Origin of the sequence: Rhizobium sullae (genome assembly GCF_025200715.1) — a bacterium.
Lineage (GTDB): Bacteria > Pseudomonadota > Alphaproteobacteria > Rhizobiales > Rhizobiaceae > Rhizobium > Rhizobium sullae.
This window is the reverse complement of the sequence record NZ_CP104143.1, coordinates 3,172,501-3,285,342: the sequence shown is the minus strand read 5'-3', so window position 1 is coordinate 3,285,342 and position 112,842 is coordinate 3,172,501. Positions and strand designations below refer to the sequence as shown.

Below are 112,842 nucleotides of genomic sequence, written 5' to 3'. Positions count from 1 at the left end.
GGGGTCATGATGCCGGGTGAGCGCGTCGTGCCGGAGGAAGTACCGGTTGCCTTTTCCTATGGCGGCACATCGCATGCCGTAATGATGGCGACGCCGGGCGATCTGGAAGACTTTGCGGTTGGCTTCAGCCTGACGGAAGGCATAATCCAGGACGCGAGCCAGATCTCCGCAATCGAAATCATTGATGAGGAGCGGGGTATCGATGTCCAGGTAACGTTGATAGACGATGTCGCGGACGCCTTGCGCGCGCGCCGGCGCAGCATGGCCGGACCGGTCGGTTGCGGACTTTGCGGCATCGAATCTATCGAACAGGCTGTCCGTCAGATACCCGATGTTTCCTCTGCGGATCTCAAGCTGACGCATGGCGATATCGTCCGCGCCGTCTCGCTTCTCAATGACGCCCAGCCGCTTCACCGGGAAACACGGGCGGTACATGGAGCGGGCTTCTACGTTCGTGGAAAAGACCTGCTCGCCGCTCGCGAGGATGTTGGCAGGCACAATGCGCTCGATAAGCTCTGCGGTGCCATCATTCGCATCGGAACGAGCGGCTCAAGCGGGGCTGTAGTTGTCACAAGCCGGCTGTCCGTCGAGATGGTACAGAAGGCTGCGATCCTCGGAAGCCCCGTTCTCATCGCGATTTCCGCGCCGACGGCTCTTGCCATCCGAACCGCCGAGCAAGCGGGCATGACGCTCGTTGCGCTTGTGCGCGGCGATGACTTCGAAATTTTCACCCACCCGCACCGTATATTGCCTGAAAGCATTGCCGATGTCGCATGATCCGCATTCCAAGCTCGTCTACATGGCCAACCAAATAGCGACCTTTTTCAAGAGTCAGCCGGAAAGCGAGGCGGCTCAAGGTGTTGCGACGCATATCAACAAATTCTGGGAGCCGCGCATGCGGCGGCAATTGTTTGAAGTACTAGAAAAAGACAGCAACAGCCTGAACGCGCTTGTCGTTGAGGCCGCATCTCTGATCCACCGGCCCGAGCCGGCGGAGCCAATCCAGAAATAAACATCGATTTCACGCGAGAGGGGAAACAGGCATTTCGCCTGCTTAAGCATGAATTATTGCAAGCAAAGTCATTAATCTGGAGGAATTATTCATGACTGCAGCGGAAACAAGTACCACAGGTGATATAGCGGGTCTCGGCCTGCTTGATCGAGACAGGATCATTGCTAAGCCGGGCTTCAATCGCTGGCTCGTGCCACCGGCAGCGCTCGCCATCCATCTCTGCATCGGCATGGCTTACGGCTTCAGCGTCTTCTGGCTGCCGCTTTCAAAATCACTTGGTATCACGGCATCGACTGCGTGCCCCGAACTGACGCTCGCGTCTGCATTGTTCACGACGACCTGCGACTGGCGCGTCGCCGATCTCGGCTGGATTTATACGCTCTTCTTCGTTCTGCTCGGCTGCTCAGCGGCTATTTGGGGCGGCTGGCTGGAGCGTTCCGGACCGCGTAAAGCCGGCTTCGTGTCCGCCTGCTGCTGGTGCGGCGGTATTCTCGTCGCTGCCGTCGGCGTGATGACGCATCAGCTATGGCTGATGTGGCTTGGTGCCGGTGTGATCGGCGGCATTGGTCTCGGTCTCGGCTATATTTCGCCGGTGTCGACGCTCATCAAGTGGTTTCCAGACCGCCGTGGTATGGCGACAGGCATGGCTATCATGGGCTTCGGCGGCGGGGCGATGATCGGCGCACCGCTTGCCAACATGCTGATGAACTATTTCAAGACCGATACCTCGGTTGGCGTCTGGCAGACCTTCATCGCCATGGCGATCCTCTATTTCGGCTTCATGTTGGGCGGTGCGTTCGGCTATCGCATCCCGCCCGCCGGCTGGCGTCCGGAAGGCTGGACGGCGCCTGCCACCAAAAGCACGATGATCACGACAAAGCATGTCCACTTGCGCGATGCGCACAAGACTACGCAGTTCTGGCTAATCTGGGCCGTGCTTTGCCTCAACGTGTCGGCCGGTATCGGTGTTATCGGTATGGCCTCGCCGATGCTGCAGGAAATCTTCGCCGGCTCGCTGATCGGTCTGCCTGACGTCGGCTTTGCGCAGCTTGATGCGGCCCAGAGAGCATCCATTGCCACGATCGCTGCCGGGTTCGCCGGGCTTCTGTCGCTCTTCAACATCGGTGGTCGCTTCTTTTGGGCCTCGCTCTCCGACAGGATTGGCCGCAAGAATACCTATTATTGCTTCTTTATCCTCGGTATCGCGCTTTACGCGTTCGCCCCGACCTTTGCGGGCATCGGGAACAAGGCGCTCTTCGTCGTCGCCTTCGCCATCATCCTCTCGATGTATGGCGGCGGCTTCTCGACAATTCCGGCTTATCTTGCCGATATCTTCGGCACGCAATTCGTCGGCGCGATCCATGGCCGACTTCTGACAGCATGGGCAACAGCCGGCATCGTGGGTCCTGTGGTGGTCAACTATATCCGCGAAGCGCAGATTGCAGCCGGTGTTGCCCCCGGACCGGCGCTCTACACAGGAACCATGTATATCCTGGCCGGCATGCTGGCGCTCGGCCTGATTGCCAATGCCCTGGTTCGGCCACTTGCCGGCAAGTGGTTCATGTCCGATGAGGAAGTCGCCACACTTCAGGCGAAATCTGCCGCTGCGAGTATCGGCCCATCCGGCTCGTTCGGCATCGGCAAAGGTGGTTTCGACGCGAGGGCTCTGCTTGCCTGGGCTGTTGTTGGCATCCCGCTGCTTTGGGGTGTATGGGTCACGCTGAAGGCGACTCTTGCTCTGTTCGGCTGATTTTGCCCATTATCGAAAATCAAGGCACGCGCTTCGGCGCGTGCCTTTACGTCGGCACATAGGCCACGGCTATCTCGCATGAAAGCAGACATTAAAAAAGCCGCCGTGCAGCGGCTTTCTTCGGAACGTTATGCTTCGGTGGCTTAAGCTGCCAGCTCGTCGGTTTCGTTTTCTTTGAACATCTTGGCAAGGTTCAGGAAGCAGATCATGCCGTTTTCCGATGCGATGACGCCTTCGCAATAGGCGCGATCGAACGACGCCGTCACTTCCGGTACGGGCTGAACCTGGCTGGAGGCAATCGTCAGAATGTCAGAGACGCGGTCGACAAGCATGCCGATAACCATGCTGTGCACCTCTGCGACAACAATGGCGCTGCGTTCATTGGCGACGGTGCTCTTCATGCCGAGCTTGTAGGCGAGATCGATGATCGGGATAACGGAACCGCGAAGGTTCATGACGCCGATGACGTCAGCCGGCGCATGCGGGATCGGCGTCGATGGTGCCCAGCCGCGGATTTCGCGGATGGTTGTCGTCTTCACACAGAACTCCTGATCGTGGAGACGGAATGCGATGATCTCGAGAGTATCGCCGCTGAAGTTATTTGAGTTGATCGTGGTCATTAGAAAGTCTTCCCAAGCCCGGCAGAAGCGGCTGCGCCACCATTGGCGCGAACACCCCTGCCTTCACACCACGCGACGTCCTCGCAATGATTTTCGAGGCCTCGTTACGATTATCCGGGACATTACCGGAAGAGTGTTGCGCAAATCTAAATTGCCATAGCAGACCGCAAGGTTTCTGGATTCCCTTGCAGTTTTGACCAACAATGGAAGCCAGAAGGCCCTTGCCTATGCGATCGTCTTCTCGATCTCAGAGACAGCCCATTCCACCTGTTCTTTGGTAATGACGAGCGGCGGCGCCAAGCGGATCGTATTCTCATGCGTATCCTTTGCCAGGAGGCCCCGCTCCTTGAGGCTGTAGCAATATTGCCGCGCGCCGCCTGCTTCCGGCTCCAGCTCGATCGCCATCATCAGGCCGCGGCCGCGCACGTCTTTGACGATATTGGAACGGATCGATCTCAGGCCGTCGATGAAGTATGCGCCCATTTTCTCGGCATTTTCGATCATGCCTTCCTCGGTGAGCGCTTTCAGCGCCGCGCGGGCGACGGCGCACGCAAGCGGGTTGCCGCCGAACGTCGAGCCGTGCTGGCCGGGTTTCAGGACGCCGAGAACTTCCGAGTTGGAGAGGACGGCCGATACCGGATAGAAACCACCGGAAAGCGCCTTGCCGATCAGCGTCACGTCGGCTTCGATGCCTTCATGCTCCTCCGCCAGAAGCTTGCCCGTCCGGCCGAGCCCTGTCTGGATCTCGTCGAGGATTAGCGTGACGTTATGGGCCGTGCACAACTCGCGGATACGCTTGAAATAGCCCGTAGGCGGAATGACGACACCAGCTTCGCCCTGGATCGGCTCGATGAGGGCGGCAACGGTATTCTCGTTGATCGCGCCTGCAAAGGCCTCCGCATCGCCGAAGGGAACCGTGCGAAAGCCCGGTGTATAGGGACCGAACCCGGCACGTGCGTCGGGATCAGTGGAGAAGCTGATGATAGTGAGCGTCCGGCCGTGGAAGTTATCGGCACAGACGATGATCTCCGCCTTGCCTTCCGGAACGCCCTTCACCTCATAGCCCCACTTGCGAACCGCCTTGATGGCCGTCTCGACGGCTTCGGCGCCGGAGTTCATCGGCAGGATCTTGTGAGAGCCGGTGAGCGCTGCCAGCTCCTCATAGAGATGAGCGAGCTGGTCGTTGCGGAATGCGCGCGAGGTGAGCGTGAGCTTTCCGGCCTGTTCGATCATCGCAGCCAGGATCTTCGGATGGCAGTGCCCCTGATTGACCGCTGAATAGGCGGAAAGGCAATCGAGATACCGCTTGCCGTCCGTATCCCAAACGTACACGCCTTCGCCGCGGGTCAGAACGACATCGAGCGGCTTGTAGTTGTGCGCACCAAGCAGCTGTTCGGTGGCGATCAGATTTGCAGATCCTGTCATTGCCGTTTCCCCCTATGCGGCACGTGTCGGACGATCGAAGATGCGGCGGCCGAAAAGGCTTGCCGTCAGCTCCACGAGAACGCGAGCGCTCTTGCCACGATCATCCAGAAATGGATTGAGCTCGACGAGATCAAGCGACGAAACGAGCCCGCTGTCGGAAAGCATTTCCATGACGAGGTGCGCCTCGCGGAATGTCGCGCCGCCGGGAACGGTGGTGCCGACGCCGGGTGCGATATCCGGATCGAGGAAATCGACATCAAGGCTTACATGCAGGAGGCCGTTCGCCTTTTCAATCGTGCTGACGATATGGCGCATGGTGGCTGCGATGCCCTGCTCATCGATGGAGCGCATGTCGAAGACATTGATGCCGTGTTTTTGGATTTCCACGCGCTCGGACGGATCGACGGAGCGAATGCCGACCTGAAACACATTGCGCGGATCAACGAGGGGTCGGTCCCTGGGCAGGATCTCCGCGACCTCGGCCTGGCCGCAGAAGAAGGCGACGGGCATGCCGTGCATGTTGCCGGAAGGCGACGTCGCCGGCGAATTGAAGTCGGAATGGGCGTCGAGCCAGAGCACGAAGAGCGGGCGGCCCTTTTCAGCCGCGTAGCGCGCCATGCCGGAGACGCTGCCCATCGACAGGCTGTGATCGCCTCCAAGAATCAGCGGAAAACGGCCGGCCGCGGCGGCGTCGTAGGTGCTTGCTTCGAGCGCACGCGTATAGGCGCCGATGAGACGCAGATTGTGCGCCTTCGGATGGTTTGGAAGGTCGCGCGCAGGAACGACGAGGATGTCGCCTTCATCGCGCACATCATGGCCGAGGTCGATCAGCGTCTGGTCCACACCGGCAATGCGCAGCGCTGCCGGCCCCATCGCCGCCCCGCGCCGACCAGAGCCTTCCTCTACCGGAACACCAATGAGTGTGACTGATCGAGATTGAACTTCCATTCTGGGCGCTCCGGTTCGAAATTGGATTGACGCATAATCGGATATCGACGTGACGGCAAAAAGATGGAAAAGTGTCAGAAATGAAATCCGATTATACACTTTGCTAAGTGTGTTTCGCCAAAGTGATCGCCATGGACGACCTTGACCAAGAACTTCTCAGTGCGCTTCGCCATAATGCGAGAACGCCGGTATCCTCTCTTGCCGCGATGACCGGCGCGTCGCGTGCGACCGTTGCCGCCCGCATCGACCGGCTGGTCGCAAGCGGCACCATTGCCGCTTTCACCATCCGTACCGGCCATGAGACACGCGCCGCCGGCGTTCGCGCCATCGTCATGATCGAGGTTCTCGGCAAACTCGCAGACCGGGTGGCCGATCAGTTGCGCGGTCTTCCGCAGGTGCGCGCGTTGCACAGCACCAACGGCAAATGGGATTTCGTCGCAGAGCTTGAGGATCGCGATCTCGTCTCCTTCGATGAGACGCTGCGCCGTATCCGGCTCATCAATGGCATCAATTCGACCGAAACCAGTATCCTGCTGAAAACCAGGAAGACCGGATTCTAGTATTCATGCTCGTAGACGATGCCGGCTTCGCCAGCACCGTTTCCGCCTGCAGCACCGCGCAATTTCACGCCACGCCCGATATCGAGATTGATGATCGCCTTGGCGCCTGCCTCGCCGCCCTGCTGTAATTCGAAATAGGTGCGCTCATTCAGATAGCGGCCGACGCTGACGCTCGTCTGCCCCTTCTCGTCTGTGCTGATATTGAGGTCGTCGACACCAAGCTGGTTGCGGAGTCCCTCGAAAAGCGAGGTTGAGCGTCCGCCCGCTAGCTGGCTCACCGCATCGGCGAGCTGCGCGATCTGGACCGGCGAGAGCTTCGACATGGATTGGCCGAAGATCAGCTGCGCCAGCACCTCGTCCTGCGGCAGGGTCGGCGAGGACGAAAAGGTGATCGAGGGATCCGTAGCAAGTCCCGTGACGTCGACGGTGAGCGTCGTCGTTCCCGATGTGGAGCTTGCTTCCATATCGAGCGTCGGCGTCAAATCGCCAGCAAAGGTAATACGGCTCCTGTCGGTAAAGTTCAGGCGCCGACTAAGGATGGTCAAGCGTCCGCGACGCATGGTGAAGCCGCCGGAAACGACGGGCGTTGCAGCCGTTCCTCTGATCGTAACACTGCCACCGAGTTCCGAATCGATGCCGCGGCCGCGGACGAAGATTTGCGAGGGCGCGTCAATCTGCAGATCGAGCGCGAGTATCGTGGATTTCTCGCCGGGCTTCTGCGCGTTTTCGTCGCGCAGTTGGGCACGCACCGCCGATGGTGCATGGAGGTGTTTGATGTTGATTTCCCGCAGTGAAGTCGGCAGTTTGTCCGGCACGGTGATCGACGCTTTTTCGACGTTCAACCTGCCGCTCAGCGTTGGGTTGGTGAGCAGCGGACCCCGGAGGCCGAGATTGCCGTCGACCGTCGCGACGACAAGCGTTCCGTCAACATAGACTGCCCTGTCGAGCCTAACCTCGATGTTTACCGGATAGCCGCTGCCCGGTCGGATCCCGATCGTTCCACTTGCCGTAACGCTGCCGCCGCTCACGAAATTGCCGCTCAGGCGGGAGATGGTGGCCTGTTCGCCATTCATGGTGATCTTGGCGGTGACATTGTTGAGCGCAAGGTTTCTGCGGACATCGACCAGCTTGGCGCCGCTCGTCGTAATGGTCCCATTGACGATAGGCCCGGCAGCCGTGCCGGTGACACGGAGGTCTATGTCGGCGGTGCCTTCCGCGACGAAGCCCTGCTGCGCCAGCTGTGCGCCCAATATGGCAAAGGGGAGGTTGCCGCGGAATTGCAGATTGAGGGCCCGGTTGCCCGTGATCGCAACGGTGCCGCCGCCTTTCATGGAAAGGCCGCTCTCGCCTATAAGGTTGGTATCAATCGTAAGGTTGTTGTTGGCGAGTTTGCCGCTTGCCGCGATTTCGAACGGCGAGAGGCCCGCGCCTTTGGTCTGGCCCGTTGCCGCATCCTTCCAGTCAAGCTTGAAATCGACGGTCGGTGCGGAAAGGGAGCCGGAAACCGATACCGTTCCAGAGATCGTTCCCGACGCGGCGAGACCGGGCACGAAGCCGTTTGCCACGCTCGCCGGAAGATTGGAGATATTGGCGTCCACCTTGAGGTTCTTGACGGCCGTCCCCTCTATCATGACATTGCCTCCGGCCTTCAGCGCCACGTTGCCGGCGCCGTTCAGATCGGCATTGAAGTCGAGCCTGTTATTCGCAAGCTTGCCAGTCGCGTTCAGTGCGAGCTGGGACAGTCCTGCCTTCTTGGTGTGGCTGGTTGCCGCATTCTTCCAGTCGAGTTTGAAATCGGCTGCGGGGGAGGCGAGGTTTCCCGAGGCCGTAACCGTCCCTGAAATAATGCCTTCTGCTGCAAGACCTGGCACGAAATTGTTGGCTATGCCTGCCGGAAGATTGGCAATGTTGGCGTCAACGCTCAGGCTCTCCACTGTCCTGCCGGCAAGCGCGGCATTGCCGGTCGCTCTCAGCGAGGCGCCATCGGCGCCACGCGCATTTGCATCGAAATCGAGCCTATTGGCGGCAAATTTGCCGCTCGCGCTGAGATCCAAGGAGGACAGCCTTGCACCCTTGGTTTGGCTTGTGGCTAGGTCCTTCCAATCGAGCTTGAAATCAACGGCAGGTGAAGTGGGTGTACCGGAAGCGGTCACGGTTCCCGAGACAGTGCCGGAGGCAGCTAGGCCTGGTACGAAGCCGTTTGCGATGCTTGCGGGAATGTTGGCGACGTTGGCGTCGATCTGCAAACTCTGAACAGTCTCCCCGGCAACAACAATGTTACCCGCCGCTTTCGCAGCCACGTTTCCCGCGGCATTCGCATTTGCATCGAAGTCGAGCCTGTTATCTGCAAATTTGCCGGTTGCGCTCAGCCCGAGCGCTTTCAATCCGGAAACTTTGGTATGGCTTGTGGCTGCGTCCTTCCAGTCGAGATCGAAATCGACTGCTGGCGCAACAGGCGTTCCCAATGCTTTGGCAGTTCCTGAGATCGTGCCCTCCGCAGCAAGTCCGGGCACGAAGCTGTTTGCAATGCTTGCCGGGACATTGTTGAGATTGGCATTCACGTCGAGGTTTTGGACCGTCGTTCCCGCGATAACGATATTCCCGTCCGCGCTCAGTCCCATGTTGGCTGCACCGGTCAGGTCCGCATCGAAGTCGAGTTTGTTGTCGGCGAATTTACCCGTCGCGCTTAAGCCAAGCGGAGCGAGACCTGCCTGTTTTGTATGGCTAGTGGCTGCGTCCTTCCAGTCGAGATCGAAATCGACGGCCGGCGCAACAGGCGTTCCCAATGCTTTGGCAGTTCCTGAGATCGTGCCCTCCGCAGCAAGTCCGGGCACGAAGCTGTTTGCAATGCTTGCCGGGACATTGTTGAGATTGGCATTCACGTCGAGGTTTTGGACCGTCGTTCCCGCGATAACGATATTCCCGTCCGCGCTCAGTCCCATGTTGGCTGCACCGGTCAGGTCCGCATCGAAGTCGAGTTTGTTGTCGGCGAATTTACCCGTCGCGCTTAAGCCAAGCGGAGCGAGACCTGCCTGTTTCGTATGGCTAGTGGCTGCGTCCTTCCAGTCGAGATCGAAATCGACGGCCGGCGCAACAGGCGTTCCCGATGCTTTGGCAGTTCCTGAGATCGTGCCCTGCGCAGCAAGTCCGGGCACGAAGCTGTTTGCAATGCTTGCCGGGACATTGTTGAGATTGGCATTCACATCGAGGTTTTGGACCGTCGTTCCCGCGACAACGATATTCCCGTCCGCGCTCAGTCCCATGTTGGCTGCACCGGTCAGGTCCGCATCGAAGTCGAGTTTGTTGTCGGCGAATTTACCCGTCGCACTTAAGCCAAGCGGAGCGAGACCTGCCTGTTTCGTATGGCTAGTGGCTGCGTCCTTCCAGTCGAGATCGAAATCGACGGCCGGCGCAACAGGCGTTCCCGATGCTTTGGCAGTTCCTGAGATCGTGCCCTGCGCAGCAAGTCCGGGCACGAAGCTGTTTGCAATGCTTGCCGGGACATTGTTGAGATTGGCATTCACATCGAGGTTTTGGACCGTCGTTCCCGCGACAACGATATTCCCGTCCGCGCTCAGTCCCATGTTGGCTGCACCGGTCAGGTCCGCATCGAAGTCGAGTTTGTTGTCGGCGAATTTACCCGTCGCGCTTAAGCCAAGCGGAGCGAGACCTGCCTGTTTCGTATGGCTAGTGGCTGCGTCCTTCCAGTCGAGATCGAAATCGACGGCCGGCGCAACAGGCGTTCCCGATGCCTTGGCAGTTCCTGAGATCGTGCCCTGCGCAGCAAGTCCGGGCACGAAGCTGTTTGCAATGCTTGCCGGGACATTGTTGAGATTGGCATTCACATCGAGGTTTTGGACCGTCGTTCCCGCGATAACGATATTCCCGTCCGCGCTCAGTCCCATGTTGGCTGCACCGGTCAGGTCCGCATCGAAGTCGAGTTTGTTGTCTGCTAATTTACCCGTCGCACTTAAGCCAAGCAGAGCGAGACCTGCCTGTTTCGTATGGCTAGTGGCTGCGTCCTTCCAGTCGAGATCGAAATCGACTGCCGGCGCAACAGGCGTTCCCGATGCCTTGGCAGTTCCTGAGATCGTGCCCTGCGCAGCAAGTCCGGGCACGAAGCTGTTTGCAATGCTTGCCGGGACATTGTTGAGATTGGCATTCACGTCGAGGTTTTGGACCGCCGTTCCCGCGACAACGACGTTTCCGCTGGATTTCAAGGACAATCCGTCGGCGCCATCGACGGTTGCGTCGAAGTCGAGCTTGTTATCGGCGAATCTTCCGGTCGTGGCGACGCCGAGCGGCGCGAGATGCGCACCTTTCGTGTGGCTGGTTGCAGCATTCTTCCAGTCGAGTTTGAAATCCGCAATCGGCGCCGCCCGCGTACCCTTGACCGTCACCGTGCCTGAGATGGCACCTTCGGCGTTCAGCTTCGGCACGAAGCCGTTGGCAAGGCTTGCGGGCAGGTCGCTGATGACGGCATTGATGTCGAGCGTCTCACCCGCCGAGCCGGTGACTGCCACGGAACCGCTGGCGGTTTTGACCGTGAGGCCTCTCAGCGCCGCCTGGCCGTCCGCAATCGCGATTTCGGCGGGTTGAGAAAGCTCAACCGGAATGTCGCGCGGCTTGCCCGAAAATCGGACGAGCCGGATCGTCATGCCGCCGGCATTCGCTTCGAGATCGCCTTCAGCAAGCAGCGGATTATCATCGTAGACAGCGTTAAGATCGAAGTTCGTACGGTTCTGTTGCAGTACGAAATTCAGCGCCGGTCCTGCAAGCTTGTTGGCCCCGGAAGAGATCTCGCCGGCCTTGATGATGCCATTGACGGCGAGGGCTTTGAGATCGGTGACGGTGACAGCAATATCAGGTCTCACGATCGAAAGCGTGTCGCGCTGCAGGCCATTTCCTGCGGCCGTCACCTTGAGCGCGATCTTGCCTTTGTCGTTGGCGATGTCGAGCATACCCTTGAGATCGCCTTGGGCTTTCTGTCCGCCAAGTGCTGCCAGCGGGCTGATATCCGGAAAATCGAAAGCGAGCAGGCCAGTCGGCTCGAAGCGTGAGGACAGCTGGAGATTGCCTTCCAGCCGGTTCCTGCCGACATATGCACGGAGAGACGGAATGCTGATGATGCCGTCTTTGGACTGAGCATCGGCATTGACGGTGATCGGCTGGCCATCGATCGTGCCTTTGGCATCGACGGTGCCCTGTGGTGCGGCTGGATCAACCGTGCCGGAGATGTTGACGTCCAGATCGCCAAGCGTGCGGCCGGCGGTGCGAAGGGTTGCGGCCTTCAGGTTTGCCTTTATCGCCAGTGCCGTCAGCGGGCCGCTGGCATTGACCGTATAGCTCGCCTCGCCTTCAGCGGTTTCCAGCAGCTTGCTTATATCGGGTACGCGCCCGGAAAGGTTGGCGGTGAGGGTTTCGTCATCAAGCGTCACCGTGCCGGCGGTTTCGATCGTACCCGATTTGATGACGATATCCGAGAGATTGATCTTGGACGGAATGGTCCCGGCGACCTGCGTATCGATCGAGATCGGCGTAGCGAAGCGCGGCGCAATCGCGGGCGGCAGCGCGGCCGGTTGAACGGTAAGCTTCGCATTCCCCGTCAGCGTGTTGTCGGTAAGCTTGTAGGTGCCGTTGACGGTGCCGCTAGCATTGGCGCTTTCGAACGTCGTCCCGTTGAAACCTACGCTGTCGGCGGCGATCTGAAGCGGCGCGGCAAGAGTCACGGGGCCTTGCACCGCCCGATTGATATCCGGATTCTGAAACATCGTATCGCCGGCAACCATCCGCAATTGAATGGCGCCCGAGCGCTTGGCGAGGTTGAAGGAATCGCTCTTTGCGGTCAGCTTTACGTTGCCGATCGTCGCCTGCGGCAATGTTGCCGCATCGAGGGAGGCGCTGGCGTTCAATCGTGCTGACTGCGCATCGCCGGTGAGAGCGAGGTTCAGGCCCGTGACCATGAAACGCGCTTCGCCATCGGCAAGCGGCCAACGAAAATCGACCGGGCCTGACGTACCGAGCACGTTGGCGTTCAGGCTGTTGTTGCCCGCTCGGTCCAGAGTGCCGGATGCCGCAATGACGACGCTGCCGGTCGCTATGTTGCCGGTCTGGATGTCAAGTTTGCCCTTATTGTCGAAGGTGGCGGAGACATCGATGTTCGTCTGGCCGGAAAACAGTGGCCGGAAGGCTGGAGGCAGAAGTGTGCTCAGATCGCCGCCGCCCTTGAGATCCAGGTGGTGCAGACCATCCTGCGTGAGGGCGTGATGTCCCTTGATCGAAGCGCGCTCCTGGCCGTCCAGGGCGGCTTGAAGCCTGCCGTTCCAATCCGAAATCGGCCCTTCGCCGTCGACGACGATATCGACTGCAGGGTCGCCCGGCAGCGATAGGAAAGTCGCAAGTAGTCCACCCTTCGGTTCAGAAAGCTGCGCCTTCAGCCGCAGCTGGTTCTGATCGGGCATGAAAGCCAAATCGGCTGAGAGTCTAGCGTCCGGCACGTCGTGGCGGCTGAGATTGATTGCAGCGATCCCGCCGTTCTGGTCGGCCCGCAGATTGCCGCCGGCCGTTAAAGTAAACGCACGCCCAGTGAACTGTTCGCTGAGGCTGACCTCCGGGACGACGATCTTGTCGACATCGATTTTGATCGGCAGGATGAAACCCTCATCCTCACCGCTTGCCGGCGGCGACGGGATAGTGCGTACAGGCTTCCGAATAAGGTTGACCGAGCTGATGGAGATCTCGTTTGCGTGGAACGTGCCGCGGAGCAGCGCAAGCGGATTCCAGTCTATCGAGAGACCTGTTACCTGCGCGAATACGCCCCGCGTATCCGAGACCGTTATCTCCGCTGCGCGCAATCCGCCAGTCAACAGGCTGCTTGGTTCACGGACAGCGATCTTCATGTCGCGGTTCGAAAGGATTTCGGCGACCTCTTCCGTGATGATGCGGGAGCCGAACGAGGTAAAGCCGACGATTGCGATCCCTATGGAGGCGAGGATCAGCATAATGCCGGTCGTGACGCCGAGCACCCGGATGGTCCAATTCACGAATTTCGTCAGCGTCTGCATGGAGGAGGAACTACCCCGTTCTCGTCATCATTCGCGGGTTTGAAATCCGCGAATATCGCATTCTAGAAAGACTGGCCGATCCCGGCATAGATGCCGTAACTCGTGCCATTCTCGTACTTGTTCAACGGTACGGCAAAATCAAGCCGCAGAGGACCAAAAGGCGTGGCATAGCGAATTCCGATGCCGGCACCGGCGCGGATATCGGAAAAATCGGGAAATTCCTCGCTCCCAACCGTTCCGACGTCGATGAAGGGGACGACGCCGATGGTTTCGGTGATCCGGACGCGCGCTTCCAGCGAGGCCGTGACATAGGATTTGCCGCCTGTCGCTTCGTCCTCCGCGTTGTACGGCGAAATCTCCTGGAAGCCATACCCCCGCACAGACCCGCCACCGCCGGCAAAAAAACGTCTTGTTGCGGCAATCTCGTGCAATTCTCCGCCGACCAACAGGCCGGCGGCAACCTTGCCTGCAAAAACAACATTGTCGTCCGCGCCGATTGACTGATAGCCGGATATCGAACCCTCGAAGGACGAATAGATGACGCCGTTGAATGCCTCGTAGCTCGGTGTTGCTGCGAGCGTTGCCCGGTATCCTTCTGTGGGATTGAGTTTGTTGTCGCGCGCATCGCGCTCGTAAGTGAGCGGCAGGGCGAAAGTCAGATACTCATTGTCGCCGAACGCGTCATCGTCCTTTTCATAGCTGATTTCAGCGCTCGCCGAGACGATATCCTGATCGGTCAGTTCATGAGACAGGCCGAGCGACGCTGTGATCAGCGAGGCGTTGTAGGCATCTGGATTTTCGGTCTTTGCGAGAATGCCGGCCTTCAGCGTTGCCGCAGGAAAAAAGGCACCCGGCTTGGTGAAGAGAATGCCTGTAGAATAGTCAAGATTTGTGATGTCGTTTTCGCCAAGGCGGCCAACGGCTCCCTCGATCCGAAGGGATTCCGCTTCGCCGAAAAGGTTGCGGTGTCCCCAATAGCCTTGGACCCCGATGCCGTCGATCGTCGAGTAATTGGCGCCGAAACCGAAATAGCGTTGCTTGCCTTCCGAGACCTCGATGGTCATCGGCAAGGTGCCGTCGGCAGCAAGGGTATCGGCTTCGTGAATGGTGACGCTCGAAAAAACGCCAAGCGCGCGTAACCGCTCGCCCGCCTTCTTGAGCGCTTCGGGAGAATAGGCTTCGCCTTTTTCGAGGCGCGAATAACGCTGGATGAAAGCAGGTTTAACAGCTTTCTGCCCAGTGACGCCGACGTTGCCGATCGGGGCCACCGGACCGCCTTCCGTCGCGATGACGATATCCACGGTACTGGTGCTGTGATCGGCCACCACTTGCCGCGTGGTCAGCTTCGCAAGTGGTCTTCCTTCGCTCTTCAACTGTTCGACGATCTTGTCACCGGCCTTGATGATTGTCAGCGACCCGGCTTCTTCGCCAGGCGCCAAATCGTAATCGGCAGGATTGCGGCTTGCAGCATCGCCGCCGAACTGCACTTCCTTGACGCGGAAGACGGGTCCCGGCTCGACTGCAACATGAACAGGGATTGGCTTCGACCGATCGAAAGTCGGATTGGGAGGCAGGTCATCGATATTCTTTCCGTCGATCGTGATTGTCACGACGCCACCGTAACGCGCCTTCTCATAGAGCGTCGCGATCAAGCGGTCGCGGTCGTCGCGCGCCTTGACGACAATTCCGAGATCGCCGGACACCGGGCGATCTTCGTCGCCGATCAGACGGGAACTGTTCTCCAACGCTTCTTTGAGATCGGGATCGGCGGTATCGGTTGTGAGATCGGCGTCGTAGCGCACAGGATCGGGTACCTGCTCGCTCTCACTGTCGTCTTCGCCAAAAATCGTGATGCCGAAAAGCTTGAATGCATAGGCCTCGCCAGTCAGAACCGGTGAAAACGCAGCCGTTGCCGCGATCACCATCATGGTGCCTGCCCGCCGATACGCAAAACCCGATTTCGGTGTCTTCCCTCTGATATGCATCCGCCGCTTTTGATTACATGCGTTGCCCAGCCATTAACAGCTTAGCGGCAAAAATGCACGACGTGTATCGATTTAAGTTATTTTCGAGCTAATTTAGCACGAAAAAATGAAAAATCCCGGTTTGAAGCCGGGATTTTCGGACCTTGCATAGCTACATCTCGGCGTTACGGGCAATCGTCGATATAGCGGCGGCCATAACGATCGCGATAGTAGCATTGTCCAGGCTGTTCTGAGACGCGGCCAATGACGGCACCTGTGACGCCGCCGATTGCAGCGCCGACTGCCGCTCCGCGAACATTGCCTGTGGCGACGCCGCCGATCACCGCGCCGGATGCCGCACCGATCCCGGCACCCTGTTCCGTCGGCGTGCAACTCGCAATCGAGAGGCCGATCAGAGCGAATGCGATTACTTTCTTCATTTCTTTTCTCCAAGGTTGGCCGTCCTAGGCAGCCGCTGTCCCTTCCACCGTGTCTTTTTGATAGTTAAAACTATGTCGCGACAAGATGGCGTCTACCTTGTGCTTGAAATTTTTGTGATCACGGTTCTTTTCAGCGCGATTCAGATGTCGTGCGGAATCTTGCGTTTATCCGTGAAGCAAATTTCATAGAGCGCCCTAAAGTAGCGGTTGATCACGAAGCGAAAAAGTCAAATGATGCTCCTGTGCCTGGAGGGCACGAGGAGGAAATTATGGCGAAGGTGAAACTGACGGTGAACGGCCGGGCGGTGAGCGGCGATTGTGAAGAGCGCATGCTTCTCGTCCATTTCATTCGCGAAAAACTTGGCCTAACGGGAACGCATGTCGGCTGCGACACCACACAGTGCGGCACCTGCGTCGTCGATATGGACGGCAAGTCGGTCAAGAGCTGCACGATCCTCGCCGTTCAGGCATCAGGCTCGTCTGTCACGACGATCGAAGGCTTGGCCGCCAATGGTGAACTTCATCCGGTTCAGGCCGCCTTCAAGGAACATCATGGGCTCCAGTGCGGATTCTGCACGCCTGGCATGGTGATGACCGCGGTCGACATGATCACCCGTCACGGCGGACAGCTAGATGAACAGACGGTTCGCCGGGAGCTCGAAGGCAATATCTGTCGCTGCACTGGTTACCACAACATCGTCAAGGCCGTGCTTTCCGCCAACGCGGAGATGCATGGTGGCGCCAAGCAGGCTGCCGAGTAAGATTTCTCCAGAATTGCCTGGCTGACTGCCGAACACAATCGCTTTTGGCGGAATGCCTGGCCCGAAACCCCATTGGGAGGACATCATGGGTGTCGAAGGAGTTGGTGCACGCGTCGCACGCAAGGAAGACAGGCGGTTTCTGACCGGCAAGGGCCGCTATACGGACGATATGGTCGTGCCTGGCATGAAATACGGCTATTTTGTTCGCAGTCCGCATGCGCATGCCAAGATCAAGAGCATCGATAACTCGACTGCAAAAACCATGCCCGGCGTCATCGACGTGCTGGACGGCAAGCAATTGCTCGCCGATGGCATCGGCAACCTCATCTGCGGCTGGATGATCCATTCGAAGGACGGGTCTCCGATGAAAATGGGCGCGTGGCGCCCGTTGGCGGTAGAGACGGTGCGCTATGTCGGCGATGCCGTTGCGATCGTCGTGGCGGATTCGCTCGGCGAAGCGCGCGACGCGGCAGAAGCGGTCGTTGTCGATTATGAGGAACTGCCGACCGTGATCGAGGCGGTTGATGCGCTGAAACCCGGCGCGCCGCAAATCCATCCGGAAGCGGCCAACAATCTGATTTTCGACTGGGAGATCGGCGATGCTGCCGCTGCCGACCAGGCGATTGCGGAAGCAGCGCATGTGACTGAGGTCGATATCGTCAATAACCGTCTCTCCCCCAATGCGATGGAGCCGCGCGCGACGCTCGGCATCTACGATGCGGGCGAGGACCATTTTACTTGCTACACCACCAGCCAGAATCCGCATCTGGCGCGGCTGGTCATGAGCGCTTTCTACAACGTGGCGCCGGAAAACAAGCTGCGGGTTATCGCGCCGGATGTCGGTGGCGGCTTCGGTTCCAAAATCTACATCTATCCGGAGGAGGTCATCTGTCTCTGGGCATCCAAGAAAACCGGCGTGCCAGTGAAATGGACTGCAGACCGCACGGAGGCCTTCCTTACGGATGCCCATGGCCGCGACCATGTCTCAAAGGTAAAGATGGCGTTCGACAAAGACCACCGTATCATTGGATTGAAGGTCGACACGATTGCCAATCTCGGCGCCTACATGTCGCTATTTTCGTCCTGCGTGCCGACTTATCTCTACGCCACGTTGCTTTCCGGCCAATATGACATCCCGGCAATCCACGCCAATGTGCGTACGGTCTATACCAACACCGCACCTGTCGACGCCTATCGTGGTGCGGGACGCCCGGAGGCAACCTATCTCCTCGAGCGGACCATGGAAACGGCGGCGCGCGAGCTTGGCGTTTCGCCGGCGGAACTCAGGCGGAAGAATTTCATCCGCGTGTTCCCGCATCAGACGCCGGTTATCTTGAACTACGACGCGGGCGATTATGAAGCCTCGCTTGACGCGGCGATGCAGGCGGCGGATTGGAACGGTTTTGCCGCGCGCAAGGCCGAGGCCGAGCGCCGCGGCATGAAACGCGGCATCGGCATGAGCTGTTACATCGAGGCATGCGGGCTTGCTCCGTCGCAGGCTGTTGGTTCCCTCGGAGCTGGTGTCGGCCTTTGGGAATCCGCCGAGGTGCGGGTCAATGCCGTCGGGACCGTGGAGGTCCTGACCGGATCGCACAGCCACGGGCAAGGACATGAAACGACGTTCGCACAACTCGTTGCGGGCCGGCTCGGCGTGCCGATCGACAGCATATCCATTGTTCACGGCGATACCGACAAGGTGCAGATGGGCATGGGTACCTACGGCTCGCGCTCTGGTGCCGTCGGCATGTCAGCCGTCGCCAAGGCGCTCGACAAAGTCGAGGCCAAGGCAAAGAAGATCGCCGCCCACCTCATGGAGGCGGATGAGAGCGATATCGTGATCGAAAACGGCGAGTTGAAGGTGGCGGGCACGGACAAGACGCTGCCCTGGTTCCAGGTGGCGCTGGCTGCCTACACCGCCCACAATTTGCCGGCGGGCATGGAGCCGGGATTGAAGGAGACGGCGTTTTACGATCCGTCGAACTTCACGTTTCCGGCAGGCTGCTACATCTGCGAGGTCGAAGTCGATCCTGAAACGGGCACGACAGAAATTATCCAGTTCGTCGCGGCCGACGACTTCGGCAATATCATCAACCCGATGATCGTCGAAGGCCAGGTTCACGGCGGCATTGCGCAGGGTATCGGTCAGGCGCTGCTTGAAGGCGTGCACTACGATGAAAATGGCCAGCTCCTGACGGCGAGCTACATGGACTATGCCATGCCCCGCGCCGCCGACCTGCCGTCATTCAAGATATCCCACCAAAACACGCCATGCCCAAGCAATCCGCTCGGCATCAAGGGCTGCGGTGAGGCGGGTGCGATCGGTTCGCCGCCGGCACTGATGAACGCGATCACGGATGCGATCGGCAACAACATGCTGACGATGCCTGCCACGCCGCAGAAGGTGTGGATGGCAGCGCAAGCAACCCATTGAGGAGGAACGGCCATGTATCAGACGAACTATCACCGCGCCTCGACAGTCGATGAGGCCGTCAGCATGATCGCGGGTGCAACGGAGGGCAAATATGTCGCCGGCGGCATGACGTTGATCGCAACGATGAAGCAGCGGCTTGCCGCACCGAGCGATCTCGTTGACCTGCGCCATGTAGAGGCGATGAAAGGGATCAGCGTCGAAGGCCGCAGGGTGCGGATCGGCGCGGCAGTAACGCACGCGGAAGTGGCTACTTCTACAGCTATTGGCGCGATCTGCCCCGCTTTGTGCGAACTCGCCGGAGGGATCGGCGATCCGCATGTGCGGCATATGGGAACCATCGGCGGTTCGATCGCCAATAACGATCCCGCTGCCGACTATCCGGCCGCGATGCTGGCGCTGAATGCCCGCATCATTACGAATAAGCGCGAGATCGCAGCCGACGATTTCTTCACCGGCCTTTTCGAAACGGCGCTTGAAGACGGCGAACTGATCACCGCAATCACCTTCGAGGCACCGGAGAAGGCCGGTTACCTGAAGTTTCCGAATCCGGCGTCCCGTTATGCCATGACCGGCGTCTTCGTCGCGAGAGGACTGGGCGGCGTGCGTGTCGCCGTTACAGGAGCTGGTTCCAACGGTGTCTTCCGCCAACCCGCCATGGAGCAGGCGTTGAGTGCCAACTGGTCATCGGGCGCGATAGCGGGCGTCAATGTCGATCCGGCAGGATTGATGTCGGACCTGCATGCCAGCGCGGAGTATCGCGCCAATCTGGTGAAGGTGATGGCGAAGCGCGCCGTTGCTGCGGCTGGTTAGCATGCCAAAAAGGGAGCCGGCTTCGGGCTCCCTCAATCATACGAGAATGCGCTCCGGACGAGCGTCGCGGACGTGTGGTCGCGTACTTTTTATCTGGAATCATTCAAAAATATGGGCCATTTGCCGCAGTTGATGTTAAAGCGTGATGTAAGGGTTGACGCGCGATCGTCCGCTCAGCAAAACCGTCGCGCGATACTGGAGCACATGCATGGATTTCGAAGGGTTTTTTAGGAGCGAGCTGGACGGGCTTCACGCCGAAGGCCGCTACCGCGTTTTTGCCGATCTCGAGCGTCACCGCGGCCACTTTCCGCGCGCCACGCGCCATACGGCGGACGGTGCGAAGGACGTCGCCGTCTGGTGCTCCAACGACTATCTCGGCATGGGCCAGAACCCGAAGGTGATCGAGGCGATGAAGAACGCCATCGACCACTGTGGCGCGGGTGCGGGAGGCACCCGGAATATCTCTGGCACCACCCACTACCACGTCCTGCTCGAGCGCGAGCTGGCCGACCTGCACGGCAAGGAAGCGGCACTGATCTTCACCTCCGGCTACGTCTCCAACTGGGCAAGCCTCGGCACGCTCGGCGCCAAAATCCCCGGGCTGATCATCTTCTCCGACGCGCTGAACCATGCCTCGATGATCGAGGGCATCCGCCATGCGAAGTGCGGCAAGGTGATCTGGAAGCACAACGACGTGGCCGATCTCGAAGCCAAGCTGGCGGCCGCCGATCCGAAGGCGCCGAAGCTGATCGCGTTTGAATCCGTCTATTCGATGGATGGCGATATCGCGCCGATCAAGGAGATCTGTGATCTCGCCGACAAGTATGGCGCCATGACCTATCTCGACGAAGTCCATGCCGTCGGCATGTACGGCCCGCGCGGCGGCGGCATTGCCGAGCGCGAAGGGCTGATGGACCGGCTGACGGTGATCGAAGGCACGCTCGGCAAGGCCTTCGGCGTCATGGGTGGCTATATCGCCGCCTCGGCGGCACTGTGCGACTTCATCCGCTCGTTTGCCTCCGGCTTCATCTTCACGACGGCGCTGCCGCCGGCGCTGGCGGCCGGTGCGGTGGCCTCGATCCAGCACCTGAAGGTCAGCCAGATCGAGCGCGCCCGCCATCAGGACCGGGTGCGCAAGCTGCGAACGCTGCTCGATCAGCGCGGCATTCCGCATATGCCGAACCCGAGCCATATCGTGCCGGTGGTGGTCGGCGATGCGGCGAAGTGCAAATGGATCTCCGATATCCTGCTCGACAATTTCGGCGTCTATGTCCAGCCGATCAACTATCCGACGGTGCCAAAGAAGACCGAGCGGCTGCGCATCACCCCGACGCCGCTGCATTCCGATGCCGACATCGAACAACTGGTCGCGGCACTCCATTCGCTCTGGTCGCGCTGCGCGCTGGCAAGGCAAGTCGCGTAAAGTCGATCAGCTTTTCCGTTGAATCAGGGCCGCCGTTAGGCGGCCTTATCGTTGAGCGCAACCAGTTTCGCTGCGAGCCTGCGGGCCTCGGCGTCGGCCGCAAAGACGTCATCCATCGTGTGTGCGCCGTCCGTGGCAGTCATCCTGTCCATGACTGCTTCGGCAATATCGGCCATCTGCAGGAAGCCGATCCGTTCTTCGACGAAGGCATGAAAGGCCACTTCCTCAGCGGCGTTCATAATGGCCCCTTGCAGGCCGCCTCGCTCCAATGCCGTGCGCGCAAGCCTGAGAGCGGGGAAACGCTTTTCGTCCGGCGCTTCGAAGTCCAGACGAGAGAGTTTTGCAAAATCCAGGCGCTCGACATTCAGCTTCGGCCGACGCGGATACTCCAACGCATAGCCGATCGCCGTCCGCATATCCGGGCTGCCGAGCTGGGCAATGATGGACCCATCCGTATAACCGACCATGGAATGGACGACGGATTGCGGATGCACCACCACCTCGATCTGGTCCGGGCGGACACTGAAGAGGTGCTTAGCCTCGATCATTTCGAGTGCCTTGTTGAACATCGAGGCGCTGCCGATTGAAATTTTCAAGCCCATCGACCAATTCGGGTGGGCGCGTGCAGTCGCCGCAGTCACATTTGCCATCTCGGCACGCGACCATGTGCGGAAAGGGCCGCCCGATGCCGTCAGGATAATCCGTTCGACGGCGTGCCGCTGATTTTCGTCAAGTGACTGGAAGATGGCGCTGTGTTCGCTATCGACCGGGACCAGCCGCCCGCCGCCGTTCTGCACTGCCTTGACGAAGAGATCGCCCGCCGAAACAAGGCATTCCTTGTTGGCGAGGGCGATCGTTGCACCCTTGCGTGCTGCCGCCAGTGTCGGCACCAGCCCCGCCGTGCCGACGATGGCGGCCATGACCCAGTCCGCTTCGATGTCGGCGGCCTCCGCCAGTCCCGCAGTGCCCGCCGCAACTGCGATGCCGCTGCCGGAGAGCTCGGCTTTCAGCGATTTGTATTTGCCGTCGTTCGCAGTAACCGCGAGCCGGGCGCCGGTCGCTTTTGCCTGCTGTGCAAGCAGCTCAACGTTTTCATTGCCGGTCACTACGGAAATTTCGTAGTTCTCCCGGCCGCCGAGCTGCTGGATGACATCGAGCGTATTTTGTCCGATCGAGCCCGTCGAACCAAAGATGCTGAGGCGCCGCGGCGCATTTCTGCCGGTCGTCATGCCGATTTTTGCCGAAAATTTCCCATTAGCCTCTGGCTCTACAAGGCTTTGAAATGGGCGGCAAGTGTGCAGTGCAGCACTTTTCTACCGTTGAGTGGTTTACAGAACGAGCCTCGGATGTGATCCTGATAACAATTCCTGCAGGATTTCCACAGGATGCCGCAGTTGTTCAGCAGTCGCTGCGACTGCTGCCGCGCTGCATGGCAACGGCACCTTATGCTGGGCCAGTTCATAAAAACGGGAGGAGTGAGAGGACGCGCGAAAGCGTGCATCGCGCGGGTTTTTGCGTATTGCGCGCTTGGCGCGATTGGATTTTGATGACTATGTTGAAGAGAACATTATTATTGTCAGGCCTGTGCCTTTTGGGGGCTCTTCCGGCCAAGGCGGACAATCTTCTGATCTGGACTCCAGTGCGGGTTTCCGAGCAGTCTTACAAGACAACGATGGGCTTTCGTCTTCCATCCGAATGGGAAACGAGTGCCGGCGCCGACCTGGCGCTCGCATCGACCGATGGCGAGGCCATCCAGCCCGGCTCCGAACAGGCGACGCTTTGGGGGAAGATCACCAAGGCCCGCGTCACACCGACAGGAAAGGCGCAGCAGGATGCAAGCCTCCGGATCGATACGCTGCGCGGCAGCGGGTCGCTGATGCTCAGCCGCTCGCGCAGCTTCATCCTATCGGACTCGCTCGACCTGCAGACAAGCCGGTTTGTCAACGTCGATTACGATGCTGTCGAAACACGTCAGACGTCGGTGACGGCAACTCAGGCTCTGAAACTGATCTATCCGGGGACTGGAACGTCGATTTCTGCAGGAAGCAGCGTGACGGATTTCGGCAGGGATTTTTCGAGTTCAGTCGGTGTCAGCCAGACTATTCTTCCGAACCTCAATCTCAATGCGGCGGTCACCAATCCGCTTTCATCCGGCAGCTCGGCCAGCGTCAACGTCAATTACCGGGTAAGCTGGTAGGTGCCTTTCGGCGGCTGAAACCAAGCTGGCTGTTTTCGCGTTTCTCCGCAATCCAACAGGAGGAACGACCATGATCTTCAAGGAGGCTACATTCCACGGGAAGCAGCCTGGAATAGCGGCGGAATCGGTCGATCATGCATCGCTTGAAAGGGCCGTGGCCGGCGCGCTTGCGACGGCTGGCGGCATCGACGCTTCGGACGTCGAAGTGACGGCCGAAGGCGACGACATCGTGCTCACCGGCACGGTTGGCACCGTCGATGAAATCGAACGCGCAACGGCTGTCGCACGAGGCGTTCCGGGCGTGCATGCTGTTCGAAACCGGATCTTGCTTGGCTGAATACGCCACGAAGTGCCGTCAGCCATAACAGACTACTGGAAAGTAGGGGCTCCTTTGCAACAGCAGTTTGCGCCCAGCCGAATCAGCCGGCAAAGCGCTCGGCAAGGAATACCGAGCCGGTGCCGGCCCCGCTGGCGCGGTCGGTCTTTTCGGTGGTGATCGGGCCGGACGACTGATGAGCGATTGCGAGCAACAGGCCGCTGATCGCGATATAGGCAATTGCTAGGATGGTCATCTTTGTACGCATGACGAAACACTCCCATTTCGCTCCCAACGCCGGCCATGTTTCAAAGTTCCGCAACGACGTCGTGAGCGTGATGGCCGATGTTGCTTTTCCGTCACTTGCCGGGGGAAATGGATATCGGGTCAGGCCGATTTAGGCTGTGCCCTCGAAATGCCCGTTTGCAATGTGAGCAGTGTGGCTGCCCGCGCTTGCAACCAGGCACGGCGTTACGATGTGCAGATAAGTGAAGACAGTTTGGATCATTCTTCGATGAGACACGTTATGTGTTTCAGAGTTTGTTCTTCGCCGGCTGAGCCCAATGCTATTCCCAGCCATGATTTTAGAAGGAGACCATGATGAAAAAGACCATTGCGATGATAGTTGCTGCGGCATCGCTGGCCCAAGCATGCGTGACGGCTGCAACTGCCGCCGACGTGATCCGGACCTACCAAGAGCCGGACGTGCGCGGCGGGGTCAAGATTGGCTTCCTGACATGCGATATCGGCGGCGGCTTCGGCTATGTACTCGGTTCAGCGAAGGAGGCAGATTGCGTCTTCACATCGAGTGCTGGTCAGGAGATTTCTGACCACTATACAGGCGACATCAGAAAACTTGGCATAGATCTCGGGTTTACGACCCGCAGCCGTCTTGCCTGGGCTGTCTTCGCGCCGACTGCCGGCTATCATCGCGGCTCGCTCGGTGGCCTTTATGTCGGCGCCGCGGCGGAAGCGACGCTTGGCGCAGGCGTCGGTGCGAATGTCCTGGTCGGTGGTACTGCTGGATCGATTCATCTCCAGCCTCTCAGCGTAACAGGCCAACTTGGTCTCAACATTGCAGCGGCCAGCGCGTCGATGACGCTCACGCCCGCCTGACAAGTTCCGTTCTGCCCCTTCCGTCACAACGGAGGGGGCTAGGCTAACCCAGATGAGGAGTTTGATGTTTTTAGTCGGCAAATGTAGCAAAAGCGACCGCTGGACCATGCACGGCTTGCGGTCCGGGCTGTTCATGTCGGCTTGTGGTGAAGTCAAAATCGTAAGCGCAACTGACCACACGTGGTATCTTTCGACGTGCGGGAATCAACAGAAGCGGCATTAGAAGCTCTTTGCGGCCTCATGTCACGTCCTGAAATGTGCTGATATCGCACTGGCGCCTTACGAATTAGGATATACTATAGTTAGTTTGATTGGAGCCAAACGACCGGTGGATGCACATTTTTGTGCATTGCCATAGACGGCCGACGGGTGTCCAATCAATCCACGAAACATATTGATTCTCAACGAAATGTCGTTGCCATTGCAGTGGTTCGGCTATTTCGGGAGCCTGTGGCATAAACCTTGAATGGAGGGCCCATGCTGAATGAATCCGTGTTCGATGCGTTTACGCGTAACTATGAAACGCGGCGCGAAACAGAGATGTCCATCGCAGAATACTTGTCGCTCTGCAAACAGGAGCCGCTTGCCTATGCCAATGCGACGGAGCGTCTGCTTGCGGCGATAGGCGAACCGGAGGTATTGGACACCGCCAAGGATCTGCGCCTCGGCCGGGTCTTCATGAACAGGACAATCCGGACCTACCCAGCCTTCGTCGGCTTTTACGGCATGGAGGAGACGATCGAGCGTATCGTTTCCTTCTTCACGCATGCCGCGCAAGGGCTCGAGGAGCGTAAGCAGATCCTTTATCTGCTCGGTCCGGTCGGCGGCGGCAAGTCTTCGCTCGCCGAGCGGTTGAAGCAGTTGATGGAGGTTCATCCAATCTATGTGCTGAAGGCAGGCGACGACGTCAGCCCTGTTTTTGAAAGTCCGCTCAGCCTCTTTGATCCAGCCACGATGGGCTCCCTTCTCTTTGAAGAATTCGGCATCCCAATGCGGCGGCTGACCGGACTTATGAGCCCATGGTGCCTAAAGCGGCTTGACGAGTTCGGTGGCGATATTTCCCGTTTCCGCGTCGTCAGAATGCAGCCTTCACGGTTGCGCCAGATCGCGATCGCCAAAACCGAGCCCGGCGACGAGAACAACCAGGATATTTCTTCGCTGGCCGGCAAGGTCGATATCCGCAAGCTTGAAACTTATTCGCAGAACGATCCGGATGCCTACAGCTATTCCGGTGCACTCAACCGTGCCAACCAGGGCCTGCTCGAATTCGTCGAGATGTTCAAGGCGCCGATCAAGATGCTGCATCCCCTGCTGACAGCGACGCAGGAAGGAAATTACATCGGTACCGAAAATATCGGCGCCATTCCCTTTTCGGGCATTGTTCTAGCGCACTCTAACGAGGCCGAATGGCAGACCTTCAAAGCAAATAAGAACAATGAGGCCTTCATCGACCGTATCTGCGTCATCAAGGTGCCCTATTGCCTCCGCGTGACCGAGGAGAAGAAGATCTACGAGAAACTGATCGAAGGATCGGAACTCGCGGAGGCTCCCTGTGCGCCGGGGACGCTCGAGATGCTGGCGCGCTTTTCGGTGCTTTCGCGCTTGCGCAAGCATGAGAACTCGACATATTTTTCCAAGATGCGGTCCTATGACGGCGAAAGCCTGAAGGAAACCGACCCGCGCGCACGCAGCGTCCAGGAATATCGGGATGCGGCCGGCGTTGACGAGGGAATGGACGGAATATCGACACGTTTCGCCTTCAAAGTGCTCGCTTCGACCTTTAATCATCACACGAGCGAGGTGGGGGCCGATCCGGTTCATCTGATGTACGTTCTGGAACAGGCGATCCGCCGCGAGCAGTTTCCCGACGAAGCCGAGAAACGCTACATGGAGTTCATCAAAGCCGAACTTGCGCCGCGCTATGCGGAGTTCATCGGCAACGAGATTCAGAAAGCCTATCTGGAATCCTATGCGGATTACGGACAGAATCTCTTCGATCGCTACGTGGACTACGCCGATGCTTGGATCGAGGATGTAGACTTCAAGGATCCGGATACCGGCCAGCTCCTCGACCGGGAGCTGCTTAACCAGGAACTAACGAAGATCGAAAAGCCGGCGGGTATCGCCAACCCGAAGGATTTCCGTAACGAAATCGTCAAGTTCTGCTTGCGGTCGCGGGCGAACAACGGCGGGAAAAACCCGTCCTGGACGAGCTATGAAAAGATCAGGGAAGTGATCGAGAAACGCATGTTCTCTCAGGTCGAGGATCTGCTTCCGGTCATCTCCTTCGGCACGAAGAAGGACGGCGAAGCCGAGAAGAAACACAGTGAATTCGTTTCGCGCATGACCACGCGCGGCTACACCGAAAGACAGGTTCGGCGCCTCGTGGATTGGTACATGCGCGTGAAGCAGGCAAGTTAACGCTCACGCGGGAGCCATCATGCACATTGTCGACCGCCGGCTTAATCCGCGCGGTAAAAGCTTAGAAAATCGTCAACGGTTTCTTCGGCGCGCGAAAAGCGCCGTGCAGCAGGCGGTGAAACGTTCTCTGCAAAGCCGTAATATTCGGGATGTGCTCGACGGTGGCGAAATTACCTTGCCGATTGACGGTCTGACAGAGCCGGGTTTCCGTCGGGGTGAGGGCGGCATCAGCGATCAAATTTTGCCGGGAAACAGAGCTTTTGTTGAAGGGGATATCATTCCCCGGCCGCCGGGCAGAAGCGGCGGGAGACCGAAAGAGGCAGGCGAAGGCGATGGCGAGGATGGTTTCCGTTTCGTGCTGACGCGTGAAGAATTCCTCGACGTCTTTCTCGACGATCTGGAACTGCCTGATCTTGCCAAGCGGCGGTTGACCGAAACCGAAGAGGAAAGTCCCGTGCGGGCCGGCTATTCGGTGTCCGGTTCGCCGTCCAACCTCGCCGTCGGCCGCACGACGCGGATGGCGATGATGCGGCGGATCGCGCTTCGCCGCCCGCGCATCCAGGAGATCGAGGCGCTTCGGCGCGAGATCGAGGAATGCGAAGACGACGAGAAACGCGGAGCTCTTGAGGCTAAGCTCAAAGCGTTGACGGAAAAAAGCCGCCGCATTCCCTATATCGATCCGCTCGATGTGCGCTATCGCCGCTTCGAAACCGAACCGAAGCCCGTGGCGAAAGCCGTTATGTTCTGCCTGATGGACGTCTCCGGTTCGATGTCGGAGCATATGAAGGATCTTGCGAAGCGGTTCTATCTGCTGCTCTACCTTTTCCTGTCGCAGCGCTACAAGAAGGTCGAGATCGTCTTCATCCGCCATACGGACAAGGCCGAGGAGGTGGATGAGGAAACCTTCTTCTATGGTCCGGCGACGGGTGGTACGCTGGTATCAAGCGCGCTTGCGGCGATGCGCGCGATCGTTGCGGCGCGTTTCGACCCAGCCGAGTGGAACATCTATGCCGCCCAGGCTTCCGATGGTGACAACTCCTATTCGGACGGTACCATGACGGGGCAACTCCTGCGGCACGAGATTCTGCCGCTGTGCCAGTATTTCGCCTATATCGAGGTCGGCGAGGAAGATAGTGACTCCTCTGTCTCCCGCTCGCCGCTCTGGACGCTTTACGAAGGTATCCGTTCTGAACAGGTACCCCTTTCCATGCGCAAGGTGTGCCAACGAAATGAAATATTCCCGGTCTTCCACGAGCTTTTCCAGAAGCGTGATGCACAGTCGAAGGTGGCACCATGACGACTACGGCGATGTCAAAGGAGCGACTGCTGTTTAACGGTTCCGACTGGGATTTTCCAACGCTGCAGGGCATTCATGATGCCTGCGAGGAGATAGCGCTCGGCGAACTCGGCCTGGATGTCTACCCAAACCAGATCGAGGTCATCACATCGGAACAGATGCTGGATGCCTACTCATCGACCGGCATGCCGCTCTTTTATCGTCATTGGTCATTCGGCAAGCATTTCGCTCATCACGAGGCTTTCTACCGCCGTGGCATGCGCGACCTTGCCTATGAAATCGTCATCAATAGTTCGCCCTGCATCTCCTACCTCATGGAGGAAAATTCGGCGACGATGCAGACATTGGTCATCGCGCACGCCGCTTTCGGGCACAACCATTTCTTCAAGAACAATTATCTTTTCCAACTCTGGACGGATGCTGATGGCATTCTCGATTACCTCAATTTCGCCAAGGCTTACATCGCCCGCTGCGAGGAGCGCTACGGCGAAGTTGAGGTCGAGCGTACGCTCGATGCCGCGCACGCGCTGATGTCGCATGGGGTGCACCGGCACGCCGGCAAAACGAAGGTCGACCTTCGTGACGAGGAACGGCGGGAACAGGAGCGCCGTGTCCATGAGGAGCAGGTATTCAACGATCTTTGGCGCACTGTTCCCACCGGCAAGAAGCGCACGGCAGCCGATGTCGGCTTGGAGAAGAGACGCCTCGCCCTTGGCCTTCCTCAGGATAACATCCTCTACTTCCTCGAAAAATCAGCGCCGAGACTGCAGCCGTGGCAGCGTGAGATTCTGCGCATCGTCCGCCATGTCGCGCAGTATTTTCACCCGCAACGCCAGACCAAGGTGATGAACGAGGGAACAGCCACCTACGTCCACTATCGGATCATGAACAGGCTTCACGAGCGCGGGCAGATCAGTGATGGAAACTTCCTCGAATTCCTGAAGTCGCATGCCAATGTCGTGTTCCAGCCCAACTACGACGATCGCCGTTTCTCGGGCTTCAATCCCTATGCGCTGGGTTTTGCAATGATGCAGGACATCGAGCGGATCGTGACTGCGCCGACAGAGGAGGACAGGGCGTGGTTCCCTGACATTGCCGGACGCGGCGATGCAATGTCCGTATTGCGTGACATCTGGGCCGATTATCGGGACGAGAGTTTCATCAATCAGTTCCTGAGCCCCAACCTGATCCGGCAATGGCGTCTCTTCCATCTTTACGATGATCCGGAGCAGGAAGAAGGAATCCTGGTTTCAGCGATCCATGACGAACGCGGCTATCGGCGCATCCGCCGTCAGCTTTCCCGCGAATACGACATCGGCTGGATCGACCCCGGAATAGACATCGTCGATGTCGACCTTGCCGGTGACCGCCGCCTTCTCTTGCGCCACAATGTCACGAACGATTGGTTTCTTCAGGAAGCCGATACGAAGCTCGTCCTGCAGCATCTCGCCAACCTTTGGGGCTATGATGTTTTGCTTCAGGAAATCGATAGTTCAAATGAAGTGGTGAAGGAACACACGGCGAGCCCCCGCAAGCCCATTCAGTGATAAACCATTCTCATTGAGGGTTCTCTCTGGACGAAAGTGTTTTGGTGATCCCGGCGCGATTCGAACGCGCGACCCCCAGATTAGGAATCTGGTGCTCTATCCTGCTGAGCTACGGGACCACTCCGTGTCATGCATACAAAAGGCTTGACGCGAAGCCAAGCCTTTTTGAAGTTCTTATCGAGTATAGATTTCACGCGCCCAAACGCTGTTCGGCAAGGCGGACCCAGTAGGAGATGCCGTGGCCTATGATTTCGTCGTTGAAATCATAGGCCGGGTTGTGAAGGCCCGCGCTGTCGCCGTTGCCGATGAAGATGAAAGCGCCGGGACGGGCGTTCAGCATGTAAGAGAAATCCTCGCCTCCCATCATTGGATCGATTTCAGAATTGACGTTCGCCGCGCCCGCTATGTCGGTCGCGATGGCGATCGCATGGGTGGTCTCCGTGTCGTGATTGACGGTGACGGGATAGTTGCGGTGGAAGCCGATATCGGCCTCTGCGCCATGGGCGGCGGCGAGACCGTTTATAATCTGCTTGAGGCGGGTTTCCGCCAGATCGCGGACTTCGGCGTCGAGCGTGCGGACCGTGCCGGCGATCTGTGCGTCGTTCGGAATGACGTTGTGGGCAAAACCCGCGTTGAACTTGGTGACGGAGACGACAACCGAACGCAGGGGATCGGCGCTCCGCGAGGCGATCATCTGCAGGTTGGTGACGATCTGCGCGCCGATCGCGATCGGGTCGATCGTCCGGTGCGGCTGGGCCGCATGGCCGCCACGGCCCTTGATGGTCACCGTGAATTCGTCCGTCGCCGCCATGATCGGGCCTTTGCGGATGGCGAACTGACCGACGGAAAGGCCGGGCAGATTATGCATCCCATAGACCTCCTCGATATTAAAGCGCTCCATCATGCCGTCCTGGACCATCAGGTTACCGCCGCCGCCGCCCTCTTCGGCCGGTTGGAAAATCACCGCGACGTTGCCGTTGAAGTTGCGCGTTTCTGCAAGATATTTGGCGGCTCCGAGTAGCATCGCCGTGTGCCCATCATGCCCACAGGCGTGCATCTTGCCCGGCGTCGTCGAGGCCCACGGCTTGCCGGTGATCTCCGTCAGCGGCAGGGCGTCCATGTCGGCGCGCAGGCCGATTGCACGACGGCCTTTTCCCTTGCCCTTGATCAGGCCGACGACGCCGGTGCGGCCGATGCCGGTCACAATTTCGTCAACGCCGAATTCCTTGAGCTTGCCGGCAACGAAAGCCGCCGTGTTTTCGACCGCGAAAAGAAGCTCCGGCCGTGCATGGATGTGGCGGCGCCATTCGGTCGCTTCGGCTTGCAATTCAGCGGCTCTGTTCAAAATCGGCATACATAACTTCCTGTACGAAATTGGATTGTCCGGCGGCTTGCGGGATGTTGCGCCGCGAAAATAACTTATTCAATGACCTTTGCCATGTCATGGCCATATAAGCTAAATAGGTGAAGCTTTCGAGATTTCCGGACATCTTAGGGACGAACCGTGTCAACGCGCCAGAATCGTTTGATTTCATTCGCAGCCTCCGCAGCCGCCGCTTTTCTTCTCCTTTCGGTCCCGCTGGCGCAGGCCAATCCGCAAATCCTCGTCGATGTTCAGAGCGGCCGGGTGCTGGAGCATGAAGAAGCATTCCGCAAATGGTATCCGGCGTCGCTGACAAAGCTGATGACGGTCTATACAGTTTTCGACGCAATCCGTGCCGGCGAGATCAGCCTCGATACGCCGATCGTCATCAGCAAGCAGGCGGCAGCGCAGCCAGCCGCGAAAATGTACTACAAGCCGGGGCAGAAGCTGACGCTAGACAGCGCGCTGAAGATCCTGATGATCAAGTCGGCGAATGACGTCGCGGTTGCCGTGGCAGAGGCCGTCGCCGGTACCCAGGATGCCTTTGTCCTACGCATGAATTCCGAAGCAGCAAAGCTCGGCATGTCGGATTCGCATTTCGTCAATCCGAACGGCCTGCCGGGTAAAGGCCAATACACCACGGCGCGCGATCTCGCAGTCCTGACCGTCGCGCTACGACGCGATTTCCCGCAATATGCGGGTTATTTCGCGCTTGAAGGCTTCTCCAATGGCAAGACGAACACGCCGAACATCAACCTGCTGATCGGCCGTTTTGCCGGTGCGGATGGCATGAAGACCGGCTTTATCTGTGCCTCGGGATTCAATCAGATCGGCTCGGCGACCCGTAACGGCCGCACCCTGATTTCCGTCGTTCTCGGTACAGACAGTCTTGCAGCTCGCGCGGACGCGACGGCGAACCTGTTGCAGAAGGGCTTTGTGACGCAGTTTCCGGCAACCGATACCTTGGGTTCGTTGAAGCCATATGGGCCGGGGCAGGATCAGGTCACCGACATAAGCGCCGATATCTGCAGCGCAAAAGGTGCCAAGGTGCGCAGCGAAACGCGCGACGAGGTCGGCCGCATGAAAGTGCAGTCGCCCTATATCCTGGAAATGGACCATGAGCCACGCTACGTCTTCGCCGGCCTCGTCCCCGGCCAGGACGTTCAGCCGGACAAGATGGCGAAGGCCGACGCAATCGGCGACCTTGCTAATGTGCCGGTGCCGCTGCCGCGTCCGACCTCCTTCTAAGGTAAAGCCAGATGAGGATTCATGACAAAATCCCGGTCACTATCCTGACCGGCTTTCTTGGCGCCGGTAAGTCGACCCTCTTGAACCGGGTCCTGAAGGATCCGGCGATGAAGGATGCCGCCGTGATCATCAACGAATTCGGCGATGTCGGCATCGACCATCTGCTCGTCGAAAGCTCGGGCGATGCGATCATCGAGCTTTCGGACGGCTGCCTTTGCTGCACGGTGCGCGGTGAACTCGTCGATACGCTGGCAAATCTAATGGATGCGGTGCAGACTGGCCGGGTCAAGCCCGTGAAGCGTGTCGTGATCGAAACTACCGGCCTCGCTGATCCGGCGCCGGTGATGCAGGCGATCATGGGCAACCCGGTCATCGCCACCAATTTCGAACTCGACGGTGTCGTGACAGTCATCGATGCGGTCAATGGGCTGCAGACGCTCGACAATCACGAGGAGGCACGCAAGCAAGCCGCAGTCGCTGATCGTTTGATCGTATCGAAAAGGTCGATGGCGATCGCTGAGCTGTTGTCCGCGCTGAAAACGCGGCTGCGCCAGCTTAATCCACGGGCGGCGCTCTTGGATGCAGATAGCGCGCAAGCCGGCAGCGTGGAGATTCTCGTAAACGGCCTGTACGATCCGGCGGCGAAGATTGCCGATGTCAGCCGATGGCTTCGCGATGAGGATGAGCATGACGCGCCTCACCATCATGACCACCACCAACACGCCCACCATGATCATGACCACCATGATCATGACCACCAGGATCCGCATGATGTGAACCGTCACGACACCTCGATCCAATCGTTCTCGATCGTCGAAGACAAACCGATCGAGCCGATGGCGCTGGAAATGTTCATCGACCTGTTGCGCTCCGCGCATGGCGAAAAGCTGTTGCGCATGAAGGCGATCATTGCGGTCTCAGACCGGCCGGAGAGACCCTTGGTCCTGCATGGCGTGCAGAATATCTTTCACCCGCCGATGCGTCTTCCGGCCTGGCCGGATCCGGCCGACCGGCGCACACGCATGGTGCTGATTACCAAGGATCTGCCGGAGGATTTCGTGAAGACTCTCTTCGATGCTTTCCTCGGAAAACCGCGCATCGACACCCCGGATCGCACAGCACTCAACGATAATCCGCTCGCCATTCCCGGCATGAAGATTTGAGATTATCCCTTGCGGATCAGGAAACGGTGGCCGGTTTCGGTCTTCACCGTTTCCAGCAGTTCGTGGCCTTCTTCCTTACAGAAATGGGGAATGTCGATTCCCGCCAACGGGTCGGTCGTTTCGACACGGATCAGCGCGCCGCTTGCCATGGAGGAAAGCTTACGGCGGGTTTTCAGCACGGGCAGGGGGCATTTCAGGCCGCGCAGGTCATAGGAAACGGCGTCCAAGCCGCTCAGTTCCTGGCCCAGAATTTCCAGAACGGCTTCTTGGCGGCTTCGGCCGTTTCCTGCGGAGGAGGTTCCGGTGCGAAGGCCAGAGGATTCTGCGTGGGAACGGGAACATTGGCGGGCACGGCCGCTGCAACTGCCGTCGCGTTGTTCTCAGCGGGTGCAGCTGTCGGTGCCGGCGTTGCGGAGGCGGTAGCCGTGGCATTTGCCACGGGCGCAGCCGGCTTCGACATCATTTCTTCGAGTTCGGCCACCTTGACCATGCGTCCCGCTTCCAGCGAGGTGCCGGTCGGGGCATAAGCGAGTTCGCGGCCCTTGCGCTGCTTGGCGACGACGGCCTTCCGCTCGGCTTCGGTCGGGTCGTACCAAGCCATACCCTCGAACTTCTTTTCAGCCCTGGCGAAGTCGCCCGCGTATATCTTGTTATAGGAGGCAAGGGCCGACGCCAGTGCCGGAGGCGTGGACATCGCGGGGCACTGGCCCGCCGGATTGAAAGCGCCGCTGCCGTCAGCTAGCTGCTGGTTGAAGACATATTTCTTCTCGCAGACATTCACGTCCGGCGGACGCTTGGTGATCTCGAAATTGTCGTAGCCGACCTTCAGCATCTTCCAGAAGTCATAGTTCTGGTTCAGGCGATGCTTGAACATATTTTCTGCCGTCATGCGGAAGGGAAAAGCCTGCAACTGAACCGTTGTCTGGCCGCCCTTGAAGGCATCGCGCGCGAAAGCATAGATCTCCAGAACCTGCTCGTCGGTCATCGAATAGCAGCCGGAAGACGAGCATGCGCCGTGGATCATCAGGTCGGAGCCTGTTCGGCCGTTGACGGCGTCGTAGCGGTTCGGAAAGCCGGTGTTGATCGCCAGATAATATTTGGAGTTCGGGTTCAGGTTGGCCCGTGTCAGGTTGTAGAAACCTTCAGGCGCCTGCCGGTCGCCAGTCTTGACCTTCGGGCCGAGCCGGCCGGACCACGCGCAGATCTTGTAATCCGCGATCTTGTCGAAGCGGTTGTCCGTCTTTGCCTTCCAAACTTCGAGAGCACCCTCTTCCTTGAAGATACGGATCATGATCGGGGAATTGCGGTCCATGCCTTTCGCCCTCATATCCGCGAGGATGCGCGCCGGCAAAGGCTGCTCGACCTTGTTCTTGACCCTCGACAGATCAGTATGGGTGACGTCCAAAGCGTCGTTGCAGCCGGCAAGAGCCAGCGCCATCAGCGAAACATAGGCAAAATGACGAATGCGCATTCCCAACAAGCCCATTAAATCGATATGACCCGATCCGCGTCCATGGAGTTCGGGTGTTCCCAGAATCATAGGCGGCTTATACTTCACAATTCCTTACCAGCCTATGACTTGCCCAAGGATATCCCGCAAGCGCGACTGTTACAGATAACATTATTGTGGCCAAGGTTTGGCCGCAATCCGGTCACGTATGTTGTGGGAGTTATGCGAGGTTCCGGCCCATGGCGAGGAATTTCTGCCTGCGATCCCTGCGCAATTGCTCGCCGGAACGCGGCGAAAGTTCGGCAAGGGCGCTGGCGATGACATCGCCGGTGGCGGCGATGACGCTATCCGGATCGCGATGAGCGCCACCAAGCGGTTCGGGAATGATGCCGTCGATGATGCCAAGCGACTTCAGGTCTTCAGCCGTGATCTTCATGTTGGTTGCTGCTTCCCTGGCGCGGGTGGAATCGCGCCAGAGAATAGACGCTGCACCTTCCGGCGAAATCACGCTGTAGATCGAATGCTCGAGCATATAGACCTTGTTGCCGGTGGCGATCGCGATTGCTCCGCCGGAGCCGCCTTCGCCAATGATGACGGAGATAATCGGCACTTTCACGCCAAGGCACATTTCAGTTGAGCGGGCGATTGCTTCCGCCTGGCCGCGCTCTTCGGCGCCCACGCCCGGATAGGCGCCTGCGGTATCGACAAGCGTGATCACGGGAAGGCTGAAACGATCTGCCATTTCGAGAATGCGGATCGCCTTGCGGTAACCTTCCGGGCGGGCACTGCCGAAATTGTGCTTCAGGCGGCTCTTGGTGTCGCTGCCTTTCTCCTGGCCGATGACGGCAATCGGCTGGCCGCGAAAGCGTGCAAGGCCTGCCTGGATCGCTGCGTCCTCGGAGAACTTGCGGTCGCCGGCGAGCGGCGTGAATTCCTGGAAGAGCGTCTTTGCATAATCGACGAAGTGCGGGCGCTGCGGATGGCGCGCAACCTGCGTTTTCTGCCAGGCATTGAGCTTGGAATAGATATCGACCATCGCTTCGCGCACGCGAATTTCCAGCCTGCCGACCTCATCGGACGTATCGATGCTCTCGTCTTCGGAAGCGAGCTTCTTCAGTTCGATGATCTTGCCTTCGAGGTCGGAGATCGGCTTTTCGAAGTCGAGATAGTTGTGCATGAGGTGCGTTTCCGTTCCTTGTGCCCGGGGCATTCTTGCTGGCCTTGCCCCATGTCGCCGGTCCTATTCGTGCTTTTTCGCCTGTTTGGCAAGGGGGTGATGCGTCTGAACCAGTTGCTGCAGCCTTTCTTCAAGGACATGCGTGTAGATCTGTGTCGTGGAAATGTCGGAATGTCCGAGGAGTTCCTGAACCACACGAAGGTCGGCGCCGTTGGCAAGCAGATGGCTGGCAAAGGCGTGGCGCATGACGTGCGGCGAGATCAGAGACGGCGTCAATCCGGCACGGATTGCAAGGTTTTTCAAGTCACGCGCGAAGACCTGACGGGGCAGATAACCTTCCTTGGAGGCTGCCGGAAAAAGCCATGGACTATCAACCGGATCCTTCGCCTTTGCGGTCACTTCCGCAAGCAACCGGCCATAGGCCTTGAGTGCCGCGATGGCCGATTGAGACAGCGGTACGAGCCGCTCCTTGTTGCCCTTGCCGCGAATGATCAGAAAACGGCCCTCCTGATCGAGGACGCGTGCCGGCAGCGAAACGAGTTCGCTGACGCGCATTCCTGTCGCATAAAGCAGTTCCAGCAGCGCCAGCATCCGCCGGCGCTGTAATTGGCCATCCGCGGGGTCGTCGGCCTCGGTTTCTGCACGGGTCAACAGCTGCGTCACCTCGTCGACACCCATTGTTTTTGGCAGAGCTCGCCCCTTCTTGGGAGCATCGAGAACACCTGTCGGGTCGTCGACCCGCAGGCCCTCGGCATACAGGAACTTGTAGAATTGCCGCATGGCTGCCAGCCGGCGGGCTTGGGACGAAGACTTGAAGCCGCGTTTCGAGAGCGAGGAGAGGTAGGCAGCGAGATCGCCGGAGGCTGCTTCGGTCAGCCGCACGCTTTTGCCGTTCAGGAATGCATGGAGATCATCGAGATCCCGTTCATAGGATTGCAGCGTGTTTACGGCTGCACCTCGCTCCGCACTCATCATCTCGAGAAAGGCTTCCACGTGGGCGCGGCTCAAATCTCTCATCGGATCATTTCTTCGCCGGTTTGATCGTGCCGGTTGCCGGCGGGTTGATCCGTTCCGACGGGACTCGGATCGTCACGTCGCGAGGCTGCGGCTCCACGAATGTCACAAGCGCCACCATGCCGCCATAGATCGCCCCGGCGATGATCGCCAGGACAGCCAGTAGACGGAAGAGGGTTGGCATTTCTTAACTCCATGAGCTCTGCCTCTTTTATGAAGAAGCGGGTTTGCGTGCAAGAAGCGGCTTTTGGACGATGTTTCCCTGGTCCGCGACTTGACGCTACACCCGCATTTGTCGATACCGTTTGCAAACAAAGTGTGAATGGACCGATGAGTGACCCAGTTCTGAAAGTGGGAGACAGCCTGAAAGACAGAGCTCGTGCCGCGCTCGGGTCCCGCAATCTGATCCTGGTTGGCCTCATGGGGGCTGGCAAATCCTCCGTCGGCCGTATCGTCGCCCATCAGCTAGGCGTTCCCTTCATCGACAGCGACGTGGAGATCGAGCGCGTCTCGCGGATGACGATCTCGGAGCTTTTCGCAGCTTACGGCGAAGAGGAGTTCCGCGCGCTGGAAACGCGCGTGATGAAGCGGCTGCTGAAGAGTGGTCCGCGCGTGATTTCCACCGGCGGCGGCGCTTTTGTCAATGAGCAGACGCGCAAGCACATCAAGAAGAGCGGCCTCTCCGTATGGCTGAAGGCCGATCTCGATGTGCTGTGGGAGCGGGTCAACAAGCGCGATACGCGCCCCCTCCTGAAGACCGAAAATCCGAAGCAAACGCTCAAAAACCTGATGAACGCGCGGTACCCGATTTATGCCGAAGCCGACATCACCGTGCTGTCGCGCGATGTGCGCAAGGAAATCATGGCCGACGAAGTCCTGAAAGCCATGATCGAAGCCCAAACCGAAAGTGCCGTTTCATGAATGCGATCACCTCTTCGTCCGAACGAAAGGTTCATGTACCGCTCGGCGAGCGTGCCTACGACATACTGATCGGGCCGCGGCTGATAGAACGCGCCGGAGCGGAAATCGCATCGAGGCTGAAAGGCCGCAAAGCTGCGATCGTCACGGATGAGCACGTCGCGCCGCTCTATCTCGAAGCTCTGGTTAGAAGTCTCGAATGCTCGGGCATCGTATCCGCGCAGCTTGTGCTGCCCGCCGGCGAGAAGACGAAAAGCTTCGAGCATCTGATGACCGTCTGCGATAAGGTGCTGGAGGCGCGCGTCGAGCGGAACGACTTTGTGATTGCGCTTGGCGGCGGCGTCATCGGCGATCTCGCTGGCTTTGCCGCTGGCATCGTGCGTCGCGGTGTGCGCTTCGTGCAGGTGCCGACATCCTTGCTTTCGCAGGTAGATTCCTCCGTCGGCGGCAAGACGGGCATCAACAGCCGACACGGCAAGAACCTTGTCGGCGTCTTCCACCAGCCGGATCTGGTTCTTGCCGATACGGATGTCTTAAACTCGCTCAGCGAGCGCGAATTCCGCGCCGGCTACGCCGAAGTCGCGAAATACGGTCTCATCGACAAACCGGATTTTTTCGCTTGGCTTGAAACAAACTGGAACGCCGTCTTTGCCGGCGGCTCTGCGCGTATCGACGCGATTGCCACAAGCTGTCAGGCGAAATCAGATGTCGTGGTCGCCGACGAGCGCGAGAACGGTCCGCGCGCGCTTCTCAATCTCGGCCATACTTTTGGGCACGCTCTGGAGGCGGCCACGGCCTATGACAGCACCCGCCTGGTGCACGGCGAGGGCGTTTCGATCGGCATGGTTCTCGCGCATGAGTTTTCGGCGCGCATGAACCTTGCGAGCCCAGATGATGCGAGGCGTGTCGAAAAGCATCTGAAAGAGGTCGGCCTGCCAACGCGCATGTCCGATATTCCGGGCTCCCTTCCGCCGGCTGAAAAGCTGCTCGACGCGATGGCGCAGGACAAGAAGGTGAAGAACGGCAAGTTCACCTTCATCCTGACGCACGGCATTGGCCAGTCCTTCATCGCCGATGACGTCCCGGCTTCAGAAGTGTTGAGTTTTCTCAAGGAAAAGCAGCCGAAATGACGCTTGAAGGCACGCTGGCATTTCTTTCGGTTTACTGGCCGGAAATTGTTTCCATCGTGGCCCTCGTGCTCCTGTCCGCTTTCTTCTCCGGCTCGGAAACGGCACTGACGGCGGCTTCGCGCAGCCGCATGCATACGCTGGAGGTCAATGGCGACAAACGGGCCGGCCTCGTGCGCCAGCTGATCGAGCGACGCGACCGGTTGATCGGCGCGCTGCTGATCGGCAACAATCTCGCAAACATTCTGTCTTCGTCTCTGGCGACCAGCATATTCCTCGGTCTCTTTGGGCGTCCGGGTGTAGGGCTCGCAACCCTTGCGATGACGGTAATCCTCGTCATCTTCGCGGAAGTACTGCCGAAGAGCTGGGCGATTTCGTCGCCGGACCGTTTTTCGCTGGGCGTCGCCCTGCCGGTAAAGCTCTTCGTTGCGGTCGTGGGCCCGGTCTCGTCTTTCGTCAATGCGCTTGTCCGCTGGATTCTGGCGTTCTTCGGCATTAACTTTTCACGCGAAACGTCGATGCTAACAGCCCATGAGGAACTGCGTGGCGCCGTCGATTTCCTGCATCGCGAGGGTGCAGTGGTGAAGGCTGACCGGGACCGCTTTGGCGGGATACTTGATCTCAGCCAGCTCGAACTCTCCGACATCATGGTCCACCGTACGGCGATGCGGGCGATCAATGCCGACGATGCGCCGGAAGCAGTGGTTCGCACGATCCTAGAGAGTCCTTATACGCGCATGCCGCTCTGGCGCGGTTCGATCGACAACATCATCGGCGTTGTCCATGCAAAAGACCTGCTGCGCGCCCTCGCCGAGCCGAATGTGGAGGCGGAAAATCTCGACATCGTCAAGATCTCGCAGAAGCCATGGTTCGTGCCGGACAGCACCAATCTCGAAGACCAGCTCAATGCCTTCCTGCGCCGCAAGCAGCATTTCGCCGTGGTTGTCGACGAGTACGGCGAAGTGCAGGGCATCGTGACGCTCGAGGACATCCTCGAGGAAATCGTCGGCGATATTTCCGATGAGCACGATATCGACATGCAGGGCGTTCGCCAGGAATCGGACGGCTCGATCATTGTCGACGGGAGCGTGCCGATCCGGGACCTGAACCGCGCGCTCGATTGGCAGTTGCCCGACGATGAGGCGACGACGATCGCCGGCCTCGTCATCCATGAATCGATGACGATCCCGGAAGAGCGGCAGGCCTTCACTTTTTACGGCAAGCGTTTCATCGTCATGAAACGCGAGAAGAACCGCATCACCAGACTGCGCATCCGGCCCGCCGCGGAGAACGAGATCAAGTCGCTCTAAATGCTATCCGGTCGCTCCCTGGCTGGTAAGCAGGCGCAGGATTTGCACTTCTTTCGGCAGCTCGATCAGAAATTCGCTGTCGCGCTCAAGGTGATGGATCTTCGTGGGATCGGCGCCGGCAAAGGTGCTCATCGCCTCGATATTCTCCCAATAGGAGATCGTCACAAACTCGCTTTCCGTTTCCCGGTCTTCGCGAAATGTCTGGACGCCGAGTGCTTTCTCAATCAGCGGCTTGACGCCCGTTTCGTAGTTATAGGCTTCGTATTCATCAGCCTTGGCTCTTGGCGTGCATCCGCGCCAGATGCGGGCGATCGTCGGCTTCGTCATCCCTGCTTCCTCCTTGGTGAAAGGAAGACAAACGCCTATATGACGGACGTGTTCCGCTACCAGCTAGTTGCTTCGCCGGGTGCGGCGAGCTCTACCGCGAGCGCATGCAGCCCGGCATCGAGTTCCGGCTTCAGCAGTTCGGTGACGGCGCGGTGGCGGGCGAGCCTCGTCATTCCTGCAAACTTGGCCGAGACGATGCGCACGCGAATGTGCGTTTCACCGGTACCAGTGAAACCTGGTTGATGGCCGGCATGCAGGTGGCTTTCGTTGATGACGCTCAGGCGCTCAGGCGCAAAAGCTTCGGTCAGTTTTTCTTCGATGCGGGTCAGAAGGGTCACGATTTCGTCCGGTTGCTTCGCAAAAAGGGGGTTCCCACCAAGCCAGCAACAATCGTGTTTGTCAATTCTTGTTGTCGCCTCTTCGCAGGCCCATAATTAGCGCCGTCATGAGACTCGATTCCAAATATTTCGACCGCATTCGTACCCGCCGCAAGCGCGAGCAGGAAACCGAGCAGGCTCCTCCAGTCTGCCAGTGGGACGGCTGCGACAAAAAAGGCGTGCATCGCGCTCCCGTCGGACGCAATGCCGAAGGTCAGTTCTTTCTTTTCTGCTTCGAGCACGTCAAAGAATACAACAAGGGCTACAATTATTTTTCCGGCCTTTCGGACGGCGAAATCGCGCGCTATCAGAAGGAAGCGGTTACCGGCCACCGCCCGACCTGGACCGTCGGCGTCAACAAGGCGGCGAAGGACAGCCCGCTGCATTCCGATATCCGTTCCGGCGCCTATAGCCGCGTGCGCGATCCCTTCGGTTTCGTCAGCGGCGCCAAGGGCAGCGGTCCGCGCTTTCCGGAACCACGCAAGCTGAAGAGTCTGGAGGCTAAGGCCTTCGATACGATGGGGCTGCAGGCAAGTGCCACCTCTGCCGAGATCAAGACCCGCTACAAGGAACTGGTCAAGAAGCATCATCCCGATGCCAACGGCGGCGACCGCGGTTCCGAAGAGCGCTTCCGCGCCGTCATCCAGGCCTATCAATTGTTGAAGCAGAACGGTTTTTGTTAATTCCTGTCCTTGCTCTCCGCTTTCAATCGGGTATGGTCCAAATCGGCTGAGGCCGCAGGCAAACGCGGCATGGATCTGTGCGTTTTGCCATCGCCGCCTTTGCCAACCTTCCGGACGCGGCGTTTCTTGTCCGGGACTTTGTTCCAGAATGCTCGCACGCGGTCATTATCCCGCCGAGGTTTCGCTTCAGTCCCGGAGAAGTATCGCCGACGCTCCCACCTTGAAACGGCGCGGAACAAAGCTGCGGCGTCATGGTTGCGAAATGGCCTGAGATAGTATGGCCGGGTGGAAGCACCCGCCTTGGAGACATGATGAGCAAGATTGACCTTGATATTTCCGAGCTTCCAGACACCACCGTTTCGGTCAGGGAGGTCTTCGGGATTGATTCCGATATCCGCGTACCGGCTTACAGCAAGGGCGATGCCTACGTTCCGGATCTCGATAACGACTATCTCTTCGATCGCGAGACGACGCTCGCCATTCTTGCGGGCTTTGCGCATAATCGGCGCGTCATGATCTCCGGCTATCACGGCACTGGCAAATCCTCGCATATCGAGCAGGTCGCTGCCCGTCTCAACTGGCCGTGCGTGCGCATCAATCTCGACAGCCATGTCAGCCGTATCGATCTCGTCGGCAAGGATGCGATTGTCGTCAGGGACGGCCTTCAGGTCACGGAATTCAAGGACGGCATCCTGCCCTGGGCCTATCAGCACAATGTCGCGCTCGTCTTCGATGAATATGACGCCGGCCGTCCGGACGTCATGTTCGTCATTCAGCGCGTGCTGGAATCCTCCGGTCGCCTGACGCTGCTCGACCAGAGCCGCGTCATCCGTCCGCATCCGGCCTTCCGGCTGTTCGCGACGGCCAACACCATCGGCCTTGGCGATACGACCGGCCTCTATCACGGCACGCAGCAGATCAACCAGGCGCAGATGGACCGCTGGTCGATCGTGACGACGCTGAATTACCTGCCGCACGAACATGAAGTGAATATCGTCGCCGCCAAGGTGAAGAGCTTTGGGAAAGACAAGAACGGCCGAGACATCGTCTCCAAGATGGTCCGAGTTGCCGATCTGACGCGCGCTTCGTTCATGAATGGCGATCTCTCGACCGTCATGAGTCCGCGCACGGTCATCACCTGGGCCGAAAACGCTGATATCTTCGGCGATCTCGCCTTCGCCTTCCGCGTCACCTTCCTCAACAAGTGCGACGAACTGGAGCGTCCGCTGGTCGCCGAGCACTATCAGCGCGCCTTCGGTATCGAGCTCAAGGAAAGCGCAGCCAACATCGTGCTGGAGGCCTAAGGCCGGTCGATCATGGTGTCTCGTGGTGACAATTCGAAAGCAAAGCCGAACGGCCCGGTCGACGTCGAGCCGTTGCGGCGTGCGATAACCGGCTGCGTCCGGGCGATTGCGGGCGACAGCGAGGTCGAGGTGACGTTCGCCAACGAACGCCCTGGCATGACGGCTGAGCGTATTCGCCTGCCGGAACTTTCCAAGCGGCCGACGGCGCATGAGCTGGCGGTGACCCGCGGGCTCGGCGATTCCATGGCTCTTCGGCTTGCCTGCCACGATGAGAAGGTCCATGCGACGATGGCGCCGCAGGGTCCGGACGCGCGGGCGATTTTCGATGCCGTCGAACAGGCGCGCGTCGAATCGATCGGCACGCTGCGCATGGAGGGTGTGGCCGCGAACCTGCGTTCCATGGCCGAGGAGAAATACGCGAAAGCGAATTTCACAGGCATCGAGCGGCAGGAGGATGCGCCGGTCAGCGAAGCTGTCGCCATGATGGTGCGCGAGAAACTGACCGGCCAGAAGCCGCCGGCCTCTGCGGGAAAGGTTCTCGATCTCTGGCGGCCCTTTATAGAGGAGAAGGCGGGCTCCGAACTCGATGACCTCGCAAGCGTCATCAATGACCAGCAGGCCTTCTCGAAGGCGATCCGCCACATGCTCTCCGCCATGGAAATGGCGGAAGAATACGGCGGTGACGACAGCGAACCCGACCAGGACGACGAGCAGGATCAGCAAGACCAGCCGAATGGCGACGAGTCCGATCAAGACGAAGTGGATGACGACGCCGGCACGGACGCTGCTCCTGTTGAGGACAGCGAGGTCGCCGACGAGCAGATGGAAGACGGCGAGACCGAGGGCGCCGAGATCTCCGACGACGACATGATGGAAGAGGGCGAGGACGATTCGGAAACGCCGGGCGAAACCCGTCGTCCGAACACGCCTTTTGCCGATTTCAACGAGAAGGTCGATTATCACGTCTTTACCGAAGAGTTCGACGAGATCATCACTGCCGAGGAGCTTTGCGACGCTGCCGAACTGGAGCGCCTGCGCGCCTTCCTCGACAAGCAACTCGCGCACCTGCAGGGCGCTGTCGGCCGGCTCGCCAATCGACTGCAGCGCCGGCTGATGGCGCAGCAGAGCCGCTCCTGGGACTTCGACTTGGAAGAGGGCTATCTCGATACGGCCCGCCTGCAGCGCATCATCATTGATCCGATGCAGCCGCTGTCCTTCAAGATGGAGCGGGACACACAGTTCCGCGATACGGTCGTGACGCTGCTGATCGACAATTCGGGCTCGATGCGCGGACGCCCGATCACCGTTGCAGCCACCTGCGCCGATATTCTGGCCCGCACGCTGGAGCGTTGCGGCGTCAAGGTCGAGATCCTTGGCTTCACGACCAAGGCCTGGAAGGGCGGGCAGGCGCGCGAGAGCTGGCTTGCCGGCGGCAAGCCGCAGACGCCCGGCCGCCTCAACGACCTGCGTCACATCGTATACAAGTCTGCCGACGCGCCGTGGCGCCGCGCGCGCACCAATCTCGGCCTGATGATGCGCGAAGGGCTGCTCAAGGAAAACATCGACGGCGAAGCGCTGATTTGGGCGCATAACCGGCTTCTCGCGCGCCGCGAGCAGCGCCGCATCCTGATGATGATTTCGGATGGCGCGCCGGTCGATGATTCGACTCTGTCGGTCAATCCCGGCAACTACCTCGAGCGTCACCTGCGCGCTGTGATCGAACAGATCGAGACCCGTTCGCCGGTCGAACTGCTGGCGATCGGCATCGGCCACGACGTGACGCGCTATTATCGCCGTGCCGTGACCATCGTGGACGCGGATGAGCTTGCAGGTGCTATGACCGAGCAGCTTGCCTCACTCTTCGAAGATCAGGCAGCGCAGCCGCGCGGCGGCCGCCTGCGACGTGCAAGCTGATGCCGAAAGGAACCGGCGCTTGATGATCCGTTTGTCCCGCGCCGCTTTGCTTGCTCTTTGTCTCGCGGGGGATGCTTCGATCGCGGTTGCGGGCGAGAGCGTGGATGTCAGCAGCCGCGTCATTTCGACCTTCAAGATCGGCTCCAGCGAGACCAAGTTCGGGCCGCTGGAATTCCTTGGTGGGCTGGAGATGGTGTCTGGCAACCCGCTCTTCGGCTCGTGGTCGTCGATCCGTTTCAGACCGGATGGGAAGCATTTCGTCGGTGTGCTGGATACCGGCCACTGGCTGACCGGCAGCATTGAACGTGACCAGCAGGACAAGCTTTCCGGTGTGTCCGGCGTTGGAATCGCGCCCATGCGAAACGGAAGCGGGCGGACTTTCGAGGGCAAAGGGCACATGGACGCCGAGGGTCTTGCCCTCAAGGGTGACCAGGTCCTAGTCTCCTTCGAACAAGACCATCGGGTCGAGGTCTACCCCGATCTTGGGTTCGAGACCTCGTCATCGGTTGCCTCCATCCCGCTTCTCGTGCCGATGAGATCACTCCGAGGCGGCCGCGGCTTTGAGACGCTGGCGGCGGCTCCGCCCGAAAGCGCTCTGAAGGGAGCGACCGTCATTATCTCGGAAGAGAGCCGGGATCGGGGGGGAAATGTCCACGGCGCGATCCTCGACGGTCCGCTCAAGGGACGCTTCGCGGTGACGCACAACGGCGATTTCGACCCGACGGACGGTGCCTTTCTGCCGGACGGCGATCTTCTGCTTCTGGAGCGGCGTTTCAACATCGCCAATGGCATCGGCATGCGCATCCGCCGTATCGCCGCGGCAGAGATCAGGCCGGACGCCGTCGTCGATGGCAAAATTTTATTGACGGCCGATTTCGGTTACCAGATCGACAATATGGAAGGCTTGGATGCCTTTCAGGCGCCGGACGGCAGCACGCATGTGATCATTGTTTCCGATGACAACCACTCCATTCTGGAGCGAAACCTCATGCTGGAATTTCGTCTCACTGAATAGAAGGCCCGCTCGAAGGCGGGCCTTCTGGCCATCAGCTTGCCCGGACCGGCTGCATCGGCCGCAGCACGTTCATGAGTGCGCCGTAGGGAAGCAGCATGACGAGACCCATGAGCATCTTCACCGAGAAATCGCTGATCGCCCAGGAAATCCACCGCGGCGCCTGAGCGGCAAACGCACCAAGGACCGGGGCCGGTTCCAGCGCAAACGGATCGTTCGGGCCGAGGAAGACGAAGAAGGCGGCAAAGGCGAAGGAGAAGAAGATCGCCGTATCGAGCGCCGAGCCGATGAGCGAACCGACGAGCGGCGCACGCCACCAGGTCTGGCGGCGAAGACGATTGAAGACGGCGATATCGAGCAGCTGGCCGGCGAGGTAAGCGGAACCAGAGGCGATCGCGATGCGCGGCACTGACGTGAAGAAGGAAAGCCCGATGCCGACGACGAAGCCGGCGAACACGACCTTTCGCGCTGCCTGAGGGCCGAACTGGCGATTCGTGAGGTCGGTGATCAGGAAGGCGACCGGATAAGTGAATGCGCCCCAGGTCAGGATGTCGGCAAGGTTGATGCCTGCGATTTCGGCAGTCAACGGGAACTGGACGAGGAAGTTGGAAGCCACGACGACGAGCGTCATCAGGGCGATATAGAGGAGGGTATAGCGGGTCTTCAGCATTTTTTTATCCTGGGTGATGCCACCAGTTGGATCATTGGGCCGGCAAAGCAAAAGGCTTGTCCGGTATTCGCCGTGCAAGCCTTTGAAGCCGTATCGAAGAAGATGTCGAAGCTTATGCGGCTTCGGCGGTCTTCTTGACGATCTGACGGCGCAGCAGACGAGCGCGCATCGACAGTTCGTTTTCGCTTGCCTTGACCAGGAAGGCATCGAGGCCACCGCGATGCTCGACGGAGCGTAGGGCAGCAGCCGAAACACGCAGACGGTAGCGCTGGCCGAGAGCGTCGGAGATCAGCGTAACCTGGCACAGGTTCGGCAGGAACCGACGCTTGGTCTTGTTGTTGGCATGGCTGACATTGTTACCAGTCAGGACGGCCTTGCCGGTCAATTCGCACACGCGGGACATTGAACACCTATTCTTGTTTTTCTAGACCATCGAATTGCGATGCCCCGACAAACGCGGGTCTGCAATCCAACAGGCCATAATTGGAAAGTTGCGGTTCTATAGTCAGGCCGGCCGCCCGCGTCAAGCCAAACCTTGGCCTTTCCCGCAATTCCGTCAAAAAGCTCGTGTTTGCTTGGATAGCGGCAGGAGTATAGACCGTTTGTGCAGGGCATTGTCTGCCCGTGAAAAAGGCTCTCTTCATGGCTCATTTGGGCAAGCGGATTTTCCTATCGTTAATTGCAGCGCTGGTGTCCATTCCAGCCAGCGCGGCCGAAATCCGTCATCGCACGGAGTACAAGGTTGCCCTCGGGATTCTGCCGATTGCACGCGCCGCCTTCGTGACCCAAATCGGAAATGATCAGCGCTACCAGGTTTCAGGCAATATCAGCTCGGCGGGCCTTGCCGATCTTGTGACGAACATTGCTGCGAAGACCAGCGTCACCGGTGTCCTGCGCAACGACCGGCTCCAGGCGCAGCGCTACTACCTCTACTACAAGAGCGGCAAACGCGTGCGCACCTATGAAGTCCGCTATAGAAACGGCAATATCGTCTCAACGACGGTGAAACCGGAACGGCGCCAGCCGCGTAACTGGGTCGATGTCAAGCCGGGCGATATGCGCTCTGTCCTTGATCCCATCTCCGGATTGATCTTCCCGGCGGATACGAAGCTCTGCTCGCAGCGCTTACCGATCTATGATGGCGAGATGCGCATGGACCTCGTGCTTTCGCCAAAGGGTTCCGAGGACTTCAAGACGGATGGATTCTCAGGCAAGGCGACGGTCTGCGGTGTGCGTTTCGTGCCGAGGTCTGGCTACAGGAAGGGCCGCAAGGATATCGACTACCTGAGCAGAAGCGGCAATATGGAAATCTGGTTTGCAAAGGCGGATGCCGCGAATGTATATGCTCCGGTCTATGTCCGCATTCCGACGCAATACGGAACGGTGACGATTACCGCGGTGAAATATCGCGCAAGCTGACGGAGTTGGTCTCCGTGAAGGGGGACAGGTGAAGCTTCGGGCGACATTGATCGGGTTCACGGCCATTTTGATGTGGTCGTTTCTGGCGCTCTTCACCGCAGCGTCCGGTAAGATGCCGCCGTTCCAACTTTCGGCGATCTGTTTTGCGATCGGCAGCATCCCGGGCTTCATCGTGCTGATCCTCAATCCGTCGCGCGTGGCGCTCCTGAAGCAGCCAGCCAAGGTCTGGATCATCGGCATCGCGGGTCTTTTCGGCTATCACTTCCTCTATTTCACGGCGCTCCGGAATGCGCCCGCGGTCGAGGCGGGGCTGATTGCCTATCTCTGGCCGTTGCTCATCGTTGTCGGCTCGGCGCTGCTGCCGGGCGAACGGCTGCGCTGGTATCATGTGGCAGGGGCGCTTGCAGGGCTCTGCGGCACATTCCTGATCGTGAGCCGCAACGGCATCGATTTCGACGGTGCATATGCCGCCGGTTATGGCGCGGCGTTTCTTTGCGCCTTCACTTGGTCCGGTTACTCGCTGCTGACGCGGCGCTTCGACGCGGTTTCGACCGATGTCGTCACCGGCTTCTGCCTTGCGACCTCCATTTTGTCGTTTCTCTGCCATCTCGGCCTGGAAATGACCGTCTGGCCGGAAACGGCCCTCGAATGGATCGCCGTCGCCGGTCTTGGGCTCTTCCCGGTCGGTGCAGCCTTCTATGCCTGGGATTACGGCGTCAAGAACGGCGACATCCAGATCCTCGGCGCGGCAAGCTATGCGGCGCCGCTGCTTTCGACGCTTATCCTGACGATATTCGGTTTTGCCGAGCCAAGCTGGCGTATCGCGCTTGCCTGCCTGCTGGTCACCGGCGGTGCGGTGCTTGCGGCTCAGGAAATGTTTCGCCGCAAAAGCGTCGGGGAACAGACTGCAGCGGCTGAATAGGTCTCAGCCGCCCGGTTTCCAATTTGGCGGTGCCATTTCAAATTTCGAGAATTCGAACCCGGGCGCCACTGTGCAGCCAACAAGCGTGTATTCGCCGAGCGTTTCTGCTGATTGCCACCAGTTTGCCGGAATGACCGCCTGCGGGCGCTCGCCGTTTGCCAAGTCTGTGCCCAGCCGCAAGGTTTCGCTTTTCGCGCCGTTTTCGGACCGGTGGAGCGCCAGCGGCGCACCGGCGTAGTAATGCCAGACCTCCGCCGCATCGTGAACGCGATGCCAATGCGAACGCTGCCCTGCCCTCAGCAGGTAATAAATCGCCGTCGAATGTCCGCGATCTCCACCGTTGTCGTCGCGAAACGTTTGTACGTACCAGCCGCCTTCCGGATGCGGCTGCATCGACAGCGCCGCGATAATCTCGTCGGGAACCATCAGAAATTGTCCTTGCGCCTGCGGATCTCCGCAAAGACTTCCTCATTCGTCTTGCTTTCCATCAGGAGATTGCGGCGGATCGCGGGATCCGCGGCACGAAGGAAAGGATTAGTTTCCTTTTCCAGGGCCAGCGTCGTCGGGATGGTGAACCTGCCTTCAGCGCGCAAAGCTTCGATCTCTGCTGCACGCGTCTTCAGCCGCTCGTTGGCCGGATCGATCGTCAAGGCGAAACGGGCGTTCGAAAGCGTATATTCATGGCCGAAATAGATTGCCGTTTCGTCCGGCAGAACGGCCAGCTTCTGAAGTGAATGCCACATATCCGCGGCCGGACGCTCGAAGAGACGGCCACAGCCGAGCGCAAAGAGCGTATCGGCGGCAAAGAGCAGTTTGTCGTCGGCGAAGTGGTAACAGATATGGCCCGCGGTATGACCCGGCGTTTCGATGACGTTGACCGTGTGGTCACCGAAGAGGAAGCTGTCGCCATCGGCCATCGATTTGTCGAGGCCGGGAATTGCAATAGCTTCGTTGACCGGACCGATGATTTCACAGCCGAACTGCTCTTTCAGCGCCAGATTGCCTTCGACATGATCAGTGTGGTGATGCGTGGTGAAGATGTGCGAAATCTTCCATCCGCGCCGCTTTGCAGCCGATGCTACGGCTGCCTCTTCCGGCGCGTCGATCGACGCGGTCAGCCCGGACTCCGGATCATGCACGAGAACGCCAAAATTATCGGATCGGCAGAGAAAAACTTCTAATTCCAAGGCTTTCATTGTCCAAACGGCCTCTTTCCCACAAACTTGTCCGGAATGTAGAGGCTCCGGCCTTGAAGTCCAATCGCCCGCTGATAACATTTATTGCGATGCACACGGATATTGTCGATCTGCGCCAGTTCTATCATTCCGAGCTCGGGCGCCTTGCCGAGCACTCTATCGCTATGGCGCTGTCGTCGCTTTGGGTGCGGCTGCCGCAGGAGCGGCTCGTCGGCATCGGCTATGCCGTTCCATTCCTCGACCGGTTCGGTGCCGATACTGAGCGCACCTTCGCCTTTATGCCCGCCGGGCAGGGCGCCGTGAACTGGCCGGTGGGATCCTTGTCATCGACCGCTCTGATCTTCGATGAAGAATTGCCGCTTCCCGATTCGTCCATCGATCGTGTGCTGATGGTTCATTCGCTGGAATTCGCCGAAAGCCCGCGGGAAACCTTGAAAGAGCTCTGGCGCGTGCTTGCGCCCGGCGGACGGCTCGTCATCGTCGTGCCGAACCGGCGCGGTGTCTGGGCGCGCATGGAGCATACGCCTTTCGGCTCCGGGCGCCCCTATTCGCGGGGTCAGCTCACGCATCTGCTACGCGAGACGAATTTCACGCCCGGCGCTACGGCCGAGGCGCTCTTCTTCCCGCCATCGAAGCTTCGCACGGTTCTCAGCCTTCGCCGCGGCTTCGAACGCATCGGCCGCACGCTCTGGCCGGCCTTTTCCGGCGTCATCATCGTCGAGGCACAGAAGCGGCTCTATCAGGGACTGCCGGTTGCCGCACGGGCGTCGCGCCGCGTCTTCGTCCCGGTTCTTGCGCCGCATGGCGTCCCGACGACGCGCAGCTACTAAGTCTCACTCGACAAAGGCCGCGTTCCGCTTTATTGCCACAGGGCAATTTCCGGCCGGAATTTCCGGCGTTTTTTCAAGGTCGATCCCATGAGTGTTGAGATGAGCAAGCCTGTTCCGCGTCCCGGTATTCTGGACATTGCAGCCTATGTACCGGGCAAGGAACATGCACCAGGCGTTGCCCGCGTCTACAAGCTCTCCTCCAACGAAACGCCGCTTGGTGCGAGCCCGAAGGCGATCGAGGCCTTCCGTGAGGCCGCGGGCCATCTCGAGCGCTATCCGGACGGCCAGGCGATCGAACTGCGCGAGGCGATCGCTGCGATTCACGGCTTGAATCCGGCTAACATCATGTGCGGCAACGGCTCGGACGAACTGCTCGGCTTGCTCTGCCACGTTTATCTCAGCCCCGGTGACGAAGGCATCATCACCGAGCACGGCTTCCTCGTTTACAAGATTCAGATCATGGGCGCGGGCGCGACGCCTGTCGTGGTGAAGGAGAAGGACCATACCGTCGATGTCGATGCGATCCTGGCGGCGGTAAGCGACAAGACGAAGATCGTCTTCATCGCCAATCCCGGCAATCCGACCGGCACCTATATCCCAGTCAGCGAAGTTCGTCGCCTGCAGGCCGGCCTGCCGAACCATGTCGTCCTGGTGCTCGATTCGGCCTATGCCGAGTATGTCCGGCGCAACGACTATGAATCCGGTATCGAGGTCGTCTCCTCGAACGCGAACGTCGTCATGACCCGGACCTTCTCGAAGGTTTATGGGCTTGCCGCGCTCCGCGTCGGCTGGATGTATGCGCCTGCCGAGATCATCGATGCGCTGAACCGCGTGCGTGGCCCTTTCAATATGAATGCGCCGGCGATCGCGGCCGGTGCCGCAGCGATCCGCGATCAGGCCTTCATGCAGCAGGCCGCTTCCTTCAATCAGATGTGGGTCGAGAAGGTCACCGGAGCGCTCGAAACGATCGGTCTCAAGGTCACGCCGTCGGTGGCGAATTTCGTTCTCATTCATTTTCCGGATGCCGATGGCAAGCGTGCTACCGATGCCGACGAGTTCCTGACAAGCCGCGGCTACATCCTGCGGGCGGTTCGCAGCTACGGCTTCCCCAATTCACTTCGCATGAGCATCGGTCCGGAAGAAGCCAATCATGGCGTTATCGAAGCGCTCGGTGAATTCATGGGACGCCCGACATGACAGCGCAGTTTGATCGCATCGCGCTGATCGGCATCGGGCTGATCGGCTCCTCGATCGCCCATGACATCAAGCGGCTCGGGCTTGCCAATGAAGTCGTCGTTGCCACGCGCAGTGCTCAAACGCTGAAGCGCGCCGAGGAACTTCAGCTCGGCAGCCATTATACGAGTTCGTCGGCCGAGGCTGCCAGGGATGCCGATCTCGTTATCGTGTCCGTGCCGGTTGGCGCCTCGGAAAGCATTGCGAGGGAAATCGCAGGGACCCTAAAGCCTGGCGCGATCGTCACTGACGTCGGATCCACCAAGGCGTCGGTCATCGCGCAGATGCAGCCGCATATGCCGCCGCATGTGCACTTCATCCCCGGTCATCCGCTGGCCGGTACGGAGAAATCCGGACCCGATGCGGGTTTCCCCGGCCTATTTGAAGGCCGTTGGTGCATCTTTACGCCAATTACGGGCACGGATGACAGCGCACTAAAAAAGCTCCGCAAGTTCTGGGAAAGCCTTGGCTCAAAGGTCGATGAGATGGACGCCGAGCACCACGACAAGGTGCTCGCCATCGTCTCGCACCTACCGCATATCATCGCTTACAATATTGTCGGCACGGCGGACGATTTGGAAGCCGTGACGGAATCGGAAGTCATCAAATATTCCGCCTCCGGCTTTCGTGACTTTACGCGCCTTGCGGCGTCCGATCCGACGATGTGGCGTGACGTCTGCCTGCACAACAAGGATGCGATCCTTGAAATGTTGGCGCGCTTTTCGGAAGACCTCGCCTATCTGCAGCGCGCCATCCGCTGGGGCGAGGGCGACAAGCTTTTCGAACTTTTCAGCCGCACCCGCGCAATCCGTCGCTCGATCGTTCAGGCGGGACAGGACGTGGACGCGCCGGACTTTGGCCGCCCCCACGTGCAGGATACGAAGGCAAACTGAGCCTCAGATCGGCGGGATCGTGCCGAGTGGGATGAAGCCGCTTACGGTGGCATTGCCGTGCTGAACGAGGAGATCGACCGAAACCTTGTCCCCGCCGACCGCGAGCGCCTTCAGAAGCCTGGCGGCGGTGTCGACGGTTTCGGAGATTTCCGGGAAGGCCTGTTTCAGGCTGTCGCGCCAAGGGCCGAGCTGCTCGATTTCGAGCTTGAATTTGCCGGACAGGAAGCCTTGTGCATCGAAGGAGAAGGGCCCGGTAAGCGTCATCACCTTGCCGTCACCGATATCCGCCACGGCCTTGCGCAGCTCTCCGCTGGCCCCATAAAGCCCCTGCGGGTCGCTGCCGTCGATCATTCCACCCTTGCCTGCAAGGGTTATATCGGCGCTCGCCGCGAATTTCGGGAAGACCTGTGGCCAGTCCTTGATGACGGCATTTGCATCCTGGAGGGAGACGGCACCATCGAGATCGCCTGCATTCTGGCGCAGGTGGACTTCCGTGCGTCCCGCATCGATATTGACCGTCTGCCCAGTATAGGAGGAGACAGCGGTCGCCTTCAGGCCTTCGATGACCATTGAAGTCCGGTCGATGCCCCTCAGCCTCGTCACCAGACTGGATTGCAGATTGGCCCATTCAGCCGAGATCGAAAGGCCGTTTGCCGTACGGATTTCGGCCGGCGCATCGAGCTCCCAAACGATATGGCCCGGCGCGTAAACCTGCGCTGCGGAGCGAAGTTCGCCAAAGGAAGCCGAGACGCCGTTCGTGTTGTCGTCCACACTTACTTTCGAGCAATAGAGGCCGATGCGGAACGGGTAGCCGCGAAAGTCGATACCGGCGCATTCGCCGCTGACGCCCGCCGTGCTGCGCGGCGTAATCGCCTTCAGCACCGTCTCCTTGAGCTGCGAGGCCGCGTAGAACCAACCGCCGGTATAGATCGCGATGAACAGAACGATGCCCAAGCCGAGCAACCAGAATTTTCTGCCGCTGCCGGATTGGCTTGACGCTGCCATGATGGTTCTCCAATGGTGAATCGCGAATGGGAATTTCGGTCTGGCGTGCGATATGGACGAATTTTGGGTGTTTGGCTACGGATCGCTGATGTGGAATCCGGGCTTCGAGTTTCTTGAGCGGTCCCAGGCCCTTGTTTACGGTTACCGGCGCTCCTTATGCGTCCATTCCTGGGTTCACCGCGGCACGCAGCAAAATCCGGGTCTCGTGCTCGGTCTCGATCGCGGCGGCTCTTGCCGCGGCATGGCGTTTCGCGTGGCCTTGGAGAAGCGGGACGAGGTAATGGACTATCTGCGTGCCCGCGAGCTCGTCACCAACGTCTATCGGGAGCGCCATGTGCCGTTATCGCTTTCCGGTCGGAGCAGCGTCAAGGCAGTTGCCTACATCGTTGATCGCGATCACGCCCAATATGCCGGCGCACTCGATGCCTCTGCAGCTGCCCACATTGTACACGAGGCAAAGGGTCAGTCAGGCTCGAACGACGCCTACGTTTTCAATACGCTCTCGCATCTGCAGGAGATGGGGATTCGCGATCATTGGCTGGAACGGGTCGCCAACGAGGTCGAGCGGCTGCGGGCCGCTTAGGCGGAGGCGGCCTTTGCCTTGCGTAATTGCGCCAGTCTCGCGGTGGCGGTCGGCGGCAAGGGCAGGTGCGGATTGCGCGCGGCGGTATCGATCAAAAGCTCGTCGCTCGCCTCCTCGGTCACATCGATCAGGTGCTGAAAGAACGCATCCGGATCGAGGCCCGGCGGGATGGCGGGCAGGATGCGAACCTTGAAATGGCCGGGACGGCGCACGGCGCTGCGGCGCGGCCAGAAAAGACCGGGATGCATGGCGACCGGCACAACCGGAATGCCAAGATCCCGATACATGCGGGCAATTCCGTACTTGTAGAGCGGTTCTGCGCCCGGAGGCCGGCGCGTGCCTTCCGGATAGATGATCAGCTGACGGCCTGTAGCAAGCTCTTTCTTGGTGCGCTTCAACACCTCGACCATCACCTTGCCGCGCGCACCGCGGTCGACCGGGATCATGCGTTGCTTTTTCGCGTACCAGCCGAAAAGCGGGATCCACATCAATTCGCGCTTGAGGATGTAAACCGGGTCGTTCAGCCAGGGCAACAGTGCATAGGTGTCCCAGAAGGACTGGTGCTTTGGGGCGAGGATGTAGCTTCCTTCCGGCAGGTTCTCGATGCCTTCGATTTCGAAGGTCGTCCCGACGATCTTTTCCATCAGCCAATGGTTCGAAAGCGCCCAGTTCTTGGGGATCGCATAGGCGGTCTTGCGGGGCACGATGAAGTAATAGGGCGACAGCACGATCATCCGGATGATGAGGTTGGCGTAGAAGATCGTGTTGAAGAGGACGGAACGCAGGGCGATCATGAAGTTTTCCAAAGCCATTATCCGCGTGACCGCGGTTCGCCCTGCCTACACGATAATGGCTGCCATAAAAAGCGCCTGATGAAAATCAGCTCTGGCCCGTGATGCTTGCTGAGCGAAGGCCCGGATGGCGCCCGAAGCCGGTGATATTGCGTGCGCCTGCCAAAAGCACCTTGCCATATTCGGCCAGCATGACGCGAAGTGCATTCGGATCAGTGAACCAGGCCCGTGTCTTCAGATCCGAGTTGACGACCGGGTAGGGGATGAACTGCGTATCGGCATCAACGTAGGCAAGTTCCGCGAGACTGCGTGGCATGTGGTAATTGTTTGTAACGACCAGAACGCTCTTGTAGCCTTTGGCATGGATCCAGTTCGCGGCCTCCTGCGCGTTGCCGATCGTGTCGATTGCGTCATAGCCGATGTCGACGCAGCAATTGAACAAATCGGCCGGGGCCGATGTGGTCTTTCGAATCTGTGCTCGGGTTGTCGACGGATGGACGCCCGATATGAGCAGCCGCTTGCCTGCGCCCTTTTCCAGCAGTTCGACGGCCTGATCGATGCGCTGATAGCCACCTGTCAAAACGACGATGGCATCGGCCTTCGGCTCGGCTGGAGGTTTCAAGGTCGTGATGGAATCGGCGAACCGTAGGAAACCAACGAAAAGCAGCGCAGTCGTCAGCACGAAGGCAAATCCGCCCCACCGCAACATCCGGCGTAGAGGGCCGCGACGCGGCGCGCCGACACCGTAGCTTGCAAGCGCCGGCTCGGGACGAATCGGATTGCGTCTAGTGTGGCCCATGGTCATGAGTCGTAAATATATGCAGATTAAGGCAGGGAACAGACACTTTCGTGGCAAAAAGGACTGGGCCGTTCAATTCGCGATACCATCGGTTCGCGTCGGATCGGAACGCAGCGTATCGATTTCATAGATTGTGCGCATGACGGTCAGCCGTGCTGTAAGCGTCGTCAGCAATGCGATGACGATCATTGTCGCGAAGATGCCGAGGTAACCGAGGGCTCCGACCGAGAAGGTGCCGAAGAGAGCCGTCGCCTGGTCGGTCTGCGGGGTCGCGATCGTACGGCTTTGCAGGAAGCCTGCCGCAAGGAAGAAGAGAGCCGCCAGCGCGCTGCCGATTGCCGATCCCTTGAGGCTGATCTTGAGGAAATGCTTCTGGAATTCGCTTGCGACAAAGGAGCTTTCGGCGCCCACGAAATGCAGGACCTCGACGATATGGCGGTTGCCGGAAAGCGCGCCGCGTGTCGCAAAGACGACTGTCAGCACCATGGCTGTGAAGACGAGCAGCAGCACGCCGGTCCCGAGCATGACCGTCGTATGCGCCATTGAAACGAGACGATCGACCCATGTGCGGTGATCGTCGAGCGAGGCTTGGGGAATGCTCTCCTTTAACAGCGAGCGCATTGCGTCAAAATCGGGCGGGTTCCCCTCGTCGATGGTAATAATCACGAGGCGGGGGACAGGGAGTTCCTTGATATCAAGGCCGCTGCCGAGCCATGGCTCCAAAAGGCGCGCCGTTGCAGCCTCATCAACGATCTGGCCGCTCTTGGTGCCGACGAAGGTCATGGCGATATCGCGCGCCTGCGTCAGCGCCTTTTCCATGTCTAGGCCGTCCTCCGGCCTGATCTGGATGGTGATCTCACGGGAGATCTGGCTCTCCCAGCTCGCCGCCGTCGAACGCACCATGCTGACACCGCCAAGCGTCAGGCAGGCGAGGAAGGCCATGATGGCGATGACCACCGTCAGTGCGTTGCCCTGAATGTTCGAGGGCGGCAGGATCGACGCGGTTGGCCGCACGCGCATCTCCGCCCGCTTCTGCTCGGTAAGGGGTGCGCCTTGCGCGCGGTTTTTCGGTGCAGGCTCAGTCATAGACGTCAAGATGCCCCTCCGAAAGAATCATACGGCGGGCTTCCACCTGGTCCATCAGCGTCAGATCGTGGGTTGCGATCACGACAGCCGTACCGAGGCGGTTGAGTTCGAGAAAGAGGTTCAGCAGGCGGCGTGCCATCGGTGGGTCGACGTTGCCGGTCGGCTCGTCGGCAAGCAGAACCTCGGGCCGGTCGATCAGCGCGCGGGCGATCGCCGCGCGCTGTTTCTCGCCGCCGGAAAGCACGGGCGGAAGCACATTGATGCGCTCGCCGAGCCCGACCCATTTCAGCAGTTCCAGCACGTCGGTCTTGTAGGAGCTCTCGTCCTTACCGCGCACGCGAAGCGGCAGCGCGACATTCTCATAGGTCGTCAGATGGTCGAGCAGGCGGAAATCCTGGAAGACGATACCGACGCGGCGGCGAAGCAGCGGCAGTTCCGGCCGCGGGATGTCGGAGATGTCGCGCCCGAACATACGGATCAGCCCGCGCGTCGGCTGCAGCGACATGAAAAGCAGGCGGAGAAGCGTCGTCTTGCCGGCGCCGGAGGGACCCGTCAGGAACTGGAAAGACTTTTTCGGAATATCGAAAGTGAGGTCCCGGAGGATCTCCGGCCCCATGCCATAGCGCAAACCGACATTCTCGAAATGGATCAACGGGCAGCCCAGTCTTTCGTGGTTTCACGCCATCGACTTGTTAACCAACACCGTTAACAACCAGTAAATTTCGTCGGAAAGATGCCTGTCTGAAGGCAAGCTTAGCGAAGCATTAACCATTAAAATTTACGACTGAGCAGGATTCGTTTCAATGCCGGATTTCAGCCGTGCACTGAAACCATGTGAAGATGGGAGAAACCGTCAACATGGAAGCATCCTCCTTCAGGCGCCGGGCGCCGGGCTACGCCTACGATTTCTTGCCGCCGGAACCTGCCGCGCGCCAGCCCCGCTATCCGGGCCGTCCGGATGACGTCGCCGATGCCGAGTTCGTCGTTATCGGCCACCGGAGCCAAGGCTTCAACGTTAGAAGCTTCAATGACGATCGCAAGCGCGCTGCTGCCGCGGCCAAACTATCTAGGCCGCCCACGGCTTTCTCGAAGGCGACTGCGTTCCTCGCGATTGCAGAAAAATGGCTGCAGCAGGCATCGCTCAAGAGCTTTGCAGCTTTGGTCTTCATGCTTTTTGTTCTTGTTTTCGGCCTGACGGGCGGTTTCGCGGGCCTGTCGGCGAGCAGTACCGCTGCGTTGACCTCGCCGCTTCACTTCACGCACGTCACGGTCACGCCGCGCGAGGCCAATGGTATGAGCATCCTGGCTATCAACGGCATCATCGAAAACGGCAGCGGTACGACACAGACCGTCCGGCCGATCCGCGCCGATCTGGTGAACGACGAACGACTGGTGGCCAGCATGGTCATCAACCCGCCGGCGGACGTCATCTATAGCGGCGAGAGCCGTGGCTTCTCGGCGCGCGTGCAGCACTCTGGTGGAAAAATGCCAGAAGTCCGGCTTTCCTTCATGCCTTAGGGTGTTTCTGCCTCTCTAATGTGCTAACGGCTTACCCTTCGTTTTCATGGAGCAAGCCGTATGCCTGTCGTGCGCGGAAAAAATATCGAGCCGCTTTTCACTGCCGAGCAGATTGCCGAACGCAATCATGTGATGGCAAAGCAGATTGCCGAGGGACCTACAAAGGACCTGCTCGTGATCGCCGTGCTGAAGGGCTCGTTCATATTCGCCGCCGACCTCATCCGCGCATTGCATGACAGCGGGCTCGCGCCAGAAGTCGAATTCATTACGCTTTCCAGCTACGGCACTGGAACGGTTTCGCAGGGCGTCCGAATCGTCAAAGATATCGACAGCGACGTGAAAGATCGCGACGTGTTGTTGATCGACGATATCCTCGAATCCGGCCGCACGCTGCTCTTCGCCAAGGAACTGCTCTACGAGCGCGGCGCGCGCAACGTCAGCATTGCTGTGCTGCTCGACAAGAGCGTCAAGCGCAAGGAAAAGCTCGAGGCAGACTATGTCGGCTTCGAATGCCCGGATTATTTCGTTGTCGGCTACGGCATGGATGCCGCCTATGCCTTCCGCGAACTGCCTTTCGTCGGCGTAGTTACCGGCGACGCCTGACCCCATCGGTGCCAAGACGGGTTGTTAACCATGCCGTCCATCCCTTTCGCCCGTTTACCGATCGAAAAGGAACGCCGTGCAATTTCCGTTCCGGGGCATGAAGACGGAGCGATGCACATCATGGCAAAAATTCTGATTACGGAAGACGAAGATTCGCTTCGCTCTTTCGTCGCCCGGGCCTTGCGCCTTGACGGTCATGAGACCGACGAAGCCGCCGATGGCGCCGAGGGGCTGGAAAAGCTGAAAGATGGGGTCTATGACTTGCTGCTTTCGGATATTCGCATGCCGGTCATGGATGGCATCGAGCTTGCGCATCAGGCGAAATCCGCATTTCCGGCGCTCAAAATCCTGCTGATGACGGGCTATGCCGAGCAGCGAGAACGGGCTGACGACCTTGCGGAAAAGATCGTCGACGTCGTGTCGAAGCCGTTTGCCCTCCCGGACATCCGAAAGGCGGTTGCCCGGGCGCTGGCTGCGTGAGACGGCGGCACCTTCCACACGTCCTCATTCCTGAGCCTGTTACGGGAAGCCGGCCGCGCGTCGGCGTCGTGAATGAATCGTCATTTGAAAGAGAGTCTTCCGCGCTCAAGGATTTGGGCGGCGCATTGCGATCCAATTTCAGCTACTGAATATCCAGCAGCCGCTCCAGATAGCGGCGCTCCATCTCCTGCGTCGGATTGTTGCCGAGTTTTTCGCGGATCGCATCAAGGATTTCGCGGGCGCGCTGCACGTCGATTTCGTCGGGTACCTTCACCTGATCGCCGAAATCCGGGCCCTCTGCGCGGCGCGGGCGGCCGAGCGGATCGCGGCCGTTCTGGTTGCCCTGGCCAACCTGGCCTTGCGGTCCTTGACCCTGTTGGCCCTGCTGCGCCTGCATCATCTGGTTCATCATGTCCCGGGCGCCTTGGCGCAGCGCCTCTAGCGCGCGGCCCTGGCCCTGGAGGGCCGGTTCGCCGCGGCCTTCGCCGAGTTCGCGCCCGGCACCTTCCATTTCGCGCTGTGCCTGACCAAAGCCCGGGCCGGGCTTCATGCCCATTTCGCCAAGGCCCTTCTGTAGCTCGCCGAGCTGCTTGCCAAGCGCATCCTGCTGGGCGCGGAGCTGTTTCAGCGCCTCGCGCAATTGCTCCTCAGTCATCTGCTGGTCCGAAGGTGACTGCCCCTGTTCGCCGTTCTGCCCCTGCTGCTGATCCTGCGGCTGGCCATCCTGGTCCCGCATCATTTCATCGAGCAGCGGATCGTTCATACCCATATTCGGGTCGCCACGCTGCATACGATCCTTCAACTGCTGGTCCAGTTTGAAGGTCTGCTCCATCAGCTTTTGCTGATCGCGGAGGATCTGGCCGAGCTTGTCCATCTGCTGGCGCATCTGGCTGTTGTCGCCCTGCTGTTGCTGGCCTTGTTGCGGCCTGCCGGCCTGCAAGTTGTTCATCATGCGCTGCAGTTCGGAAAGCATCTGCTGAGCGGCATCGCGGTTGCCTGAGCGGGCCAGATTCTCGATCTGGTCCATCATACGCTCCAGATCCTGCTGACGGATGACGTTCTGCGCGTTCTGGTTCGGCTGCATCGGCGCATTCTGCATGCGCTGCGCCAGTTCCTTCATATATTCGTTCATCGCCTTGCGAAGCTCGTCCATGAGCTTCTTGATCTCCGGGTCCGGCGCATTGCGCTGAAGCGCGTCGGCGAGGTTCTGCTGGGCGTTGCGCAGGTTGCGTTCCGCAAGCGAAAGGTCGCCATCTTCCATGCCGATCGCGATATCCCAGAGATAGTCGGCCGTGTCCTTCAACTGCTCGTCGCCCTTGGCGAGCTTCATGCGCGTCTGCGCCGATTGCAGCAGCAGATAGTTGGTGAGACTCGGAATCGTCTCTTCGGGGCGGATCGTCAGCGCCTCGTTGAGTGCGATCGCCTCCGGCATCTTGCGGGTATCGAGCGCGAAAACCTGACGCTCTTCCGCAACGGCTGCGGCGAGCGGTTCATTGAATGGGCGTGACGGCAGCGTCGTTTCGTGCGGCGGGCTTCGGCCGGTCTGGCCTGCTGCGTCCTTGGCGACCAGCGTGACGCGTACGCGTTTTCCGGCAAGCGGATGTTCGGTGAGGTTCTTGCTGGTCACGGCCTTGGCATCACGCGCATTGCGGCGCGGAATGTCGAGCCGGAAATCGGGTAGCGGATAAAGCGGCTTTGCCTGCGGATCGGTTTCGATCGGCACGATCTCCGCACGCGCTTCCTGCACGCCGTAGTCGTCCTTGACGGTGAAGCCGATTTCCAGCGCGCCGTTCACGCTGCGTTTGGGCAATCCATCGAAAGCAATTTCGGGCGTCTTGTCGGGAATGACATTGAAGCTCCAAGTACGGCCATTGACGAGCAACGCACCGTTTTCCTCAAGCTTCATCAGATGTGTCTGTGCGGCAAGCGCTGGCGCCGCAGGAGTCTGTGGCTGGGCTTGTGATGCAGCAGGCTGCTGCTTTGCCTCCGCAGCGATTTCCTCCGCCTCGCCGCTCTCTTTCCTGAAAACGACCTTTTCGTTCGTCTGCCCGCCGCTGACGCGAACGGTCAGGTTCGAGAACTGCGGAATGTTGATCGCCCGCTCAGTGCCGGCTGCCGTCAGATAGACCGGAGCGCGGCCCGTATAGGAGGGCGGGGTGACCCATGCGTCGATGCGCACGGCCGGATTGGTCGCTGCCGGCGCGGCGGGCGGCTGCAGGGCATCGGTGATCGAGCCGCCGTTGGTCGAAAGCGAGTAACCGAAGGCCGTGACGAGAAGGAGGGCCGGGATGGCACGCAACGCGAAACGGTCGTGGGTTGCGATGTCCGGGCGGGGGAAGCCGGTATCGAGGACTGCGATTTTCTTCGCCATACGCGTCTGGTGCTCGCGCCAAAGCGCCCTTGCGAAGGGCGTGTCGAAGGCCGGTTCGTCTTCCTGCACCGTCACCGGCTGATGCGGCAGGCCGTTGCGTTCCTCAAGCAGCCGGTCGGCCTCGGCGACATTCGGCCAGCGGAGACTGCGAAACGGGATGAGTGCGGCGAGAAAGGCGACGCCAAAGGCGATCAGCAGCGTGATACGCGCGAAATCGGGAATGGAGCGGAAGAGCCCGAACCAGGACGCTGCGAAATAGAAGGCAACGACGGAAAGAACCGGGACGAGCGGCGGCAGTATCTGCTCGGAAACGAGTACGAGGCGCGCAAAGAACCGCTTTACCGCTACGAGCCTCGCGAGAGAGGGCCGAACGGCAAATGCACCATGTCTTTGCCTGCGGGGGCTTTTCGTCAATCCGGTCTCCGCCATTTGATGCTAGAGTAACAGAGGGCGCTTCCGGCGCTTGCTGGGCAATACGCTCGCATGAAGAAAGGATAACACTCTTTGTGGCGAAGGCGAGGGCAGGCGGCCGGCAAAGCCGGTTTTTCACCCCTATTCGCCAAAAAGTGATGAGGCTGTCAGTCGAGCCAGGCAGGCACGGAGTCGAGGCCGATCAGTTCTTCATAGGTTCGGCGAGGCCGAATCACATGGAAATCGGCGCCTTTCACCAGCACTTCCGGCACCAGTAGGCGGCTGTTGTAGGTGCCAGCCTGCACCGCGCCATAAGCGCCGCCGGAACTGACGGCAAAGAGATCGCCCGGCTTCGGCATCGCCATTTCGCGATCAAGTGCCAGATAGTCGCCGGTCTCGCAAACCGGACCTACGATATCAGCCTTGATGCGCGGCGCATTGGCGGCGGAGATCACGACAGGCCGGATTTCATGCCAGGCGTCGTAAAGCGTCGGGCGAATTAGGTCGTTCATGGCCGCATCGACGATAACGAAGGTCTTTTCACCGCCGTCCTTCACGTAGATGACTTCCGTGACGAGAATGCCGGCGTTGCCGACGATCAGGCGGCCCGGTTCAGTCACGATCTTGCAGTTCAGCCCGCGGAGCTGGTTCTTGACGATCGCCGCGTAGGCATCCGGCAGCGGCGGCGGATTGTTGTCTTCCTTGTAAGGAATACCGAGGCCGCCGCCAATATCGACATGGTGGATGTCGTGGCCGTCAGCACGCAGCGTGTCGACCAGTTCGCGCAGCAGCTTGAAGGCATCGTCGAAGGGCTGCAGCTCGGTGATTTGGCTGCCGATGTGCATATCGATGCCGGTGACCTCGATGCCCGGCAGCTTCGCGGCGTGTGCATAGACGGCGCGGGCGCGCTCCCAGGAAATGCCAAACTTGTTTTCCTTCTTGCCGGTCGAGATCTTCGAATGCGTCTTCGCATCCACGTCCGGATTGATGCGGAAGGAGACAGGCGCCTTCTTGCCTGCCCTGACGGCGCGCTGATTGAGGATTTCGAGTTCCGGTTCGGATTCGACGTTGAAGCAGTAGATGCCAGCCTCGAGCGCGACGTCCATCTCACGGGGCGTCTTGCCGACACCCGAGAACATGATGCGGCTTGCCGGGATGCCTGCGGCGAGCGCGCGGCGTAATTCGCCTTCGGACACGACGTCGATGCCGGCGCCGAGCTTGCCGAGGGTCTTCAATACCGCCTGGTTCGAATTCGCTTTCATGGCATAGCAGACCATGGAGTCGATATCGCTGAAAGCTTCGGAAAAGACCCTGTAGTGCCGCTCAAGCGTTGCGGTCGAATAGCAATAGAAAGGCGTGCCGATAGCCTTGGCGATCTCCGGAACGGGGACGTTTTCGGCGTAAAGGATGCCGTCGCGATATTCGAAGTGGTTCACGGAACGCGCCTATCAAAGCAAAGGATCGAGAAGGAAAGGTCTGTCGACGGCACCCGGCTGTTTCGTCGGCTTCGACACGTCACCTTCCTTCGTTGCCATCGCGCTCGGCGGATCGAGATCGCCTTTGCGTCCGCATCCGGCAACGGCAAGTCCGACGACGGCAAAGACAACCGTCAGGCGGATGAGGTGCGGCAAGCTGGTCTGCATGGGATTCCTCTTGGAGCGGCGCTGATGGACATCTTCATAGCGAAGTTTATCCGCCTTGTGCACCCTGATTGTTTTGCTCAGTTGCGAGCCCGCCAATAGGCGATCTGCTTGCGCACTTCGGAGGGAGCAGTGCCACCGAAGCTCTTGCGGCTTGCAACCGAAGCCTCGACCGTCAGGACGTCGTAGACCTTGTCGGTTATCGCCGCATTGATCGCCTGGAGATCGGTAAGCAGCAGTTCGGCGAGGTCGCAGCCCTTGCTTTCAGCAAGCGCCACAGCACGGCCAGTCACATGATGGGCGTCGCGGAACGGAAGTCCCACCTCGCGCACCAGCCAGTCGGCAAGATCGGTGGCCGTTGAATAGCCGGAGCCGGCCGCGGCTTTCATGCGGGCGGTATTGACCGTCATGTCGCGGACCATTCCGGTCATGGCGGCGATCGCCAGCTCCAGGCTCTCGGCGGCATCGAAGACCTGTTCCTTGTCTTCCTGCATGTCCTTCGAATAGGCGAGCGGCAGGCCCTTCATGATCGTCAGCAGCGCAACCAGCGAGCCGTTGATGCGGCCGGTCTTGGCACGCACCAGCTCGGCAGCATCCGGGTTCTTCTTCTGCGGCATGATGGAAGAGCCGGTCGAGAAGGCATCCGAGAGACGCACGAAACCGAATTGCGGCGTCGACCAGATCACAATCTCTTCGGCCAGACGCGACAGATGCATGCCGCAGATCGCAGCGATCGACAGGAACTCGATGGCGAAATCGCGGTCGGAGACCGTATCGATCGAGTTGCGGGTCGGCTCGCGGAAGCCAAGCGCCTTTGCCGTCATGTGGCGGTCGATCGGGTAGCCGGTACCGGCCAGCGCTGCCGCGCCGATGGGACTCTCATCCAGATGCTCGATGGCGTGGCGGACGCGCGAACGGTCGCGGCCGAACATTTCGACATAGGCCATGCAATGGTGGCCGAAGGTGACGGGCTGGGCGGTCTGCAGATGCGTGAAGCCCGGCATGACGCTTTCGGCATGTTCTTCGGCGCGGTCGAGGAAGGCTGCGATGAGGTTCGTCAGCATTGCTTCCGTCTTCTGCAGCTCTTCTTTCACCCAGAGGCGGAAGTCGAGCGCCACTTGGTCGTTGCGCGAACGGGCAGTGTGAAGGCGTCCGGCCGCCGGGCCGATCAGCGCGGCAAGGCGGGCTTCGACATTCATGTGAATGTCTTCGAGTTGGCGGGAGAATTCGAAATTGCCGCTTTCAATTTCTGACAGGATCGTGTTTAGCCCGTGAACGATCTTGTCCTTATCGTCCCCGGAAATGATGCCCTGGTGGGCAAGCATCGTCGCGTGGGCGATCGATCCGCGAATATCCTGGGCAAAGAGCTTCTTGTCGAAACCGATCGAGGCATTTATCTCCTCCATGATCGCGTCGGGGCCGGATGCGAAACGTCCGCCCCACATCTGGTTGGAGGATTTGGTGTCCTTTGTGCCGTCGGCCATGAAAGATGCCTGCCTTAAGGGTGCGTGCCCTGGAGAATGAAATGACGACAAGAAAGCTGTTCAGGCTGCCATCCTTGAAATTGATCGCGATAGCCACCGTCGCAGGCATAATTGCCGGTGCGGCAGCGGTTTACATTAAGGAGACCGGGTATGGCAATGCCGGCCGCGAAACGGTCTCTGCCGAGTGCACCGCCGCCAAAGATCTCGCTCAGAAGATTACGCCGCTCGCCAAAGGCGAGGTGGCGGCGATGGTTGCTGCCAACGCGCCGCGAAAGCTCCCGTCCGTCGCCTTTAACGGTCCAGACGGCAAGCCGATGACGCTCGAGAATTTCGCGGGCAAGACCGTGCTTCTTAATCTCTGGGCGACATGGTGCGTGCCCTGCCGCGAAGAAATGCCGGCGCTGAATGCGCTGGAGAAGGAGATGGGCAGCGACAAATTCCAAGTCGTGGCAGTCAATATCGATACCGGAGATGACGAGAAACCGAAGGCATTCCTAAGCGAGACCGGGGTCGATTCCCTACAGTTTTATCGCGACAATACGATTGGTGTCTTCAACAGCCTGAAGAAGGAGGGGCTGGCTTTTGGCCTGCCGGTGACTTTGCTCATCGATGACAAAGGGTGTTTGGTTTCGGCAATGAACGGCCCTGCCGCATGGGATAGCGGCGATGCGAAGGCGCTGATCAAGGGTGCTACAGGATCTTAAAGTTACCGCGTCGGGATGGGTGTTTCGCCGCGGTAGTCGTAGAAGCCGCGGCCGGACTTGCGGCCGAGCCAGCCGGCCTCGACATACTTCACCAGCAGTGGGCAGGGGCGGTACTTGGAATCAGCCAGGCCGTCATGCAGCACCTGCATGATCGAGAGGCAGGTGTCGAGGCCGATGAAATCGGCAAGCTGAAGCGGGCCCATCGGGTGGTTGGCGCCGAGCTTCATCGCCGTGTCGATGGCATCGACAGTGCCGACACCTTCGTAGAGCGTGTAGATCGCCTCATTGATCATCGGCAGCAGGATACGGTTGACGATGAAGGCGGGAAAGTCTTCCGCAACCGTGATGGTCTTTTCCAGCGATGCGACGAATTCTTTTGCGGTCGAAAACGTGGTTTCGTCCGTTGCTATGCCGCGCACCAATTCCACCAGCTTCATCACCGGGACTGGGTTCATGAAATGGATGCCCATGAAGTGCTCGGGCCGGTCGGTTGCCGAAGCCAGACGGGTGATGGACAGCGAGGAGGTGTTCGTCGCAAGCAGCGCGCCCGGCTTCAGCACTGGACAGACCTGCGCGTAGATCTTGCGTTTTACGGCTTCCTCCTCTGTCGCCGCCTCGATAACGAGGTCGGAGGGAGCAAGGTCATTCAGATTGGCGGAGCCGGAGATGCGAGAAAGGGTCGCTTTGCGCTCCTCATCCGTCATCTTGCCGCTCGTTACCTGACGGGCGAGGTTGCCGTTGATGGTCGCAAGACCGGATTCAATGCGCTCCTGTGTCACGTCGTAAAGCTGGACCTTGTAGCCCGCAGCTGCTGAAACATGCGCGATGCCGCAACCCATCTGGCCCGCACCGACGATACCAATCGTTTTCAACACCGCACTCATCTCCAAACCCCCGCGGCAGCTTCCCCGCCCCGCCGTATTGTTCTAATGAAACTGCCGGGCAAAAGGATCGCCCGGCAGCAGTAGTAGCGCCATAAGAGATAATTTTCCAGTCATTCGCAAGTGCGAAAAGCTGGCAATCTGCCTGATTAAAGAGCTTTCTCAAGTTCCGGCAGTGCCTCGAAGAGATCGGCGACGAGGCCGTAGTCGGCGACCTGGAAGATCGGGGCTTCCTCATCCTTGTTGATGGCGACGATGACCTTCGAGTCCTTCATGCCGGCGAGGTGCTGGATGGCGCCGGAAATACCGCAGGCGATGTAGAGCTCCGGGGCAACCACCTTACCGGTCTGGCCGACCTGCCAGTCGTTCGGCGCATAGCCGGCATCGACGGCCGCGCGCGAAGCGCCGACGGCCGCACCAAGCTTGTCGGCGAGCGGCAGGATGACCTCCTTGAATTTCTCGGCGGAACCGAGAGCCCTACCGCCGGAGATGATGATCCTGGCCGAAGTCAGTTCCGGACGGTCGGAGGCCGACAGCGCGTCCTTGACGAAAGTCGAAAGCCCAGGATCGAAAGCAGCCGGAATTGCCTCGACGGACGCCGAACCGCTTGTCTCCGCAGCGGCGAAGGATGCCGTGCGTACGGTGATGACCTTCTTGGCGTCGGTTGCCTGCACCGTCTGGATGGCGTTGCCGGCGTAGATCGGGCGCTTGAAGGTGTCCGGCGAGATGACCTCGATGATTTCCGAGACCTGCGCCACGTCGAGCAACGCGGCAACGCGCGGCAGCACGTTCTTGCCGGTCGAGGTCGCCGCCGCAATGATCGTGTCGTAGCTGCCAGCGAGCGAAACGATGAGATCGGCCAGCGGTTCAGCCAGCTTGTTTGCGAGCTCGCCGCTTTCGGCGAGCAGCACCTTGGAGACGCCGGAAAGCTTGGCGGCGGCATCGGCAGCCGCCTTGGCGCCCTTGCCGGCAACCAGCACAGTGACATCGCCGCCGATCTGGCTTGCAGCGGTCAGCGCCTTGGCGGTCTGGTCGGAAAGGCTCGAATTGTCGTGGTCAGCCAGAAGCAGAATGGCCATGGTCGTATTTCCTTTCTCGAACCTTAGAGGACGCCGGCTTCGGTCTTGAGCTTCTCGACGAGCTCGGCGACCGACTTGACCTTGACGCCCGCCTTGCGGCCCGACGGCTCCTCGGTCTTCAGCACTTTCAGGCGCGGCGTAGTATCGACGCCGAAGTCGGCCGGGCTCTTCTTGTCGAGCGGCTTCTTCTTCGCCTTCATGATGTTCGGCAGCGAGGCATAGCGCGGTTCGTTGAGGCGAAGGTCGGTGGTGACGACGGCCGGAAGCTTGATGTCGATCGTCTGCAGGCCGCCATCCACTTCGCGGGTCACGGTCGCCTTGCCGTCGCCGATCTCGATCTTCGAGGCGAAGGTCGCCTGGGCGGTGCCGAGAAGAGCTGCCAGCATCTGGCCGGTCTGGTTCGAATCGTCGTCGATCGCCTGCTTGCCGACGATGATCAGACCCGGCTGTTCCGCGTCGGCGACGCCCTTGAGGATCTTCGCAACGGCAAGCGGCTCGACGGCATCGTCAGTCTCGACGAGGATCGCCCGGTCGGCGCCCATGGCGAGTGCTGTGCGCAGCGTTTCCTCGGCTTTGGCGGGGCCGATCGAAACAACGATCACTTCCTCGGCCTTGCCGGCTTCCTTCAGACGCAGCGCCTCTTCCACCGAAATCTCGTCGAACGGGTTCATCGACATCTTGACGTTGGAAAGCTCGACGCCCGTGCCGTCCTGCTTGACGCGGATCTTCACATTGTAATCAACCACCCGCTTCACGGGGACCAGAATCTTCATGGGGTCCTTCCTTCAACTCTTTCGCCAAGAAAATGCGCGCTTCGGCGCCGCTCCGATTGTCGAATGGCGACATGGATACGCGTTTTTCCTCCAAATACAACGCTTGCCAGTCGCAGACAGACAAATTGCATCTGCAAATATATGACGCTTACGTTCACGTCAATATTCAGCGCTGCCTGATTTCTAACTTAGCGTCCGGACGCCCCATCCTCAGCGGCGGCAACTGCTCGACTTACCGCCGGCGTGCTGCGAACGGCGCGTGGCGTGACGATCTCACGATCGAACAGCGGTACGCCCTTTCGGCGCATGAAGAAGACGAGTGCGGCGCCAGCTGTGATACCGCCGGCATGGGCACCCCAGGAAACATTGCCGTCCAGATCGATGAACAGCATGAAAAACTGCTGGCCGATCCAAAGGAGCAGCGGCACGAAGGCGGGAAGCGGCAAAGGAACGCGCAAGAAGACAAGAACCCAGACTTTCACGCGAGGGTGAAGGACGACATAGGCTGCAACCACGCCGGAGATCGCGCCGGAGGCGCCGACCAGCGGCGCCTGCGATTCAGACACGAGCAGACCGTGGCAAAGCGCGCCGAAGGCGGCGCAAACGAGATAGAAGATCAGGAAGCGGAAATGCCCCATGGCATCCTCGACATTATCGCCGAAGACCCAGAGGAAGATCATGTTGGAAGCGAGGTGCCAGAAGCCGGCATGCACAAAGGCATGGGTGATGTAGGTCAGCGGCTCCGGAACAATCGCAAGGCCGGGAGCCAGTGTCGCGTAGTCAAAGGCGACCGCTGGTATGTAGCCGAGGCCGACCGCCGTGGCCTGAGCCGTCTGTTCCGGAGCGAAGAAGCCGGTGAAAAGCCAGACGGCGATATTCATTCCGATCAAGCCCAGCGTCACCCACTGGACCTTGATGTGCTTCAGCGTATTGGCATCGTGCAGCGGTATGAACATAAAGCCTGCCCCGGCTCTCGTGATGGCCGGAGCCTACCTGTTTTTTCCGGGAACCCAAAGTACATCCGCGTTGCCGTGGCTATTCGCATGGCGTGCCGCAACGAAAAGGAAATCCGAAAGCCGGTTGACATATTTCAGGGCAGCTTCGCTGACGATTTCGCCTTCCGTGCGGGCGAGTTCCACCATCAGTCTTTCCGCGCGGCGCGCGATGGTGCGCGCCAGATGAAGATAGGCAGCTGCCGAATGACCGCCGGGCAGAACGAAGGATTTCAAGGGTTGCAGATCGGCATTCAATTCATCGATCTCGCTCTCGATCCGCGCCACCTGCGTATCGATGATGCGCAACGGCTCGTGCGCCGGTGGCTTGCCGTCGTCGGGCGTCGCAAGGTCTGCGCCGAGGTCGAAGAGATCGTTCTGGATCAGTATCAGCATTCTCTCGAGAACCGGCATGCCCTGCATATGCAGTCTTGCGACGCCGATTGCGGAGTTGACTTCGTCGATCGTGCCGTACGCTTCCACGCGCAGGTCGTATTTGAGACGGCGCGGTCCGGAAACAAGCGCCGTCGTGCCGTCGTCGCCAGTCTTCGTGTAGATCTTGTTGAGCGTTACCATTGCCTACCCCTTCTTCCCGGCGTTAACTAGGGCGGCCGCCGCCTGTCAGCCAGAGCGTCAGCATGATCAGGATCACAGCGATCGCTTGCAGCAGCACGCGGAGCTGCATCAGCTTGTTGGAAGTGTTCGCGTCGCCGCCCTTCATCATGTTGAAAAGGCCGCGGACCAGCACGAGCGCGACGACGCCCATCATGATGATCGCGAAAAGATAGGTGGCCGTGGACATGGCGGTCGGCTTTCTTGGTCAGTCGGTCCAGCGCATCAGGCGATAGAAGAGATCCGCCGGAAACAGCCTCTTCAGCAGCATGCCCTGTTTTGCCGGAGTCGTTACAGGATAATGTGGCTTCGGATTGTTCGAGTTCAATGCGTGTTGCAACACGGCATAAACGGCGTCGGGTTGAAGTTTATGTCGGTTCTTCGGACCCGTCCCGTCAAGCCGTGCAAGTTGCCGGCGGTAATCTGCCGCATGCACGGAATTGCGGACGTCGATATGCTCCTTGAACTTGGCGAGCGCGTTGGCGGTAAAGCGCGAGGCAATCGGACCCGGCTCGATCAGGCTCACATGGATGCCGCTGCCTTGAAGCTCCATGCGCAAGGTGATGCTCAAGCCTTCGAGCGCGAACTTCGAAGCGGTGTAGGCGCCGCGGAAGCGATAGGGCACGACGCCGAGAATGGACGAGCATTGCACGATGCGGCCCGAGCCTTGCTTTCTCATCAGCGGCAGCACTTGCCGCGTCAACTCGTGCCAGCCGAAGAAATTCGTTTCGAACTGAACGCGCAGCACTTCGGTCGTCAAGTCCTCGACTGCGCCGGGCTGGCCGTAGGCGCCGTTGTTGAAAAGTGCGTCGATGCGCCCGCCACTTACCTCGGCTACATTGCGAACGAAATCAGTGATCGTGTCAGGCCGCGTATAATCCATCAGGAAGGCTTCGATTCCTTCTTCCTGGAGCGGTCCTAGGTCACCGTGCTTTCGCACTGTCGCAAAGACGCGCCAGTCGTCTGTCTTCAGGGCTCGCGCGCAATAGGCACCGATGCCGGATGAGCATCCGGTCACGATGATGGTGCGCTGCTCGGCCATGGAATGATTCCTGTACAAATTGGGACTCGTTTCCCATATTCGAACCGACGATACAATGAAGAATGCCTGGGGATCGAATGCCGAAGATAGTGCGGACGCTCTATGATGTGGCATATGACGCGATCTGCCACCTCATCGAGGATGACGGTTTCGCAATGGCGAGCCACGTCGCATTATCGATCTTGCTGGCGGTTTTCCCCTTTTTGATCTTCGGCACGACGCTCGCAAACTTCCTCGGCGCCGACCAGTTCTCCTCCACGGCCGTCCATCTTATTTTCGATACTTGGCCTGAAGCGATTGCCAAGCCCATAGCCGATCAGGTGTTGCAGGTTCTGACCATCCCGCGCGGCGGGTTGCTGACGGTCTCAGTACTGGCGGCGGCCTACTTCGCCTCCAACGGCGTCGAGGCGTTGCGCATATCGCTCAACCGCGCCTACCGCGTGCAGGAGACGCGACCCTGGTATATCACGCGCCTTGCCAGCCTCGGTTACGTGCTGATCGCCGTGATCATTTTTGCCGCCATCAGCATCCTGCTCGTCGCCGTGCCGTTCGCGCTCGATTATGCCCGGCAGTGGTTTCCGCTCTTTGCCGATACGCTAGAGATTGTTTTCAGCTGGCGAATCTACGGAACACTCTTTGTGCTGACGGTTGGCCTGCTTGTCGTTCACCTCTGGCTGCCTGCCGGCCGCAGGCGGGTTTACGACGTCATTCCCGGGGTCTTGCTGACACTGCTTCTCTGGTTCGCTGGCGCGCTGATCTTCGCCTATTACCTCGCCACCTTCGCGAACTATACGGCGACCTATGCGGGTCTGGCATCTGTGATGGTCGTGCTGATCTTCCTCTACATGGTGGGGGTGATCTTCATCGTCGGCGCAGAGATCAATGCGGCGCTGATGAAATTCCGGGTGCGTGCGATCTTCGCACGCAATTTCCTGAGCGGGCAGGGCAGCAAGCCTTCAAAGACCGACAAGGTGCCGGATGTCGGCCGCCGATAGCCCTTTGCCCCGCAACGCCGCAAGCCCGGTATCGCCATTGCTTTTCGAGAGTTTGCGTCCGCTCGCATCCGTCACCAGCCGATGGTGGTGATAGATCGGCTGAGGCAGGTCGAGCAATACCTGCAGCAGCCGGTGGACCGATGTTGCATGAAAGAGGTCGAGCCCGCGCACGACATGCGTGACGCACTGCAGCGCATCGTCAATCACAACCGAGAGGTGATAGCTCGACGGCGCATCCGAGCGCGAAAGAACAACATCCCCCCACACCGATGGATCGGCCGCAATTTCCCCGGTCTTGCCGTCGCCGGTCTCGCTCCAATATAAAGCATGGCCGGCAACCTGCAGTGCGCGCGTCATATCCAGACGCCAGGCGTGTTTCAGTCCGGAGGCAAACATCCTGCCCCGCTCGCCCTCACTTCGGTCGCGATCATCGGCTGGGTAGTGCGGCGAACCGTCCGGGTCGCGCGGCCAGGGGCTGCCGCCGGCTTCGGAAGCGGACACTCTGGCTCTCACCTGGCCGCGTGTCAAAAACGAAGGATAGACCAGTCCACGTTTGATCAGACCATGCAACGCCGCATGATATTCCGCGAAATGGTCGGATTGCCGCCGGACGGGTTTCTCCCAGCTGATCCCGAGCCATTCGAGGTCGGCATAGATGCCCGCTTCGAATTCGGGTGTACAACGCGTCAGATCGATGTCTTCGATGCGCAGCAACAGGCGTCCGCCCGCGGCCATGTCCTGATTGAGGAAGGCCGAAAGCGCGTGGCCGAGATGCAGCGGGCCGTTGGGGCTGGGCGCAAAACGGAAAACGGGCTTTTGACGCTGAGTCGTGACCATGCTTTCTTCTGCCACGAATTCGAAACTATCGCGAGGCAACGTGCAGATCATCCGAAGCGACGAGGATATCCGTGAGGGACTAAAGCATCTGCTTCGCCTCGATCCGCGGCTCGCCGGTATTGCCGAGGAGGCGGGGCCGATTCCGCTGCGCCTTCATGAGCCGGGTTTTGCAGGCCTTGCGCATATCATTGTTTCGCAGATGGTTTCGCGTGCAAGCGCCGATGCCATCTGGCGACGGATGTCGCCTGCCGAAGGGTTGCTGACGGCAAAAAGCTATGTCGCGCTGCGACCGGATGCCTGGCGGGAATTCGGTCTGTCGCGTGCCAAGGCGACAACGCTCTCGAGCATCGCCGAAGCAGTCGTATCCGGCCGCCTTGATCTCGCACTTCTTTCCTCAAAGCCGCCGGAAGAGGCGCTTGCCGAGTTGACGGCGCTGAAGGGCGTCGGTCCCTGGACGGCAGAAGTCTATCTGATGTTTTGCGGCGGGCATTCAGATGTCTTCCCGTCGGGAGACGTCGCATTGCAGAACGCCGTCGCTGCAGCCTTTGGTCTCGCACAGCGCCCGCAGGCGAAAGCGCTCGCCTCACTTGCCACGGCCTGGTCTCCCTGGAGATCCGTTGCAGCAAGGCTTTTCTGGGCTTACTACGCTCAGAAACTCGGTCGCGGGCTCCTGCCGGTCGGCTGATGGGCTGTGCTCATCGAATTGCCGTTATTGACTGAATTTATTGGACTTCACAAGGCTGTCACAACCAGCCTAATATAAGGATGCAGATGCCGAATCGCTCAGGAGAGTCCCTTGACGATTGCAGTCTCCCCCCAGGCCCTGCCGGCGCTCGTCCTGAACGCTGACTACCGGCCTTTGAGTTATTATCCCTTGTCGCTCTGGTCCTGGCAGGACGCGATCAAGGCGGTTTTCCTTGACCGCGTGAATATCATCGCGGAATACGAACACTCAGTTTCCTCGCCGAGCTTCTCGATGCGGCTTCCAAGCGTTGTCTGCCTCAAGACTTACGTTCAGCCTTCGCGGAACCCGGCCTTCACCCGGTTCAATGTCTTTCTCCGCGATAAGTTCGAATGTCAGTATTGCGGCGAACATGACGATCTGACCTTCGATCACGTCATCCCGCGTGCCCATGGTGGCGAGACGACCTGGCAAAATGTCGTGGCGGCCTGCTCTCCCTGCAATCTCAGGAAGGGCAGCAAGCTGCCGAAGCAGGCAGGCATGTTCCCCTCGCAGAAGCCGTATCAGCCGACCGTGCAGGATCTTCACAACAATGGCCGGCTTTTCCCGCCGAACTATCTGCATGACAGTTGGCTCGACTATCTCTACTGGGATACCGAACTGCAGCCCTGATCGCTGCTATTCCCTTGCTTATGCCGATTTGCGGACGCCGATGAACGCGAAGGCCGCAAGGATCAGGCTGGTGATCACATTCCAGCCGGCAAAGGAAAGACCGAGCACGCGCAGCGCTGCATCCGTGCAGGACGGGCCGGTAACTGTGTTGAGTTCCGTTAGCAGGTCGCCGGCATTCTGTGTCATGCCGCTTGCACTGGTCGAGCAGGTCGCAGGCCCCGCCCAGAAATGCCATTCAACGCCGGCGTGATAGACCCCCATGCCGGCACCGACCACCATTAGGATACCCGCCGCCAAAAGCAGCGCGCGGGCGACCCAGTTCGGCAGACCGAAGAGCGACGCGAGCGCACCGAGTATCGCGATCGGAATGCCGTAGTAATAGGGTTGGCGCTGTAGCAGGCAAAGCGCACAGGGGATGTAGCCGCCGATATATTGGAAGCCTAGCGCGGTGCCGACGACCGCTGACATGCCGAGCGCCAGGAGCAGCGAATAGAAAACGACCGGGCGGGAAAGGGGCGAGGCGATGGCAGTCATGGCGGAACTCCGCGAGGTTGGCTCAGTGGGCAAGGTAGCGATAGACAATATAAAGCACGATGGCGACCACTGCACCGATGCTGACGATATGTCCCAGGCGCTTTTCGATGAAATGGCGGATCGGCTCGCCGTAGCGGCGAAGCAGCCAGGCCAGGAATAGGAAGCGCGCACCGCGGGCGACGATGGCCGAGACTATGAATAGCCATATATTGACGTGGATCACGCCGGACAGGATCGTCACGATCTTAATCGGCGGCAGGTGCGCCAGTCCCGACGTCACCAACAAAAGCAGGATCGTTTCGTAGGTGACATAGGATTTCATCTGCTCGAAGGCATCGAGCTTCCCGTAAAATTCCAGCACCGGCCGCGCCACGGTCTCGTAGGCATAGAAGCCAAGCGCCCAGCCGGCGATCCCACCGAGAACCGAGGCGACTGTAGCAACGATCGCATATCGATATGAGCGCTCCGGCTTGGCGAGCGCCATGGGCAGAAAAAGGACGTCGGCCGGGACGAGAAAGACGGAGCTTTCGACGAAGGCGATAACGGCGAGCCAGACTTCGGCCGATCTGCGGGCCGCAAGAGACATGGTCCAGTCGTATAGTCTGCGGAGCATTCCATTCCTTTCGTGCTGCGGTGCAAAAGCTTTAGGGGGGCAGTCCGGCGCTGTAAATGCCTAGTGTGGCAATGATGCCAGCGTGCCACGAAAATTTTCGTGATCCGTATAGCGGCTGTGCTCCCAAGTCTTCGGGAGATTGCGAATCGGAAAAACCGCTGCAAGCCATGGTGCTGCTCTACCACGCTTTCAGGCACCTGAAGATGCAGCGCGACTTTGCCGCTTCCGGCCGATCCGATCCCCGACGATTTTTAACGCGGAAGCTTATTGGCCTTCGGTCGAAGGCTCACGTTGTTCGGACTGCGCCTCGCGCTTCGCGTTCAGCGCGTTCATCTCCGTGCGCTCCCGTGCCATGTCGCTGACGGCAGATCTCAAAGCAGGGTGGCGGGCCGTGAACATGTTGAAGTCCCGGCGTTCCAGTACCAGGAACTGGCAAAAATCGATGGCAATAACATCGGCCGTCCGCCTCCCGCCGCTCAGGAGCGCCATTTCACCGAAAAATGCACCAGGTTCGAGACGGACGGCGCCGCCGGGAAGACGGACCTCCACGGCCCCGGACGAGAGAAAATACATGCCGTCGCCGCGGTCGCCCTTGCGCATGACGCGTTCACCGGGCAGCGCCGATTTGGGGCGGAAGAGGAGGAGCAGTTCTTCCTGCGAGTGCTCATCAACCTTGGCGAAAAGCGGAAAAGTCTCAATCAATTGCTGAATCTCCAGCTGATGCTGGCGCTCCCGCGCTTCGTTGAGCGCCCTGATCTTTTCAAGCTCGCGGCTGAGTAGCTCATGCCGGCGCCGCCCGTAACGATTGCTGAGCACCGGCCATCTGCCGTGCACATAGGTGTGCAGTGCTTCGGCGCCGGCGCAGACGAGCGGATTGAGCGTGATCGAAATGATCGCGGAGGCGAGGATGACATCCTGTCCGTCGTTCGGCAACAATCCGAGGGAAACGCCGAGACCGGCAAGAATGAAGGAGAATTCGCCGATCTGCGCCAATCCGCCTGAGACGGTCAGCGCCATTCCGATCGGATAGCGAAGCAGCGTGACAATCGCAAAGGAGATGATTGCCTTGCCGACGATGATCAACGCCAGCGCGCTGATGACGACCATCGGCTGGCGTATCAGAATCGATGGATCGAACAGCATGCCGACCGACACGAAGAACAAGACCGAAAAGGCGTTCTGAAGCGGCAGAGAATCGGCCGCTGCCCGGTGACTGAGATTGGACTCGCTCATCACGACGCCCGCGAAGAAAGCGCCGAGAGCGAACGAGACGCCGAAGATTTCGGCAGAGCCGAAGGCGATGCCAAGCGCGATGGCGAGGACCGTCAGGGTGAAGAGTTCGCGCGAGCCGGTTCGGGCGACGAGCGTCAGGAGCCAGGGAACGATCTTCGGGCCGACAAAGATCGCCATGACCGCAAAAGCGCCGACCTTCAACAAAGTCAGCGCGATCGCCAACGAAAGCGGCAGCCCAGCGCCGTGTGCAGCGTCGCTGGCGGCGTGGCCGCCGAGCAATTCGGCAAGGGCAGGCAGCAGCACCAGCGCCAGGACCATCGCCAGATCTTCGACGATCAGCCAGCCGACTGCGACGCGGCCGCTAGCGGAATTCAGGAGGTTTCGCTCCTCCAGAACCTTCAGCAGCACAACGGTGCTCGCCACCGACAGGCTGAGGCCGAAGACGATCCCGGCGCCGAGTCCCCAGCCCCACCATTGGGCGAGTCCGATACCGAGCAGCGTAGCAATGACGATCCGGATGATCGCACCCGGCACGGCGATACCGCGCACTGCAAGCAGGTCCGCGGCGGAAAAATGGAGCCCGACGCCGAACATCAGCAGGATGACGCCCATCTCCGCCAACTGGCCGGCAAGCCCCGTGTCGGCCACGAAGCCGGGCGTGAACGGTCCCATGAGTATGCCTGCGACGAGATAGCCGACCAGCGGCGGCAGTCGCAGCCTGTCGGCCACATATCCCAGCACCGCCGCAAAGACGAAGCTGACGGCGACTGTGGCAATAAGCGTTACTTCCTGATGCACATCCGTCCCTTGATGTTCGTTGGCGGCTGCCACTTTGACCGAAGTGTGAGGGAAATTAAATGCTTGATTTGAGCTCTCGTGTCACCGGCAAATACCGAGCTCCAGCGATACTGAGGTGTTCTCGCGGCGACACCAGTTTGGGGTCAGCTTCGGAGATCAATATAAGCGTACACTAAAACAGAAGACGCTGTCTCATTGGAGATTTCCATGCGAGAAATAGAAGCTGTTGATGTCGCGTTCAAAGGGTCTTTCGGCGCTGTCGAATTCGGATACGTCCGTGAGGTATTTCTTGAGGACGAAGCCTGCTGGGGTCTGTTCGATTCCGAAGGCGACGTGATCTTCGTCGGCGACGACCTGGACGAATGCCGATCCTTTGCTGCAAAGGAGGAGATCAGGATTCAGCTGATCCAGTAGGAGTCGTTGCGTGGTCCCGCACTTCTTGCGGCTCTTTTTGCAAGCACCGCCGCGTTAACTACGCATTCAGCGCGATAAGCACTGGATGTAGTCGTAACTGACGACGAAAGCAATCCTGCTAGAGCGCCGTGACGCTTGCCGCTCTGTCACTGGCTGGGACAAATGGCAGATTTATCAAGTAGAAGCAAAGCCGCTCTTTGTCGGTGGTGCCCCATGCCGGAGTCGAACCAGCACTTCTTTCGAAACTCGATTTTGAGTCGAGCGCGTCTACCAATTCCGCCAATGGGGCAACGGATACCGACGAGCCGGGTGTCTAACATGCGATCGCCCGACCGCGCAAGACGGCGGGCGGGCTTATCTGGCTGAATTGATACGGCTTCCGACGCGACATTCAAGCCTTCTGCGATCATTCAGCGGCGGCCGGTGCCCGTTCGGTCAGGCCGGACTTCTTCAACGTGATGGCGAGGATCGAGGCGAGCAGGCAGAAGGCGCCGGCAACGAAGAAGGCCGGCAGGTAGCTCGAGAGCTCGGTACGCGAAAGGCCGGCACCGTAAGCAGCGGTTGCAGCGCCCAGTTGATGACCAGCAAAGACCCAGCCGAAGACCATGCCGGCCTTTTCCCGGCCGAATCGGTCGGCCGCTATTTTGACGGTCGGCGGAACAGTGGCGATCCAGTCGAGGCCGTAGAAGACCGCGAAGATCGAAAGACCGTAGAAGCTGAAATCACTGAAGGGCAGGAAGAGCAGCGAGAGGCCGCGCAGACCGTAATACCAGAAGAGCAGCCAGCGGTTGTCAAAGCGGTCCGACAGCCAGCCTGAACCGATCGTGCCGAAGAAATCGAAGATGCCCATGACGGCCAGCACACTAGCCGCCGCGACCGGCAAGATGCCGAAGTCGCCGCAAAGCGTGACGAAATGGGTCTGGATCAGGCCGTTGGTGCTGAGGCCGCAGATGAAAAAGGTGGCGAACAGGATCCAGAAAGTCGAAGTGCCGGAGATGTCTTTCAAGACCGTGACCGGCATTTTCAGGGCGCCGATCAGCGTGCCGCGTGCCGGCGGTGACGTGACATGCGTCTCGCCGAGCGAGGGCAGGTTCACGTCCGAGGGCCGGTCGCGCATGAAGGCAAGCACGGCAAGTGCGGCAACCATGATCATGGCGCAGACGAAGAAGACCGTGGAGCGCCAGCCATAGCGTTCCGTCAGCTCCGCCATCAGCGGGAGGAAGACGAGTTGGCCGGTGGCCGAGCTTGCCGAAAGCATCCCGACGACAAGACCGCGATGTTTCGTGAACCAGCGGGCAGATATGGTTGCCGCCAGCACCATGGCCGTCAGGCCGGTGCCGAAACCGACGACGATGCCCCAGAGCAGCAGAAGCTGCCAGAGCGATGTCATGAAGAGTGAGCCGACGAAGCCCGCGCCGATCAGGGCAAGTGCGAAGACGATGACCTTGCGCACGCCGAAATAGTTCATGAAGGCTGCTGCGAAGGGACCCATCAGCCCAAAGAGGAGCAGACGAATCGCAAGCGCGGAGGAAATCTGCGAGGTTTCCCAGCCGAACTCGTCCTGAAGCGGCTTGATAAGTACGCCGGGCGCGCCCATGGCGCCGGCTGTGACGAGCATGGTCAGGAAGGTCGCCCCGACGACGATCCATCCGTAGTGGATGTTGCGGCGTGCAAGGGTGGAGGCAAGCGCAGTAGAAACCATGGGGCAACTTCCATTCGTTGGATACATCAGATTTAGATGATGGCCATCATATTTCTTGCATATTGATGATGGGCATCATATAATTTGTCAAGAGACTATTTTCCGGAGCCGGCTCATGCGCGTCAGCCGCGAAAAATTTGCAGAAAATCGCCAGAAGATCCTGGAGGTCGCGGGCGTGATGTTCCGCGAAAATGGGTTTGATGGCGTCGGCGTTGCCGATATCATGAAAGCCTGCGGACTGACGCATGGCGGCTTTTATGGTCACTTCCAATCAAAGGAAGATTTGCAACTGGAGGTCAGTCGCGCCCTGATCGCCAAGGTGGAAGCGCGGTGGAAGGCTCTGATTGCAGGTGCGCCTGATCGCCCCCTGGAAGCCCTCCTCGACCACTATGTTTCCTGGTTATCCGTCGACAATCCAGGTTCGAGTTGCGTCTTCGTGGCGCTGATGGAAGAGGTGAGCCGCAGCAGCGGTGCCGTGCGGGAGACATTCAATGATGGACTTTCCACACTTGTCGATATCCTGGCCGAGATCGTTCAGGGCGACACACCGGAAGAGCGCCGCGAGAACGGCTTTACGACGCTCTCGTCCATGATGGGGGCCGTCAGCCTGGCGCGCGCGGTCGAAAATCGCGAACTGGCGGGCCAGTTCCTGTCGACGATGCGGGAGAAGTTGGCACCGGCAAAATCCGTCGATGCCTAAGCGACGCGGTTAAGCTTATCTGCGTTATTTGAAGCCTTCCACGTGATGCGGCACATACGGCTCTTCGAGAGCGGCGACGTCCTCGGCGCTGAGCTTGACAGTCAATGCGCCAACAGCGTCCGAGAGATGATGCGGCTTTGATGCGCCGATGATCGGTGCGGTCACTGCGCTCTTCTGCAAGATCCAAGCGGTGGCGATCTGGGCACGAGAGACTCCATGCGCTTTCGCGAGCCGTCCGACTGTCTCGATGATTTTGCGGTCGGCATCTTCGGCCTGCCGATAGAGCGTCTTGCCGAATTCATCCGTTTCCGTGCGGGCGGTCTTCTCGTCCCAGTCGCGCGCCAGACGGCCGCGGGCAAGGGGACTCCAAGGGATGACGGCAATCTTCTGATCCTCGCAGAAAGGCAGCATCTCGCGTTCTTCCTCGCGATAGAGAAGATTTAGGTGATCCTGCATGCTGACGAATTGCGTCCAGCCGTTCAGCCGCGATGTATAGACCATCTTCGCGAACTGCCAGGAATACATGGAGGAGGCGCCGATATAGCGTGCCTTGCCGGCCTTCACGACATCGTGCAACGCCTCCAGCGTTTCCTCGATTGGTGTCGTGTAATCGAAGCGGTGGATCTGGAAGAGGTCGACATAATCCGTGCCGAGCCGGCGCAGGCTGTTGTCGATCTCGTCGAAGATTGCCTTACGAGAAAGGCCGGCGCCGTTCGGGCCGGGGCGCATGCGGTTGAAGACCTTGGTCGCGAGCACGATGTCCTCCCGCTTCGCGAAATCCTTGATTGCCCGCCCGACGATTTCCTCCGACGAGCCGTCGGAATAGGTATTCGCCGTATCCAGGAAATTGATCCCGAGATCGAGCGCTTGCTTGATGATCGTGCGGCTTTCCTCCTCGCCGAGCGTCCAGACGTGGTTGCCGCGACCCGGATCGCCGAAGGTCATGCAACCGAGACAAATCTTCGAAACTTCGAAGCCAGTGCCTCCGAATTTGACATAGTCCATGAAATGACTCCGTGAATGAATCTCAAGCCCCGAGACGCCTCGGGATGATGTAGGGCGCAATGGGTGAGAATGTCAGCGATCCCGGACAGGTATATTTTAGGGAGATCGGCGCGGTCATGACCCCTGGAGCTTTGAAGCACGCGATTCGGCGATCTTGCGCTTGATCGCTGCAAAGTGTTAGCTGGTGCAGCACTCATTGGATTTCGAGCATGAGACTGCCTGCCTGCGATCGCTATGACGATCTTTATCGCGATTTTGCGTGGGAGATTTCGGAAGATTTCAATATCGGGCGTGCCGTAAGCGACGAATGGGCGGCGCAGGCGCCGGAACGCATCTGTCTTGAACATTTCAGCCCGGATGGCCGCCATCTGTCGATGACCTACGGTGCGCTGGCGGAGCGCTCGTCGTCTTTTGCCAGTGCATTAAGGTCGCTTAGCATTCGCCGTGGCGATCGCGTGGCGCTGCTTCTGCCGCAATGTTTCGAGACGGTGATCGCCCATGTGGCGATCTACAAGATGGGCGCGATTGTGCTGCCGCTCGCGCTGCTCTTCGGCGTCGAAGCGCTGGAATACCGACTGAGAACGTCAGGCGCCGCCGTGATCGTCACCAACTCCTTCGGCCTCGAGCGTGTGAACCAGATTCGCGAAAACCTGCCGGAACTTAGGACGGTTATCAGCATCGATGGCGGCGAAGCGCTTGCTTTCGGAGCACTCGCCGAGGCGCATCCGCCGATTTTCGACGTTGCTAAGACCAGCCCGGACGATCCGGCGTTGATGATCTTCACATCAGGCACGACGGGGCCGCCGAAGGGCGCGTTGCATGGCCATCGCGTTCTGGCGGGCCACATCCCCGGAATGCAATTTGCGCATGAAGGTTTTCCGCAGCCCGGCGACAAGGTCTGGACGCCGTCCGACTGGGCCTGGGCGGGCGGGCTGCTGAATGCGCTGCTGCCAAGCCTCCTGCTTGGCGTTCCTGTCGTTTCCTCTCCGGCGCAGAAATTCGACGCCGATATGGCCTATCGCATCATGGCCGAGATGAAGGTGCGGAATGCCTTCATTCCGCCGACAGCGCTGCGTCTGCTGAAATCGATCAGTGATCCCCGTGCGAAATTCGATCTCAATCTGCGGACAATCGGCTCCGCTGGCGAATCGCTCGGCCGAGAAACCTATGAATGGGCGCGGCAGACGCTCGGCATCTCCGTCAACGAATTCTATGGCCAGACGGAGTGCAATTTCGTGCTCTCCTCGAGTGCAGGCTACGGTGTCACGAAAGCCGGCGCGATCGGCCGTGCGGTTCCCGGTCATCAGGTCGCGATCATCGGCGAGAATGGTGATGAGTTGCCCGCCGGCGAGTCAGGCCAGATTGCTATCAAGGCGCCCGATCCGGTGATGTTCCTCGGTTATTGGAACGACGAGGAGGCAACCAGGAAGAAGTTCATCAACGGCTGGCTGCTGACCGGGGATCTCGCTCACCAGAATGAAGAGGGTTACGTCACATTCGAGGGCCGGGACGATGACGTCATCACCTCGTCAGGCTATCGCATCGGTCCCGCAGAAATCGAGGACTGTCTATCCGGCCACCCGGCCGTGCAGCTTGCCGCCGTCGTTGGCAAGCCGGACGCGGTGCGTACCGAGATCGTCAAAGCTTATATCGTGCTTTCGCCTGACCACACGCCCAGCGATGCGCTTGGCGCTGAAATCCGCGACTGGGTGAAGATGCGGCTTTCGATGCATGAATATCCGCGAGAGGTGGAATTCGTGGATGCACTTCCGCTGACGACGACAGGCAAGGTCATCCGCAGACTTCTGCGCGAAAAGGCGGCCGGCGAGGGGCCTAACCGCGCCGTGTGAGCGATATGATCTTCTCGCGCAGCATCTTTGCCATATTGCGGGTGCTGCGATACATGTGCAACTGAGCGGCAGCCTGCCGGACATCGCGGTCGCCGTTCTGCGTCAGGCCGATCACCAGCGTTCCCATTTCCTCGCGCTCCTGCCAGAAACGGCTCATGATCGGATGATCCGGCACCGCGCAGGAATCGGAACGCACGATATTCGCATCGTCGAGATGCCATTCCGTCAGTTCGGCCATCAGCAGCTTGCCCGGTGAATAGCGGGCATAGGCCTCGTTGTAGGCTGTCTTCCAGGTGTAGGCCTCGCCGCCCATCATCAGCACGACTGTTGCCGCGATTGCCTTGCCGTTCAGGTCGATTGTGTGAATACGCACAGCGTCGATCGCCGCGAGGTTCGAGACGGCTTCTCGGGCGAAGGCAGTGTGGTAGCGGTCGGTCGCCAGCGCACTACGCTTCTTGCCTTTCCAGCCGCCGGCTTCCATTGTCAGGAATTCCTCGAACCGCGCATGAACATCGCGGGGCTGCCGCGCAACGACATAAACGGCAGTGCCTAGCTCTTCCAGCTGCCGCCACTGACGGCGCATTTCTCTCATATGCGAGGAAGAGATGGTATGACCAAGATAACCCATGGCGTCTTCCTCGCTTTTCAGCATCGGCCGCTGGAACGGATTGGTGACCGTGACCGGCAGGTTGCGGCTCAGCGCGACGGCCTTTGCCACGCGGGCAAAGATGCCGTTCAGGCGAATATCCGGCAGCACCAGCGTTGCAGGAAGGTTCAGATCGTGCGCCGTCAAGCCCTCAAAAAGGTTGTCCAGCGTCTCGGCTGCATCTTCTGCGTCGACCAGGGGAGTGCCGAGCGGTGCGAAGCTGTTCGACCATGCGCGGATGATCGAGGGGCCGACGGCAAAGCCGGGTCTTTCGACGGAGAACGGCATCAGGAAGCGCAAGCGGCTGCGTTGGCCGTTCTCGTCGCGGATCAGCGCGAAATTCACCTGCCGGTCTTCAAGCCGCGGCATGGCGGGCGCGAGGAAGCGGCCGGTGAAGAAAACATTCGGCTCCATCGCGCGGTTCGAAAGGAAATCCAATTCGTCCTGCAATTCATAGCCGAGTTTGCCGGGATAGAGGCAGAGCTCGCGGCCCGGGCGCCCGATCTCAATGCGCGCTTCGGCCTGCGGCAGGTCGAAGCGTATCGAGGCAAGCTCGTGAACCATGCGGTTGGCATTGGTATCTGTGCTTTCGGTGACGGGGGGGACACGCACCATTATCGGACTCTCGTTTCTATTGTTGCCGGCGGGTGGCTGAACGCAAAAAGGACAATGCCGAGCGCCCGGCGCACGGCGATGTGCAGCAGGATCGCTTCCACACCCATTGCCGATGCCGTCGCAATAGCGGTGCCGATGGTGCCGAGGTGCGGGATCAGGGCGATGTTCAAGGAGACGTTTGCCGTGAGCGCGGCGACATAGAGGGCAACACAGAGGTTTTGCTTTCCGGCCATCATCAGCAGCGTTTCGGCCGGGCCGACGAGGGCTTTGGCCAGGATGCCCGCAAGCAGGATCGCCATCAGGACATAACCTGCGGTAAAGGCGCCGCCGAAAAGCGACAGCAGAAGGTGGCCGAATGCCACGACTGCAAGCCCGATGGCGAGTGCCGGCCAGAAGGTCCACCGCGCAGCGTCTATCGCCGCTGCGGCAAGCTGCTCGCGGGTGCCGGCTGCGATAATGCTGGAAAAGCGCGGACCGGAGGCAGCCTTTACCGAGAACATGATGAAATGCACCAGCGCTATCGTTTTTGCCGCGGCAAAATAGATCGCCACGTCGTGCGGCTCGAGGAAGATGCCGACGACAAGGACGTCCGAGTTGGTCAAGAGGAAGCTCACGCCTTCGACCAGGAAAATCGGGAAGGCGATGTTCAGCCAATTGAGGAAATCGACCTTGCGCGGTCCTTCGCTATAGTGGCGGCGCAGGCGGAAAAGAGTCGCGATATATTGGCCGAGGGTGGTGACATAGGCTGCGGCCAGCGCGGCCTTCATGGCGGTGACGGCGGAATGCTCCACACCGGCGCCGATCGCCATCAGCATGAAGAGAATGATGAGCACAGGCCGGATGATGTAGACGGGGCTTAGCGCCATGACGGGCCAGTGATTGGCGCGCGAGGTGCCTTCCAGAATGTCGCCGAGCGCGATCATCGGCATGGCGAGAAGGCCGAGGAAGACGGGAACGAGATAGTAGGGCTCGATCCTGTCACCCAGGAAATGCAGTCCTGCCATACCGGCAGCCATCACCAGCGTTCCGGAAAGCATGGCGAAGACGCGGGCCGTTCCCGTCAGGCCACGAATTTCCTCAAAGGCACCCACAGCCTTGTATTGCGGCAGGAAACGAACGATCGCCGTGTGAAAGCCGAGACACGAGAGATCGCCGAACAGGACGATCAGAACCCAGACAAACACGAAGATCCCGTATTCATATTCGCCCATGAGGCGCGCGAGAATGATCTGGGAAATGAAGGCGAGGGCGGCGCTCAGGATGCGGATCGAAAAGGCGGTGAGCGCCATGCGCTGTGCGGTTGCCTTGTCGCCGTGTCCGGTCAGAACTGCGGCAAGCATGCGAAGCAGTCGGCCCCCCGCCGGACGCAGGCCCGCAGGCAGCAGTCTTTCCGCTGTTTCAATGACCGCCATTACGAACACGCAACACTCTGAACTCAGGCAATTCGTATCGGAAGTCTTGCCAGATCAGGGTTAAGAAACGGTTGTGGCGAGCACATTATCCTTAACCGCCAGCGCAATTCACACAAAAGAAATGCCGCCCGAGGCGGCATTTCTTGAGCTTCCTGCTGTTGCTCAGGCTTCGGCAAATGCACCGTGGCAATGCTTGAATTTCTTGCCCGAACCGCAGGGGCAGGACTCGTTGCGGCCGACCTTGCCCCAGGTGGAGGGGTTGTTCGGATCCCGATTTTCCGGAGAGACGGTCACTTCGGATGCCTGATAGACCGGCCCGAAATCGTTCTCGCCCGTGTCGGGGTCCAGGTGCTGGGCGTGCATGACCGGCAGTTCCGGCTCGGCGGGCGCCTGCTGGACCAGTTCGACGCGCATCATCTGCGCGGTCACTGCCTGGCGCAGGCTGTTCAGCAGCGTCTGGAAGAGCTCGAAGGCTTCGGACTTGTATTCCTGCAGCGGATCGCGCTGGGCATATCCGCGGAAGCCGATGACGGAACGCAGGTGATCAAGGTTGACGATATGCTCGCGCCAGAGATGGTCCAGCGTCTGCATCACGATCGAACGCTCGACATAATGCATGATATCCGGGCCGAAGCGCTCTGCCTTTTCGGTGAAGGCGGCGTTGGCAGCTTCGGTCAGGCGCTCGCGAATGTCGTCCTCGGCAATGCCTTCTTCCTTCACCCAATCCTCGATTGGCAGATCGAGGTTGAGAAGCGCGGCGACCTGCTCCCTCAGTCCGGCAGCATCCCACTGCTCGGCATAGGCACGCTCGGGAATGTGCTTCTCAACGAGGTCTTCGATGACCTCGCGGCGCATGTCGGAAACCGTCTCGGAGATGTTCGAAGCCTCCATCAGTTCAAGGCGCTGCTCGAAGATCACCTTGCGCTGATCGTTCAGAACGTCGTCATACTTCAGCAGGTTCTTGCGGATATCGAAGTTGCGGGCCTCGACCTTCTTCTGGGCGCGCTCCAGAGCCTTGTTGATCCACGGATGAACGATTGCCTCGCCTTCCTTGAGACCGAGCTTCTGCAGCATGCCGTCCATGCGGTCGGAGCCGAAGATGCGCATCAGGTCGTCCTGAAGCGACAGGTAGAACTTGGAGCGGCCCGGGTCACCCTGACGGCCGGAACGGCCACGGAGCTGATTGTCGATGCGGCGGCTTTCATGGCGCTCCGTCGCGATGACGTAGAGACCGCCGGCAGTGATCGCCTGCTCCTTGAGTTTCTGGATCTCCGCGGTGATCGCCGAAATCTTGGCGTCGCGCTCCGGACCGGGCTCGACTTCGCCAAGCTCGCGCTCGATGCGCATGTCGAGGTTGCCGCCGAGCTGAATGTCGGTGCCGCGGCCCGCCATGTTGGTTGCGATCGTGACCGCGCCCGGTACGCCGGCCTGCGCAACGATATAGGCTTCCTGCTCGTGATAGCGGGCGTTCAGGACCTGGAAGTCCTTGAAACCCTGCTTGCGCATCAGTTCAGCCAGAAGTTCGGATTTTTCGATGGAGGTTGTGCCGACAAGCACCGGCTGGCCGCGCTTCTGGGCGTCCGCTATCTCGGCGATGATCGCTTTGTATTTTTCCTCAAAGGTCCGGTAGACCTCGTCGTCTTCGTCGAGACGCTGGATCGGCAGGTTCGTCGGCACTTCGACGACGTCGAGGCCGTAGATGTTGGCGAATTCTTCCGCTTCCGTCTGCGCCGTACCAGTCATGCCGGCGAGCTTGTCGTACATGCGGAAATAGTTCTGGAAGGTGATCTGCGCCAGCGTTTGGTTTTCCGGCTGGATCTGTACCTTTTCCTTGGCTTCCAGCGCCTGATGCTGCCCTTCCGAATAGCGGCGGCCCGGCATCATTCGGCCGGTGAATTCGTCGATGATGACGATTTCGTCGTTGCGGACGATGTAGTCCTTGTCACGCTGGAAGAGCTTGTGAGCCTTCAGCGCATTGTTGACGTGGTGAACGATCGCAACGTTTTCTATGTCGTAGAGCGCGCTGCCTTTCAGGAGGTCCGCCGCCTTCAGCAGACCTTCGAGCTTTTCAGTACCAACTTCGGAAAAGTTCGCCGAACGTTGCTTCTCGTCGATTTCGTAATCTTCTTCCGACAAGAGCGGAATAAAGGCGTCGATCGTATTGTAGAGATCGGAGCGGTCGTCGAGCGGACCGGAGATGATAAGCGGCGTGCGCGCTTCGTCGACCAGGATCGAGTCCACTTCGTCGACGATGGCGAAGTTATGGCCGCGCTGAACCATCTGGCCCTTCTCGTACTTCATGTTGTCGCGAAGATAATCGAAGCCGAGTTCGTTGTTGGTCGCGTAGGTGACGTCGCATTTGTAGGCGGCAGCGCGCTCCTCGTCCGACAGACCATGAACGATGACGCCCGTGGTAAGCCCGAGGAAGTTATAGATGCGACCCATGTTGGCCGCGTCGCGGCGGGCGAGGTAGTCGTTGACGGTGACGACGTGGACACCCTTGCCGGAAAGCGCATTCAGGTAAACCGGCAGCGTCGCAACCAGCGTCTTACCTTCGCCGGTCTTCATTTCGGCGATGGCGTTGGAATGCAGGATCATGCCGCCGACAAGCTGCACGTCAAAGGGCCGCAGGCCGAGGACGCGGCGCGAAGCTTCGCGCACGACGGCGAATGCCGGAACGAGGATGTCGTCAAGCGTCTTGCCGTCCGCCAGCATCTTGCGGAACTCGACCGTCTGGGCGGCGAGCTGCTCGTCGCTCAAGGCCTTCGTCTTCTCTTCAATCGAGTTGATGGCGGCGACGTTCGGCTGGAACGACCGCACGCGGCGGTCGTTGGCAGAGCCAAATATTTTGCGGGCGAGACCGCCGAAGCTGACCATATGACTGGTCCTTTCTCAATATTCATCTCTGGCTTTTCTTACACGCACACCCAGCCGAAAATCAGGCACACGTGTCGAAAACGCCAGGAAACTTTTCTGGACGCGAGGTTGCGTGACAGATAAGAGGGGGGTCGAATGATGTCAACGGATTTGGCTGATATAGAAAGGCCACATTCCAGTGTTGATGGCTGTTTTGGGCTGGATTCACGAATGCTGAAGCCGGTGGTGTAACTCTGAAAGGTTATTTGATGTTGAGCTACAACAAACTCGCCGTGATGGCGCTTGCAACTTTTGTTGCGCTCCAGGCGCCGGTCTATGCGGAAGACAAGCCGGATGCCGTCGTTGCTAAGGTCGGCGATCTTGAGATCCATCAGTCGGAACTCGATCTAGCCGTCGCCAACCTCGATCCCCAGCTCGCACAGCTTCCGGACGATCAGAAGAAGGTTGCTGCGCTTTCGGCTGCGATTGACGTCAAGCTGCTCGCCGCCGATGCCTCCGCCGAGAAGCTCGATCAGACCAGCGAATTCAAGAAGCGCGTACAGTATCTCTCGGATCGGGAACTGCATAATGCCTATTTCAAGAAACATGTCGTCGATACCGTTACCGACGATGAAGTGAAGGTGCGCTATGACAAGGAAGTCGCAGCCCTTCCGAAGCAGGAAGAAGTTCACGCCCGCCACATCCTCGTGAAGACGGAGGACGAGGCCAAGGACGTCATCAAGCAGCTCGATGGCGGCAAGGACTTCGCAAGCCTTGCGAAGGAAAAGTCCACCGACCCGAATAAGGCTGACGGCGGCGATCTCGGCTATTTTACCAAGGGCCGCATGGTCAAGGAATTCGAGGATGCAGCCTTCTCTCTCGAAAAGGGCACCTATTCCAAGACGCCGGTGAAGACCGATTTCGGCTTCCACGTCATCAAGGTTGAAGACAAGCGCGACGCTCCGCCGCCGCCGTTCGATCAGGTCAAGGACCAGGTTCGTCAGCTCGTCATGCGTGACAAGTATCTTGCGCTCCTCGCCAAAGCGAAGGAAACGTCCAAGGTCGATATCATGGACGAAACGCTCCGCAAGGGCTACGACGACGCGAACAAGCAGCAGGCGCCAACAACGCAGCCGCAGCAGTAAATTCCATCAAGGGCCCGGTTCTGCCGGGGCCCTTCACTATCCTCTGTTTTTGCATTTCCGGACGGCGAACCGGTTTCCACTTCGCCTGGAAATGCCCCATAGCCAGGTCGATCATTATGTCCGGTTCTGTTTCTCCGCTCGCTCCGAAAACCTTTGCCACGATGCCCGCGCTGCGCGGTTTGCGCATGGCGACCGCTTCTGCAGGCATCAAGTATAAGAACCGGACGGACGTGCTGATGATGGTCTTCGACAAGCCGGCGGCCGTTGCCGGGGTCTTCACGCGATCGAAGTGCCCGTCGGCGCCGGTCGATTTCTGCCGCGCCAATCTGCCGCATGGCGTGGCGCGAGCCGTCGTTGTCAATTCCGGCAACGCCAATGCCTTCACCGGTCTGAAGGGACGCCAGGCAACCGCATTGACGGCGAAGTCGGCTGCCACAGCCGTCGGCTGCGCCGAGAACGAAGTCTATCTGGCCTCGACCGGCGTGATCGGGGAGCCACTGGATGCAACGAAATTCGCAGGCGTTCTCGATCGAATGCATGCGGAGGCGGCCAGCGATATCTGGTTCGAAGCCGCCAAAGCGATCATGACCACGGACACCTATCCGAAGGTTTCGACCCGCAGTGCCGAAATCGCCGGTGTAAAGGTGACGATTAACGGCATTGCCAAGGGCGCCGGGATGATCGCACCCGACATGGCGACCATGCTTTCTTTCGTCGTTACCGATGCCGACATCGCGCCTGCCGCTTTGCAGTCCCTGCTTTCGAATGGCGTCGGCCCGACCTTCAATTCGATGACGGTGGATAGTGATACGTCCACTTCCGATACGCTGATGCTGTTTGCGACGGCTGCCGCGGCCGAGGACGGCCAGGTCCGCATCGAGCGTGCCGACGATCCGCGCCTTGCCGCCTTCCGCGCAGCGCTCAATGAAGTGCTGAAGGATTTGTCGCTGCAAGTCTGCCGCGATGGCGAAGGCGCCACCAAGATGCTGGAAATCACTGTGACCGGTGCCGAGAGCGACGCGGCGGCCAAGCGCATTGCTCTTTCGATCGCCAATTCGCCCCTGGTGAAGACGGCTGCCGCCGGCGAAGACGCCAATTGGGGCCGTATCGTCATGGCCGTCGGCAAGGCCGGCGAGATGGCCGATCGCGATCGGCTTGCCATCTGGTTCGGCGATGTCCGTGTTGCCGTTAACGGTGAGCGCGACCCCGATTACTCGGAGGAAGCCGCCTCGAATGTGATGAAGAAGCAGGATATTCCTGTCAAAGTCGATATCGGGCTCGGCGCGGGTACCGCTACGGTCTGGACCTGCGACCTCACAAAGGAGTATGTGGCGATCAACGGCGACTACCGGAGCTGATCGTTCATTGACTGAAACGTTGTCCCAAAAGGCAAATCTGCCACTGGTACGAAGGCTCGAAGCCGTCGGCTTCCGGGCGTGGCCGGCTTCCTCCGTGCAATATGACGGCAGCTGGCAGGTGCGGCTGACGGCCGGCCATCCGTCGAACCGGTTGAATTCCATCGTGCCGCTCGACCCTTCGGATCATCGCGACGTCGAAGTCCGGCTGGAGAAGGCGAGCCGCAGGTTCGAGGCTTACGGCCGTCCGGCCGTTCTTCGCCAAACGCCGCTTGCGTCGCCGGTTCTGATCGATCTCGTCAAGGAGCGGCAGTGGACGCATTTCGATGAGACAATCGTCATGACCTGCGACCTGACGCATGCCGAACTACCGGACACACTCGATCACCTGCCGACACATGACATCGGTCGCTTCGTCGATGCCAATCTCTCGACGGATCAGGTCTCCCCGAAGCTGAAGCCCGCGCTTGCGGAAATCATCAACGCGATAGGACCGCCGTGCGGTCTCTTCATGATCGAGGATCCGGAAACCGGTCCGCTTGCAAGTGTGCTTTGCGTTCAAGACAACGATCTTGCCGGCATTATGTCGCTCTCAGTGGCTAAGGAGCGGCGGCGCGAGGGTCTCGGCCTTGAAATTCTGACGTCTGCCCTTCGCTGGGCGCGCATGCGCAGCGCCCGCTCGGCCTGGTTGCAGGTCAAGGCCGCGAACGAACCGGCTCTGGCGCTCTATGATCGTTTCGGTTTCCGTGAAGCTTATCGCTATTGCTACTGGCGCCAGGAACAGGCGCAATGAACGAAACCGGCAAGAAGATTCTGTTGGTTGCCGCATGCGCGCTGATCGATTCCGACGGCCGTATTCTTCTGGCACAGCGTCCGGAGGGAAAGTCGCTTGCCGGCCTGTGGGAATTTCCTGGCGGCAAGGTCGAACTGGGGGAAACGCCGGAGGAAACTCTGGTGCGCGAACTTGAGGAAGAACTCGATATCCGGACCAAGATCGCTTGTCTCGCACCATTGACATTTGCCAGCCACAGCTACGACACATTTCACCTCCTGATGCCACTTTATGTCTGCCGCCGCTATGAGGGTATTCCGCATGGCAAGGAAGGCCAGGCTTTGAAATGGGTAAAACCTATGGCTCTCAGGGATTACCCGATGCCGCCCGCCGATGAGCCGCTGATCCCGATGCTTCAGGATCTGCTTTAGCGAATTATCGCTTTCTTGCGGCAAAGTGCCGTTTTCGGTCAGGGTTATTAATCGATCGTTTATCACCTTCTGCCTAAGATCGGCCTCAATCAAGCAACTGGCGTATTTGTAAAAGGCTTGACGTATGGACGACGATTTCTGGAAAGCTGTCCGGGAGAAAGAACAGAGCTCGAATGCTTCGCGCAGGACGGGCGCGCTCAATCTCGCTTTGCTTTTCGGCACTGCCGCCGTTGCCCTGACGCTCATCCTCACGCCGATGCTCGCCGACAAGTCCAAGTCGAGCGTTTTCGCCAGTGTTCCGGCTGAGTTCGATACGATCACGACCGGATCGATCCCGGGCACGGAAAACGGCAAGCGCTACACGATCCGACGTAGCGTCCTGCAGGAGACGCCCGGCTCGGTTTGCGTCGTGCAAGGGTACGGTTCAGGAGCCGGTTGCTGAAGAAATTAGGTCTCCGCCGCATTGCGAAAGGTTTGTCATGCGCATTCTGAAAGCTTTCCTTGCAGATGCCCGTGGCGCGACCGCCGTCGAATACGGTCTCCTGGCCGCCCTGATTTCAGTGGCCCTTATCGGTGGGCTGACGACCTTCGGCAACAGCCTGCAAGACACTTTCAATACCGTGAGCAACAATCTCGATAGTGACTAAGCGCCGAACTGGAAGCTCTACTTCCACTCACTGTTTCAGCTTGTGCTCTTCCACGCGCAAAGCATCGGCAAGCCGCGCTTTCGCCGAGCCTGGCTGCAACGGCTTCTGCTGGCTTTCATGCGGCGCCCATCCTGAAACATAAATGATCGAGAACATCGCTCTGATACGCCCGTCTGGATCGGAATAGCGCTCGGCATAGATTTCCGCCGCGCGGAGGAAGAATGCGCGGGTGGGCGGCTTGCGGCTGCGGGCCGCGAGGGGATTGGCCATGCCCATAGCGCGCAGGTCTTTCATCAACGGGAAGATGGAGTCGTAGCGGACCGTATAGACCTCGGCGTCGATTACCGGCAGCGCGAAGCCGGCGCGCTGGAGGAGGCCGCCGACGTCGCGGACGTCGGCGAACGGGATCACGCGTGGGCTGGCGCCGCCGGTCATCTCCGCTTCCGTTGCAAGCAGAACGTCCCGAAGCTCCTGAAGAGTACCGGCTCCTGGGATTGCCGCAAGAAACAGGCCGTCGGGCCTGAGGGCGCGGCGTATCTGGATGAAGACGCCGGGCGTGTCGTTGGTGAGATGCAAACAGAGCGGCGCAAGAATGAGATTGGCTGATTGCGGTTCGATCGGCACGTCCTCAAGCGGCGCCGTGACCAGCACGTCGTTAGGCGCGGCAAATACCTGCTCTGCCTCGACCCGGGTCATCGCACCGATCTTGCCCGTTGCAATTGCTGCCCGCGCCGCTGCTCCTGTCATCCCATGCAGCTCCACGGCGGTGTCGAAATGGCGTTCGACGACGGCCAGCCGGTCGGCAAGTTCCGCGGCAGCAATATCCAGAAGGAAGGCAGCTTTCGGATCCGCGTTTTTCAGCGCGCGACGGCGGTTTGCGGCGATCGCGGTCCGGTCGAAGATCATATCCATACGGATGTCCATAATCCTGCGAGCGAAGGGCGGCAAGGCGGATTTTCCTTTCTTGCCGAAAGCGCTAGTCTTCGCCAATGGGGCTCATCAATTTTCAAACGGCCGGGGGCCTGCTGGGGGCAATCGCCCCACGCAACAGGTTGGGCTCGGCGCAACGGCGCGCGAGGACAATGTGCGCGGTGCGTTCGCGATCGCCAAGGGCCGGAAAAACGGTGTTTTCGGCAAGGGCATCGTCGTATAGACGACGTCGATACGAGCGGTGCTAACCTCCGTGCGGCAACCCGCACGCTTCGGCGGGCGGGCGGGCGCCGTGGGCATCACGGTTTTAACCTTTGCAAGCGCTTTCGCAGAACCTATATGACAAAGGAAAACTGGCATCCATTTGGAGACCATATATGGCACCTGTCACCATCTATACGCGGCAGTTCTGCGGCTATTGCACCCGCGCCAAGTCCCTCCTCGAAGAGAAGGGGATCGATTATGTCGAACACGACGCGACCTTTTCGCCAGACCTCCGCCAAGAGATGCTTGGCAAGTCAAACGGCAGGACGACCTTCCCGCAGATCTTCGTTGGCGCGCAGCATGTCGGCGGATGCGATGATCTTTATGCACTGGAACGGGCCGGCAGGCTCGATCCCATGCTGGTAGCCCAAAGGGGGGACCGATGACGTTCAAGGCCGCTGCCGTTCAGATGTGTTCCGGTGTCGATCCGGCAAGGAATGCCGCCTCTATGATGCACTTGGTGCGTGAAGCAGCAGCCCAAGGCGCGATCTATGTGCAGACGCCGGAAATGACCGGCATGCTGCAGCGCGACAAGATTTCCGCGAAAGCGGTGCTGCGCGACGAGACCGACGATATTATCGTCAGGACGGCATCCGCGCTTGCTGCTGAACTTGGCATCTACTTGCATGTAGGCTCGACGGCGATCGCCCTCGATGACGGCAAGATCGCCAATCGCGGCTTTCTCTTCGGCCCAGATGGCAAAATCCTGAATCGCTACGACAAGATCCACATGTTCGATGTCGATCTCGATCACGGTGAAAGCTGGCGGGAAAGTGCTGCCTATCGTCCGGGTTCGGAGGCGCGCGTCCTGTCGCTGCCCTTCGCGGAAATGGGCTTTACGATATGCTACGATGTCCGGTTTCCTGCGCTTTTCCGCGCCCAGGCGATTGCAGGGGCGGAAGTCATGACTGTGCCTGCCGCGTTCACGAGGCAGACGGGTGAGGCGCATTGGGAAATCCTGCTTCGCGCCCGCGCCATCGAAAACGGGGTCTTCGTCATTGCCGCGGCCCAGGCTGGAGTCCATGAGGACGGCCGCGAGACATACGGCCATTCGATGATCATCGATCCCTGGGGTAAGGTGCTGGCGTCGGCCGGCGGTACGGGCGAGGTGGTGATTGTCGCGGATATCGATCGAACGGCGGTCAAGGCCGCGCATGACAAGATTCCGAATCTGAAAAACGGGCGCGAATTCTCGATCGAAAAAATCTCGGGGGCTGTCGCAGGAGGCGTCGCCGCTTGATCCGTTATTCCCTCAGTTGCGAGAATGCCCACGAATTCGAAGCCTGGTTTTCCGGAAGTGCCGATTTCGACCGGCAGGTCGCGTCCGGTTACCTCACTTGTCCGGTCTGCAATTCCACGTCCATCTCGAAAACACTGATGGCGCCGTCCGTCTCGACCGCCCGCAAGAAGGACGAGATGAAGACGCTGGCTATGGATACGGCGCGGCGCGAGGCCTTCGAAAAGCTGAAGGCGGCCGTCGCTCACATCAAGGCGAACGCCGAAGATGTCGGCGCGCAGTTTCCCGAAGAAGCCCGCAAGATTCACTACGGCGAGGCGGATGCTCGCGGCATCATGGGACAAGCCACGATCGACGAGGCCCAGGCACTGCTTGAGGAAGGCATCGAAATTGCCGCGCTTCCGGTCCTGCCGGAAGATGTGAACTGATCGCTATTTGGGTCGCTTCGCCAGCAGCATGTAGTTCACGTCCATATCCTTGGATAGGCTCCACTGGTTCGCCAGCGGATTGAAGAAGACGCCGGTGCGCTCGATGATCGTCATGCCATTGGCGGTGAGCGGCTTTTCCAGCTCGTCAGGGCGGACCAGCTTTTCATACTGATGCGTGCCGCGCGGCAGCCAGCGCAGGATGTTCTCGGCGGCGAAGATCGCGAGTGCGGCGGCCTTCATCGTGCGGTTGATGGTGGCGACGAACATCAGCCCGCCGGGCCGCACCATCCTCGCGCAGGTCGTCATGAAGAAATCGACGTTGGCGACATGTTCGACGACTTCCATATTCAGGACGATATCGAAGGTCTCTCCTGCTTCCGCAAGCTGTTCGGCGGTGACCGCGCGGTAATCGACTGTGACGCCAGACGCTTGCGCGTGTGTCGAGGCAATGCCGATGTTCTTCTCCGAGGGATCGGCACCGACAACCGTTGCGCCCATGCGGGCGACGGGTTCCGAGAGCAGGCCGCCGCCGCAGCCGATGTCGAGCACGCGCAGGCCCTCCAGCGGCCGCGGGCCTTTCCTGTCGCGGCTGAAGTTTTCGGCAGCCTTGTCGCGGATATAAGTGAGCCGCACCGGGTTGAACTTGTGCAGCGGCCTGAACTTGCCGGTTGGGCTCCACCACTCCGCCGCCATCGCGGAAAAGCGGTCTACCTCGCTCTGGTCGATCGTGCTTTTTGCCGCGTCGCTCATGACCCTGCTCCTTGCGTTCGTCGTGAGTGAAGTCGGACGATCGGCAGCATAAGTCAAGAGGCCGGCAAACGTGGAACGGCAAGACGCGCTTCGAGTGCAGCGCCTATCGCCAACACATGCTCATCGGCAAAGCGACGTCCGACGATCTGCAGCCCGACCGGCATGCCATTTGCAGCGGGACCGACCGGCAGTGAAAGCGCGGGCAGTTGCGGCAACATGTTGAAAGGGCAGGTCATGTCGAGCCCGGCGAAACGGCCGTCTGCGCCGGTGCCGACATAGTCATCGTCGCATTCGCTGGCGAGCGGCGCGGTGATCGCGCAGGTGGGGCAGAGCAGCGCGTCGTAGCTCTCGAACAGCTTTGCCATATCGCGCCACATTGCTGTGCGTAGCAGTTCGACGCGCTTGTAGGCGGTGGCATTCATCGACAAGCCGCGCTCGATCATCGCTACAACGGCGGGGTCCATTTTCTCCCGGTATTCGGCGATCGTCTCGCCGAAGAAGCCAGACATGAAAACGCACCAGAGATCGAACCATTCGTCGTTGACCGAGCGCGTCCAATGCATCGGGACTTCATCGACGATGGCGCCGGCTCGGCGCAGTTCTTCGACCGCGGCCCGTATCGCCTGTTCGACTTCGGGTTGGATGCGGTAATAACCGAGGTCCATTGAGAGTGCGAAACGCTTGTCTTCCAACTGGCCGTCTCGTGCCGCATGTGACACGAAACCGATCGGCAGCGAGGTGATGTCCTCATCGCTCGGACCGCAGGCCGCTTCCATGAAGGCGATGGCATCGTCCACCGTGCGGGCCAGCGGCCCGAAATGCGAGATATTGTCGAAGACGCTTGGCAGGATCGTCATCGGAATTCGTCCGAGGCTTGGCTTGAGACCGACCGTGCCGCAGAACGCGGATGGAATGCGTACGGAGCCGCCCATGTCCGTACCTTCTGCGAAGGGCACGACGCCGGTCGCGACTGCCACGGCTGAGCCGCCAGAGGAGCCACCGGAGGTATGCTCCGGATTCCATGGGTTGCGGGTCACACCCCAACGCGGGCTCGCGGTGAAGCTCGCAAAGGCAAACTCCGGCGTCGTCGTCTTTCCCATCAGAATGGCACCTGCGGCTTGCAAGCGGCGGATGCAGAGTGCTGTTTCGGCGGGCACCCAATCGCCCTTTGTCCAGGAGCCCAACGTTGTCAGATCGCCTACTGTCGGCGTTAGATCTTTGGCTGCAAACGGTACACCGTGCAGCGGGCCGGTCGCTTCGCCGCCGACGATCGAGCGATCCGCCTCTCGGGCCGTTTCGAGCGCCTGCTCCTCGCGGATAATGGTGAATGGGTTCAGCGTCTCGCACACCGCCTTGGCGCGGCGGATCGATTCCGCCACGACGCTTTCGGAGGTGAACCGGCCCTGGCGGATGCCGGTTGCGATCGCGGCCGCGGGAAGGTCCAACGGGTGCGGCATGTCGGTTTCCAGTGGCTTGCTCATCGTGTCTTCTGCCAGCGTGAAGGAGTGCTTGCTGTCTTATGCGGCTTTTCGATCACCAGGACTACTAATGAATTCCGTTTCGAGATGCCCGGATTGCCGTTGTCGGTCCTTTAATTCGGCATTGCGTATTGGATTCTTGAATTTCGGAAACTCGCTGCGTCGAGTGACGTTATCTCGCTGGGACGGGCGGTGTCCCTGTGGATGAGGCTGCGCCGATGACGAACAAAGGGACTGGCAGCGATCATTTGCCCGACGGCATCAGGGACCATCGGGCCTTTCAGCGGCGTGTCTGGATTGTTCAGCGCGCCGCCTGGTTTGTCTTCGGCATCGTTCTCATAAGCTGCCTCTTCGGCGCTCTGGGAAAGGGCGGATATCTTTCCCGCGCCCTGATGGAGACGCCACAAGGAACAGTCGACTACCCAGCCATTTCGCGATGGAATGCGCCGGACGAGATTCATATTCGGTTCGGACCCGGCGATGCTGATCGCGTCTTCATAGCCGATGCGGCGTTCCTGAAGGGCTTCTTCGTCGAGGGTATCGATCCGCCTCCAAAGGCGGTGACGCCAAAAGCCGGCTTGATCCATTATCAGTTTCCCGGGAACCCGGGCCTACCAGTCGATGTCAGGTTCCGCCTCCACACCCAGTCGCCGGGCTTTCATCGCATTCATCTCGGTATCGGCGATCACGTTTCGGCACTGCTTGTCTTGATCCTTCCGTGAGGAGAACTCGATATGGAAAGCGTTATTCGTGGCCTCGCCATCTATTTTGTCCTCCTTGTCATCATACGCCTCTCGGGCCGTCGGACGCTCGCGCAGATGACACCGTTCGATCTCGTGATTCTGTTGGTGATCTCCGAGACGACACAGCAGGCGATGCTCGGCGACGATTTTTCGATAACCAATGCGATAGTGCTGATCCTGACCCTGTTTCTCGCGGATATCCTGCTCTCCTACCTCAAGAGCTGGTCGCCGCTTGCGGGTAAGGTCATCGACGGCGTTCCGACCATTCTGATTACGAATGGGGTTGCAGACCAGGAGGCCTTGCGCGGCTGCAGGCTGCAGATCGAAGATGTGCTCGAGGCCGCGCGTAATCAACAGGGTGTCGAAAGCGTCAAGGACATCCGCTTCGCTATCCTCGAGGTGAGCGGCGCCATCAGCATCATCAAAAATCAATGAGTGCCGAGCCGCGTTCGAAGGCCAGCTTACGGAATCGCAAAGATGCTGATTTCGTGGGCGATGCCGCGAAGCGTGACTTTTTGCGACATCGGATTGAGGCCGCGATCCGTCAGAAGGCTGAAGGCGCGCGGGTCGCCCAGCACCGAGCCGGTTGCGAAGATTTCGCGCGATGTGGCCAGATGCTGGACGCGCGAGGCGATGTTCACCGTCTGCCCGAAGTAATCCTGCCGTTCGTTCAGACTCACGGCGATGCATGGTCCTTCGTGGATGCCGATCTTCAGAAGCAGATCGTCACTGCCGCGTTCCTGGTTGAGCTTGCGCATCGCCTCGCGCATCCGCATGGCTGCGACGACGGCGCGGTCGGGGGTCGGGAAGGTGGCCATCACCGCGTCGCCAATCGTTTTCACAACAGCGCCCGCTTCCGCACCGACGATGTCGTTGAGAATGCTGAAATGCGTTTTCACGAGGTCGAATGCTGCTAGGTCGCCTACCCTTTCGTAAAGTTCGGTCGAGCCCCGCAGATCGGTGAAGAGGAAGGTCAGGCTGGTGATCTTCAACCGCTGATCCACTTCTATCGTGTCGGTGCGATAGATGTCGCGGAAGGTCTGGTTGGAGAGCAGGCGCTTGGCAGTCAGGAACGGGCGGCGGCGGCCGAGCAAACCATGCAGGGCCTCGTTCGCTATGCAAACAGACGGCAAGGTGCGAACCTCGGTATGGTTCTCCACCGAAATACGCACCGGACCGGGCCTCAGCTCGAGGGGCTCGCTATGCCGGTGCGCGCGATCGAACACCAGCGAGAGACTCTGCCGCTCTTTGGTTGGTTCGCCTTTGATATCCAGGAACTGCGCCGCGTGGGTGACCGGTTCGAAGATGATGACGAAATCCGCAGGGAGCTGCAGGGAAATGACGGCTTTCTCGCCGGGCGGCAGCTCAAGGCACTCAAGGATGAATTCATCGACCTTTGCCCCAAAATCCTCTTCCGGCAGGTCGACCCCTGAACTCCAGTATATCTGACGGAAATATTCCAATGGCGGCAGTTCGTGCGGATTGTGGGCGGCAATGCGGCGCACGCGCGGGCTGACGGTGAAGGTGACTTCGACCATCTCGTCCAGTGTCGGCTCGTAGCCCGCCGCACAGAGTGCACAGCTGTATTCGTCGCTCTGGACCGTCCTCAGCGAGGTATTGGCGTCGAGCACCCCGCCACAGCCGGGACACAGCACGTTCCATGATAGGTCGAATATGCCGAGGCGGGAGGCGTGCAGGAAGGCGTTGACCACCTGCTCCTCGCCGAGGGTTTCGCTGGCTGCGAAAGCAAGCGCATTGACACGGCAAAGCTTGCGGTCGGGGGCGTCACGGACGAGCCGCTCGATAGCGTCGACGATTTCGGGCTGCGCAGACTGGCGCAACTGTGCGAATAAAGACTGAGCTTCACCCATGACAAACACCTTACACCGAATCCGATGCGCGATCAGCGGATTTTCTCGAAGTGGCTGAGATTGTCCCGCGGGTCTTTCCGTTTCAATTGAAGGCCACCTTGTCACCCACCTTCAAACTCGCTAAGAGACGCCGCAACTTGGGCCCTTGGGTGCAAGGCTTTAGAAGGGTTCCAGAGACTCCCGATCCGGGCCCTTCGGCCATGCTGTTTTCAGGGCTTCGTCATGCCGGGTCTGGCTTTCGTCTCTCCCGGCGTTTGCTGTGGTAGAGGCTTATGGCACGCATCGTAATGAAATTCGGCGGGACATCCGTCGCTGATCTGGACCGCATCAAGAACGTTGCCCGCCATGTGAAACGTGAAGTCGATGCCGGCCACGAAGTGGCTGTGGTCGTATCGGCGATGTCCGGCAAGACCAACGAACTAGTCGGCTGGGTGCAGGGGGCGCCGAAAGTGGTCGGTGCCAACTCGCCTTTCTACGATGCGCGCGAGTATGACGCGGTCGTCGCCTCCGGCGAACAGGTGACCTCCGGGCTGCTCTCGATCGCTCTGCAGGCCATGGACATCAATGCGCGCTCCTGGCAGGGCTGGCAGATCCCGATCCGCACGGACAATGCGCATGGCGCTGCCCGCATCCTCGAAATCGACGGCGCCGACATCATCAAGCGCATGGGCGAGGGCCAGGTCGCCGTCATCGCCGGTTTCCAGGGTCTTGGGCCGGACAACCGGATCGCGACGCTTGGCCGCGGCGGCTCAGATACTTCGGCGGTGGCGATCGCGGCTGCTGTCAAAGCCGATCGCTGCGATATCTATACCGATGTCGACGGCGTCTATACGACCGATCCGCGCATCGTGCCGCAGGCGCGCCGCTTGAAGAAGATCGCCTTCGAGGAAATGCTCGAAATGGCCTCGCTCGGCGCCAAGGTGCTGCAGGTCCGCTCGGTCGAGCTTGCCATGGTACACAAGGTCCGTACCTTTGTGCGCTCCTCTTTCGAAGATCCCGATGCTCCGGGCATGGGTGATCTGTTGAATCCGCCCGGAACGCTGATTTGTGACGAGGATGAAATCGTGGAACAGGAAGTAGTCACCGGCATCGCCTATGCCAAGGATGAAGCTCAGATATCGCTTCGCCGTCTAGCCGACCGACCGGGCGTTTCCGCCGCGATCTTCGGGCCGCTGGCCGAGAGCCATATCAACGTCGACATGATCGTTCAGAACATCTCTGAGGACGGCTCGAAGACCGACATGACCTTCACCGTACCTTCGGGCGACGTCGAGAAGGCGATCAAGGTGCTCGGCGAGAACAAGGAAAAGATCGGCTACGATGTCGTGCAGAACGAATCGGGTCTCGTGAAAGTGTCGGTCATCGGCATCGGCATGCGTTCGCATGCCGGCGTTGCGGCCACCGCATTCAAGGCTCTTGCCGAGAAGGGGATCAACATCAAGGCGATCACGACGTCGGAAATCAAGATTTCCATCCTGATCGACGGCCCTTATGCGGAACTCGCTGTCAGGACTTTGCATTCCTGCTACGGTCTGGATAAGAACTGATTCCCAGCAGCCTGCCGCGCGTGTAAGTTGAGAAGTCGCGCGGCGCCTGCCGGGTTACTGTACTTTTGTTATTGGAGCTTGAGACGCCATGAGAGACCTATCCGGCGGTCCGCGCGTACTGCTCAAGCGGCTGCGCGAATTGATGGCGGAGCCGCTGGAGCCGCAGGAGCGTCTCGACAGGATCGTTCGGCAGATCGCCAGCAACATGGTGGCGGAGGTCTGCTCCGTCTACGTGCTGCGCTCGGATGGCGTTCTCGAGCTCTATGCGACCGAAGGTCTGAAGAAAGAGGCTGTCCACCTCTCGCAGCTGAAGATGGGGCAAGGTCTCGTTGGTACGATCGCTGCTTCGGCGCAGCCGCTCAACCTTTCCGACGCACAGTCTCACCCTGCTTTCCGTTATCTTCCGGAAACGGGCGAAGAAATCTACCATTCCTTCCTCGGTGTGCCGATCCTTCGCACCGGCCGTTCGCTCGGCGTTCTCGTCGTGCAGAACAAGGCGAGTCGCACCTACCGCGAGGAAGAGCTGGAAGCGCTGGAAACGACGGCGATGGTGCTCGCCGAGATGATCGCCACCGGCGAGCTTAAGCAGATCACCAAGCCTGGCCTCGAACTCGACCTGACGCGTTCGGTCACGATCAATGGCGATACCTATAACGAAGGCATCGGGCTCGGCTATGTCGTGCTGCACGAGCCGCGCATCGTCGTCACCAATCTTCTCAATGAAGATTCGGAGAAGGAAATCCGCAGGCTGGCGGAGGCAATGGGGTCGCTTCGGATTTCGATCGACGACTTGCTGTCGAGCCGCGACGTGTCGATGGAGGGCGAACATCGTGAGGTTCTGGAAACCTACCGCATGTTCGCGCATGACCAGGGCTGGGTACGCAAACTCGAAGAGGCGATCCGCAACGGCCTGACGGCGGAAGCTGCGGTCGAAAAAGTCCAGAGCGACACCAAGGCGCGCATGATACGCCTGACGGATCCTTATCTCCGCGAGCGTATGCATGACTTCGAAGACTTAGCGAACCGCCTTTTGCGGCAACTGACCGGCTATAGCGGCCACACATCGGGTGATGGTTTCCCAAACGATGCGATCATCCTCGCGCGCGCCATGGGCGCTGCCGAACTGCTCGACTACCCGCGCGCAAATGTGCGCGGCTTGGTGCTCGAGGAGGGTGCCGTCACCAGCCACGTCGTCATCGTCGCCCGGGCCATGGGCATTCCGGTGATCGGCCAGGCGGCGGGCGTTGTGGCGCTTGCCGAAAACGGCGATGCCGTGATCATCGATGGCGACGGCGGCCATGTGCATCTGAGGCCAATGCCGGAGCATCAGAGGTCTTACGAGGAAAAAGTCAGGTTCCGCGCGCGCCGACAGGAGCAGTTCCGGGCGCTGCGCTCCGTCGAGCCGCTGACGAAGGACGGGCAGCGGATTTCGCTGCTGATGAATGCCGGGCTTCTGGTCGATCTGCCGCAGCTTGCGGAATCGGGTGCCGAGGGCATTGGCCTCTTCCGCACCGAGTTGCAGTTCATGATCGCTTCCACGCTGCCGAAGGCCGACGAGCAAGAAACCTTCTATCGCAATGTGCTGAAGCAGGCGGCCGGCCGCGTCGTTACCTTCCGCACGCTCGATATCGGCGGCGACAAGGTTGTGCCCTATTTCCGCGGCCACGAGGAGGAGAATCCGGCGCTCGGTTGGCGCGCCATTCGCCTGTCGCTCGACCGGCCGGGGCTCTTGCGCACGCAGCTTCGCGCCATGCTGAAGGCGGCGGCCGGTACCGAGCTGAAGCTCATGGTGCCGATGGTGACCGAGGTTTCCGAGATCGCCGCCGTTCGCGAACTCCTTCAGAAGGAAGTGCAGCACCTTTCCCGCTTCGGCCACGGCCTGCCGCGCAAGCTGCAGTTCGGTGCGATGCTGGAGGTGCCGGCGCTTCTCTGGCAACTCGACGAACTGATGGCGGCGGTCGATTTCGTCTCGGTCGGTTCAAACGATCTCTTCCAGTTTGCTATGGCGGTCGATCGCGGCAATGCGCGCGTTTCCGACCGTTTCGATACACTGGGCAAGCCGTTTCTCAGGCTCTTGCGCGACATCGTGCGAGCCGGCGAGCGCAACAACACGCCGGTGACATTGTGCGGTGAGCTTGCCGGAAAGTCGATCTCGGCGATGGCGCTGATCGGCATCGGGTTCCGCTCTGTATCGATGTCTCCGGCCTCGATCGGGCCTGTGAAGGCTATGCTCCTCGGCCTCGACGCAGCGGCTCTGGCAAAGGTCATGAACGACGCGCTGGACGATATCCACGCGACGACCCCGATACGCGAGGTGCTTGCCCACTTCGCCGAGACCCACAATATTCCCCTTTAGCGAACTATAAGAAGAATCGGAGTCAAGGGTGGCAAAGCTTCCCGTTGAAAAGATGCGCGAGCTGGAACGCCGCTTCGGCGAAATCGAAGCGCGCATGTCGGCTGGTCCATCGGCAGACGTCTACGTGAAGCTTGCCTCCGAATACTCCGAGCTTCAGCCTGTCGTCACGAAGATCCGCGCCTATGAAAAGGCTGAAGCCGAACGTTCCGATCTCGAAGCGTTGCTCGAGGATAAGTCCGTCGACCGCGAGATGCGCGATCTCGCGGAGCAGGAATTGCCGGAGGTGAAGGAGCGCATCGAGGCGCTGGAGCAGGAAATCCAAATCCTGCTGCTACCGAAGGATGCCGCAGACGAAAAGAGCGCGATCCTTGAAATCCGCGCAGGTACGGGAGGCTCGGAAGCCGCACTGTTTGCAGGCGACCTTTTCCGCATGTATGAACGTTTCGCTGCGGCGAACGGCTGGAAGGTCGAGATGCTTTCCGCAAGCGAGGGCGAAGCCGGCGGTTACAAGGAAATCATCGCCACGATCACGGGCAAGGGTGTCTTCGCCAAGCTGAAGTTCGAGTCCGGCGTGCATCGCGTGCAGCGCGTGCCGGAAACGGAAGCGGGCGGCCGCATCCATACGTCGGCAGCAACGGTTGCCGTGCTGCCGGAAGCCGAAGAAATCGACATCGAAATCCGGCCGGAGGACATCCGTATCGATACGATGCGATCATCCGGCGCGGGCGGCCAGCACGTCAACACCACGGATTCGGCGGTGCGTATCACGCATCTGCCGACGGGCATCGTCGTCACCAGTTCGGAAAAATCGCAGCACCAGAACCGGGCCAAGGCAATGCAGGTCCTACGTTCTCGGCTCTATGATGCCGAACGGCAAAGGGCCGATAGTGAACGTTCTGCCGATCGCAGGAGCCAGGTCGGATCCGGCGATCGCTCGGAGCGGATACGAACCTACAATTTTCCGCAGGGACGCATTACCGATCATCGAATCAACCTGACGCTCTACAAGCTGGACCGGATGATGGAAGGCGAGATCGATGAAGTGGTGAATGCCCTGCTTTCCGATTATCAGGCAAGCCAACTGGCGCAACTTGGCGAGCAGCAATGACCGGAGCGCGGCCGACGGTTTCCAAAGTTCTCGCGGAAGTCCGCCGCCGCTTCACGGAAGCCGGTATCGCCGATGCCGCAACAGATGCAAGATTGCTCGTTGCCGGATTGCTGAAGCTCTCACCGACCGAAATGCTATCACGTAGTAATGAGCCTCTTGCTGCGGATAAGGAGGCGCTGATACAGGCGGCTGTGGAACGGCGGCTAGCGCATGAGCCGGTCCACCGCATTCTTGGCGAACGGGAATTTTACGGTTTGCCGCTTTCGCTTTCCGCCGAGACGCTGGAGCCGCGGCCGGACACGGAAATTCTCGTCGATGCGGTACTTCCTTATTTAAGAACCCTTGCAAAGACTGAGGAGCATCTCCATATCCTTGACCTAGGAACCGGAACCGGGGCGATATGCCTTGCGCTGTTGCGCGAATGTCCGGAAGCGTCGGGTATCGGAAGCGACGTATCGGTAGATGCCCTTAGGACGGCTGAATCGAACGCTGCAAGAAACGGATTGAAAGAACGGTTTGAGACTGTGCAATCCAGCTGGTTTCAGAACATTCACGGCACGTTTCACGCAATCGTCTCAAATCCGCCCTATATTGCTTCCAATGTCATTGACAATCTCGCTCCTGAAGTGACGAAATTTGATCCGGCGGCAGCTCTGGATGGTGGCCCGGATGGGCTTGACGCATACAAAGCAATAGCCAAGGATGCTGCGAGGTTCGTGCAGCCAAACGGCGTCATAGGACTGGAAATCGGCTACGACCAGCGGAATGATGTGACGGCGGTCTTCGAGGCGGCGGGCTTCAGATGTGTCGAATCCGTAAAGGATTATGGCCAGAACGACCGGGTGCTGGTGTTCGCACTCAGCGCCTGAGCGACAAATTGAAGCATTGAACAGGACATTACTGCGATTGCGAAGAAAAGGCTTGGATTTCCCGGGGAAGCGATATAGGTTGCCCTCACGCGTTGGGCAGTCAGGAAGGAACGTCGATTCGTTCGGTACTTGGTCGGCCTCGGGGGTCCATTCTTTTAAACGAGAGTTTCAAAGGTTGAACACGACCCAATGCGTGAATCAGTCAATATGACTTGAGAACAAGCGGCAGGTCGGCGCGAAGGCGCATTATGCTTGCGGCACGAAGGCCCTGAGCCGGTTTACCGGCCACGGCGGTTGGTGCCATCACTCCACACAAACACAGAATTCAGGTGAACGATCTATGAGGCCAGGACAGCAGAACAAGCGCGGTCGAGGGCGTGGCAGTAACAATAACGGCGGCGGAAATAACAACAACAATTTCAACCGCAAGGGTGGCAATCCGCTGACGCGGACCTACGACAGCTCCGGCCCAGACGTGAAGATCCGCGGTACGGCCCAGCATATTGCGGAAAAGTACTCGCAGCTTGCCCGCGATGCCCAGAGCTCCGGTGACCGCGTCATAGCCGAGAACTACCTACAGCACGCAGAGCACTATTACCGCATCATTGCGGCTGCCCAGACGCAGATGCAGGAACGTTTCCAGCGCGACGATCGGAACGAATATGCCGACCGCGAAGGTGGCGAGCGCGATGGCGATGAACTGGATTCTGCAGACAGTGATGATGCCGTCGTCGTTCAGCCGCCGCGCGAGCAAGATCGTCGCGAACAACGTGCAGGAGATCGTCGCGAACACCGCGCAGAAGCTCCGACTTCCCTACCGGCCCCGGCTCAGGAAACCAACGACGGAACCGGCCCCCAGCCGGACATCGAAGGCATTCCCGCCGAAGTCTCCATGGAGGAAGAAGGCGGCCAGCAGCAGGAGCGTCAACCGCGCCGCCGCAACGCCAGCAACCGTCCGCGCCGCCCCCGCCGCGCTGAAGGCGAGGGCGAAGCTTCCGCCGAAACACCGGCTTTGGCCGAAGCGGCTACCGAATAAGGCCGCCGTCTCCAGCTCACACGAAAATTGTTACGACAGAGCCGGCGAGCACGATTGCCATCACAATATTCAAGGCGCGCGCAATGCGCGCGTCTTGAAGCAGTTTCTGCAGCAATGCGCCCGCCATCAACCAGGCGAGACCACTCGGGAAGGCTGCTACAAAAAATAGAACTGCGAAGGTTGCGGCCAAGCCGAAAGCGCTCCCTGGAGATGCGCTGGAGTAGGCGGCAACCCCACTGACGGCGATCAGCCAGCCCTTCGGATTCATCCATTGAAAGGCCGCAGCTTGCAGAAACCCCACGGCTTTCGCGTCACCTTTCACCTGCGCCACGTCCGCCATCGCGATCTTCCAGGCTAGCCAAAACAAAAAGGCAGCGCCGATCAGATTCATGATCGTCAGCGTAAGTGGATAAAGCAGAAACAGTTGCGCAAGGCCGAGGCCTGCACAGAAGAATAGCGACGACATTCCCAAGGTAGCGCCGAGCACGCAGGGCAGGCCGCGTGTCAAACCCACGAGCGAGCCGGTGGCCATGATCATGACGTTGCTGGGGCCTGGTGTGATGGCGCCAACAATCGAGAAGGTCAGAAATGCAATAATTTGCTCGGCGGTCATCGCAGGCCCGCTGTTTTGGAAGCTGCTATAGGCATACCAGCAGCACTACAATCGGGTCTTGAACGTTTGTGCCGTCAGGCCGCGCCGCGCGTTCGCAGAGAATTCTTCGGCGCGGGTTTCATGGTTCCAGGCTCTTTAAACTCGCGAAAATCCATCCCATATTCTTCCTCGAATGCTTCGTTCATTTTCCAAAAAGGATGAAGCGACGGCTCGCCTTTTGAGGGAGCTCAATCTCAATCATCGGTCTGTGCCTTATACGGGCAGGGCGATCCATGGAGGTAGAATATGAATATCGAAAAGTATTCCGAGCGGGTACGGGGTTTTGTTCAGTCCGCCCAGACCTATGCCTTGGCACAGGGTCATCAGCAATTCACGCCGGAACATGTGCTCAAGGTCCTGCTTGACGACGATCAAGGTATGGCCGCTTCGCTGATCGAACGCGCCGGCGGCGATGCCAAGGCCGCGCGGCTTGCAAACGATGCAGCGCTTGCAAAGCTGCCGAGGATTTCCGGCGGCAACGGCAACATCTATCTCGCCCAGCCGCTCGCCAGAGTTTTTTCTACGGCTGAAGAGGCCGCCAAGAAAGCCGGCGACAGCTTTGTCACCGTCGAGCGGTTGCTGCAGGCCTTGGCGATCGAGACTTCCGCTTCAACCTCAGCGACGCTGAAGAACGCTGGCGTGACGGCGCAGAGCCTCAATCAGGTGATCAACGACATTCGAAAAGGGCGCACGGCCGACTCCGCCAATGCGGAACAAGGCTTCGATTCCCTGAAGAAATACGCCCGCGATCTGACTGGCGAGGCCCGCGAGGGGAAGCTCGATCCGGTGATCGGCCGCGACGACGAGATACGGCGCACCATCCAGGTCCTCTCCCGCCGCACCAAGAACAACCCGGTGCTCATCGGTGAGCCCGGTGTCGGCAAGACGGCAATCGTTGAGGGCCTGGCGCTGCGCATCGTCAACGGCGACGTGCCGGAGTCGCTCAAGGACAAGAAGCTGATGGCGCTCGACATGGGCGCGCTGATTGCGGGTGCAAAGTATCGCGGCGAATTCGAAGAGCGGCTGAAAGCCGTGCTCAACGAGGTGCAATCGGAGAACGGCGAGATCATTCTCTTCATCGACGAAATGCACACCCTGGTCGGTGCCGGCAAGGCGGACGGGGCGATGGATGCCTCCAACCTGCTGAAACCTGCGCTTGCCCGCGGCGAGCTGCATTGCGTCGGCGCAACCACGCTCGACGAATATCGCAAACATGTCGAGAAGGACGCGGCGCTTGCTCGACGCTTCCAGCCCGTCATGGTCGAGGAGCCGACGGTCGAGGACACGATTTCGATCCTGCGCGGCCTCAAGGAAAAATACGAGCAGCACCACAAGGTCCGCATTTCGGACTCGTCGCTGGTGGCGGCGGCGACGCTGTCGAACCGCTACATCACCGACCGGTTCCTGCCCGACAAGGCGATCGACCTGATGGACGAGGCGGCCGCGCGGTTGCGCATGCAGGTGGATTCGAAGCCCGAAGAGCTCGACGAGTTCGACCGCCGCATCATGCAGCTGAAAATCGAGCGTGAGGCGCTGAAGAAGGAAACGGATGCGGCTTCCGCCGACCGTCTGACGCGGCTCGATGCCGAACTGACGGACCTAGAGGAGAAAGCCAACGCGCTGACGGCCCGTTGGCAATCGGAAAAGCAGAAGCTCGGCCTTGCCGCCGATCTCAAGAAGAAGCTCGACGACGCCCGCAACGAACTGGCAATCGCCCAGCGCAAGGGTGAATTCCAGCGCGCCGGCGAATTGACCTATGGCGTTATTCCGGAGCTTGAGAAGCAATTGGCCGATGCGGAAAGCCAGGATGGCGACCGCAGCGCGATGGTGCAGGAGGTCGTGACCCCGGACAATATCGCCCAGGTCGTTTCCCGCTGGACCGGCATTCCGGTCGACAAGATGCTGGAAGGTGAACGCGAGAAGCTGCTCAGGATGGAAGACGAACTGGCGACTTCAGTCATAGGCCAGGGCGATGCGGTGCAAGCCGTGTCGCGTGCCGTTCGCCGCGCGCGCGCCGGGCTCCAGGACCCGAACCGGCCGATCGGCTCGTTCATCTTCTTGGGTCCCACCGGCGTCGGCAAGACGGAGCTTACCAAGGCGCTCGCCCGCTTCCTCTTCGATGACGAGACGGCGATGGTGCGCATGGACATGTCGGAATACATGGAAAAGCACTCCGTGGCCCGGCTGATCGGCGCCCCTCCCGGCTATGTCGGCTACGAGGAAGGCGGCGCATTGACGGAAGCCGTCCGCCGCCGGCCCTATCAGGTGGTGCTCTTCGACGAGATCGAGAAGGCGCATCACGACGTCTTCAACATCCTGCTGCAGGTTCTGGATGACGGACGGCTGACGGACGGCCAGGGCCGCACGGTCGACTTCCGCAATACGATGATCATCATGACCTCGAACCTCGGTGCCGAATACCTCATCCAACTGGGCGAGGACCAGGACAGCCACACGGTTCGCGAACAGGTGATGGACGTCGTGCGCGTCAATTTCCGGCCGGAATTCCTGAACCGCATCGATGAAATCATCCTCTTCCATCGCCTGAAGCGCGATGAGATGGGCGCAATCGTCGATATCCAGCTCAAACGGCTTGTGGCACTGCTGGCCGAGCGCAAGATCGCGATCAAGCTCGACGACGATGCCCGTAATTGGCTTGCCAACAAAGGTTACGATCCGGCCTATGGCGCGCGGCCGTTGAAGCGGGTGATCCAGAAATATGTCCAGGATCCGCTCGCAGAGCAGATTCTCTCCGGCCAGGTGCCGGACGGATCGACGGTGAAGGTCACCAGCGGTTCCGACCGCTTGCTGTTCCGCCTGCGTAGTTCCGCCGTTAGCGAAGCAGCGTAAAGCCCGGCACCCGGAAGGGGAATGGCGGCTCCGGCCGCCATTTTTGTTTGGCCTACTTGCTGGCGACCTGGTCGACCGGCTGGTTGTTCAGAAGTGTATCGATGCGCTTGCGCTCGTCCTGGAATTTCGCCAGTGCTTCGCCGTTGAGCGACTTGCCGCCCGGCAGGCGGATGCGGAGCGGATCGACCTTGGTGCCGTTGACGATCATCTCGTAGTGCAGATGCGGTCCGGTGGATTCGCCGGTGGTGCCGACCCAGCCGATCACCTGGCCCTGACGAACCTTGGATCCGGGCACAATGCCTT

General features: G+C 59.7%; 108 protein-coding genes, 2 tRNA genes and 1 pseudogene (2 of these 111 cut by a window edge). 57 read left to right on the top strand and 54 right to left on the bottom strand.

The window, feature by feature from the left end:
* From fdhD to N2599_RS16455, 3 genes are all read left to right on the top strand, one after another.
* A protein-coding gene (gene fdhD / locus N2599_RS16465) for a formate dehydrogenase accessory sulfurtransferase FdhD (RefSeq protein ID WP_051336702.1) crosses the window boundary here: on the top strand, positions 1–777 show its 3' portion. It extends 51 nt beyond the left edge of the window; 777 of the gene's 828 nt are visible here — the last part of the coding sequence; its start codon lies beyond the left edge, outside the window; the stop codon is at positions 775–777.
* Positions 767–1,012 (top strand): formate dehydrogenase subunit delta, encoded by a 246-nt coding sequence (locus N2599_RS16460; RefSeq protein ID WP_027511679.1) that lies wholly within the window; start codon positions 767–769, stop codon positions 1,010–1,012. Before fdhD ends, N2599_RS16460 begins: the two co-directional genes overlap by 11 nt.
* A 91-nt stretch (positions 1,013–1,103) precedes the next feature.
* The gene (locus N2599_RS16455) at positions 1,104–2,762 is read left to right on the top strand and encodes an OFA family MFS transporter (protein ID WP_027511678.1); all 1,659 of its coding nucleotides are present in this window, start codon (positions 1,104–1,106) and stop codon (positions 2,760–2,762) included.
* 143 nt (positions 2,763–2,905) lie between these two features.
* Here N2599_RS16455 and N2599_RS16450 read toward each other — a convergent pair whose 3' ends face one another.
* The 3 genes from N2599_RS16450 to rocF all read right to left on the bottom strand — a co-directional run bounded on the left by N2599_RS16450 (position 2,906) and on the right by rocF (position 5,755).
* The gene (locus N2599_RS16450) at positions 2,906–3,382 is read right to left on the bottom strand and encodes a chemotaxis protein CheW (RefSeq protein ID WP_027511677.1); all 477 of its coding nucleotides are present in this window, start codon (positions 3,380–3,382) and stop codon (positions 2,906–2,908) included.
* A gap of 225 nt (positions 3,383–3,607) precedes the next feature.
* Positions 3,608–4,807, bottom strand: a complete 1,200-nt coding sequence (gene rocD / locus N2599_RS16445; protein WP_027511676.1) for an ornithine--oxo-acid transaminase — start codon at positions 4,805–4,807, stop codon at positions 3,608–3,610.
* A gap of 12 nt (positions 4,808–4,819) precedes the next feature.
* A complete protein-coding gene (gene rocF / locus N2599_RS16440; RefSeq protein WP_027511675.1) occupies positions 4,820–5,755 on the bottom strand; it encodes an arginase in 936 nt (311 codons plus the stop codon).
* A gap of 131 nt (positions 5,756–5,886) precedes the next feature.
* On the opposite strand from rocF, the gene N2599_RS16435 reads away from it, so the two are divergent.
* Positions 5,887–6,315, top strand: coding sequence for an Lrp/AsnC family transcriptional regulator (locus tag N2599_RS16435; RefSeq protein WP_027511674.1), 429 nt, complete (start codon positions 5,887–5,889; stop codon positions 6,313–6,315).
* On the opposite strand, the gene N2599_RS16430 is transcribed toward N2599_RS16435, so the two are convergent.
* From N2599_RS16430 to N2599_RS16420, 3 genes are all read right to left on the bottom strand, one after another.
* On the bottom strand, positions 6,312–13,379 hold the full coding sequence (locus tag N2599_RS16430; RefSeq protein WP_260307460.1) for a translocation/assembly module TamB domain-containing protein: 7,068 nt from the start codon (positions 13,377–13,379) through the stop codon (positions 6,312–6,314). The genes N2599_RS16435 and N2599_RS16430 overlap by 4 nt on opposite strands.
* Before the next feature lie 62 nt (positions 13,380–13,441).
* The gene (locus tag N2599_RS16425; protein ID WP_027513815.1) at positions 13,442–15,364 is read right to left on the bottom strand and encodes an autotransporter assembly complex protein TamA; all 1,923 of its coding nucleotides are present in this window, start codon (positions 15,362–15,364) and stop codon (positions 13,442–13,444) included.
* A 164-nt stretch (positions 15,365–15,528) separates the two neighbouring features.
* Positions 15,529–15,783 carry a YMGG-like glycine zipper-containing protein gene (locus tag N2599_RS16420; RefSeq protein WP_027513816.1) on the bottom strand — a complete coding sequence of 85 codons (255 nt, stop codon included), beginning with the start codon at positions 15,781–15,783 and terminating at the stop codon, positions 15,529–15,531.
* Positions 15,784–16,052: 269 nt separating this feature from the next.
* Here N2599_RS16420 and N2599_RS16415 point away from each other — a divergent pair, with 269 nt between their 5' ends.
* From N2599_RS16415 to hemA, 4 genes are all read left to right on the top strand, one after another.
* On the top strand, positions 16,053–16,544 hold the full coding sequence (locus N2599_RS16415; RefSeq protein WP_027513817.1) for a (2Fe-2S)-binding protein: 492 nt from the start codon (positions 16,053–16,055) through the stop codon (positions 16,542–16,544).
* An 85-nt stretch (positions 16,545–16,629) separates the two neighbouring features.
* Positions 16,630–18,975, top strand: a complete 2,346-nt coding sequence (locus N2599_RS16410; protein ID WP_027513818.1) for a xanthine dehydrogenase family protein molybdopterin-binding subunit — start codon at positions 16,630–16,632, stop codon at positions 18,973–18,975.
* 12 nt (positions 18,976–18,987) lie between these two features.
* Positions 18,988–19,785 (top strand): FAD binding domain-containing protein, encoded by a 798-nt coding sequence (locus tag N2599_RS16405; protein WP_027513819.1) that lies wholly within the window; start codon positions 18,988–18,990, stop codon positions 19,783–19,785.
* Positions 19,786–19,993: 208 nt separating this feature from the next.
* A complete protein-coding gene (gene hemA, locus N2599_RS16400) occupies positions 19,994–21,208 on the top strand; it encodes a 5-aminolevulinate synthase (RefSeq protein WP_260307459.1) in 1,215 nt (404 codons plus the stop codon).
* Between the two features lie 35 nt (positions 21,209–21,243).
* On the opposite strand, the gene dxr is transcribed toward hemA, so the two are convergent.
* Entirely contained in the window at positions 21,244–22,437 is a 1,194-nt protein-coding gene (gene dxr / locus N2599_RS16395; protein ID WP_027512376.1) for a 1-deoxy-D-xylulose-5-phosphate reductoisomerase, read from the bottom strand.
* Between the two features lie 317 nt (positions 22,438–22,754).
* On the opposite strand from dxr, the gene N2599_RS16390 reads away from it, so the two are divergent.
* Positions 22,755–23,405 (top strand): hypothetical protein, encoded by a 651-nt coding sequence (locus N2599_RS16390; protein WP_027512375.1) that lies wholly within the window; start codon positions 22,755–22,757, stop codon positions 23,403–23,405.
* A 70-nt stretch (positions 23,406–23,475) separates the two neighbouring features.
* Positions 23,476–23,742: a BON domain-containing protein gene (locus N2599_RS16385; protein ID WP_027512374.1), complete on the top strand. Its 267-nt coding sequence runs from the start codon at positions 23,476–23,478 to the stop codon at positions 23,740–23,742.
* An 82-nt stretch (positions 23,743–23,824) separates the two neighbouring features.
* On the opposite strand, the gene N2599_RS16380 is transcribed toward N2599_RS16385, so the two are convergent.
* Positions 23,825–23,989, bottom strand: a complete 165-nt coding sequence (locus N2599_RS16380) for a hypothetical protein (protein ID WP_167333930.1) — start codon at positions 23,987–23,989, stop codon at positions 23,825–23,827.
* A 332-nt stretch (positions 23,990–24,321) separates the two neighbouring features.
* On the opposite strand from N2599_RS16380, the gene N2599_RS16375 reads away from it, so the two are divergent.
* The 4 genes from N2599_RS16375 to N2599_RS16360 all read left to right on the top strand — a co-directional run bounded on the left by N2599_RS16375 (position 24,322) and on the right by N2599_RS16360 (position 30,102).
* A complete protein-coding gene (locus tag N2599_RS16375; RefSeq protein WP_027512373.1) occupies positions 24,322–24,837 on the top strand; it encodes a DUF992 domain-containing protein in 516 nt (171 codons plus the stop codon).
* Between the two features lie 477 nt (positions 24,838–25,314).
* Complete coding sequence (locus tag N2599_RS16370; protein WP_027512372.1) at positions 25,315–27,258, top strand: PrkA family serine protein kinase; 1,944 nt, start codon at positions 25,315–25,317, stop codon at positions 27,256–27,258.
* A gap of 19 nt (positions 27,259–27,277) precedes the next feature.
* Positions 27,278–28,555, top strand: a complete 1,278-nt coding sequence (locus N2599_RS16365) for a YeaH/YhbH family protein (protein ID WP_027512371.1) — start codon at positions 27,278–27,280, stop codon at positions 28,553–28,555.
* A complete protein-coding gene (locus tag N2599_RS16360) occupies positions 28,552–30,102 on the top strand; it encodes a SpoVR family protein (RefSeq protein WP_027512370.1) in 1,551 nt (516 codons plus the stop codon). The genes N2599_RS16365 and N2599_RS16360 overlap by 4 nt, the downstream gene beginning before the upstream one ends.
* A gap of 42 nt (positions 30,103–30,144) precedes the next feature.
* Here the strand turns inward: N2599_RS16360 and N2599_RS16355 are convergent.
* The 3 genes from N2599_RS16355 to N2599_RS16345 form a co-directional block, all read right to left on the bottom strand.
* Positions 30,145–30,221, bottom strand: a tRNA-Arg gene (locus N2599_RS16355).
* A 71-nt stretch (positions 30,222–30,292) separates the two neighbouring features.
* A complete protein-coding gene (locus N2599_RS16350; protein WP_027512369.1) occupies positions 30,293–31,456 on the bottom strand; it encodes a M20 aminoacylase family protein in 1,164 nt (387 codons plus the stop codon).
* Complete coding sequence (locus tag N2599_RS16345) at positions 31,431–31,637, bottom strand: hypothetical protein (RefSeq protein WP_167333929.1); 207 nt, start codon at positions 31,635–31,637, stop codon at positions 31,431–31,433. The genes N2599_RS16350 and N2599_RS16345 overlap by 26 nt, the downstream gene beginning before the upstream one ends.
* Between N2599_RS16345 and N2599_RS16340 the strand changes: the two genes are divergently transcribed.
* Both N2599_RS16340 and N2599_RS16335 read left to right on the top strand, forming a co-directional pair.
* A complete protein-coding gene (locus tag N2599_RS16340; RefSeq protein ID WP_027512368.1) occupies positions 31,607–32,713 on the top strand; it encodes a D-alanyl-D-alanine carboxypeptidase family protein in 1,107 nt (368 codons plus the stop codon). The two genes, N2599_RS16345 and N2599_RS16340, sit on opposite strands and share 31 nt — an antisense overlap.
* 11 nt (positions 32,714–32,724) lie before the next feature.
* Positions 32,725–33,876 carry a CobW family GTP-binding protein gene (locus N2599_RS16335; RefSeq protein ID WP_027512367.1) on the top strand — a complete coding sequence of 384 codons (1,152 nt, stop codon included), beginning with the start codon at positions 32,725–32,727 and terminating at the stop codon, positions 33,874–33,876.
* Between the two features lie 2 nt (positions 33,877–33,878).
* On the opposite strand, the gene N2599_RS16330 is transcribed toward N2599_RS16335, so the two are convergent.
* The 5 genes from N2599_RS16330 to N2599_RS16310 form a co-directional block, all read right to left on the bottom strand.
* Complete coding sequence (locus tag N2599_RS16330; protein ID WP_027512366.1) at positions 33,879–34,103, bottom strand: sulfurtransferase TusA family protein; 225 nt, start codon at positions 34,101–34,103, stop codon at positions 33,879–33,881.
* Positions 34,104–34,108: 5 nt separating this feature from the next.
* A complete protein-coding gene (locus tag N2599_RS16325) occupies positions 34,109–35,347 on the bottom strand; it encodes a L,D-transpeptidase family protein (RefSeq protein ID WP_027512365.1) in 1,239 nt (412 codons plus the stop codon).
* A 199-nt stretch (positions 35,348–35,546) separates the two neighbouring features.
* A complete protein-coding gene (locus N2599_RS16320) occupies positions 35,547–36,503 on the bottom strand; it encodes an acetyl-CoA carboxylase carboxyltransferase subunit alpha (RefSeq protein WP_027512364.1) in 957 nt (318 codons plus the stop codon).
* Between the two features lie 63 nt (positions 36,504–36,566).
* On the bottom strand, positions 36,567–37,520 hold the full coding sequence (gene xerD / locus N2599_RS16315; protein WP_027512363.1) for a site-specific tyrosine recombinase XerD: 954 nt from the start codon (positions 37,518–37,520) through the stop codon (positions 36,567–36,569).
* Positions 37,521–37,524: 4 nt separating this feature from the next.
* Complete coding sequence (locus tag N2599_RS16310) at positions 37,525–37,701, bottom strand: hypothetical protein (RefSeq protein ID WP_027512362.1); 177 nt, start codon at positions 37,699–37,701, stop codon at positions 37,525–37,527.
* Positions 37,702–37,847: 146 nt separating this feature from the next.
* Between N2599_RS16310 and N2599_RS16305 the strand changes: the two genes are divergently transcribed.
* The 3 genes from N2599_RS16305 to N2599_RS16295 are packed head-to-tail and all read left to right on the top strand — an operon-like array spanning position 37,848 to position 40,872.
* Positions 37,848–38,438 (top strand): shikimate kinase, encoded by a 591-nt coding sequence (locus N2599_RS16305; RefSeq protein ID WP_027512361.1) that lies wholly within the window; start codon positions 37,848–37,850, stop codon positions 38,436–38,438.
* Positions 38,435–39,565, top strand: a complete 1,131-nt coding sequence (gene aroB / locus N2599_RS16300) for a 3-dehydroquinate synthase (RefSeq protein WP_027512360.1) — start codon at positions 38,435–38,437, stop codon at positions 39,563–39,565. The genes N2599_RS16305 and aroB overlap by 4 nt, the downstream gene beginning before the upstream one ends.
* Positions 39,562–40,872 (top strand): HlyC/CorC family transporter, encoded by a 1,311-nt coding sequence (locus N2599_RS16295; protein ID WP_027512359.1) that lies wholly within the window; start codon positions 39,562–39,564, stop codon positions 40,870–40,872. The genes aroB and N2599_RS16295 overlap by 4 nt, the downstream gene beginning before the upstream one ends.
* Positions 40,873–40,875: 3 nt before the next feature.
* Here the strand turns inward: N2599_RS16295 and N2599_RS16290 are convergent, their stop codons facing one another.
* Both N2599_RS16290 and N2599_RS16285 read right to left on the bottom strand, forming a co-directional pair.
* Positions 40,876–41,199 carry a hypothetical protein gene (locus tag N2599_RS16290; protein ID WP_027512358.1) on the bottom strand — a complete coding sequence of 108 codons (324 nt, stop codon included), beginning with the start codon at positions 41,197–41,199 and terminating at the stop codon, positions 40,876–40,878.
* Positions 41,200–41,255: 56 nt separating this feature from the next.
* Positions 41,256–41,540 carry a BolA family protein gene (locus N2599_RS16285; RefSeq protein WP_027512357.1) on the bottom strand — a complete coding sequence of 95 codons (285 nt, stop codon included), beginning with the start codon at positions 41,538–41,540 and terminating at the stop codon, positions 41,256–41,258.
* 104 nt (positions 41,541–41,644) lie between these two features.
* On the opposite strand from N2599_RS16285, the gene N2599_RS16280 reads away from it, so the two are divergent.
* The 4 genes from N2599_RS16280 to N2599_RS16265 all read left to right on the top strand — a co-directional run bounded on the left by N2599_RS16280 (position 41,645) and on the right by N2599_RS16265 (position 46,492).
* Positions 41,645–42,259 (top strand): J domain-containing protein, encoded by a 615-nt coding sequence (locus tag N2599_RS16280; RefSeq protein WP_027512356.1) that lies wholly within the window; start codon positions 41,645–41,647, stop codon positions 42,257–42,259.
* A 311-nt stretch (positions 42,260–42,570) separates the two neighbouring features.
* Positions 42,571–43,563 carry a cobaltochelatase subunit CobS gene (cobS, locus tag N2599_RS16275; protein WP_027512355.1) on the top strand — a complete coding sequence of 331 codons (993 nt, stop codon included), beginning with the start codon at positions 42,571–42,573 and terminating at the stop codon, positions 43,561–43,563.
* A gap of 12 nt (positions 43,564–43,575) precedes the next feature.
* A complete protein-coding gene (gene cobT / locus N2599_RS16270) occupies positions 43,576–45,477 on the top strand; it encodes a cobaltochelatase subunit CobT (RefSeq protein WP_027512354.1) in 1,902 nt (633 codons plus the stop codon).
* Between the two features lie 22 nt (positions 45,478–45,499).
* Complete coding sequence (locus N2599_RS16265; RefSeq protein WP_027512353.1) at positions 45,500–46,492, top strand: esterase-like activity of phytase family protein; 993 nt, start codon at positions 45,500–45,502, stop codon at positions 46,490–46,492.
* A 31-nt stretch (positions 46,493–46,523) separates the two neighbouring features.
* Here the strand turns inward: N2599_RS16265 and N2599_RS16260 are convergent, their stop codons facing one another.
* Positions 46,524–47,159 carry a queuosine precursor transporter gene (locus N2599_RS16260; RefSeq protein ID WP_027512352.1) on the bottom strand — a complete coding sequence of 212 codons (636 nt, stop codon included), beginning with the start codon at positions 47,157–47,159 and terminating at the stop codon, positions 46,524–46,526.
* 112 nt (positions 47,160–47,271) lie between these two features.
* Positions 47,272–47,562, bottom strand: a complete 291-nt coding sequence (gene rpmB / locus N2599_RS16255; RefSeq protein WP_027512351.1) for a 50S ribosomal protein L28 — start codon at positions 47,560–47,562, stop codon at positions 47,272–47,274.
* 239 nt (positions 47,563–47,801) lie between these two features.
* Here rpmB and N2599_RS16250 point away from each other — a divergent pair, with 239 nt between their 5' ends.
* Together N2599_RS16250 and yddG are read left to right on the top strand one after the other, a co-directional pair.
* Complete coding sequence (locus N2599_RS16250) at positions 47,802–48,578, top strand: DUF3108 domain-containing protein (RefSeq protein ID WP_027512350.1); 777 nt, start codon at positions 47,802–47,804, stop codon at positions 48,576–48,578.
* 28 nt (positions 48,579–48,606) lie between these two features.
* Complete coding sequence (yddG, locus tag N2599_RS16245; protein WP_027512349.1) at positions 48,607–49,500, top strand: aromatic amino acid exporter YddG; 894 nt, start codon at positions 48,607–48,609, stop codon at positions 49,498–49,500.
* Positions 49,501–49,503: 3 nt separating this feature from the next.
* Here yddG and N2599_RS16240 read toward each other — a convergent pair whose 3' ends face one another.
* Positions 49,504–49,926 (bottom strand): cupin domain-containing protein, encoded by a 423-nt coding sequence (locus tag N2599_RS16240; RefSeq protein ID WP_027512348.1) that lies wholly within the window; start codon positions 49,924–49,926, stop codon positions 49,504–49,506.
* Complete coding sequence (gene gloB, locus N2599_RS16235) at positions 49,926–50,696, bottom strand: hydroxyacylglutathione hydrolase (RefSeq protein ID WP_027512347.1); 771 nt, start codon at positions 50,694–50,696, stop codon at positions 49,926–49,928. Before gloB ends, N2599_RS16240 begins: the two co-directional genes overlap by 1 nt.
* 53 nt (positions 50,697–50,749) lie before the next feature.
* On the opposite strand from gloB, the gene N2599_RS16230 reads away from it, so the two are divergent.
* The 3 genes from N2599_RS16230 to N2599_RS16220 all read left to right on the top strand — a co-directional run bounded on the left by N2599_RS16230 (position 50,750) and on the right by N2599_RS16220 (position 53,652).
* Positions 50,750–51,526, top strand: a complete 777-nt coding sequence (locus N2599_RS16230) for a class I SAM-dependent methyltransferase (protein WP_027512346.1) — start codon at positions 50,750–50,752, stop codon at positions 51,524–51,526.
* Positions 51,527–51,613: 87 nt separating this feature from the next.
* Entirely contained in the window at positions 51,614–52,723 is a 1,110-nt protein-coding gene (hisC, locus tag N2599_RS16225; protein ID WP_027512345.1) for a histidinol-phosphate transaminase, read from the top strand.
* The gene (locus N2599_RS16220) at positions 52,720–53,652 is read left to right on the top strand and encodes a prephenate/arogenate dehydrogenase family protein (RefSeq protein ID WP_027512344.1); all 933 of its coding nucleotides are present in this window, start codon (positions 52,720–52,722) and stop codon (positions 53,650–53,652) included. The genes hisC and N2599_RS16220 overlap by 4 nt, the downstream gene beginning before the upstream one ends.
* A 3-nt stretch (positions 53,653–53,655) precedes the next feature.
* On the opposite strand, the gene N2599_RS16215 is transcribed toward N2599_RS16220, so the two are convergent.
* Positions 53,656–54,657 (bottom strand): DUF2125 domain-containing protein, encoded by a 1,002-nt coding sequence (locus N2599_RS16215; RefSeq protein ID WP_027512343.1) that lies wholly within the window; start codon positions 54,655–54,657, stop codon positions 53,656–53,658.
* A gap of 52 nt (positions 54,658–54,709) precedes the next feature.
* Between N2599_RS16215 and N2599_RS16210 the strand changes: the two genes are divergently transcribed.
* Positions 54,710–55,240, top strand: coding sequence for a gamma-glutamylcyclotransferase (locus N2599_RS16210; RefSeq protein ID WP_027512342.1), 531 nt, complete (start codon positions 54,710–54,712; stop codon positions 55,238–55,240).
* On the opposite strand, the gene N2599_RS16205 is transcribed toward N2599_RS16210, so the two are convergent.
* The 4 genes from N2599_RS16205 to ftsE all read right to left on the bottom strand — a co-directional run bounded on the left by N2599_RS16205 (position 55,237) and on the right by ftsE (position 58,568).
* A complete protein-coding gene (locus tag N2599_RS16205; RefSeq protein WP_027512341.1) occupies positions 55,237–56,034 on the bottom strand; it encodes a lysophospholipid acyltransferase family protein in 798 nt (265 codons plus the stop codon). The genes N2599_RS16210 and N2599_RS16205 overlap by 4 nt on opposite strands.
* A gap of 85 nt (positions 56,035–56,119) precedes the next feature.
* A complete protein-coding gene (locus tag N2599_RS16200; RefSeq protein WP_027512340.1) occupies positions 56,120–56,836 on the bottom strand; it encodes a YdcF family protein in 717 nt (238 codons plus the stop codon).
* Between the two features lie 66 nt (positions 56,837–56,902).
* Positions 56,903–57,916: a cell division protein FtsX gene (locus N2599_RS16195; RefSeq protein ID WP_027512339.1), complete on the bottom strand. Its 1,014-nt coding sequence runs from the start codon at positions 57,914–57,916 to the stop codon at positions 56,903–56,905.
* Positions 57,909–58,568: a cell division ATP-binding protein FtsE gene (gene ftsE, locus N2599_RS16190; protein ID WP_022718083.1), complete on the bottom strand. Its 660-nt coding sequence runs from the start codon at positions 58,566–58,568 to the stop codon at positions 57,909–57,911. Before ftsE ends, N2599_RS16195 begins: the two co-directional genes overlap by 8 nt.
* A 206-nt stretch (positions 58,569–58,774) precedes the next feature.
* Between ftsE and N2599_RS16185 the strand changes: the two genes are divergently transcribed.
* The 3 genes from N2599_RS16185 to N2599_RS16175 all read left to right on the top strand — a co-directional run bounded on the left by N2599_RS16185 (position 58,775) and on the right by N2599_RS16175 (position 60,517).
* Entirely contained in the window at positions 58,775–59,434 is a 660-nt protein-coding gene (locus N2599_RS16185) for a membrane protein (protein WP_027512338.1), read from the top strand.
* Positions 59,435–59,494: 60 nt separating this feature from the next.
* Positions 59,495–60,037, top strand: coding sequence for a hypoxanthine phosphoribosyltransferase (gene hpt / locus N2599_RS16180; protein ID WP_027512337.1), 543 nt, complete (start codon positions 59,495–59,497; stop codon positions 60,035–60,037).
* 120 nt (positions 60,038–60,157) lie between these two features.
* Positions 60,158–60,517, top strand: coding sequence for a response regulator (locus N2599_RS16175; protein ID WP_027512336.1), 360 nt, complete (start codon positions 60,158–60,160; stop codon positions 60,515–60,517).
* Between the two features lie 142 nt (positions 60,518–60,659).
* Here the strand turns inward: N2599_RS16175 and N2599_RS16170 are convergent, their stop codons facing one another.
* The 4 genes from N2599_RS16170 to argH form a co-directional block, all read right to left on the bottom strand.
* Positions 60,660–63,317, bottom strand: a complete 2,658-nt coding sequence (locus tag N2599_RS16170; protein WP_027512335.1) for a TIGR02302 family protein — start codon at positions 63,315–63,317, stop codon at positions 60,660–60,662.
* Positions 63,318–63,466: 149 nt separating this feature from the next.
* Entirely contained in the window at positions 63,467–64,735 is a 1,269-nt protein-coding gene (lysA, locus tag N2599_RS16165; protein WP_027512334.1) for a diaminopimelate decarboxylase, read from the bottom strand.
* 12 nt (positions 64,736–64,747) lie between these two features.
* A complete protein-coding gene (lptM, locus tag N2599_RS16160) occupies positions 64,748–64,942 on the bottom strand; it encodes an LPS translocon maturation chaperone LptM (RefSeq protein ID WP_027512333.1) in 195 nt (64 codons plus the stop codon).
* A 77-nt stretch (positions 64,943–65,019) separates the two neighbouring features.
* Positions 65,020–66,423, bottom strand: coding sequence for an argininosuccinate lyase (gene argH / locus N2599_RS16155; RefSeq protein ID WP_027512332.1), 1,404 nt, complete (start codon positions 66,421–66,423; stop codon positions 65,020–65,022).
* Positions 66,424–66,464: 41 nt separating this feature from the next.
* Here argH and tlpA point away from each other — a divergent pair, with 41 nt between their 5' ends.
* A complete protein-coding gene (gene tlpA / locus N2599_RS16150; RefSeq protein ID WP_027512331.1) occupies positions 66,465–67,127 on the top strand; it encodes a thiol:disulfide interchange protein TlpA in 663 nt (220 codons plus the stop codon).
* A 2-nt stretch (positions 67,128–67,129) separates the two neighbouring features.
* On the opposite strand, the gene N2599_RS16145 is transcribed toward tlpA, so the two are convergent.
* From N2599_RS16145 to N2599_RS16115, 7 genes are all read right to left on the bottom strand, one after another.
* The gene (locus N2599_RS16145) at positions 67,130–68,011 is read right to left on the bottom strand and encodes a 3-hydroxybutyryl-CoA dehydrogenase (RefSeq protein WP_027512330.1); all 882 of its coding nucleotides are present in this window, start codon (positions 68,009–68,011) and stop codon (positions 67,130–67,132) included.
* Positions 68,012–68,157: 146 nt separating this feature from the next.
* Positions 68,158–69,087 (bottom strand): electron transfer flavoprotein subunit alpha/FixB family protein, encoded by a 930-nt coding sequence (locus N2599_RS16140; protein ID WP_027512329.1) that lies wholly within the window; start codon positions 69,085–69,087, stop codon positions 68,158–68,160.
* Between the two features lie 23 nt (positions 69,088–69,110).
* The gene (locus N2599_RS16135; protein ID WP_027512328.1) at positions 69,111–69,860 is read right to left on the bottom strand and encodes an electron transfer flavoprotein subunit beta/FixA family protein; all 750 of its coding nucleotides are present in this window, start codon (positions 69,858–69,860) and stop codon (positions 69,111–69,113) included.
* Between the two features lie 188 nt (positions 69,861–70,048).
* Entirely contained in the window at positions 70,049–70,816 is a 768-nt protein-coding gene (locus tag N2599_RS16130) for a rhomboid family intramembrane serine protease (protein WP_027512327.1), read from the bottom strand.
* Between the two features lie 33 nt (positions 70,817–70,849).
* Entirely contained in the window at positions 70,850–71,428 is a 579-nt protein-coding gene (locus N2599_RS16125) for a cob(I)yrinic acid a,c-diamide adenosyltransferase (RefSeq protein WP_027512326.1), read from the bottom strand.
* Positions 71,429–71,450: 22 nt separating this feature from the next.
* On the bottom strand, positions 71,451–71,654 hold the full coding sequence (locus N2599_RS16120) for a twin transmembrane helix small protein (protein ID WP_027512325.1): 204 nt from the start codon (positions 71,652–71,654) through the stop codon (positions 71,451–71,453).
* Positions 71,655–71,672: 18 nt separating this feature from the next.
* Positions 71,673–72,506 carry an SDR family oxidoreductase gene (locus N2599_RS16115; RefSeq protein WP_037143113.1) on the bottom strand — a complete coding sequence of 278 codons (834 nt, stop codon included), beginning with the start codon at positions 72,504–72,506 and terminating at the stop codon, positions 71,673–71,675.
* Between the two features lie 77 nt (positions 72,507–72,583).
* Between N2599_RS16115 and N2599_RS16110 the strand changes: the two genes are divergently transcribed.
* Entirely contained in the window at positions 72,584–73,501 is a 918-nt protein-coding gene (locus N2599_RS16110) for a YihY/virulence factor BrkB family protein (protein ID WP_027512324.1), read from the top strand.
* Here the strand turns inward: N2599_RS16110 and gluQRS are convergent.
* The gene (gluQRS, locus tag N2599_RS16105; protein ID WP_027512323.1) at positions 73,463–74,338 is read right to left on the bottom strand and encodes a tRNA glutamyl-Q(34) synthetase GluQRS; all 876 of its coding nucleotides are present in this window, start codon (positions 74,336–74,338) and stop codon (positions 73,463–73,465) included. The two genes, N2599_RS16110 and gluQRS, sit on opposite strands and share 39 nt — an antisense overlap.
* On the opposite strand from gluQRS, the gene N2599_RS16100 reads away from it, so the two are divergent.
* Positions 74,337–75,023 carry a DNA-3-methyladenine glycosylase family protein gene (locus N2599_RS16100; RefSeq protein WP_027512322.1) on the top strand — a complete coding sequence of 229 codons (687 nt, stop codon included), beginning with the start codon at positions 74,337–74,339 and terminating at the stop codon, positions 75,021–75,023. The two genes, gluQRS and N2599_RS16100, sit on opposite strands and share 2 nt — an antisense overlap.
* 111 nt (positions 75,024–75,134) lie before the next feature.
* Entirely contained in the window at positions 75,135–75,692 is a 558-nt protein-coding gene (locus tag N2599_RS16095; RefSeq protein WP_027512321.1) for an HNH endonuclease, read from the top strand.
* 18 nt (positions 75,693–75,710) lie between these two features.
* Here N2599_RS16095 and N2599_RS16090 read toward each other — a convergent pair whose 3' ends face one another.
* The 3 genes from N2599_RS16090 to N2599_RS16080 all read right to left on the bottom strand — a co-directional run bounded on the left by N2599_RS16090 (position 75,711) and on the right by N2599_RS16080 (position 78,870).
* Positions 75,711–76,226 (bottom strand): disulfide bond formation protein B, encoded by a 516-nt coding sequence (locus N2599_RS16090; protein WP_027512320.1) that lies wholly within the window; start codon positions 76,224–76,226, stop codon positions 75,711–75,713.
* A gap of 22 nt (positions 76,227–76,248) precedes the next feature.
* The gene (locus N2599_RS16085; protein WP_027512319.1) at positions 76,249–76,839 is read right to left on the bottom strand and encodes a YqaA family protein; all 591 of its coding nucleotides are present in this window, start codon (positions 76,837–76,839) and stop codon (positions 76,249–76,251) included.
* Between the two features lie 264 nt (positions 76,840–77,103).
* A complete protein-coding gene (locus N2599_RS16080) occupies positions 77,104–78,870 on the bottom strand; it encodes a cation:proton antiporter domain-containing protein (protein WP_027512318.1) in 1,767 nt (588 codons plus the stop codon).
* A 207-nt stretch (positions 78,871–79,077) separates the two neighbouring features.
* Between N2599_RS16080 and N2599_RS16075 the strand changes: the two genes are divergently transcribed.
* Positions 79,078–79,284 (top strand): hypothetical protein, encoded by a 207-nt coding sequence (locus tag N2599_RS16075; RefSeq protein WP_027512317.1) that lies wholly within the window; start codon positions 79,078–79,080, stop codon positions 79,282–79,284.
* A gap of 204 nt (positions 79,285–79,488) precedes the next feature.
* On the opposite strand, the gene N2599_RS16070 is transcribed toward N2599_RS16075, so the two are convergent.
* Positions 79,489–79,573: transfer RNA gene (locus tag N2599_RS16070), tRNA-Leu, on the bottom strand.
* Between the two features lie 117 nt (positions 79,574–79,690).
* Positions 79,691–80,986: an MFS transporter gene (locus tag N2599_RS16065; protein ID WP_027512316.1), complete on the bottom strand. Its 1,296-nt coding sequence runs from the start codon at positions 80,984–80,986 to the stop codon at positions 79,691–79,693.
* A gap of 115 nt (positions 80,987–81,101) precedes the next feature.
* On the opposite strand from N2599_RS16065, the gene N2599_RS16060 reads away from it, so the two are divergent.
* Entirely contained in the window at positions 81,102–81,686 is a 585-nt protein-coding gene (locus N2599_RS16060; protein WP_027512315.1) for a TetR/AcrR family transcriptional regulator, read from the top strand.
* Positions 81,687–81,710: 24 nt separating this feature from the next.
* Here the strand turns inward: N2599_RS16060 and N2599_RS16055 are convergent, their stop codons facing one another.
* Complete coding sequence (locus tag N2599_RS16055; protein ID WP_027512314.1) at positions 81,711–82,691, bottom strand: aldo/keto reductase; 981 nt, start codon at positions 82,689–82,691, stop codon at positions 81,711–81,713.
* A gap of 209 nt (positions 82,692–82,900) precedes the next feature.
* Here N2599_RS16055 and N2599_RS16050 point away from each other — a divergent pair, with 209 nt between their 5' ends.
* On the top strand, positions 82,901–84,541 hold the full coding sequence (locus tag N2599_RS16050) for an AMP-binding protein (RefSeq protein WP_027512313.1): 1,641 nt from the start codon (positions 82,901–82,903) through the stop codon (positions 84,539–84,541).
* Here the strand turns inward: N2599_RS16050 and N2599_RS16045 are convergent.
* The 3 genes from N2599_RS16045 to secA form a co-directional block, all read right to left on the bottom strand.
* Entirely contained in the window at positions 84,525–85,802 is a 1,278-nt protein-coding gene (locus N2599_RS16045) for a GNAT family N-acetyltransferase (RefSeq protein WP_027512312.1), read from the bottom strand. The genes N2599_RS16050 and N2599_RS16045 overlap by 17 nt on opposite strands.
* Positions 85,802–87,214 (bottom strand): lipopolysaccharide biosynthesis protein, encoded by a 1,413-nt coding sequence (locus N2599_RS16040; protein ID WP_037143109.1) that lies wholly within the window; start codon positions 87,212–87,214, stop codon positions 85,802–85,804. The genes N2599_RS16045 and N2599_RS16040 overlap by 1 nt, the downstream gene beginning before the upstream one ends.
* 162 nt (positions 87,215–87,376) lie before the next feature.
* Positions 87,377–90,091 carry a preprotein translocase subunit SecA gene (gene secA, locus N2599_RS16035; RefSeq protein WP_027512310.1) on the bottom strand — a complete coding sequence of 905 codons (2,715 nt, stop codon included), beginning with the start codon at positions 90,089–90,091 and terminating at the stop codon, positions 87,377–87,379.
* A 248-nt stretch (positions 90,092–90,339) separates the two neighbouring features.
* Between secA and N2599_RS16030 the strand changes: the two genes are divergently transcribed.
* From N2599_RS16030 to N2599_RS16005, 6 genes are all read left to right on the top strand, one after another.
* A complete protein-coding gene (locus N2599_RS16030) occupies positions 90,340–91,215 on the top strand; it encodes a peptidylprolyl isomerase (RefSeq protein ID WP_027512309.1) in 876 nt (291 codons plus the stop codon).
* Positions 91,216–91,331: 116 nt separating this feature from the next.
* Entirely contained in the window at positions 91,332–92,573 is a 1,242-nt protein-coding gene (gene argJ, locus N2599_RS16025) for a bifunctional glutamate N-acetyltransferase/amino-acid acetyltransferase ArgJ (protein ID WP_027512308.1), read from the top strand.
* On the top strand, positions 92,542–93,363 hold the full coding sequence (locus N2599_RS16020; RefSeq protein ID WP_037143106.1) for a GNAT family N-acetyltransferase: 822 nt from the start codon (positions 92,542–92,544) through the stop codon (positions 93,361–93,363). Before argJ ends, N2599_RS16020 begins: the two co-directional genes overlap by 32 nt.
* Positions 93,360–93,773 carry an 8-oxo-dGTP diphosphatase MutT gene (mutT, locus tag N2599_RS16015; RefSeq protein WP_027512306.1) on the top strand — a complete coding sequence of 138 codons (414 nt, stop codon included), beginning with the start codon at positions 93,360–93,362 and terminating at the stop codon, positions 93,771–93,773. Before N2599_RS16020 ends, mutT begins: the two co-directional genes overlap by 4 nt.
* 124 nt (positions 93,774–93,897) lie before the next feature.
* Entirely contained in the window at positions 93,898–94,215 is a 318-nt protein-coding gene (locus N2599_RS16010) for a hypothetical protein (protein ID WP_027512305.1), read from the top strand.
* Positions 94,216–94,252: 37 nt separating this feature from the next.
* On the top strand, positions 94,253–94,420 hold the full coding sequence (locus N2599_RS16005; protein ID WP_084606586.1) for a Flp family type IVb pilin: 168 nt from the start codon (positions 94,253–94,255) through the stop codon (positions 94,418–94,420).
* 27 nt (positions 94,421–94,447) lie between these two features.
* Here the strand turns inward: N2599_RS16005 and N2599_RS16000 are convergent, their stop codons facing one another.
* Positions 94,448–95,332, bottom strand: coding sequence for a class I SAM-dependent methyltransferase (locus N2599_RS16000; RefSeq protein WP_027512304.1), 885 nt, complete (start codon positions 95,330–95,332; stop codon positions 94,448–94,450).
* A 124-nt stretch (positions 95,333–95,456) separates the two neighbouring features.
* On the opposite strand from N2599_RS16000, the pseudogene N2599_RS15995 reads away from it, so the two are divergent.
* From N2599_RS15995 to N2599_RS15980, 4 genes and pseudogenes are all read left to right on the top strand, one after another.
* Positions 95,457–95,693 (top strand): annotated as a pseudogene (locus N2599_RS15995) (ComF family protein); the annotation flags it as partial.
* A gap of 34 nt (positions 95,694–95,727) precedes the next feature.
* Positions 95,728–96,000, top strand: a complete 273-nt coding sequence (gene grxC, locus N2599_RS15990; protein WP_027512302.1) for a glutaredoxin 3 — start codon at positions 95,728–95,730, stop codon at positions 95,998–96,000.
* Positions 95,997–96,854, top strand: coding sequence for a carbon-nitrogen hydrolase family protein (locus N2599_RS15985; RefSeq protein WP_027512301.1), 858 nt, complete (start codon positions 95,997–95,999; stop codon positions 96,852–96,854). The genes grxC and N2599_RS15985 overlap by 4 nt, the downstream gene beginning before the upstream one ends.
* Positions 96,851–97,279: a DUF1178 family protein gene (locus tag N2599_RS15980; protein ID WP_027512300.1), complete on the top strand. Its 429-nt coding sequence runs from the start codon at positions 96,851–96,853 to the stop codon at positions 97,277–97,279. The genes N2599_RS15985 and N2599_RS15980 overlap by 4 nt, the downstream gene beginning before the upstream one ends.
* A gap of 3 nt (positions 97,280–97,282) precedes the next feature.
* Here N2599_RS15980 and ubiG read toward each other — a convergent pair whose 3' ends face one another.
* Both ubiG and N2599_RS15970 read right to left on the bottom strand, forming a co-directional pair.
* On the bottom strand, positions 97,283–98,029 hold the full coding sequence (gene ubiG, locus N2599_RS15975; RefSeq protein ID WP_027512299.1) for a bifunctional 2-polyprenyl-6-hydroxyphenol methylase/3-demethylubiquinol 3-O-methyltransferase UbiG: 747 nt from the start codon (positions 98,027–98,029) through the stop codon (positions 97,283–97,285).
* A 53-nt stretch (positions 98,030–98,082) separates the two neighbouring features.
* Complete coding sequence (locus tag N2599_RS15970) at positions 98,083–99,510, bottom strand: amidase (protein ID WP_027512298.1); 1,428 nt, start codon at positions 99,508–99,510, stop codon at positions 98,083–98,085.
* 215 nt (positions 99,511–99,725) lie between these two features.
* Between N2599_RS15970 and N2599_RS15965 the strand changes: the two genes are divergently transcribed.
* Together N2599_RS15965 and N2599_RS15960 are read left to right on the top strand one after the other, a co-directional pair.
* Complete coding sequence (locus N2599_RS15965) at positions 99,726–100,229, top strand: hypothetical protein (RefSeq protein WP_051336736.1); 504 nt, start codon at positions 99,726–99,728, stop codon at positions 100,227–100,229.
* A gap of 12 nt (positions 100,230–100,241) precedes the next feature.
* The gene (locus N2599_RS15960) at positions 100,242–100,685 is read left to right on the top strand and encodes a DUF421 domain-containing protein (protein ID WP_027512297.1); all 444 of its coding nucleotides are present in this window, start codon (positions 100,242–100,244) and stop codon (positions 100,683–100,685) included.
* Positions 100,686–100,711: 26 nt separating this feature from the next.
* On the opposite strand, the gene N2599_RS15955 is transcribed toward N2599_RS15960, so the two are convergent.
* The gene (locus tag N2599_RS15955; protein ID WP_027512296.1) at positions 100,712–102,121 is read right to left on the bottom strand and encodes an adenylate/guanylate cyclase domain-containing protein; all 1,410 of its coding nucleotides are present in this window, start codon (positions 102,119–102,121) and stop codon (positions 100,712–100,714) included.
* Positions 102,122–102,393: 272 nt separating this feature from the next.
* Between N2599_RS15955 and N2599_RS15950 the strand changes: the two genes are divergently transcribed.
* The 5 genes from N2599_RS15950 to N2599_RS15930 all read left to right on the top strand — a co-directional run bounded on the left by N2599_RS15950 (position 102,394) and on the right by N2599_RS15930 (position 109,037).
* The gene (locus tag N2599_RS15950; protein ID WP_027512295.1) at positions 102,394–103,668 is read left to right on the top strand and encodes an aspartate kinase; all 1,275 of its coding nucleotides are present in this window, start codon (positions 102,394–102,396) and stop codon (positions 103,666–103,668) included.
* 88 nt (positions 103,669–103,756) lie between these two features.
* Positions 103,757–106,024 (top strand): phosphoenolpyruvate--protein phosphotransferase, encoded by a 2,268-nt coding sequence (ptsP, locus tag N2599_RS15945; protein ID WP_027512294.1) that lies wholly within the window; start codon positions 103,757–103,759, stop codon positions 106,022–106,024.
* Positions 106,025–106,052: 28 nt separating this feature from the next.
* Positions 106,053–107,132 carry a peptide chain release factor 1 gene (gene prfA, locus N2599_RS15940; RefSeq protein WP_027512293.1) on the top strand — a complete coding sequence of 360 codons (1,080 nt, stop codon included), beginning with the start codon at positions 106,053–106,055 and terminating at the stop codon, positions 107,130–107,132.
* On the top strand, positions 107,129–108,001 hold the full coding sequence (gene prmC / locus N2599_RS15935) for a peptide chain release factor N(5)-glutamine methyltransferase (protein ID WP_027512292.1): 873 nt from the start codon (positions 107,129–107,131) through the stop codon (positions 107,999–108,001). The genes prfA and prmC overlap by 4 nt, the downstream gene beginning before the upstream one ends.
* A gap of 340 nt (positions 108,002–108,341) precedes the next feature.
* Positions 108,342–109,037, top strand: coding sequence for a DUF4167 domain-containing protein (locus N2599_RS15930; RefSeq protein WP_027512291.1), 696 nt, complete (start codon positions 108,342–108,344; stop codon positions 109,035–109,037).
* Between the two features lie 16 nt (positions 109,038–109,053).
* On the opposite strand, the gene N2599_RS15925 is transcribed toward N2599_RS15930, so the two are convergent.
* Positions 109,054–109,650 (bottom strand): LysE family translocator, encoded by a 597-nt coding sequence (locus tag N2599_RS15925; RefSeq protein WP_027512290.1) that lies wholly within the window; start codon positions 109,648–109,650, stop codon positions 109,054–109,056.
* A gap of 285 nt (positions 109,651–109,935) precedes the next feature.
* Here N2599_RS15925 and clpB point away from each other — a divergent pair, with 285 nt between their 5' ends.
* Positions 109,936–112,539 (top strand): ATP-dependent chaperone ClpB, encoded by a 2,604-nt coding sequence (gene clpB, locus N2599_RS15920; protein ID WP_027512289.1) that lies wholly within the window; start codon positions 109,936–109,938, stop codon positions 112,537–112,539.
* 52 nt (positions 112,540–112,591) lie between these two features.
* Here the strand turns inward: clpB and N2599_RS15915 are convergent, their stop codons facing one another.
* Positions 112,592–112,842: the 3' end of a M23 family metallopeptidase gene (locus N2599_RS15915; protein WP_027512288.1), read on the bottom strand. Its footprint extends 1,681 nt past the window's final position; 251 of the gene's 1,932 nt are visible here — the last part of the coding sequence; its start codon lies beyond the right edge, outside the window; the stop codon is at positions 112,592–112,594.

Bases quoted from the DNA above. Each gene is read 5' to 3' on its own strand.
- N2599_RS16130 (WP_027512327.1), bottom strand. From the start codon at position 70,816: ATGTTCATACCGCTGCACGATGCCAATACGCTGAAGCACATCAAGGTC.
- N2599_RS16450 (WP_027511677.1), bottom strand. From the start codon at position 3,382: ATGACCACGATCAACTCAAATAACTTCAGCGGCGATACTCTCGAGATC.
- N2599_RS16365 (WP_027512371.1), top strand. From the start codon at position 27,278: ATGCACATTGTCGACCGCCGGCTTAATCCGCGCGGTAAAAGCTTAGAA.
- N2599_RS16260 (WP_027512352.1), bottom strand. From the start codon at position 47,159: ATGCTGAAGACCCGCTATACCCTCCTCTATATCGCCCTGATGACGCTC.
- N2599_RS16195 (WP_027512339.1), bottom strand. From the start codon at position 57,916: ATGACTGAGCCTGCACCGAAAAACCGCGCGCAAGGCGCACCCCTTACC.
- N2599_RS15950 (WP_027512295.1), top strand. From the start codon at position 102,394: ATGGCACGCATCGTAATGAAATTCGGCGGGACATCCGTCGCTGATCTG.
- N2599_RS15960 (WP_027512297.1), top strand. From the start codon at position 100,242: ATGGAAAGCGTTATTCGTGGCCTCGCCATCTATTTTGTCCTCCTTGTC.
- xerD (WP_027512363.1), bottom strand. From the start codon at position 37,520: ATGAGAGATTTGAGCCGCGCCCACGTGGAAGCCTTTCTCGAGATGATG.
- N2599_RS16360 (WP_027512370.1), top strand. From the start codon at position 28,552: ATGACGACTACGGCGATGTCAAAGGAGCGACTGCTGTTTAACGGTTCC.
- N2599_RS16000 (WP_027512304.1), bottom strand. From the start codon at position 95,332: ATGGATATGATCTTCGACCGGACCGCGATCGCCGCAAACCGCCGTCGC.
- N2599_RS16110 (WP_027512324.1), top strand. From the start codon at position 72,584: ATGCCGAAGATAGTGCGGACGCTCTATGATGTGGCATATGACGCGATC.
- N2599_RS16090 (WP_027512320.1), bottom strand. From the start codon at position 76,226: ATGACTGCCATCGCCTCGCCCCTTTCCCGCCCGGTCGTTTTCTATTCG.
- N2599_RS16205 (WP_027512341.1), bottom strand. From the start codon at position 56,034: ATGATCGCCCTGCGTTCCGTCCTCTTCAACACGATCTTCTACGCCAAC.
- N2599_RS16045 (WP_027512312.1), bottom strand. From the start codon at position 85,802: ATGGTGCGTGTCCCCCCCGTCACCGAAAGCACAGATACCAATGCCAAC.
- aroB (WP_027512360.1), top strand. From the start codon at position 38,435: ATGAATGCGATCACCTCTTCGTCCGAACGAAAGGTTCATGTACCGCTC.
- N2599_RS16065 (WP_027512316.1), bottom strand. From the start codon at position 80,986: ATGGTTTCTACTGCGCTTGCCTCCACCCTTGCACGCCGCAACATCCAC.
- prmC (WP_027512292.1), top strand. From the start codon at position 107,129: ATGACCGGAGCGCGGCCGACGGTTTCCAAAGTTCTCGCGGAAGTCCGC.
- N2599_RS16055 (WP_027512314.1), bottom strand. From the start codon at position 82,691: ATGGACTATGTCAAATTCGGAGGCACTGGCTTCGAAGTTTCGAAGATT.
- ptsP (WP_027512294.1), top strand. From the start codon at position 103,757: ATGAGAGACCTATCCGGCGGTCCGCGCGTACTGCTCAAGCGGCTGCGC.
- N2599_RS16435 (WP_027511674.1), top strand. From the start codon at position 5,887: ATGGACGACCTTGACCAAGAACTTCTCAGTGCGCTTCGCCATAATGCG.
- N2599_RS16415 (WP_027513817.1), top strand. From the start codon at position 16,053: ATGGCGAAGGTGAAACTGACGGTGAACGGCCGGGCGGTGAGCGGCGAT.
- N2599_RS16385 (WP_027512374.1), top strand. From the start codon at position 23,476: ATGATCTTCAAGGAGGCTACATTCCACGGGAAGCAGCCTGGAATAGCG.
- N2599_RS16420 (WP_027513816.1), bottom strand. From the start codon at position 15,783: ATGAAGAAAGTAATCGCATTCGCTCTGATCGGCCTCTCGATTGCGAGT.
- N2599_RS16060 (WP_027512315.1), top strand. From the start codon at position 81,102: ATGCGCGTCAGCCGCGAAAAATTTGCAGAAAATCGCCAGAAGATCCTG.
- N2599_RS16030 (WP_027512309.1), top strand. From the start codon at position 90,340: ATGTTGAGCTACAACAAACTCGCCGTGATGGCGCTTGCAACTTTTGTT.
- N2599_RS15985 (WP_027512301.1), top strand. From the start codon at position 95,997: ATGACGTTCAAGGCCGCTGCCGTTCAGATGTGTTCCGGTGTCGATCCG.
- rocD (WP_027511676.1), bottom strand. From the start codon at position 4,807: ATGACAGGATCTGCAAATCTGATCGCCACCGAACAGCTGCTTGGTGCG.
- N2599_RS16100 (WP_027512322.1), top strand. From the start codon at position 74,337: ATGCTTTCTTCTGCCACGAATTCGAAACTATCGCGAGGCAACGTGCAG.
- N2599_RS16005 (WP_084606586.1), top strand. From the start codon at position 94,253: ATGCGCATTCTGAAAGCTTTCCTTGCAGATGCCCGTGGCGCGACCGCC.
- N2599_RS16405 (WP_027513819.1), top strand. From the start codon at position 18,988: ATGTATCAGACGAACTATCACCGCGCCTCGACAGTCGATGAGGCCGTC.
- cobS (WP_027512355.1), top strand. From the start codon at position 42,571: ATGAGCAAGATTGACCTTGATATTTCCGAGCTTCCAGACACCACCGTT.
- N2599_RS16040 (WP_037143109.1), bottom strand. From the start codon at position 87,214: ATGGCGGTCATTGAAACAGCGGAAAGACTGCTGCCTGCGGGCCTGCGT.
- N2599_RS16010 (WP_027512305.1), top strand. From the start codon at position 93,898: ATGGACGACGATTTCTGGAAAGCTGTCCGGGAGAAAGAACAGAGCTCG.
- dxr (WP_027512376.1), bottom strand. From the start codon at position 22,437: ATGACGACCGGCAGAAATGCGCCGCGGCGCCTCAGCATCTTTGGTTCG.
- N2599_RS16220 (WP_027512344.1), top strand. From the start codon at position 52,720: ATGACAGCGCAGTTTGATCGCATCGCGCTGATCGGCATCGGGCTGATC.
- N2599_RS16215 (WP_027512343.1), bottom strand. From the start codon at position 54,657: ATGGCAGCGTCAAGCCAATCCGGCAGCGGCAGAAAATTCTGGTTGCTC.
- N2599_RS16020 (WP_037143106.1), top strand. From the start codon at position 92,542: ATGTGGCGATCAACGGCGACTACCGGAGCTGATCGTTCATTGACTGAA.
- N2599_RS16085 (WP_027512319.1), bottom strand. From the start codon at position 76,839: ATGCTCCGCAGACTATACGACTGGACCATGTCTCTTGCGGCCCGCAGA.
- N2599_RS16380 (WP_167333930.1), bottom strand. From the start codon at position 23,989: ATGCGTACAAAGATGACCATCCTAGCAATTGCCTATATCGCGATCAGC.
- N2599_RS16115 (WP_037143113.1), bottom strand. From the start codon at position 72,506: ATGGCCGAGCAGCGCACCATCATCGTGACCGGATGCTCATCCGGCATC.
- N2599_RS16050 (WP_027512313.1), top strand. From the start codon at position 82,901: ATGAGACTGCCTGCCTGCGATCGCTATGACGATCTTTATCGCGATTTT.
- N2599_RS16375 (WP_027512373.1), top strand. From the start codon at position 24,322: ATGAAAAAGACCATTGCGATGATAGTTGCTGCGGCATCGCTGGCCCAA.
- N2599_RS16210 (WP_027512342.1), top strand. From the start codon at position 54,710: ATGGACGAATTTTGGGTGTTTGGCTACGGATCGCTGATGTGGAATCCG.
- N2599_RS16265 (WP_027512353.1), top strand. From the start codon at position 45,500: ATGATCCGTTTGTCCCGCGCCGCTTTGCTTGCTCTTTGTCTCGCGGGG.
- argH (WP_027512332.1), bottom strand. From the start codon at position 66,423: ATGGCCGACGGCACAAAGGACACCAAATCCTCCAACCAGATGTGGGGC.
- N2599_RS16290 (WP_027512358.1), bottom strand. From the start codon at position 41,199: ATGACGAAGCCGACGATCGCCCGCATCTGGCGCGGATGCACGCCAAGA.
- grxC (WP_027512302.1), top strand. From the start codon at position 95,728: ATGGCACCTGTCACCATCTATACGCGGCAGTTCTGCGGCTATTGCACC.
- N2599_RS16460 (WP_027511679.1), top strand. From the start codon at position 767: ATGTCGCATGATCCGCATTCCAAGCTCGTCTACATGGCCAACCAAATA.
- N2599_RS16140 (WP_027512329.1), bottom strand. From the start codon at position 69,087: ATGGCCATTCTGCTTCTGGCTGACCACGACAATTCGAGCCTTTCCGAC.
- hpt (WP_027512337.1), top strand. From the start codon at position 59,495: ATGCCTGTCGTGCGCGGAAAAAATATCGAGCCGCTTTTCACTGCCGAG.
- gluQRS (WP_027512323.1), bottom strand. From the start codon at position 74,338: ATGGTCACGACTCAGCGTCAAAAGCCCGTTTTCCGTTTTGCGCCCAGC.
- cobT (WP_027512354.1), top strand. From the start codon at position 43,576: ATGGTGTCTCGTGGTGACAATTCGAAAGCAAAGCCGAACGGCCCGGTC.
- N2599_RS16345 (WP_167333929.1), bottom strand. From the start codon at position 31,637: ATGAAATCAAACGATTCTGGCGCGTTGACACGGTTCGTCCCTAAGATG.
- N2599_RS16425 (WP_027513815.1), bottom strand. From the start codon at position 15,364: ATGCATATCAGAGGGAAGACACCGAAATCGGGTTTTGCGTATCGGCGG.
- N2599_RS15930 (WP_027512291.1), top strand. From the start codon at position 108,342: ATGAGGCCAGGACAGCAGAACAAGCGCGGTCGAGGGCGTGGCAGTAAC.
- ubiG (WP_027512299.1), bottom strand. From the start codon at position 98,029: ATGAGCGACGCGGCAAAAAGCACGATCGACCAGAGCGAGGTAGACCGC.
- N2599_RS15925 (WP_027512290.1), bottom strand. From the start codon at position 109,650: ATGACCGCCGAGCAAATTATTGCATTTCTGACCTTCTCGATTGTTGGC.
- gloB (WP_027512347.1), bottom strand. From the start codon at position 50,696: ATGAAAGCCTTGGAATTAGAAGTTTTTCTCTGCCGATCCGATAATTTT.
- N2599_RS16320 (WP_027512364.1), bottom strand. From the start codon at position 36,503: ATGCACAACTATCTCGACTTCGAAAAGCCGATCTCCGACCTCGAAGGC.
- N2599_RS16295 (WP_027512359.1), top strand. From the start codon at position 39,562: ATGACGCTTGAAGGCACGCTGGCATTTCTTTCGGTTTACTGGCCGGAA.
- N2599_RS16170 (WP_027512335.1), bottom strand. From the start codon at position 63,317: ATGGCGGAGACCGGATTGACGAAAAGCCCCCGCAGGCAAAGACATGGT.
- secA (WP_027512310.1), bottom strand. From the start codon at position 90,091: ATGGTCAGCTTCGGCGGTCTCGCCCGCAAAATATTTGGCTCTGCCAAC.
- hemA (WP_260307459.1), top strand. From the start codon at position 19,994: ATGGATTTCGAAGGGTTTTTTAGGAGCGAGCTGGACGGGCTTCACGCC.
- N2599_RS15955 (WP_027512296.1), bottom strand. From the start codon at position 102,121: ATGGGTGAAGCTCAGTCTTTATTCGCACAGTTGCGCCAGTCTGCGCAG.
- N2599_RS16430 (WP_260307460.1), bottom strand. From the start codon at position 13,379: ATGCAGACGCTGACGAAATTCGTGAATTGGACCATCCGGGTGCTCGGC.
- N2599_RS16350 (WP_027512369.1), bottom strand. From the start codon at position 31,456: ATGCCGATTTTGAACAGAGCCGCTGAATTGCAAGCCGAAGCGACCGAA.
- N2599_RS16125 (WP_027512326.1), bottom strand. From the start codon at position 71,428: ATGGTAACGCTCAACAAGATCTACACGAAGACTGGCGACGACGGCACG.
- argJ (WP_027512308.1), top strand. From the start codon at position 91,332: ATGTCCGGTTCTGTTTCTCCGCTCGCTCCGAAAACCTTTGCCACGATG.
- N2599_RS16390 (WP_027512375.1), top strand. From the start codon at position 22,755: ATGACTATGTTGAAGAGAACATTATTATTGTCAGGCCTGTGCCTTTTG.
- N2599_RS16185 (WP_027512338.1), top strand. From the start codon at position 58,775: ATGGAAGCATCCTCCTTCAGGCGCCGGGCGCCGGGCTACGCCTACGAT.
- N2599_RS16175 (WP_027512336.1), top strand. From the start codon at position 60,158: ATGGCAAAAATTCTGATTACGGAAGACGAAGATTCGCTTCGCTCTTTC.
- N2599_RS16305 (WP_027512361.1), top strand. From the start codon at position 37,848: ATGAGTGACCCAGTTCTGAAAGTGGGAGACAGCCTGAAAGACAGAGCT.
- N2599_RS16240 (WP_027512348.1), bottom strand. From the start codon at position 49,926: ATGGTTCCCGACGAGATTATCGCGGCGCTGTCGATGCAGCCGCATCCG.
- N2599_RS16310 (WP_027512362.1), bottom strand. From the start codon at position 37,701: ATGCCAACCCTCTTCCGTCTACTGGCTGTCCTGGCGATCATCGCCGGG.
- N2599_RS16280 (WP_027512356.1), top strand. From the start codon at position 41,645: ATGAGACTCGATTCCAAATATTTCGACCGCATTCGTACCCGCCGCAAG.
- N2599_RS16335 (WP_027512367.1), top strand. From the start codon at position 32,725: ATGAGGATTCATGACAAAATCCCGGTCACTATCCTGACCGGCTTTCTT.
- N2599_RS16250 (WP_027512350.1), top strand. From the start codon at position 47,802: ATGGCTCATTTGGGCAAGCGGATTTTCCTATCGTTAATTGCAGCGCTG.
- N2599_RS16455 (WP_027511678.1), top strand. From the start codon at position 1,104: ATGACTGCAGCGGAAACAAGTACCACAGGTGATATAGCGGGTCTCGGC.
- rocF (WP_027511675.1), bottom strand. From the start codon at position 5,755: ATGGAAGTTCAATCTCGATCAGTCACACTCATTGGTGTTCCGGTAGAG.
- N2599_RS15965 (WP_051336736.1), top strand. From the start codon at position 99,726: ATGACGAACAAAGGGACTGGCAGCGATCATTTGCCCGACGGCATCAGG.
- N2599_RS16075 (WP_027512317.1), top strand. From the start codon at position 79,078: ATGCGAGAAATAGAAGCTGTTGATGTCGCGTTCAAAGGGTCTTTCGGC.
- tlpA (WP_027512331.1), top strand. From the start codon at position 66,465: ATGACGACAAGAAAGCTGTTCAGGCTGCCATCCTTGAAATTGATCGCG.
- clpB (WP_027512289.1), top strand. From the start codon at position 109,936: ATGAATATCGAAAAGTATTCCGAGCGGGTACGGGGTTTTGTTCAGTCC.
- N2599_RS16135 (WP_027512328.1), bottom strand. From the start codon at position 69,860: ATGAAGATTCTGGTCCCCGTGAAGCGGGTGGTTGATTACAATGTGAAG.
- lptM (WP_027512333.1), bottom strand. From the start codon at position 64,942: ATGCAGACCAGCTTGCCGCACCTCATCCGCCTGACGGTTGTCTTTGCC.
- N2599_RS15970 (WP_027512298.1), bottom strand. From the start codon at position 99,510: ATGAGCAAGCCACTGGAAACCGACATGCCGCACCCGTTGGACCTTCCC.
- N2599_RS16410 (WP_027513818.1), top strand. From the start codon at position 16,630: ATGGGTGTCGAAGGAGTTGGTGCACGCGTCGCACGCAAGGAAGACAGG.
- N2599_RS16120 (WP_027512325.1), bottom strand. From the start codon at position 71,654: ATGTCCACGGCCACCTATCTTTTCGCGATCATCATGATGGGCGTCGTC.
- N2599_RS16370 (WP_027512372.1), top strand. From the start codon at position 25,315: ATGCTGAATGAATCCGTGTTCGATGCGTTTACGCGTAACTATGAAACG.
- mutT (WP_027512306.1), top strand. From the start codon at position 93,360: ATGAACGAAACCGGCAAGAAGATTCTGTTGGTTGCCGCATGCGCGCTG.
- N2599_RS16145 (WP_027512330.1), bottom strand. From the start codon at position 68,011: ATGAGTGCGGTGTTGAAAACGATTGGTATCGTCGGTGCGGGCCAGATG.
- N2599_RS16325 (WP_027512365.1), bottom strand. From the start codon at position 35,347: ATGCGCATTCGTCATTTTGCCTATGTTTCGCTGATGGCGCTGGCTCTT.
- hisC (WP_027512345.1), top strand. From the start codon at position 51,614: ATGAGTGTTGAGATGAGCAAGCCTGTTCCGCGTCCCGGTATTCTGGAC.
- N2599_RS16200 (WP_027512340.1), bottom strand. From the start codon at position 56,836: ATGACCATGGGCCACACTAGACGCAATCCGATTCGTCCCGAGCCGGCG.
- rpmB (WP_027512351.1), bottom strand. From the start codon at position 47,562: ATGTCCCGCGTGTGCGAATTGACCGGCAAGGCCGTCCTGACTGGTAAC.